At 36.4% G+C, this 115,343-nt stretch carries 98 protein-coding genes, 1 tRNA gene and 1 CRISPR repeat array (1 of these 100 running past the window's edge); of the genes, 61 read left to right on the top strand and 38 right to left on the bottom strand.

Going from position 1 to position 115,343, the window contains the following annotated elements; all coding sequences use genetic code 11:
- Window positions 1-519: the 3' end of a DEAD/DEAH box helicase gene (locus AC59HC_RS17000; protein ID WP_202843924.1), read on the top strand. The gene continues 834 nt to the left of window position 1, outside the view; the window shows 519 of its 1,353 coding nt (coding positions 835-1,353); the start codon falls outside the window, past its left edge; the stop codon is at window positions 517-519.
- 82 nt (window positions 520-601) lie between these two features.
- Here AC59HC_RS17000 and AC59HC_RS16995 read toward each other — a convergent pair whose 3' ends face one another.
- The 4 genes from AC59HC_RS16995 to AC59HC_RS16980 form a co-directional block, all read right to left on the bottom strand.
- The gene (locus tag AC59HC_RS16995) at window positions 602-1,258 is read right to left on the bottom strand and encodes a GDSL-type esterase/lipase family protein (protein WP_202843922.1); all 657 of its coding nucleotides are present in this window, start codon (window positions 1,256-1,258) and stop codon (window positions 602-604) included.
- 63 nt (window positions 1,259-1,321) lie between these two features.
- The gene (locus AC59HC_RS16990) at window positions 1,322-1,783 is read right to left on the bottom strand and encodes a lipocalin-like domain-containing protein (RefSeq protein ID WP_110009340.1); all 462 of its coding nucleotides are present in this window, start codon (window positions 1,781-1,783) and stop codon (window positions 1,322-1,324) included.
- A gap of 217 nt (window positions 1,784-2,000) precedes the next feature.
- Window positions 2,001-3,164, bottom strand: a complete 1,164-nt coding sequence (locus tag AC59HC_RS16985) for an iron-containing alcohol dehydrogenase (RefSeq protein WP_110009339.1) — start codon at window positions 3,162-3,164, stop codon at window positions 2,001-2,003.
- A gap of 153 nt (window positions 3,165-3,317) precedes the next feature.
- Window positions 3,318-3,719 carry a winged helix-turn-helix transcriptional regulator gene (locus tag AC59HC_RS16980; protein WP_202843918.1) on the bottom strand — a complete coding sequence of 134 codons (402 nt, stop codon included), beginning with the start codon at window positions 3,717-3,719 and terminating at the stop codon, window positions 3,318-3,320.
- A gap of 99 nt (window positions 3,720-3,818) precedes the next feature.
- Between AC59HC_RS16980 and lpdA the strand changes: the two genes are divergently transcribed.
- Window positions 3,819-5,219: a dihydrolipoyl dehydrogenase gene (lpdA, locus tag AC59HC_RS16975; RefSeq protein ID WP_496559040.1), complete on the top strand. Its 1,401-nt coding sequence runs from the start codon at window positions 3,819-3,821 to the stop codon at window positions 5,217-5,219.
- A 155-nt stretch (window positions 5,220-5,374) separates the two neighbouring features.
- Here lpdA and AC59HC_RS16970 read toward each other — a convergent pair whose 3' ends face one another.
- Window positions 5,375-5,980 (bottom strand): hypothetical protein, encoded by a 606-nt coding sequence (locus AC59HC_RS16970; protein WP_496559039.1) that lies wholly within the window; start codon window positions 5,978-5,980, stop codon window positions 5,375-5,377.
- Between the two features lie 37 nt (window positions 5,981-6,017).
- On the bottom strand, window positions 6,018-6,422 hold the full coding sequence (locus tag AC59HC_RS16965) for a hypothetical protein (protein WP_496559038.1): 405 nt from the start codon (window positions 6,420-6,422) through the stop codon (window positions 6,018-6,020).
- Window positions 6,423-6,643: 221 nt separating this feature from the next.
- Between AC59HC_RS16965 and AC59HC_RS16960 the strand changes: the two genes are divergently transcribed.
- Complete coding sequence (locus tag AC59HC_RS16960) at window positions 6,644-9,178, top strand: phosphoenolpyruvate carboxylase (RefSeq protein WP_496559037.1); 2,535 nt, start codon at window positions 6,644-6,646, stop codon at window positions 9,176-9,178.
- 212 nt (window positions 9,179-9,390) lie between these two features.
- Here AC59HC_RS16960 and AC59HC_RS16955 read toward each other — a convergent pair whose 3' ends face one another.
- Window positions 9,391-10,992 carry a S8/S53 family peptidase gene (locus AC59HC_RS16955; protein ID WP_496559036.1) on the bottom strand — a complete coding sequence of 534 codons (1,602 nt, stop codon included), beginning with the start codon at window positions 10,990-10,992 and terminating at the stop codon, window positions 9,391-9,393.
- 88 nt (window positions 10,993-11,080) lie between these two features.
- Between AC59HC_RS16955 and AC59HC_RS16950 the strand changes: the two genes are divergently transcribed.
- The 4 genes from AC59HC_RS16950 to AC59HC_RS16935 all read left to right on the top strand — a co-directional run bounded on the left by AC59HC_RS16950 (window position 11,081) and on the right by AC59HC_RS16935 (window position 14,267).
- Window positions 11,081-12,205 carry a DegT/DnrJ/EryC1/StrS family aminotransferase gene (locus AC59HC_RS16950; RefSeq protein WP_343639897.1) on the top strand — a complete coding sequence of 375 codons (1,125 nt, stop codon included), beginning with the start codon at window positions 11,081-11,083 and terminating at the stop codon, window positions 12,203-12,205.
- A gap of 67 nt (window positions 12,206-12,272) precedes the next feature.
- Window positions 12,273-12,650, top strand: a complete 378-nt coding sequence (locus AC59HC_RS16945) for a hypothetical protein (RefSeq protein WP_202843905.1) — start codon at window positions 12,273-12,275, stop codon at window positions 12,648-12,650.
- 9 nt (window positions 12,651-12,659) lie between these two features.
- Window positions 12,660-13,682: a UDP-glucose 4-epimerase GalE gene (gene galE, locus AC59HC_RS16940; protein ID WP_411413716.1), complete on the top strand. Its 1,023-nt coding sequence runs from the start codon at window positions 12,660-12,662 to the stop codon at window positions 13,680-13,682.
- A 132-nt stretch (window positions 13,683-13,814) separates the two neighbouring features.
- Window positions 13,815-14,267, top strand: a complete 453-nt coding sequence (locus AC59HC_RS16935) for an adenylyltransferase/cytidyltransferase family protein (RefSeq protein WP_110009329.1) — start codon at window positions 13,815-13,817, stop codon at window positions 14,265-14,267.
- A 45-nt stretch (window positions 14,268-14,312) separates the two neighbouring features.
- On the opposite strand, the gene AC59HC_RS16930 is transcribed toward AC59HC_RS16935, so the two are convergent.
- From AC59HC_RS16930 to pnuC, 5 genes are all read right to left on the bottom strand, one after another.
- Window positions 14,313-16,922, bottom strand: coding sequence for a TonB-dependent receptor (locus tag AC59HC_RS16930; RefSeq protein WP_202843899.1), 2,610 nt, complete (start codon window positions 16,920-16,922; stop codon window positions 14,313-14,315).
- Between the two features lie 134 nt (window positions 16,923-17,056).
- Complete coding sequence (mltG, locus tag AC59HC_RS16925; RefSeq protein WP_343639904.1) at window positions 17,057-18,082, bottom strand: endolytic transglycosylase MltG; 1,026 nt, start codon at window positions 18,080-18,082, stop codon at window positions 17,057-17,059.
- A gap of 29 nt (window positions 18,083-18,111) precedes the next feature.
- Window positions 18,112-18,879 carry a diaminopimelate epimerase gene (gene dapF, locus AC59HC_RS16920; protein ID WP_343639906.1) on the bottom strand — a complete coding sequence of 256 codons (768 nt, stop codon included), beginning with the start codon at window positions 18,877-18,879 and terminating at the stop codon, window positions 18,112-18,114.
- 89 nt (window positions 18,880-18,968) lie between these two features.
- Complete coding sequence (locus AC59HC_RS16915) at window positions 18,969-19,640, bottom strand: hypothetical protein (protein WP_343639908.1); 672 nt, start codon at window positions 19,638-19,640, stop codon at window positions 18,969-18,971.
- A 4-nt stretch (window positions 19,641-19,644) separates the two neighbouring features.
- On the bottom strand, window positions 19,645-20,307 hold the full coding sequence (gene pnuC, locus AC59HC_RS16910) for a nicotinamide riboside transporter PnuC (protein WP_496559035.1): 663 nt from the start codon (window positions 20,305-20,307) through the stop codon (window positions 19,645-19,647).
- Window positions 20,308-20,471: 164 nt separating this feature from the next.
- Here pnuC and AC59HC_RS16905 point away from each other — a divergent pair, with 164 nt between their 5' ends.
- The 3 genes from AC59HC_RS16905 (at window position 20,472) to hemN (ending at window position 24,587) form a co-directional block, all read left to right on the top strand.
- Window positions 20,472-21,989 (top strand): amino acid permease, encoded by a 1,518-nt coding sequence (locus AC59HC_RS16905; RefSeq protein ID WP_110011136.1) that lies wholly within the window; start codon window positions 20,472-20,474, stop codon window positions 21,987-21,989.
- Between the two features lie 49 nt (window positions 21,990-22,038).
- Window positions 22,039-23,052 carry a WD40/YVTN/BNR-like repeat-containing protein gene (locus AC59HC_RS16900; RefSeq protein WP_496559034.1) on the top strand — a complete coding sequence of 338 codons (1,014 nt, stop codon included), beginning with the start codon at window positions 22,039-22,041 and terminating at the stop codon, window positions 23,050-23,052.
- A 176-nt stretch (window positions 23,053-23,228) separates the two neighbouring features.
- On the top strand, window positions 23,229-24,587 hold the full coding sequence (hemN, locus tag AC59HC_RS16895) for an oxygen-independent coproporphyrinogen III oxidase (RefSeq protein WP_496559033.1): 1,359 nt from the start codon (window positions 23,229-23,231) through the stop codon (window positions 24,585-24,587).
- 297 nt (window positions 24,588-24,884) lie between these two features.
- On the opposite strand, the gene AC59HC_RS16890 is transcribed toward hemN, so the two are convergent.
- On the bottom strand, window positions 24,885-26,255 hold the full coding sequence (locus AC59HC_RS16890) for a PQQ-dependent sugar dehydrogenase (RefSeq protein WP_496559032.1): 1,371 nt from the start codon (window positions 26,253-26,255) through the stop codon (window positions 24,885-24,887).
- Between the two features lie 216 nt (window positions 26,256-26,471).
- On the opposite strand from AC59HC_RS16890, the gene secD reads away from it, so the two are divergent.
- From secD to AC59HC_RS16875, 3 genes are all read left to right on the top strand, one after another.
- Window positions 26,472-29,381, top strand: coding sequence for a protein translocase subunit SecD (gene secD / locus AC59HC_RS16885; RefSeq protein WP_496559031.1), 2,910 nt, complete (start codon window positions 26,472-26,474; stop codon window positions 29,379-29,381).
- Between the two features lie 175 nt (window positions 29,382-29,556).
- Entirely contained in the window at window positions 29,557-30,816 is a 1,260-nt protein-coding gene (locus tag AC59HC_RS16880) for a TCR/Tet family MFS transporter (protein ID WP_123277962.1), read from the top strand.
- A 103-nt stretch (window positions 30,817-30,919) separates the two neighbouring features.
- A complete protein-coding gene (locus AC59HC_RS16875) occupies window positions 30,920-31,723 on the top strand; it encodes an arylamine N-acetyltransferase family protein (protein WP_411413723.1) in 804 nt (267 codons plus the stop codon).
- Between the two features lie 75 nt (window positions 31,724-31,798).
- Here AC59HC_RS16875 and AC59HC_RS16870 read toward each other — a convergent pair whose 3' ends face one another.
- Window positions 31,799-32,746: a hypothetical protein gene (locus AC59HC_RS16870; RefSeq protein WP_496559030.1), complete on the bottom strand. Its 948-nt coding sequence runs from the start codon at window positions 32,744-32,746 to the stop codon at window positions 31,799-31,801.
- A 472-nt stretch (window positions 32,747-33,218) separates the two neighbouring features.
- Here AC59HC_RS16870 and AC59HC_RS16865 point away from each other — a divergent pair, with 472 nt between their 5' ends.
- From AC59HC_RS16865 to AC59HC_RS16850, 4 genes are all read left to right on the top strand, one after another.
- Window positions 33,219-33,563: a Sec-independent protein translocase subunit TatA/TatB gene (locus tag AC59HC_RS16865; RefSeq protein ID WP_110011128.1), complete on the top strand. Its 345-nt coding sequence runs from the start codon at window positions 33,219-33,221 to the stop codon at window positions 33,561-33,563.
- Window positions 33,564-33,565: 2 nt separating this feature from the next.
- On the top strand, window positions 33,566-34,132 hold the full coding sequence (locus AC59HC_RS16860; RefSeq protein WP_110011127.1) for a phosphatase PAP2 family protein: 567 nt from the start codon (window positions 33,566-33,568) through the stop codon (window positions 34,130-34,132).
- Window positions 34,129-34,941 (top strand): tetratricopeptide repeat protein, encoded by an 813-nt coding sequence (locus AC59HC_RS16855; protein ID WP_496559029.1) that lies wholly within the window; start codon window positions 34,129-34,131, stop codon window positions 34,939-34,941. Before AC59HC_RS16860 ends, AC59HC_RS16855 begins: the two co-directional genes overlap by 4 nt.
- Before the next feature lie 68 nt (window positions 34,942-35,009).
- A complete protein-coding gene (locus AC59HC_RS16850) occupies window positions 35,010-35,462 on the top strand; it encodes a tRNA (cytidine(34)-2'-O)-methyltransferase (RefSeq protein ID WP_202843859.1) in 453 nt (150 codons plus the stop codon).
- Window positions 35,463-35,649: 187 nt separating this feature from the next.
- On the opposite strand, the gene AC59HC_RS16845 is transcribed toward AC59HC_RS16850, so the two are convergent.
- The gene (locus tag AC59HC_RS16845) at window positions 35,650-36,123 is read right to left on the bottom strand and encodes a 23S rRNA (pseudouridine(1915)-N(3))-methyltransferase RlmH (protein ID WP_110011124.1); all 474 of its coding nucleotides are present in this window, start codon (window positions 36,121-36,123) and stop codon (window positions 35,650-35,652) included.
- A gap of 304 nt (window positions 36,124-36,427) precedes the next feature.
- On the opposite strand from AC59HC_RS16845, the gene AC59HC_RS16840 reads away from it, so the two are divergent.
- Complete coding sequence (locus tag AC59HC_RS16840) at window positions 36,428-37,441, top strand: YihY/virulence factor BrkB family protein (RefSeq protein WP_496559028.1); 1,014 nt, start codon at window positions 36,428-36,430, stop codon at window positions 37,439-37,441.
- Here the strand turns inward: AC59HC_RS16840 and nhaA are convergent.
- The 13 genes from nhaA to AC59HC_RS16775 form a co-directional block, all read right to left on the bottom strand.
- On the bottom strand, window positions 37,438-38,616 hold the full coding sequence (gene nhaA / locus AC59HC_RS16835; protein WP_496559027.1) for a Na+/H+ antiporter NhaA: 1,179 nt from the start codon (window positions 38,614-38,616) through the stop codon (window positions 37,438-37,440). The genes AC59HC_RS16840 and nhaA overlap by 4 nt on opposite strands.
- Window positions 38,617-38,618: 2 nt before the next feature.
- Window positions 38,619-40,829 (bottom strand): RelA/SpoT family protein, encoded by a 2,211-nt coding sequence (locus AC59HC_RS16830; protein WP_496559026.1) that lies wholly within the window; start codon window positions 40,827-40,829, stop codon window positions 38,619-38,621.
- 110 nt (window positions 40,830-40,939) lie between these two features.
- A complete protein-coding gene (locus AC59HC_RS16825; RefSeq protein WP_110011120.1) occupies window positions 40,940-41,305 on the bottom strand; it encodes a hypothetical protein in 366 nt (121 codons plus the stop codon).
- Between the two features lie 269 nt (window positions 41,306-41,574).
- On the bottom strand, window positions 41,575-43,482 hold the full coding sequence (gene acs, locus AC59HC_RS16820) for an acetate--CoA ligase (RefSeq protein ID WP_202843852.1): 1,908 nt from the start codon (window positions 43,480-43,482) through the stop codon (window positions 41,575-41,577).
- Between the two features lie 61 nt (window positions 43,483-43,543).
- On the bottom strand, window positions 43,544-45,430 hold the full coding sequence (locus tag AC59HC_RS16815) for an AMP-binding protein (RefSeq protein ID WP_496559043.1): 1,887 nt from the start codon (window positions 45,428-45,430) through the stop codon (window positions 43,544-43,546).
- Between the two features lie 69 nt (window positions 45,431-45,499).
- Complete coding sequence (locus AC59HC_RS16810; RefSeq protein ID WP_110011117.1) at window positions 45,500-45,859, bottom strand: response regulator transcription factor; 360 nt, start codon at window positions 45,857-45,859, stop codon at window positions 45,500-45,502.
- A gap of 9 nt (window positions 45,860-45,868) precedes the next feature.
- The gene (locus AC59HC_RS16805) at window positions 45,869-48,571 is read right to left on the bottom strand and encodes an ATP-binding protein (protein ID WP_395974924.1); all 2,703 of its coding nucleotides are present in this window, start codon (window positions 48,569-48,571) and stop codon (window positions 45,869-45,871) included.
- Entirely contained in the window at window positions 48,564-48,758 is a 195-nt protein-coding gene (locus tag AC59HC_RS16800; protein WP_062670711.1) for a hypothetical protein, read from the bottom strand. The genes AC59HC_RS16805 and AC59HC_RS16800 overlap by 8 nt, the downstream gene beginning before the upstream one ends.
- Before the next feature lie 2 nt (window positions 48,759-48,760).
- The gene (locus AC59HC_RS16795) at window positions 48,761-49,219 is read right to left on the bottom strand and encodes a GNAT family N-acetyltransferase (RefSeq protein ID WP_496559025.1); all 459 of its coding nucleotides are present in this window, start codon (window positions 49,217-49,219) and stop codon (window positions 48,761-48,763) included.
- Window positions 49,220-49,283: 64 nt separating this feature from the next.
- Window positions 49,284-49,511 carry a DUF6814 family protein gene (locus AC59HC_RS16790; RefSeq protein WP_062670707.1) on the bottom strand — a complete coding sequence of 76 codons (228 nt, stop codon included), beginning with the start codon at window positions 49,509-49,511 and terminating at the stop codon, window positions 49,284-49,286.
- Between the two features lie 43 nt (window positions 49,512-49,554).
- The gene (locus AC59HC_RS16785) at window positions 49,555-51,135 is read right to left on the bottom strand and encodes an MFS transporter (protein ID WP_202843846.1); all 1,581 of its coding nucleotides are present in this window, start codon (window positions 51,133-51,135) and stop codon (window positions 49,555-49,557) included.
- A gap of 226 nt (window positions 51,136-51,361) precedes the next feature.
- Window positions 51,362-52,741, bottom strand: coding sequence for a porin (locus tag AC59HC_RS16780; protein ID WP_202843844.1), 1,380 nt, complete (start codon window positions 52,739-52,741; stop codon window positions 51,362-51,364).
- 292 nt (window positions 52,742-53,033) lie between these two features.
- Window positions 53,034-53,450: an IS1/IS1595 family N-terminal zinc-binding domain-containing protein gene (locus AC59HC_RS16775; protein WP_062670701.1), complete on the bottom strand. Its 417-nt coding sequence runs from the start codon at window positions 53,448-53,450 to the stop codon at window positions 53,034-53,036.
- A 160-nt stretch (window positions 53,451-53,610) separates the two neighbouring features.
- Between AC59HC_RS16775 and AC59HC_RS16770 the strand changes: the two genes are divergently transcribed.
- From AC59HC_RS16770 to argH, 8 genes are all read left to right on the top strand, one after another.
- On the top strand, window positions 53,611-54,276 hold the full coding sequence (locus AC59HC_RS16770) for a GNAT family N-acetyltransferase (protein ID WP_062670699.1): 666 nt from the start codon (window positions 53,611-53,613) through the stop codon (window positions 54,274-54,276).
- The gene (locus tag AC59HC_RS16765; protein WP_496559024.1) at window positions 54,248-55,444 is read left to right on the top strand and encodes an argininosuccinate synthase; all 1,197 of its coding nucleotides are present in this window, start codon (window positions 54,248-54,250) and stop codon (window positions 55,442-55,444) included. The genes AC59HC_RS16770 and AC59HC_RS16765 overlap by 29 nt, the downstream gene beginning before the upstream one ends.
- Window positions 55,445-55,496: 52 nt before the next feature.
- Window positions 55,497-56,462, top strand: a complete 966-nt coding sequence (gene argC, locus AC59HC_RS16760) for an N-acetyl-gamma-glutamyl-phosphate reductase (protein ID WP_496559023.1) — start codon at window positions 55,497-55,499, stop codon at window positions 56,460-56,462.
- A 260-nt stretch (window positions 56,463-56,722) separates the two neighbouring features.
- Window positions 56,723-57,862: an aspartate aminotransferase family protein gene (locus AC59HC_RS16755; RefSeq protein WP_343642131.1), complete on the top strand. Its 1,140-nt coding sequence runs from the start codon at window positions 56,723-56,725 to the stop codon at window positions 57,860-57,862.
- A gap of 240 nt (window positions 57,863-58,102) precedes the next feature.
- On the top strand, window positions 58,103-59,059 hold the full coding sequence (locus AC59HC_RS16750) for an N-acetylornithine carbamoyltransferase (protein ID WP_429815484.1): 957 nt from the start codon (window positions 58,103-58,105) through the stop codon (window positions 59,057-59,059).
- A 68-nt stretch (window positions 59,060-59,127) separates the two neighbouring features.
- Window positions 59,128-59,922: an acetylglutamate kinase gene (argB, locus tag AC59HC_RS16745; protein ID WP_496559022.1), complete on the top strand. Its 795-nt coding sequence runs from the start codon at window positions 59,128-59,130 to the stop codon at window positions 59,920-59,922.
- Window positions 59,897-60,979: a M20 family metallo-hydrolase gene (locus tag AC59HC_RS16740; protein ID WP_343642136.1), complete on the top strand. Its 1,083-nt coding sequence runs from the start codon at window positions 59,897-59,899 to the stop codon at window positions 60,977-60,979. The genes argB and AC59HC_RS16740 overlap by 26 nt, the downstream gene beginning before the upstream one ends.
- Before the next feature lie 260 nt (window positions 60,980-61,239).
- Complete coding sequence (argH, locus tag AC59HC_RS16735) at window positions 61,240-62,544, top strand: argininosuccinate lyase (protein ID WP_110011105.1); 1,305 nt, start codon at window positions 61,240-61,242, stop codon at window positions 62,542-62,544.
- Between the two features lie 431 nt (window positions 62,545-62,975).
- Here argH and AC59HC_RS16730 read toward each other — a convergent pair whose 3' ends face one another.
- A complete protein-coding gene (locus AC59HC_RS16730; protein ID WP_002980286.1) occupies window positions 62,976-63,437 on the bottom strand; it encodes an Lrp/AsnC family transcriptional regulator in 462 nt (153 codons plus the stop codon).
- A gap of 240 nt (window positions 63,438-63,677) precedes the next feature.
- Here AC59HC_RS16730 and AC59HC_RS16725 point away from each other — a divergent pair, with 240 nt between their 5' ends.
- The 12 genes from AC59HC_RS16725 (at window position 63,678) to AC59HC_RS16670 (ending at window position 77,027) form a co-directional block, all read left to right on the top strand.
- Window positions 63,678-64,568, top strand: coding sequence for an aspartate carbamoyltransferase catalytic subunit (locus AC59HC_RS16725; RefSeq protein ID WP_110011104.1), 891 nt, complete (start codon window positions 63,678-63,680; stop codon window positions 64,566-64,568).
- A gap of 238 nt (window positions 64,569-64,806) precedes the next feature.
- Entirely contained in the window at window positions 64,807-65,889 is a 1,083-nt protein-coding gene (locus AC59HC_RS16720) for a carbamoyl phosphate synthase small subunit (protein WP_110011103.1), read from the top strand.
- Between the two features lie 11 nt (window positions 65,890-65,900).
- Entirely contained in the window at window positions 65,901-66,263 is a 363-nt protein-coding gene (locus AC59HC_RS16715; protein ID WP_482384647.1) for a four helix bundle protein, read from the top strand.
- Window positions 66,264-66,309: 46 nt separating this feature from the next.
- Window positions 66,310-69,489: a carbamoyl-phosphate synthase large subunit gene (gene carB / locus AC59HC_RS16710; protein WP_496559021.1), complete on the top strand. Its 3,180-nt coding sequence runs from the start codon at window positions 66,310-66,312 to the stop codon at window positions 69,487-69,489.
- 118 nt (window positions 69,490-69,607) lie between these two features.
- Window positions 69,608-70,051, top strand: coding sequence for a hypothetical protein (locus tag AC59HC_RS16705; RefSeq protein ID WP_496559020.1), 444 nt, complete (start codon window positions 69,608-69,610; stop codon window positions 70,049-70,051).
- 9 nt (window positions 70,052-70,060) lie between these two features.
- Entirely contained in the window at window positions 70,061-70,519 is a 459-nt protein-coding gene (locus AC59HC_RS16700) for a hypothetical protein (protein ID WP_202843825.1), read from the top strand.
- Window positions 70,520-70,648: 129 nt separating this feature from the next.
- The gene (locus AC59HC_RS16695) at window positions 70,649-71,020 is read left to right on the top strand and encodes a hypothetical protein (RefSeq protein ID WP_202843824.1); all 372 of its coding nucleotides are present in this window, start codon (window positions 70,649-70,651) and stop codon (window positions 71,018-71,020) included.
- A 156-nt stretch (window positions 71,021-71,176) separates the two neighbouring features.
- Entirely contained in the window at window positions 71,177-71,677 is a 501-nt protein-coding gene (locus tag AC59HC_RS16690; RefSeq protein WP_202843823.1) for a hypothetical protein, read from the top strand.
- Window positions 71,678-71,729: 52 nt separating this feature from the next.
- Window positions 71,730-72,191 carry a hypothetical protein gene (locus tag AC59HC_RS16685; protein WP_202843822.1) on the top strand — a complete coding sequence of 154 codons (462 nt, stop codon included), beginning with the start codon at window positions 71,730-71,732 and terminating at the stop codon, window positions 72,189-72,191.
- A 157-nt stretch (window positions 72,192-72,348) separates the two neighbouring features.
- Window positions 72,349-74,499, top strand: coding sequence for a TonB-dependent siderophore receptor (locus AC59HC_RS16680; protein ID WP_496559019.1), 2,151 nt, complete (start codon window positions 72,349-72,351; stop codon window positions 74,497-74,499).
- Window positions 74,500-74,716: 217 nt separating this feature from the next.
- Window positions 74,717-75,991 (top strand): PepSY-associated TM helix domain-containing protein, encoded by a 1,275-nt coding sequence (locus tag AC59HC_RS16675; RefSeq protein ID WP_496559018.1) that lies wholly within the window; start codon window positions 74,717-74,719, stop codon window positions 75,989-75,991.
- The gene (locus AC59HC_RS16670) at window positions 75,975-77,027 is read left to right on the top strand and encodes an alpha/beta hydrolase (RefSeq protein WP_343642155.1); all 1,053 of its coding nucleotides are present in this window, start codon (window positions 75,975-75,977) and stop codon (window positions 77,025-77,027) included. Before AC59HC_RS16675 ends, AC59HC_RS16670 begins: the two co-directional genes overlap by 17 nt.
- Before the next feature lie 225 nt (window positions 77,028-77,252).
- Here the strand turns inward: AC59HC_RS16670 and AC59HC_RS16665 are convergent, their stop codons facing one another.
- Window positions 77,253-78,281, bottom strand: a complete 1,029-nt coding sequence (locus AC59HC_RS16665) for a hypothetical protein (RefSeq protein ID WP_496559017.1) — start codon at window positions 78,279-78,281, stop codon at window positions 77,253-77,255.
- An 18-nt stretch (window positions 78,282-78,299) separates the two neighbouring features.
- Window positions 78,300-79,154: a hypothetical protein gene (locus AC59HC_RS16660; RefSeq protein ID WP_343642158.1), complete on the bottom strand. Its 855-nt coding sequence runs from the start codon at window positions 79,152-79,154 to the stop codon at window positions 78,300-78,302.
- A 69-nt stretch (window positions 79,155-79,223) separates the two neighbouring features.
- Here AC59HC_RS16660 and AC59HC_RS16655 point away from each other — a divergent pair, with 69 nt between their 5' ends.
- The 9 genes from AC59HC_RS16655 (at window position 79,224) to AC59HC_RS16615 (ending at window position 85,134) form a co-directional block, all read left to right on the top strand.
- Entirely contained in the window at window positions 79,224-79,742 is a 519-nt protein-coding gene (locus AC59HC_RS16655; RefSeq protein ID WP_343642160.1) for a Crp/Fnr family transcriptional regulator, read from the top strand.
- Between the two features lie 53 nt (window positions 79,743-79,795).
- A complete protein-coding gene (locus AC59HC_RS16650; RefSeq protein WP_496559016.1) occupies window positions 79,796-80,341 on the top strand; it encodes a DinB family protein in 546 nt (181 codons plus the stop codon).
- 39 nt (window positions 80,342-80,380) lie between these two features.
- Entirely contained in the window at window positions 80,381-80,893 is a 513-nt protein-coding gene (locus AC59HC_RS16645; protein WP_343642164.1) for a methylated-DNA--[protein]-cysteine S-methyltransferase, read from the top strand.
- 94 nt (window positions 80,894-80,987) lie between these two features.
- A complete protein-coding gene (locus tag AC59HC_RS16640) occupies window positions 80,988-81,755 on the top strand; it encodes an isocitrate lyase/PEP mutase family protein (RefSeq protein WP_343642166.1) in 768 nt (255 codons plus the stop codon).
- Window positions 81,752-82,798, top strand: coding sequence for a bifunctional transcriptional activator/DNA repair enzyme AdaA (locus tag AC59HC_RS16635; RefSeq protein WP_343642167.1), 1,047 nt, complete (start codon window positions 81,752-81,754; stop codon window positions 82,796-82,798). The genes AC59HC_RS16640 and AC59HC_RS16635 overlap by 4 nt, the downstream gene beginning before the upstream one ends.
- Window positions 82,799-83,009: 211 nt before the next feature.
- Window positions 83,010-83,612, top strand: coding sequence for a DUF2911 domain-containing protein (locus tag AC59HC_RS16630; RefSeq protein WP_062670647.1), 603 nt, complete (start codon window positions 83,010-83,012; stop codon window positions 83,610-83,612).
- A gap of 3 nt (window positions 83,613-83,615) precedes the next feature.
- The gene (locus AC59HC_RS16625) at window positions 83,616-84,143 is read left to right on the top strand and encodes a GNAT family N-acetyltransferase (RefSeq protein ID WP_288442471.1); all 528 of its coding nucleotides are present in this window, start codon (window positions 83,616-83,618) and stop codon (window positions 84,141-84,143) included.
- Window positions 84,140-84,511, top strand: coding sequence for a cupin domain-containing protein (locus AC59HC_RS16620; protein ID WP_079241244.1), 372 nt, complete (start codon window positions 84,140-84,142; stop codon window positions 84,509-84,511). Before AC59HC_RS16625 ends, AC59HC_RS16620 begins: the two co-directional genes overlap by 4 nt.
- Window positions 84,512-84,753: 242 nt before the next feature.
- On the top strand, window positions 84,754-85,134 hold the full coding sequence (locus AC59HC_RS16615; protein WP_202843801.1) for a PEGA domain-containing protein: 381 nt from the start codon (window positions 84,754-84,756) through the stop codon (window positions 85,132-85,134).
- A gap of 58 nt (window positions 85,135-85,192) precedes the next feature.
- Here AC59HC_RS16615 and AC59HC_RS16610 read toward each other — a convergent pair whose 3' ends face one another.
- Both AC59HC_RS16610 and AC59HC_RS16605 read right to left on the bottom strand, forming a co-directional pair.
- Window positions 85,193-85,936 carry a dienelactone hydrolase family protein gene (locus tag AC59HC_RS16610; protein WP_202843800.1) on the bottom strand — a complete coding sequence of 248 codons (744 nt, stop codon included), beginning with the start codon at window positions 85,934-85,936 and terminating at the stop codon, window positions 85,193-85,195.
- Between the two features lie 202 nt (window positions 85,937-86,138).
- Entirely contained in the window at window positions 86,139-86,570 is a 432-nt protein-coding gene (locus AC59HC_RS16605; protein ID WP_062670636.1) for a type I restriction enzyme HsdR N-terminal domain-containing protein, read from the bottom strand.
- Window positions 86,571-86,577: 7 nt separating this feature from the next.
- Between AC59HC_RS16605 and holA the strand changes: the two genes are divergently transcribed.
- The 3 genes from holA to AC59HC_RS16590 all read left to right on the top strand — a co-directional run bounded on the left by holA (window position 86,578) and on the right by AC59HC_RS16590 (window position 89,565).
- Window positions 86,578-87,615, top strand: coding sequence for a DNA polymerase III subunit delta (holA, locus tag AC59HC_RS16600; protein WP_202843799.1), 1,038 nt, complete (start codon window positions 86,578-86,580; stop codon window positions 87,613-87,615).
- A gap of 268 nt (window positions 87,616-87,883) precedes the next feature.
- Entirely contained in the window at window positions 87,884-88,828 is a 945-nt protein-coding gene (gene trxB / locus AC59HC_RS16595; RefSeq protein WP_120230632.1) for a thioredoxin-disulfide reductase, read from the top strand.
- A gap of 524 nt (window positions 88,829-89,352) precedes the next feature.
- Window positions 89,353-89,565: a hypothetical protein gene (locus tag AC59HC_RS16590; protein WP_062670628.1), complete on the top strand. Its 213-nt coding sequence runs from the start codon at window positions 89,353-89,355 to the stop codon at window positions 89,563-89,565.
- A gap of 69 nt (window positions 89,566-89,634) precedes the next feature.
- Here AC59HC_RS16590 and AC59HC_RS16585 read toward each other — a convergent pair whose 3' ends face one another.
- The gene (locus AC59HC_RS16585) at window positions 89,635-90,012 is read right to left on the bottom strand and encodes a helix-turn-helix domain-containing protein (protein WP_343644247.1); all 378 of its coding nucleotides are present in this window, start codon (window positions 90,010-90,012) and stop codon (window positions 89,635-89,637) included.
- Between the two features lie 283 nt (window positions 90,013-90,295).
- Between AC59HC_RS16585 and AC59HC_RS16580 the strand changes: the two genes are divergently transcribed.
- Window positions 90,296-90,380: transfer RNA gene (locus AC59HC_RS16580), tRNA-Ser, on the top strand.
- A 294-nt stretch (window positions 90,381-90,674) separates the two neighbouring features.
- Entirely contained in the window at window positions 90,675-92,048 is a 1,374-nt protein-coding gene (locus tag AC59HC_RS16575; protein WP_227941665.1) for a site-specific integrase, read from the top strand.
- 51 nt (window positions 92,049-92,099) lie between these two features.
- Here AC59HC_RS16575 and AC59HC_RS16570 read toward each other — a convergent pair whose 3' ends face one another.
- Window positions 92,100-92,402, bottom strand: a complete 303-nt coding sequence (locus AC59HC_RS16570; protein WP_227941664.1) for a hypothetical protein — start codon at window positions 92,400-92,402, stop codon at window positions 92,100-92,102.
- On the bottom strand, window positions 92,389-92,661 hold the full coding sequence (locus tag AC59HC_RS16565; RefSeq protein WP_227941663.1) for a helix-turn-helix domain-containing protein: 273 nt from the start codon (window positions 92,659-92,661) through the stop codon (window positions 92,389-92,391). Before AC59HC_RS16565 ends, AC59HC_RS16570 begins: the two co-directional genes overlap by 14 nt.
- Window positions 92,662-93,062: 401 nt before the next feature.
- Between AC59HC_RS16565 and cas9 the strand changes: the two genes are divergently transcribed.
- Genes cas9 through cas2 form a run of 3 tightly spaced genes read left to right on the top strand, consistent with a single transcriptional unit; the run spans window position 93,063 to window position 98,616 of the window.
- Window positions 93,063-97,385 carry a type II CRISPR RNA-guided endonuclease Cas9 gene (gene cas9, locus AC59HC_RS16560; protein WP_227941779.1) on the top strand — a complete coding sequence of 1,441 codons (4,323 nt, stop codon included), beginning with the start codon at window positions 93,063-93,065 and terminating at the stop codon, window positions 97,383-97,385.
- A 2-nt stretch (window positions 97,386-97,387) separates the two neighbouring features.
- Window positions 97,388-98,281, top strand: a complete 894-nt coding sequence (cas1, locus tag AC59HC_RS16555) for a type II CRISPR-associated endonuclease Cas1 (protein ID WP_227941662.1) — start codon at window positions 97,388-97,390, stop codon at window positions 98,279-98,281.
- Window positions 98,278-98,616 (top strand): CRISPR-associated endonuclease Cas2, encoded by a 339-nt coding sequence (cas2, locus tag AC59HC_RS16550; RefSeq protein ID WP_227941661.1) that lies wholly within the window; start codon window positions 98,278-98,280, stop codon window positions 98,614-98,616. The genes cas1 and cas2 overlap by 4 nt, the downstream gene beginning before the upstream one ends.
- Window positions 98,617-98,673: 57 nt before the next feature.
- A CRISPR array of direct repeats spans window positions 98,674-100,644; the repeat unit is 47 nt; unit sequence GCTGTGACTAATCACGAAGATAATAATTTTTGAAAGCAATTCACAAC.
- A gap of 1,888 nt (window positions 100,645-102,532) precedes the next feature.
- Here the strand turns inward: cas2 and AC59HC_RS16545 are convergent.
- Window positions 102,533-102,850: a DUF6922 domain-containing protein gene (locus tag AC59HC_RS16545; protein WP_227941660.1), complete on the bottom strand. Its 318-nt coding sequence runs from the start codon at window positions 102,848-102,850 to the stop codon at window positions 102,533-102,535.
- A gap of 37 nt (window positions 102,851-102,887) precedes the next feature.
- Entirely contained in the window at window positions 102,888-103,568 is a 681-nt protein-coding gene (locus AC59HC_RS16540; RefSeq protein WP_227941659.1) for a nucleotidyl transferase AbiEii/AbiGii toxin family protein, read from the bottom strand.
- Between the two features lie 764 nt (window positions 103,569-104,332).
- Here AC59HC_RS16540 and AC59HC_RS16535 point away from each other — a divergent pair.
- From AC59HC_RS16535 to AC59HC_RS16510, 6 genes are all read left to right on the top strand, one after another.
- On the top strand, window positions 104,333-105,874 hold the full coding sequence (locus AC59HC_RS16535) for a T9SS type A sorting domain-containing protein (RefSeq protein WP_227941658.1): 1,542 nt from the start codon (window positions 104,333-104,335) through the stop codon (window positions 105,872-105,874).
- Window positions 105,875-105,880: 6 nt separating this feature from the next.
- On the top strand, window positions 105,881-109,291 hold the full coding sequence (locus AC59HC_RS16530) for a hypothetical protein (RefSeq protein WP_429815431.1): 3,411 nt from the start codon (window positions 105,881-105,883) through the stop codon (window positions 109,289-109,291).
- 5 nt (window positions 109,292-109,296) lie between these two features.
- A complete protein-coding gene (locus AC59HC_RS16525) occupies window positions 109,297-112,851 on the top strand; it encodes a DUF6443 domain-containing protein (protein WP_227941656.1) in 3,555 nt (1,184 codons plus the stop codon).
- A 1-nt stretch (window position 112,852) separates the two neighbouring features.
- Complete coding sequence (locus tag AC59HC_RS16520) at window positions 112,853-113,653, top strand: hypothetical protein (RefSeq protein ID WP_227941655.1); 801 nt, start codon at window positions 112,853-112,855, stop codon at window positions 113,651-113,653.
- Between the two features lie 363 nt (window positions 113,654-114,016).
- Entirely contained in the window at window positions 114,017-114,526 is a 510-nt protein-coding gene (locus AC59HC_RS16515) for a zinc metalloprotease (RefSeq protein WP_227941654.1), read from the top strand.
- 26 nt (window positions 114,527-114,552) lie between these two features.
- Window positions 114,553-115,101 carry a DUF922 domain-containing protein gene (locus AC59HC_RS16510; RefSeq protein WP_496559015.1) on the top strand — a complete coding sequence of 183 codons (549 nt, stop codon included), beginning with the start codon at window positions 114,553-114,555 and terminating at the stop codon, window positions 115,099-115,101.
- Window positions 115,102-115,343 lie beyond the last annotated feature (242 nt).

Genomic DNA, 115,343 nt, shown 5'->3' with positions numbered 1-115,343 from the left:
AATAAATCGCAGAATTACAGACTGAAAGCGATGAAGAGGTTTGAGAATGAAGAGATCAGAGGTTTGATTACCACAGATGTCATGGCAAGAGGTCTGGATATCTCGAACATTACACACGTCATCAATTTTGAAACGCCTGATATTCCGGAGCAGTATATCCACAGAATCGGTAGAACAGGTAGAGCAGACAAAGAAGGGAAAGCTTTGGTTTTTGTAACGAAAAAAGAAGAACCTTTGCTTCTTGATATTGAGCTGTTGATGGATAAGGAATTGAAATTTAATGAATTCCCTGAGGAAGTTAAAATCAATCCTAAAAAGATTGCTGCCGAAGAAGATCAGGTAGTCATGAAAAATCCTGTACAGGTAAAACTGAACGAAGGAGGAGGAGCTTTCCACGAGAAAAAAGCTAAAAATACCAAAGAAAACTGGGGTGGACCTTCCAAAAGAAAAGCACCTAAGAAATTTGGAGCCAACAGAGCGCAGCAGAAAGCAATTTCGAAATCGAAAAGAAAGAAATAAAATAAAAAAACGATTCCCATTTCAGGAATCGTTTTTTATTTTTAATCGAATTTGATATTATTGTTTTTATCATGGATTGAGTTTACTTCATATAAGGAGTGATCACCTTAGCCCAGATTTTATATCCTTCCGGCTTAAAATGAAGCATGTCTTCCACAAAAATATCTTTTCTTACATTTCCATTAGCATCTTCCATTGCTTTGGTAACATCAATAAATTCCGCGTTTGGTTCCTTTTTCATAAAAGCAGCAATTTTTTTGTTGGCAACCTTCATCTGCGGCCAGATCACTTCTCGGCTCGGCGAATATTTGATGGAGATATAATCTACTTCAATATCAGGAAACCTCTCACGGATTTTTTTGTAAAAAGCTTTGAATCGGTCAACAACTACTTTGGCTTTTAGCTTATGATTATCTGCAAAATCATTTTCGCCACAGTAAATAATGATCTGTTTGGGCTGATAAGGCGCTAAAAGGTCATTCGAAAAATCATTAAGATCTGTAAGTCTTGATCCTCCAAACCCTCTGTTGATAATGGTTTTACCAGGAAAATAATCTGCTACATCAGTCCATTTGGTGAATGATGAACTTCCAATAAATAAAATAGCATCCTTTTGAGGCGGGTTTTGCTGGTCCAGCTTTTTAAATTCCTGAATGTCCTGCCAGAACATCGGTTTTTTCTCCTGAGAAAAAGCAATAGCAAAATACAGCAATAGAAATGCTGATAGAATCTTCTTCATTATATTCAGTTTTAAATTAGATATAAAAGTAATAAAAAACTCCCGATTAGCGGGAGTTATAATTTATCTTTTGTAGGTAACGTAAGGGACATCCGGTATTTTATCTCCATCCATATCAAAGATTCCTGACTGCTGGGCAAGTTTAAGATCTTTGGCTGTCAGAATATCAATTCTGTAGTTTACTGATCCTTCATCACCAAGTTTAATTCCAATGATTTTTGAATCGGCATCGTAGGTAAATGTTCCTTCAGTTTTTGGCGATGGGGTACAGTCTGCACCTTCTCCCGTATACGCTGTATAGCTTACATAATAATCTGTTCTGAAGAAAAGAGTATTTTTAGCTGCACATCCTGTTAAAGTTTCAGTATAGAGCACTGTTTTATTATCTTTTCCGGAAATTACTTCCCTTTTAACTTCCTTCCAATCTCCCTTCATGATTTCCATATCATAAGCTTCGAGATTGTCATCTTTACAAGAAGTAAGTGCCAAGGCAGAAAAGGCAAATAAAAGTAGCTGTTTTTTCATTTTCACAAATTTAAGAATATGCTAAAATATAAATAAATTTGAAATATCTGTAATGAAATAGTGAATTTTTAAACGAATGTTTGTAAATTAAATAATTTTATAGAGGTTGCAATACGGGATGCGAGTTTCGGGTTATATATTTTCAAACTGAAAATGAAGATAAGCGCTTCATCCGAATCTTGAAACAGCATAGCTCAAACCTCGTACCCCGAATCCCTTAATAGCTCATCTCTACAATCTTATAAGCATCCTGCGGAGTCAGTTTTTTATATTCTCCAAGGCCTAGCCACTTTCTGTCTGTAAAGGCTTTTTCAACCTTTTCAGCGGTTCCTTTAAAGTCCTCCGTATATTCGGAAAGCCTGGTTTTGATATGAAGACTGTGGAAGAATTCTTCCAGCTTTTTAATGCCCAGTTCAGCTTTTTCCTCTACACTTCCGTCTTTGATTCCCCAAACTCTTTCAGCGTACTGAGCCAGTTTTCCTTTTTTATCTTCAAAGTTGTAACGGTAATGCGATGGAGCAATGATTGCCAGTGTTCTTGCGTGATCAATTCCGAAATAAGCGGTCAGCTCATGTCCCATTGCATGCACGGCCCAGTCTGTAATAACTCCTTTCTGGATCAGTCCGTTTAACGCCATTGTACAACACCACATAAAGTTTCCTGCAGCATCATAGTTGAAATCATCAGCCAATACTTTTGGAGCCGTTTCCTGCAGGCTGATCAGGATGCTTTCTGCAATTCTTTCCTGAAGGTCGGCAGAAGAAGGAGCGGTCATATATTGTTCCAATACGTGAGTATAGGCATCTGTGATTCCGTTAACAATCTGATTTTTTGGAATAGATCTGATTACTTCCGGATCCAGTACAGAAAATTGTGGGAAAAGTCCCGGTCCTCCTGAAGATAATTTCTCATGGGTTTCCCTTCTTGAGATGACATATCCGGAATTCATTTCTGATCCCGTTGCAGGCAGTGTTAAAATACTTCCGAAAGGCATTCCTTCCCCTTCAAATGTTCTTACCGACTTTCTCAGGATATCCCATGGCTCACCGTCATAATTGGCTGCTGCAGAAAGGAATTTTGTGCCGTCAATCACAGATCCACCGCCTACAGCAAGAAGGTAAGTTATGTTTTTCTCTTTAATAAAGCTTAAAGCATTGATCAGAACTTCATATTCTGGGTTGGCAGGAACTCCGCCAAACTCGTATAATTCATGATCTTTTAAAGCTTCTTTTACCTGATCGTAAACACCATTGTTTTTGATGCTTCCGCCACCGTAAATCATTAATATTCTTGCGTCTTGAGGAATTTCTTTGGAAATTTTAGCGATTTCGCCTTTCCCGAAAAGTATTTTTGTTGGGTTTTTAAACTCGAAATTAAGCATTGTTCTATATTTATTTTAAGTCAAATTTACGGAATGAAAAAAGAAAAGTAGGTTAATGAAATTTTAAAATTGCTATTATTCCATTTTATGAAAGCTATTGCTTTTAGCTTTTCCGATTCCTATTTCCGATTCTCTTGTAACATTTATTTATATCTAAGAAGAAAGAAAGGCCTTTGCTCTTTTTATAAAACCTTCCTTATCCTTTTTAATCTGGTCCAGCAATTTTTTCCGGTCATCAGGAATCGTAAGATACTGCTCACCCCAAAGATTGATTTCAACGATTACGGGAATAAGGTCAATTCCTTTCTGAGTCAGAAAATAAAGAATTTTCAGCTTACTGTCCGGATGGCCTTTTTTATCAATGATTCCATTGTCCAACAGGTTTTGAAGTCTTGCAGCCAGAATATTCGTTGCAATTTTTTCATCAGCCTTAAGGAAGTCTCCGTAAGTACATTCCTTTTTCAGCATGAGATCTCTTATGATCAACAGAGACCATTTGTCTCCCCACATTTCAAGTGAGCAGCTGATGGGGCAGTCTGATCTTTTTTTACTCATTTTGTTAATTTAAAAATAATACTTGCAAATTGAAAGTGTTTGATTTAAATTTGCTTTTGTTTTGCAAGTAAATTTAATCATAAAAAATTAATAAATCAAATGGATCATTATGACATTGCCGTAATCGGCTCAGGACCCGGCGGATATGTAGCGGCGATACGAAGCGCCCAGCTGGGATATAAAACTGTGATTATCGAGAAATATGATACTCTGGGAGGAGCATGTACCAATGTGGGCTGTATTCCGACTAAAGCTTTATTGGACAGTACACATCATTATTCAGAAGCACAGCATCAATTCAATGAACATGGGATTAAGCTGGATCATATAGAACTGGATTTTTCTCAGATGTACAGAAGAAAAGCAGATGTAGTTTCAAAAAATACAGGAGGCCTGAATTTTTTAATGAGTAAAAATAATATTACAAGATTACAGGGAACGGCTGGATTTATCAATAATTCTATCATCAGAGTTGTAAACGGATCTGAAGTTAAAGAAATAACGGCCCGATATTATATCATTGCTACAGGCTCAAAACCATCAACTATTCCAGGAGTAGAGATTGATAAAAAAAGAATTATTACGTCTACAGAAGCATTGTCATTAAAGGAAAAACCGGAATCTATGGTAATCATAGGCGGGGGAGTAATCGGGGTGGAAATGGCTTCTATTTTCAACCGCATCGGAACGAAAGTCACTATCCTTGAATATGCTGATCATCTGATCGCTGCTATGGACCATGAATTGGGGAAAAGTCTTCAGAAAATCCTGAAAAAAGGAGGAATTGATATCCGGCTTAATCATGCGGTGTATAAAACCGAGAATACCGGATCTGCTGCTAAAGTGTTTTTTAAAGATAACAACGGAACAGAAGGTGAGCTGGAAGCAGATTATGTATTGGTAGCGGTGGGAAGAAGCCCTTATGTAAAAGGTCTTGATCTTGAAAATACTGATGTACAGCTGGATGAGAGAGGGTTTATTAAAGTGGATGAAAACAGCCGGACTTCCGCATCCAATATCTATGCGATTGGTGATGTTATTGGTGGTGCAATGCTGGCTCACAAAGCTGAGGAAGAAGGTGTTTTTGTAATTGAAACCATTAACGGGCAAAAACGTCATATTCATTATAACCGTATTCCTTCAGTGGTGTATACCTGGCCGGAAGTAGCTTCAGTAGGCTATACCGAAGAATATCTGAAACAAAATAATATCGCATATAATGTAGGGAAATTTCCATTTTCTGCCAGTGCAAGAGCCCGCGCTTCAATGGATATGGAAGGTTTTGCGAAAGTTTTGGTGGATCCGAAATATGGCGAAGTGCTGGGTGTTCACATCATTGGAGCCAGAGCTGCCGATTTGATTGCACAGGGGGTCATAGCTCAGGAATATGAAGTGACCGCCGAGGATATGTTCCGTATTTCCTATGCGCATCCAACCTATTCTGAAACGTTGAAGGAAGCTTACCTGATTGCATCTGGGCAGGGAGCTATTAATATATAAGAAATTAAACCATTAAGGTTAATGAAGACAATAAGAATAATTAAGATCCATCTTTGATGGAAGATAAAGCGGATCGCTGAAAAATAGCTTAGCTATTCCTTAACTTTCTTATCAACTTAAAAAATCTTAATGGTTTATTTGCATTTTCAAAAGAATCACAAAGAATTACAGTTTTCATCCTTCGCATACACGCCATTGCTTTTTGCCTCCAGTTTTCCTGTTTTTCTGTTGATTTTAACCCAAAAAGATTCTTTCACAGCCGGACAACCCTTAGATTGCATAAGGTACATTGAAATATGACGGTCTTCAATTTTATATGATCCGGTAAATCGGTTACTTGTATCCACCGAATACCCATATGTTTTTGCCAGTAAAATAGCTTCAGGAAGATTTTCTACCGTTCCGATAAAATCTCTCAGCTGCTGCTCATTGGAAAAATAAACTGATCTTTCATTCTTACACGCCAGAATGTATGAAAAACAGTTGTTCCCGATACATTTCTGGAAAAAGCCTCTTTCTGGAACAGGTTCATTGATCGTCATAAAATCAGGAGCCTGGCTTTCATAGATAATTGCTTTTTCATAATCCATATCATTGCTGAGAACACTCCAGTAAGCATACTCTTTATCAGGAATAATGAAAGGGTAGAGGTATTCTGCAGTATCAAGAATATCAGGAATTTTTTTATAATCATCGGGAACCTTGATCTGGCTGTAAAGCAGATTGGAGAGAATCAGGAAAAATGTGATGATTACTTTCATAGAGAGTGGGTTTCCGGTGCAAATGTAAGAAAGAGAATTATTCCAGTACAATTTTATAATATCCTTTTTCAGCAGTTACATCAATATCTATACCTGTAAAAGTCAGTTTATTGATCTGATAACCATCACAGCCTCCATTAAACTCCGATGACTGGATGGAAAAGTCAATGTCTTTAATATTAGAATAAAATTTATAATTTTTTGTTCCGTTATAGGCACCTACATTTTCTAAAAGAACTTTGTCATCGGATGTTTTGGATAATTGTACACTGACATTATTTTCATCCTGAACGGAATAGGTCGTCAATTTTCCCTTGGTGATAAGATTTTCATTATTGGAATTGACGAACTCAAAAATGACAGGTAATGGTGCATTGTAACAATCTTTTTCACAAGAGATGAACAGAAGGGTAATAAGTAAGAAAGTCAATATTTTTTTCATGGATCATGGATAGCGTTAACAGTAAAGTTAATCAAAATTATATTAATCCTGAATGAGTAAAACGGATTTCTATGTTTTTAAACCTGTACAATATTTCATGGTTAATCGTTCGTTTATTCTGAAAAGTATCTATAAAATGTAAATATGTTTTTTTGATTTTCGTCTTTAATTTTTGCCATTTGTCAACGCAACTAATTTGAAAATCGCTTACATTTGTTAGTATGATACATGACCAACGCGCAGAAAAATTCAGGCAGATTGTGGAAAATAAGTTCCAGATCTATAATTCATTATTTATGAGCCTGCCTTATGATAAAATGACGAATATCGGAATGCTGCTTCCATTTCTTTATGAGGAAAGCAGGACCGGCTATGAAGCAGGAAAAACTCCTGAAAATATCGTCGAAGAATTTTTTAAAAACCATACCGATCTCCAGACGGAAGAGCAGAAACTTGAACTGCTTTTCAAGATCATACAATATATAGAAAGACAGGTCGTTTTGTTTGACAGTATTGAGGATGCTGCATTTCCTAATCTTCATTCAGAAAGTGATAATGGAACAGTAACCAATCTTTTTGAACGTTCTTTTCAGGATCATAAAATTGAAAAAGTACGCGAGAAATTAAAAGACTTTAGCGTTAAAGTCGTATTTACGGCACACCCGACTCAGTTTTATCCAAGTTCGGTACAAAGAATTATTCAGGATTTGAGAGGGGCTATTACCAGTGATTCGGTGACGCAGATTGATATGCTTCTTCAGCAGCTGGGGAAAACTCCTTTTGTCAATAAAGAAAAACCTACTCCGATAGATGAAGCGCTGAGCATTATTTCTTACCTGAGATATGTATATTATGATACCATTGGCGAATTGTTTACGAAGATCAAAAAGACTTTCGGAAACGGTCATTTTCATCTTCATGAAGATATTATCCAGCTTGGTTTCTGGCCGGGAGGAGACAGGGACGGAAATCCTTTTGTAACTGCGGAAGTAACGAGAAGAGTAGCGGAAGAACTTCGTTCAGCGATTCTGAAATCATACTACAGTCATTTGAAATTTATCAGGAGAAGATTGAGTTTCAGAGGTGTTTCTGAAGTTTTAACCCAATTAAGTGAAGAATTGTATGCAGCCATTTTTGACGGAAAGAGCATTAAAGCAGAAGATATTTTAAATAAAGCCGATGAGGCAGAAAAAATACTGGTCAACGAGCATAACTCTTTGTTTTTAGATCTTTTGGTGAATTTCAGGGATCGTGTGATGATCTTCGGAACTCACTTTGCAACGCTGGATATCCGCCAGGACAGCAGAATTCACCAGAAAGTTATTGATGAGGTTTATGCGAAAGTATACGGAAATGAAGAGGCTGATTACGAACAGAAATTCAATAAGCTTATTCAGATTTCAGAAACGGTAGCTGCTGAAGATTTTGAAGACATTGTGAAAGATACTTTGTTAACGGTTTCACAGGTTAAGGATATCCAGCGTCTGAACGGATTAAGAGGAATGAACCGCTATATTATTTCCAATTCTGATGCCGTAAAAGATGTTATGAATGTATATGCCTTCTTTAAAATCTGCGGTTATAAAGATGAAAATATCAATATGGATATTGTTCCGCTTTTTGAAACCATGGAAGGGCTTGCCAATGCAGAAAATGTAATGAATGAGCTGTATCATAATCCTGTTTATAAAAAGCATCTTGAAAAAAGAGGGAATCAGCAGACGATCATGCTTGGATTCTCTGATGGAACCAAAGACGGAGGTTATTTAAAAGCCAACTGGGAAATTTATAAAGCCAAAGAAGTACTGACAAAACTTTCCGAGCAGAATAATATCAAAGTCGTATTTTTCGATGGCAGAGGAGGACCGCCGGCAAGAGGAGGTGGAAAAACCCACGATTTCTATGCTTCCCAGGGGAAAACGATTGCCAATAATAAGATTGAATTAACCATTCAGGGGCAGACGATTACCAGTATTTTTGGAAACAAAGAGCAGGCAAAATACAACTTTGAACAGCTTCTGACCGCTGGTGTTGAAAATGACGTATTCAAAAATTCCAAAAAAGAACTTACTGAAAAAGAAAGAGCTTTGATTATTGAGTTGGCGGATATCAGCTATAAAAAATATTCAGATCTGAAAGCGCACCCTATGTTTGTTCCTTACCTTCAGGAAATGAGTACACTGGAATACTACGGAAAAACGAATATCGGAAGCCGTCCATCCAAAAGGGGAAATGGCAGCGAACTGAAATTTGAAGATCTGAGAGCCATTCCGTTTGTAGGATCATGGTCGCAACTGAAGCAAAACGTACCAGGGTTCTTCGGTTTTGGATATGCGATGCAAAAGATGAAAGAACAGGGGAGATTTGAAGAAGTAAGAGAGCTATATAAAGGTTCAGATTTCTTTAAAACTTTAGTTCTGAACTCCATGATGAGTATGAACAAGTCTTACTTTCCATTGACTTACTATATCAAAAATAATCCGAAGTTCGGTGCTTTCTGGAATGTCCTTTTTGATGAATATGAGCTTTCCAGAGACATTATGCTGGAACTGACAGGATTTAAAATGCTTCAGGAAGAAGACCCACTTTCCAGAAAATCGGTGAAGATCCGTGAAAAGATTGTACTTCCGTTGTTAAGTATTCAGCAATATGCCTTAATGAAAATTCAGAAAGGGGAAGGGAACAAAGAAGCTTATGAAAAGCTGGTGACCCGTTCTTTATTTGGGAATATTAATGCCAGCAGAAACTCGGCATAAGCTATTTTTTAAATAAGAATGATCATAACGGAATGATAATCAATATAAATAGAAACGGGCTTTAGCCCGTTTTTTTATTATAAACCATTCAATGAGTTTTAGCTCAAACTTATTTTTATGTTGTAATACGACACAAAATAGTAATATATCTCCCACAGATTGCACAAATATTTATGTTGTAATCAATCTGCACAATCTGAGGGAAACAAAAATTACTCTTTTAAGAATTTTTCGTAGAAAACCTTGTCCTTCATCTGAATCTTCAGATAATAAGTTCCTTTGGAAAAATCTTCCACTTTTATAGATTTCTGATTGTTGCTTTTCCTGATGAGTCTTCCAAGGTTATCATATATTTCTAACGATTCCACTTCTTGCTCTGATGCAATATTCAGGATGCTTTTTGCTGGATTCGGGAATATGGAGAACCTGTCTTTTTTTATAGTCTCAGAGGTATTCAGAACGAGATTATATAAACTTCCGAAATTAAGAATACCATATCCCATCTGATCGGTATGGGCAGGATATAGTGAAGCCGTTTGTCTCAGTTTTGCTCTCATCTGCTCTCTGTTCATCGCTGGGAATGCCTGAATAAGACATGCAACACCGCCGGCAGCAATAGGAGTAGCAATTGAAGTTCCATTCACGATTAAGGTAGCATTATCATAAACGGTTGTCGTACCGGTTCCCTGGGTACTTCCGTCCGGTTTTACCACCCCGAGAGCATTAGGTCCGAAAGAAGAAAAAGCTGAAGCATTTCCGGCTGAATCTACAGATCCGATAGAAAATACTTTAGCGTTATCAGCCGGTGTCATAAGGTAATGCCACGGCTGTTGTCCGGCGTTACCGGCAGCGGCAAGGACAAAAATACCTTTTTCAGCAGCAATACCGGCTCCGCGGGCAATGAAGGACGTGTTACCATCCATATTGGCATACGTATAATTGTAACGGCTTTCATCAAAAACATTATACCCCAATGATGAGGTGATAATGTCAACCCCTTTACGGTCTGCTTCCTCAGCTGCCTCAATCCAGTATAGCTCTTCTTCGGGAATTTCTACAGCCGCATTTTCACTGCGGTAAAGATAAAAATCAGCATCCGGTGCCGCTCCTACAAAAACATTCTGCAGATATCCTCCTATAACTCCTAACACGACAGAGCCATGTGTGCTGAGTGAAGTATTATAAATATCTCCGGTTTTGGTAACAAAATCATAGGAAGCTTTGATGTGATTATTGGTCCATAATCTTGCAAAAGCAGTTCCTGTATTCACGGTTGGGAATCCGGCATCAATTACCGCAATGGAAACTCCTGTGCCTGTATAGCCTGCCAGATGAAGCGGCCGGATATTGACCTGATCAATTTGTCCGGCTCCTGAACCATAATTGAAGTTAGTAAGTGTTTTATGGATACCTGCATCATCTTCCCATTTTCCCGGTGCTGTTTTCACGGTAGTAGAACTGTTTCTGGCAAAACTTTCAACAGACAAAACATAAGATTGAGCCTGTAATAAAGTTTTTTGTGCCGGAGTGGCATTTACTGCAGCTCCGTTAAGCCATTTTGAATAATCGGTCACAACAAATCCCAGATTTTGAAGATTCTGAAGGTAAGACTGTTCAATAGGGGCATCCTGATCATTAAGCGGAATTCCCAGTGCAGTACGCCTGTTGAGTGATTTCTGGCTGAGTTCTGACAACGGATTTGCATAAAAAGCAGCTTTATTAGGCTTATCCGTGAAGTAAACAAAAACGAGCTCCGTTTGTGCGGAAACGGTCAGGTAACCTGTTAGGAAACAAAAGAGTAAAAGTTTTTTCATAAAATTTATTTGTATAAAGATAAAAACAAAATCAATAAAATTTTTGATAGGATTTTAAATTCCTTATTTTTACAGAAATATTTAGTATATGAAAAAAATTCAGATGGTTGATTTGCAAAGTCAGTATTACAAAATAAAGAATGATGTAGACAATGCAGTTTTGAATGTAATGGATTCTGCGGCATTTATTAACGGTCCTGAAGTAAAGTCTTTCCAGAATGAATTGGAGTCTTATTTAGACGTAAAACATGTGATTCCGTGTGCCAATGGTACAGATGCATTACAGATTGCCCTGATGGCTTTGGATCTGAAAGAAGGAGACGAAATTATCACGGCTGATTTTACTTTTGCTGCAACAGTAGAAGTAATTCATTTGCTTAAATTAAAGTCTGTATTGGTAGATGTAGATTATGATACATTCACCATCTCTACTGAACAGATTAAAAAAGCAATTACGCCCAAAACAAAAGCAATTATTCCGGTACATATTTTCGGACAGTGTGCCAATATGGAAGAAATTTTAAAAATTGCTGAAGAACATAATTTATATGTTATTGAAGATAATGCCCAGGCAATCGGTTCAGAATATACTTTCTCCGACGGAACAGTAAAACAGGCAGGAACAATGGCAACAGTGGGAACAACTTCTTTCTTTCCTTCCAAAAACCTGGGATGCTACGGAGACGGAGGTGCTATTTTTACCAATAATGATGAATTAGCTCACCGTTTAAGAGGAATTGTAAACCACGGAATGTATGAAAGATATTATCATGACGAGGTAGGGGTAAACTCACGTCTGGACAGCATTCAGGCAGCAGTTTTAAGAAAAAAACTTCCTCATCTGGACTCTTACAACGAAGCAAGAAGAAAAGCAGCAGATTTCTATGATGAAGCATTTGCTGGTCACCCGGCTATCCTGACTCCAAAAAGAGCGGAAAACTCTACTCACGTATTCCACCAGTATACGTTAAGAATTCTGAACGGAAAGCGTAATGAGCTTCAGAAGTTTTTATCAGAAAAAGATATTCCTGCAATGATCTATTATCCTGTAGCATTAAGAAAGCAAAAAGCATACTTTCAGGAAAGTAATGCTGCAGATTTTGTGAATACAGATAAGCTTTTGGATCAGGTAATTTCTTTACCGATGCATACGGAATTAGACGAAGAGCAGCTGAAGTATATTACGGATGCAGTGCTTGAGTTTATGGGATAGATTTATGAACAAGAGGTTATTTAGATATAAGATCATAAATGCACTTGTAATTATCTTCAATTTTTTGATGATTTTTATAATTGGATTTGGGACTTATGATACTTATAACCTTTTTAAAAGTGAGACAAACAATATCACGCTCAAAGTATATGCAGTATTATCGATTGGAGTTTTTATGTTTTTATTAGCTTGTATAGGTTTAATAATGGTTATAGCAAGATCTTCAAGAAGTATACTAATTCTGAATATATTTTATGGTTTTCTCGCTTTTGGACTTTTAGCGTCACTGCTTTTGCGAAAGTTTAATGATGTGGAAGAAAATATTTCATTGGAAAATTATTTAACAATAGGTGCTGTTGTATTTTTAATTGTATTAATAAATAAATTTAGATACAAAGAACTACATTATGAAAGCATTGAGTTTATAGGAAAACACGAAGATTAAAAAATAAAAATGGCAATACTTGTTACCGGCGGACTTGGATATATTGGTTCTCACACAGTGGTAGAACTTATTAATAACGGCTTTGAAGTGGTTATTGTAGATGATTTATCCAATACGGAAAGGTTTATTTTAAATAATATTGAGGAAATTACGGGTAAGAAACCTGTTTTTTATCCTTTTGATCTGAGAAGAAAAGAGCTTCTTACCCAGGTTTTTGATGCTCATCGGATCGATGGTTGTATCAATTTTGCAGCTTCTAAAGCAGTAGGAGAGAGTCAGGTAATACCTGTAGATTATTATGAGAATAATCTGTTTTCCTTGATTAATATTCTTCAGGAATTTAAAACAAGAAAGATCTCCAACTTTATTTTCAGCTCATCATGTACGGTATACGGACAGGCAGATGTAATGCCGATCGATGAAAATACTCCGTTGAAAACCCCTGAAAGTGTCTATGGGAAAACAAAACAAATGGGCGAACAGATCCTTATTGATTTTGCCAAAGCCTATCAAAGTAAAATATCACTGTTAAGGTATTTTAACCCAATCGGAGCGCATCCTTCCGGAAAGTTGGGAGAATTGCCAATCGGAATTCCTAATAATTTAGTGCCTTATGTAATGCAGACGGCTTCAGGAGTGCGTGAGAAACTGAATATCTGGGGTAATGATTACCCTACAGAGGATGGAACTGCTGTTCGAGATTATATCTATGTTGTTGACCTGGCAAAAGCGCACGTTGCAGCATTAAAGAAACTGATAGAAGATTCTTCATCTGATGCGGTGATTGATACCTACAACCTGGGAACAGGAAAAGGTTCATCCGTACTGGAAGTGGTAAAAGCATTTGAAAAAGCTAATGATGTGGAAGTACCTTATCAGATCTGTGCGAGAAGAGAAGGGGATATTACTATAGCGTATGCCAACCCCGGAAAAGCAGAGAAAGAACTCAACTGGAAGTCTGAAACGTCTCTGGAAGAGGCTTTGAGAACAGTTTGGGAATGGCAGAAATATCTGAACACCAGAAATTCGTAAATTAGCATTGAGAAATAATTGCATCAAAACAATAATTTAAACGATCATAAAACAAATTACAAAACATTTTCCTGAAGATTAAGTGTTATCCTAAAAACATTGAATTCAGTGAAGCTTTAATTTTAAATTAGTATGAAGACACAGAGAATAGGTATTACATTTTCGTCATTTGACTTATTACATGCGGGGCACATTAAAATGCTTGAAGAAGCTAAAACTGTATGTGACTATTTAATCGTCGGACTTCAAATTGATCCGTCCCACGACCGTCCTACCAAAAATAAGCCAAGCCAGACTATTGTTGAAAGATATATTCAACTGAAAGCTGTGAATGCTGTGGATGAGATCATTCCTTATTACACGGAAGAAGACCTTTTGGATATTCTTAAATCATTTGTAATTGATGTAAGAATCATAGGAGATGATTATATGGACAAAGACTTTACAGGTAAAAAATACTGTGAAGAAAAAGGAATTGAAATTTTTTTCAACAAGAGAGACCATAGGTTTTCCACCAGTGATCTGAGAAGAAGGATCTACGAAGCTGAAAAAGAAAAATATTCGAAAGCAGAACCTGTAAAATAACAACAATAAAAAATCCCGAAAGTTACTTTCGGGATTTTTGTTGTATTACATTGGACCGCCTTGCTGATCATCACCTGTTGCATTGGAATTGATATCCTTTTTCTTTTTAGGCTGTTCGATTTTTTCTCCCTGTTTAAATCTGTAAGTTAAGGAAATAGCAAACTGTCTTGGCTGCCACTGCATATAGTTTCTTCGTGTATAATCATCATTGAAACTGAATACTTCTCTGCTTCTTGTATTGAATATATCCTGGATATTGAAGGAAATTGTTCCGTCTCCTTTCCAGATTGTCTTGGAGGCACCAAGATTCAGAGCATACATATCCTCTGTATTCTGGCTGGCTGTTTTCTGTGCTCCTCTATAGAATCCCTGTAATTGTACACTTAAAGTTTTGTCAAGTTTAAATGTTGTATTAAGACGGGCTCTGGTAGAAAATCCGTTTCCTGTGAAATCCATACTGCGGGTTTGCTGCAGCTTATTTTTATCAATGGCATCATAATAAGCAATTCCACTTGTTTTATATCCGAACATATCCAGACTTCCCATGATTTTCAACCATGCAAATGGATCATAAGTAAAGTTCAGATCCAATCCATAACGGTCATCATTTCCTAAGTTGATTGGTTTTGTATAAAATACACCCAAGCTCTCATCAGGTCTGTATACCAGCATTTTGGTATCATCAGTGGCGTGTCTGTAGTATAGGGTAGGATTAACCGTAAATTTTTTTCTGGTAATATTATATCCTACTTCAAATGAATCTACGTACGATGGATTCAGGTCTATGTTTCCTTCAAAAATATTCTGGCTGTTGCTGTAATTCGGGAAAGGAACCATAAAGAATGACCTTGGTCTGTCTATTCTACGGGAATAATTAAGCAAAATCTGATTATTTTTAGATACGTCATAGCTTAAGAATACACTTGGAAATAAATTGTTGTAGTTCTTTGTTTTATTTAATTGCGGATCATTAGGATTTTGATTGATGTAATTGATCTTTACATTGGAAAGTTCATCTCTTAAGCCTAGCTGATAAGCAAATTTTTCACCGATTTTACTCTTAAATTGCAGATAGAAAGCATTGAATACTTCTTTATAATCTGTATTGTTATTGTAGCTTGGAATAAAAGGATTGTTGGAAGTACTGCTTACAAAATTATCGTAAGTATTATCATTCACATCCAATCTGTATCCTGCTTCAAGCCTGGATTGTTCTCCTATTGGCAGCTCATAGTCAGCTTTACCAATGATTGTTTTACTTAGTGAATATCTTCTGGTAATATCCTGTACATCAGGACGAAGGTCGTATGTTTCCAGAATATCCGCATTATTGTTACTTCTGTTTCTTTGCAGACTTAATGATACGGATAAATTTTGCCCGTTATCATCAAATTTGTGATCTAATCCCAGATCTCCCTGGAAAGCAAGGTTATTGAAGACGCTTTTAGAATCTCTCCTTCCATACGGATTTAATAAATTCCATTTTCCTGCTGTAGTACTTGGATCCGGTGAATCTCTGAAAAACCTGTAAAAACTGTCATACGTATCAAGAAGTTCATTTCCGTCTCCTTCAAATGTTCTCACCAATCCTGTAAAATTGATTGAAGTCTTATCAGATAAATCATAGACAAAACCTGCACTTACATTATAATTTTTATTATACGTTTTATTCTCGGAGTTTTGCAATTGATGTTCAAGAACATCATTAGGCTGCTGGAAAGGAATCACATTGGGAAATGTGAGATTGTGATAGGTTGTTTCCGAATTATTCTTCGTCTTGTTTTCCGTGTAACCGCCGCCACCATTCAGGAACCAGGTCCAGTTGTTTTTTCTCCAGCTAAGGTTCGTATTAAGGGATGTTCTTGGAAAATATCCCAGTGACCCTACCACACTACCATTAAATCCTACCTTTTTGTTCTTTTTAAGGATGATATTCAGGATACCGGATGTTCCGCTTGCTTCAAATTTAGAAGAAGGATTGGTAATTACTTCGATTCTTTCAATCTGGTCAGCCGGAATACTCTGCAATGCATTAGCGCCGTCATCTATCCCAAGAAGGGCAGAAGGCTTTCCATTGATCAGAAACTTTACATTGGTACTTCCTCTCATCGAAACTGTTCCGTCCGTATCCACAGATACTGAAGGAACATTGGTTAAAACATCCTGAAGATTTCCTCCTTTGCTCACAATGTCCTGTGAAGGATCATATGTTTTCTTGTCAAGCTCTACTTTATAAGGTTTTGCTGCTGAAGCAGTAATAACAACACCCTGAATTTCTTTTGTTTTGCCATCAACCGTAGAAGAGGGCTCTGCTTCAATAGATAATGCACCGATATTACCTGCTGTTGCAATATTTTTGCTGACTACACTTTTTTTGTAATCAATAGCTTCTACTGTAATTTCGTAATCGCCGGGCATAAGTTGCAGCTGATACTGTCCTTTTTCATCAGTCAGTACGGCATCACTTAATGTTTTGTTGGCCTTATTGCTGAAAGTTACAGAAGCGTAAGGAACCGGTTGATTTTTTTTGTTGACAATGATTCCTGAAATTCCAGCCTTCTCCTGTGCAAAAGCCATCGCTGCTGCTGAAAGTACTAATGTAAGTCCTAAAGTTTTTCTGGTGAAAATAGTGACAATTTCTGTCTTATTCTTCATAGGTTATTTTTTTGTATAAGATCGTGAAAGAATAACCCTTAATATTTTGAATATCCATATCAATTTGATAGCCAAAACATTATGGTTGTTTGTTGTTTTCTAACTGTATAAGTTTCCTGGTGCTTTTTCTAAGCTTATTTTATATTTTTCGAGTTAAGCCAATCCTGATAAGCCTTCGCATTTACAGCATGTTCTTCTGCACTTGCCGTAAACTTGTGGTATCCGAATCTTGCCGGATCAGCACACATAAATATATAATTGTTGTTTTCAGCATTTAAAACAGCATCTATTGAGTTTTTATCCACTACACAGATGGGGCCCGGAGGAATACCTGCATTGGCATAAGTGTTATAAGGTGAAGGTGTCGATAAATGCTTATATAATACTCTTTTTATAGGTTCTTTAAAATTGGTCTGTTTATTAATCGCATAGATTACCGTAGGATCGGACTGAAGCTTCATTCCTTTTCTGTAACGGTTTAAATATAATCCTGCAATGGTTTTCATTTCATCCTTTTTCCCTCCTGATTCTTTATAAACAATGGAAGCTAAAGCATAGATCTGATCTCTTGTAAGACCGGACTGCTGCTCCTTGTTCTTTCTTTCACTCGTCCAGAAATCATTATACTGATTTTCGAACTTCGCAAAAAATTCTCTCGGACTTACCGTCCAGAAAAAATTATAAGTATCAATGAAAAAATATTTTTTTAAATCTTCAACATTTTTATATCCTTTCTCCTGTGCAACAGCATCGAGATCATTCACAAAATGTAATGAATCAATTTCCGTTTTTTTGGTCACCTTACCAATCATCTGATACATATCTCCAAAATCCCCGATTCTGTAAGAGTTGGCTGTCTGGTTACCTGCTTTGATCATATTGACAAGGTCTTTGTTGCCTGTTCCGCTCTGGATGTGATAACGTCCTGCTTTGAAATTGGTATCGAGACCTTTTTCTTTAGCCACAGCTTCAAAAGATTCCCTGTCTTTAATATAAGGAGCAATAGAATCCAGGATCTGTTTAAAACCTGCTCTATGAGGAATCAGAACATAACCATCTTTTTCTACGTTGTTTCCTAAATATTTATTATAAAATCTCAAACCAAAAAATCCTGCCACTACAAAAACCAGCAGAATGATAATGAGAATAGCTTTTTTCATTCTTAAATGTTGATTAAAAGTTTTTTGTTTTAAAGAAGATCTGTTTTACCCCTAAAAACTTGCTTTGCAGGACCTTCCAGCCAAATATTCTGGAATGTATCACCGCTTTTTTCAGCATATACCTTAAGGTTTCCGCCTAAAGTTTTAACTTTTACAGAGGTTAGATTATGTTTTTGCAGAAAAGTTAAAGCGGAAGCTGTAACTCCTGTTCCACAACTGTAAGTTTCGTCCTCAACGCCTCGTTCATAGGTTCTTACAAAAATTTCATTATCTGAAATTTTCTCTACAAAGTTCACATTGATTCCTTTTTCTTTATATTTTTCAGAATTTCTGATGCCATATCCTTCGTCATAAACGTCATAATCTTTCAGGTTGTCTACATATTTTACGTAGTGTGGAGATCCGGTATTCAGAACAAAGTCATTTCCGTCCTGTGAAACGGTATCTACATTAATCATTTTTAATTTAATGATTCCGTTATGGATTTCAGCTTCATGTTCACCATCTGTCGCAATGAATTTACATTTGTCTTCAAAGATGTCAAGGAAAAAAGCAAAAGCGACAAGGCATCTTCCTCCGTTTCCACACATCGTACTTTCTCCGCCATCAGAATTGTAGTACACCATTTTGAAGTCATAATGAGGATCGTTTTCCAATAGAATAAGACCGTCAGCACCTATTCCGAAACGTCTGTCGCATAATTTTTCAATACTGTCTTTATCTTTGGTAAACTGCAGATCCCGGTTATCTACCATTACAAAATCATTCCCTGTTCCCTGATATTTATAAAATTCCATATTTTTTTGTTAAATGAAGAAGCAAAATTACTATATTTAAAATAAAAAACGAACAGTGTTAGCTGTTCGTTTTCTTATTTATAATCGTTTTATCTAAAGCCGCCTCCGCCGCTCTGCTGTCTGTTTGAACTGCTGCTTTGGCTGCCTGAACTATTCCTGAATCCACCGCCGGAAGATTCTGATCTTCCGCTGTTACCATTGGAATTTCTGAAGCCGCTGTTATTCTGGTTTCTCTGGCTGTTCTGATTACCATTGTTCTGGTTTCTGAATCCGCTGTTACCATTGGAATTTCTGAACCCGCTGTTATTTTGGTTACCCTGATTGTTTTGATTACCATTATTCTGGTTTCTGAATCCGCTGTTGCTGTTGGAGTTTCTGTTGTTATTAAATCCTCCGTTATTGTTGTATGAACCGTTACTGTTCGTTGTACGCGTATTCTGGAATCCGTTTTCAGGTCTCGAAGATGAAGAAGATCTTCTTTCTACGTATACTTTTCTTCTGGAGTTATTATAGCTATCATAGTAATAAGGAATGCCATTATCATAGTAATAATTAATATTGTTTCTATAATAGTAGCCGTCATTACCCCAATATCCGCCACTTCCGTAATATCCTGACGGAGCATAGTAATATCCGTTGTTATAATACGGATCTCCATACCCATAGCTTCCGTTGCTTCCGTATCCGTCGGTATATGCTAAACAAGAGGTTAAACTGGTAATAGCAAAAATACTGAATGCTATTTTAAATAAATTTTTCATGACTTTATTGTACTTTTTTTTCTTTAAAACTTTTTTTCCAATTGACGTATCCTAAGACCGCCATTATAGTAAATACCAAATATTGAACCGAAGTGATTCCAAGTCCCTTAAAAATCATCATTGGAATGCAAATCAAATCTCCGATAATCCAGAAAATCCAGCTTTCAATGCGCTGTTTGGCCATCAACCACATTCCTGCTAAAAATATGGAAGTGGTAAAAATATCCATCCAATTGGCCCAGTCGAGATGAGACAATCCCAAATAGCCACCTTCTAAATGATCAATATAAGGTTTGCAATAATAAATAAAAGTAACAAATGCCAAACTCAGCACAAAAAGAATACTTGCATGTATCCATTCTTTTCGGGTAGCCCATGTAACTTCTACGTGAACATGATCTTCAGAATTTCTTGCCCATAGAACCCATCCATAAATACTCATGACAGTATAATAGACGTTAATCATACAGTCTCCCAGCAGCCCGGCATTGAAAAGAAGATATACATAGATCAGCGTTGAAATAATGCCGGTAGGATACACCCATATATTTTTCTTTATGGAAAAAAATACGCTCAGTATTCCGAAAACTGCACCTGATGCTTCCAACATAATTTGTAAAGAATCATAGCTTTCATAAGGCTTTACAAAAAGATCATATAAATTCATGCAATCAAAAATAAGCAAAAATATGGACTTTATAAAATGGATTATATAATGTGTTGTTCAGGTTTTTAAACCTTTAATGTAAAATAAATGAGGAAAGTTTAACGATTAACGTGAGAGTTTCTAAATTTTTTATATTTTCGTAAATCCTTAATAAATAAAAAAACATGTCGAAAATTTGGGTTAAAAAGCCACTAAGTGCCTATGAGGCAGATATGAAGAAAAGTGAGCTGAAAAAAGTCCTTGGAAAATGGAGTTTAACAGCAATTGGAGTAGGTGCTATCATCGGTGGTGGAATCTTTGTTCTTACAGGAACAGGAGCCTATTATCACGCAGGACCAGCACTTGCCATTTCCTTTATCATTGCAGGGATCGCCTGCGTTTTTGCTGCATTATGCTATGCAGAGTTTGCATCCATTATTCCTGTAGAGGGTTCAGCTTATGCTTATGCATATGGAACAGTAGGAGAAATTTTTGCATGGGCCATGGGATGGTGTCTCATCCTCGAGTACGCGATGGCGAGTATGGCCGTCTCCGTGAGTTGGTCCGGTTATTTTAATAAATTTTTGAAGATTTTTAATATTCATTTGCCTGCCTATCTGACATCAGACCCGGCAAGTTATACAGGAGATGGTTTTTCAATGAACCTGCCTGCATTTATTCTTGTTCTTTTGATTACTGCATTATTGGTAAAAGGAACTAAAGAAGCTGCAGGAGCAAATAACCTGATCGTTTTAATGAAAACTTCAGCCGTTATCTTTGTAATTATCGCCGGAGTATATATCATCTTCTCTAATACAGATCTTTATAACGCTGTAGATGGGGTTAAAAACTGGAAGCCTTTTATTCCGGATCCGATAAAGATCAAGAATTCCGAGGGCGATATGGTCTCGGCATATGGTATTAAAGGGATTATTTCCGGAGCCGCAGCTATTTTCTTTGCTTATATCGGTTTTGATGCTGTTTCTACACAGGCTGGAGAAGCTATTAACCCTAAAAAAGATGTACCTTTCGCTATCATCGCTTCACTATTGATCTGTACAGCATTGTATATCTGTGTATCTCTTGTATTGACAGGGATGATGCATTATACAGACTTTAATCCTGAAGGAAGATATCCGGATGCCATCAAAGCGCCTGTTGCGTATGCTTTTGAAATTGCAGGAAAGCACTGGGCGAGTAATATCGTAACGATTGCTGCTACCGTAGGGTTGATTTCTGTTGTAATGGTAATGATGATGGGGCAGTCCAGAATCTTCATTGGTATGGCAAAAGACGGGTTGATTCCTAAATTCTTCGGACAGCTTCATCCAAAAACAAAAACACCTTACAAAGGAATTATCCTGTTAGGAATTGTAGTAGCTTTAATCGCTGCATTTACACCAATTTCTACATTGGCAGATATGACAAGTTTCGGAACCCTGTTTGCATTTACACTGGTTTGTATCGCAGTTTGGGTGATGAGAAAGAAAGAACCTAACCTGATCAGACCTTTCAAAGTTCCTGCTTATAAAATCGTAGTGGCATTAGGAGTAATTATCAACCTATATTTGATTTTTAACTTAAGTGCCCATGCATTGGAACTTTCTGCAGTATGGTTATTCTTAGGAGGTTTGGTATACTTCCTTTACGGAAAATCAAACAGTAAGCTTAATAACCCTGAAAAATATCAGAATCAGGATTAATAATAATATAAACCGCTTCGGCGGTTTTTTTTGTCACAATACTATTTCTATGAAAAAACTTTTTTCCATTGTATTCCTTTCCGTAGGAATTACCGCGTTTTCCCAGCAGGTGGAAAGCCTTGAAACCATTCTTAACGATAAAATCAGTATCAGGGCTCTTGAACTATATGACAACAAGGTCTGGTACAGCGGTACGGATTCCAAATTCGGGTTTGTAGATCTTAAAAACTATAAAAACCAGAAACAGATCAGGCTATCTGAAGAAAAACTTCAGTTCAGAACACTAGGACAGAATAAAACTTCTTTCTATGCAATCAATATTGAAAGTCCGGCACGTTTTTTCAAAATTGATAAAAAAGATCTGAAATCACAGGTGATTTTTAAAGATACTGCAAAAACAGCGTTTTATGATGCTTTGCATTTTGCGAATGATAAACTTGCCTATACCTTCAGTGACGCAGATAAAGATCACCTGCTGAAACTGGCAGTATATAAGGATGGGAAATGGAACATGTTTAAAAATAATGTAACGTTAAATGATGGCGAAGCTGCTTTTGCCGCCAGCAATACCAATATTTCATCCTCTAAAAAATACTTATGGATTGCGACTGGAGGAAAAGCTTCAAGAATTTTAAGAATGAACCTGAAAGATGATAAAATAGAAGTATTCAACACTCCAATCATACAAGGAGAACCTTCGCAGGGAATGTATTCCATTGATTTTTTTGAAGACCGTTTCGGAATAGCAGCAGGAGGAGATTATACCAAACAGGATGCTAATATCAATAATATCGCAACCACAACTGATGCCGGCGAGACCTGGCAGATTCAGGCTTCAGGGCAGAACGCAGGATATACAACCTGTGTGAAAATTAAACCGGGATCAAAAGGAAAAGAAATCATTGCCGTAGGAGACAAACACATCAGCTATTCTTCAGATTTTGGGAAGACCTGGAAAAAGATTTCTGATGAAAAAGGCTTCTTTGTCTGCCAATGGATTGATAGGAATAATATTGTTCTTGCAGGAAATAGCAAAATTGCCGTCATGAAATTAAAATTTTAAATAGCAGGAATAGAATTTATCACTATTGGCCAAAAGCCTGATCATACGTATTTAGACTCATTATAAAATAGAACCTAATATAATTCATAGGTTAAAATTCATAACTAATGGTTAATTTTGTAAGATGAATTTTAATTATGTTAAATTTCATACCCTTATAAAATTTAATTTTCACAATGAACTCTTTAATAGATAAGTATAATATTCCCGGACCGCGTTACACTTCTTATCCTACCGTTCCGTATTGGGATGAATCAACATTTTCACCGGAAAAATGGAAGGAAACCGTAATCAGGTCTTTTCATGAAAGCAATGCAGAGGAGGGAATTTCTATTTATATCCATTTGCCTTTCTGTGAGGCATTGTGTACATTTTGTGCATGCCATAAGCGTATCACCAAACAGCACAGTGTTGAAGTTCCTTATCTTGAAAGTGTTTTAAAAGAATGGAAATTATATCTTGATCTTTTCAATGAAAGACCTAAACTGAAAGAACTACACCTTGGAGGAGGAACACCTACGTTCTTCTCTCCTGAAAATTTAAGGACATTGCTGGAAGGTATCTTTTCATCAGTGGATATTGCAGAGCATCCTGAATTTTCTTTCGAGGGACATCCAAACAATACGACGAAGGAACATCTTCAGACTTTATACGACCTTGGTTTCAGAAGAGTGAGCTTTGGAGTTCAGGATTACGATCCTAAAGTTCAGAAAGCCATCAACAGAATCCAGCCTTTTGAAAATGTGAAAAACGTTACAGAATGGGCAAAGGAAATAGGGTACAGAGGAATCAGTCATGACCTGGTTTTCGGATTGCCACACCAGAATTGGGAAGCAATGGAACATACCATCAGAAAAACAATGGAACTGAAGCCGGACAGGTTAGCATTCTATTCTTACGCCCACGTTCCATGGGTAAAAGGTGTCGGACAAAGAGGATTTGATGAAAATGACCTCCCAAGTGGAGAAGAGAAGCGCCGTTTGTATGAAGATGGGAAAAAGCTGCTTCAGGATTTAGGATATATTGAGGTTGGGATGGATCACTTCTCTCTTGAGCATGATGATCTGTATCAGTCTCTGATTCATAAAAAACTTCACAGAAATTTCATGGGATATACATCAAGCAAAACCCAGCTGATGGTAGGACTTGGGATGTCTGCTATTTCAGATTCATGGTATGCTTTTGCCCAGAATGTAAAAACAGTGGAAGAATACCAGAAAATGGTTGAAGAAGGTGAAATTCCTGTTGTAAAAGGACATGTTCTGAGCGAAGAGGATCTTACGGTAAGAAGACATATTCTGAATCTGATGTGCCAGCTTGAAACCACTTTTGATATCAACAACTCTTTCCCTGAGCTTGAAAATGCACTGGAAATGCTGAAAGAGATGGAAAATGACGGTTTGGTTGAGATCAGTGGAACTGAAGTTAAAATTACAGAAGCCGGAAGAGCATTCACAAGGAATGTAGCCATGGTTTTTGACCTGAGAATGATGAGAAATAAACCTGAAACAAGGATTTTCTCCATGACAATATAAGCAAAAGCGGTTCAGTTCTGAACCGCTTTTTTTTGACTTATGGGCTTATTTTGAACTTGTTTAAACTTTCTTGAAACATTAAGATTGTAGTAAAGTGTTTAGAGTATTAAGATGAGCTTCGCTTTAAGCTTAAAAATCCTAATGATTTATCTTAACTTAACGATGCTTTACTCGTTAAATCCTTCTTAATGGTTTAAGAAATATCCAATGTTTCTTGCTTAGTGAAACGCCTTTGCGACCCTTTTTCACAGAATATAAAAACCTTAGCGTTTCGTCTGCGCTTAAAGCCTGCTATTACTATTTGATAATCAATTTCTGACTATATGATTTCAGTTCCCCGGATTTCAGATTAATATAATACACTCCGGCAGGAATCCCTGAAATATTAATTCCTTTGCCATTAATAATCTGATCCGTTTCCATCACTTTTCTTCCCTCTGCACTGATGATTTCCAGGGTTGCTTTTTTATCTTTCACCCCATCAATGAAAATTTCTTTGGAAGCCGGATTTGGATAAACTTTTATATTTCCAAAAGCATTATTTTCCTGGGTTCCCAAAGTACCTGTAGTTATTTTAAAAATCTTTCCACTGCTTACGGCAGCTACGTACAATCCTTTTTGGTAGTCTTCTCCGAAAGTGGAAAAGTTATTTCCGGAATAAGGAGTTGTCCATGTGATGGCATTATTGCTATCCAGAATTCCGATCTGGGTAGAACAGTAATCTGCAAAAAAATATTTTCCCTGAAGTGACGGGTACTGCGTTCCTCTGTAGACATAACCACCCGTGATGGAACATTTGCCACCGGAATGGTCGTATACTGCAACAGGGAAGGTCATGGTAGACTGTGCAGCGCATCCTGCTGTATTGTAAGCATTATTTCCTTCATAACAACGCCAGCCATAATTTAATCCGGCTGTAGTAATGGGCATTTTGTTGATTTCTTCTATTGCTCCCTGTCCAACATCCGCAATCATAGCATTGCCTGTAGTCAGATCAAAAGAAAATTTCCAGGCATTTCTAAGACCATAAGCCCATATCTCGTCTGCACCATCCACTCCGGCTCCGGCAAAAGGATTATCGGGAGGAATATTATAGGGGCCTGTAGCATCTACATCTATTCTCAACATTTTCCCTAATAAAACATTTTTATTTTGGGCATTATTATTCGGGTCACCACCACTTCCTCCGTCTCCGGTGATGATCCAAAGCTTTCCATCAGGAGCAAAATGAATACTTCCTCCATTGTGGTTGTCGAATGGCTTGGGAATGTTCAGCAGAATTTTTTCAGAAGCAGGATCTGCTACGTTTGGGTCTGTAGAACTCACACTGTATCTTGCAACAATAATATTCCCCGAAGGGTTGTTGTAGTACACAAAAAAATACCCGTTAGCAGAGTATTGAGGATGAAATGCAAGGCCGAGAAGACCTCTTTCGCCGCCAAAAATGATCTTTGTTCCGATATTGAGGAAATTGGTAGCGTTAATTGTCCCATTGGGTTGAATAATTTTAATGATACCGTTCTGTTGAACCACAAAAAGACGGCTGTCATTGGCATTCGTAATCTCTACAGGACTCGTAAGTCCTGTGGCAAATTCTTCCAAATTAATGCTTTGAGAATTAACAATTAAGGAAGAAAAAACACTGATGCAAAAAAGTAATTTTTTCATAATATTTTGAGAGTTAGTGTGTTGGAAAAGTAAATGAAAATTTTATACCAATCGATTTTGAAGACTTCATTATGATAGCATGAAAAAATTGTTAAATCTTAAATAGAAATCACCACACCAATATATCTGGAAATAAACCATTTCTGTTGTTAAAAATTCATAAAATACAAGAAAATCATTATATTTGCCGACTTAATTTAACGTAGTTATAACAAAATGCAAGGAAAAGGACTTATTACAATTGTCGCTATTGTACTAGGGTTGATTTGCTTAAACGAGCTATTACCAACATGGTACGCCAGCAAAATTGAAAAGCAGGCGACTGCTTTTGCAGGAGACAATCCGGAGAAGTATCAGAAAGAAATCGCAAGACTTTCTAAGGATACTTTGAACTTAGGATTCACAAAACTTTATTACACTAAAGCCAAAGACAAGGAAATGAAACTTGGTCTTGACCTGAAAGGAGGGATCAACGTTCTTTTGGAAATCAACCAAAGAGATCTTGTGAATGATTTAACCAATTATTCTACAAATCCTGTTCTTATTGAGGCTTTAAACAAAACTGATGAAGCACAGAAGAATTCTACTAAACCTTACATCGACAACTTCTTCGAGCAGTTCGATGTAATTAACAAAGCTAAAGGTACCAACCTGAAGTTGGCTGATCCGGAAATTTTCGGAAATACAACGCTTACTGAAGTGAAGTACAACACGCCTGATGATCAGGTAAAAAGCATTGTTAAAAGAAAAATCGATGCATCTGTAGGAACTGCTTTCGAGGTAATCAGAACGAGAATTGACAAGCTTGGAGCGATCCAGCCAAACGTTCAGAGAGTACCTGGTACTGCGAGAATTTCTGTAGAAATGCCTGGTATGAAGGACATCGATAAAGTGAAGAAAATGCTTCAGACTTCTGCAAAACTTCAGTTCTGGGAAGTACAGCAGGTTCCTGAAATTGCGCCTTATTTCCAGACTTTGACAACTATGGTTGCTACAAAAGGAGATTCTATGGGAGTTGCAAAGAATGTGAACTTCATGAGCCTTTTACAGCTTGACAAATTAAGAACGAATGGTGTTGCCAACGTAAAATTATCCGATACTGCTGTTGTAAACAAAATCTTAAACAGCAAAGTAGGTCAGTCTTTACGTCCGGCTAACATTAAATATACACAGTTCATGTGGGGTTACAAGCCTGAAGCTACCGATACTGAAAGTTTAGTATTGTATGCGATCAGAGGTAACATCAACCAAAAAGCTCCGGTAGACGGTGCTGTTGAAACTGCAAACATCGGCTACGATGAACTAAGCAGAGTAGTGGTAGATATGCAGATGGACTCTAAAGGAGCTAAAGAATGGAAAACATTAACCGAGAAAAACGTTGGAAAACCAGTTGCTGTAACTCTTGATAACAGAGTATACACAGCTCCTAACGTTGTTAATGCTATCCCTAACGGTAGAACCCAGATCTCTGGTAACTTCTCTCAGGAAGAGGCTAAAGAACTGGTAGACGTGTTAGGTGCCGGTAAATTGCCTGCAGGTGCAAAAGTAGTTCAGGCTACCGTTGTAGGTCCATCTTTAGGACAAGAGGCTATTGATTCTGGTTTAATGTCGTTTATCATTGCATTTGCTATTATCATTGTTTATATCATTTTCTACTACGGTGGAGCTGGTGTATACGCGGTAATTGCGATGATGATCAACTTATTCTATATTTTCGGTATTATGGATTCGGGTGACTTTACCCTTACGCTTCCAGGTATCGCGGGTATCGTTCTTACCATGGCAGTAGCGGTGGATACGAACGTTATCATTTATGAAAGAACTAAAGAAGAATTATTCGCTGGGAAAAGTATTCTTGAAGCTTACAAAGATGGTTTCAAACATGCATTAAACGCGATTATTGACGGTCACACTACGACTTTCCTAACGGCAGTTGTATTGTTCTTCTTCGGAACAGGGCCTATTAAAGGTTTTGCATTGACGTTAATGATCGGTATCTTAATGACATTATTCACGTCTGTATTGCTTTCAAGAGTAATGATCTTCTCAAGATTAAATAAAGGAAAAGGACTTTCTGTATGGACTCCGGCAACGAAGAACCTGTTCAGAAATACCTGGATCGATTTCATCGGAAAGAGAAAATATGCTTACATCGTTTCTGCTGTTCTTACAGTTGTATGTATTATTTCTATCGCAACACACGGTTTCAAATACGGTATCGACTTTACCGGTGGTAGAAACTATGTCGTTAGATTTGATAAAGATGTAAAAGCTGAAGATGTTGAAGAAAAATTAGTAGCATTATTCAAAACTGAAGACGGTAAGAACTCTTCTGTAGAAGCTAAAACTTTCGGAAACAACAAACAATTAAAGATCTCTACAGATTACCTTATCGAAGATGAATCTTTAAAAGCTGACCAGATTATCGAACAGAAATTATTTGAAGGTTTAAAATCAAACTTACCGGCAGGAACGACATTGAAAGATTTCAAATCTGCTGATAAAGACCACGCAGGAATCATTTCTTCTGAGAAAGTAGGACCTTCTGTTGCTGATGATATCCAGACTCACGGTATCTATGCGGTATTAGCTGCATTAGCAATGATCTTCATCTATATTCTTGTAAGATTTAGAAAATGGCAGTTCTCTCTTGGAGCAGTTGCTGCTCTATTCCACGATGCGGTAATTATTTTAGGAGCATATTCATTGCTTCACAAATATATGCCGTTCAACATGGAGATCAATCAGGACTTCATTGCTGCGATTCTTACTGTGTTAGGATATTCAATTAACGATACGGTAATTATCTTCGACAGAATCAGAGAATACCTGAGAGAGAAAAAATCATTAACACTAGCTGGTCTGTTTGATGACTCTATTTCAAGTACGTTGGGTAGAACATTCAACACTTCATTCACTACGATTTTGGTGATCCTTGCGATCTTCATATTCGGAGGTGATAACTTAAGAGGATTCATGTTTGCGATGCTAATCGGTATTGGATTTGGTACTTATTCATCCATCTTTGTGGCGTCTGCAATTGCTTATGACTTCCTTAAGACTGGGAAAGAAGAAGAGGTACATGGAAAATCTACTTCTGCTAAAGAAGAACTCGCTTCTAAGTAATACAAACTACAATAAATTAGTAAGGGCCGTTTCGAAAGAAACGGCCTTTTTTTAATGAAAGCACAAATAGTGGTCAGCTGTTCGTGCTCGTATTGCTTTACTTTTTTTAGTATTCATATTAACTATTGATAATTTAGAATCATTATTTTTCAGATTTGATTAATTTTGCACCATCATGGAAAATTCAAAGAAAAAAGCAGCTATAGGCTTCATATTTATTACTTTACTGATCGATATTACGGGATGGGGAATCATCATCCCTGTTGTTCCTAAATTAATTGAGGAACTTATTCATGCAGATATTAGTGAAGCTGCAAAATATGGTGGCTGGCTTGGATTTGCCTATGCATTTACGCAATTTATATTCTCTCCGTTAGTCGGAAATCTTAGTGACAAATACGGAAGAAGACCCATCATTCTGATTTCTCTTTTCGGATTTGCAATCGATTATATTTTCCTTGCGCTGGCTCCAACGATCTGGTGGCTGTTTTTAGGAAGGATCATTGCAGGGATTACAGGAGCAAGTGTCACTACCGCCAGTGCCTATATTGCTGATATTTCCACGGATGAAGACAGGGCTAAGAATTTCGGACTGATAGGTGCTGCTTTTGGGCTCGGATTTATCATAGGACCTGTTCTGGGTGGAGTTCTAGGACATTATGGAGCCAGAGTTCCTTTCTATGCCGCAGCAGGTCTGTGTCTGCTTAACTTCTTGTATGGATATTTCATCCTTCCTGAAAGTTTGGATAAAGATAAAAGAAGAGAATTTGATTGGAAACGTGCCAATCCAATAGGCTCATTTAAATTTCTGGGGAAACATCCTGAAATTTCAGGTTTGATTGTTTCGTTGATATTGATCTATATTGCAGGCCATGCGGTACAGAGTAACTGGAGCTTCTTTACGATGTATAAGTTTAGCTGGACGGAAAGAATGGTAGGAATCTCATTGGGAGTAGTAGGTTTGCTGGTAGGTCTTGTACAGGGCGGGCTTATCAGATATACAACGCCCAGGCTGGGAGAGCAGAAAAGTATTTATTACGGATTGGCTTTCTATGCTGTAGGAATGCTGTTGTTTGCCTTTGCTTCAGAAGGCTGGATGATGTTTGTATTTCTGGTTCCTTACTGTTTAGGAGGAATCTGCGGACCGGCTTTACAGTCTGTCATCACGAAAAGTGTTCCTTCCAACGAACAGGGAGAACTTCAGGGAGCATTAACGAGTTTAATGAGTGCTACATCCATTATAGGACCTCCGATGATGACTAATTTATTTTACTATTTCACGCATGATGAAGCACCGTTCAAATTTTCAGGGGCACCTTTCTTTTTAGCATTTATTTTAATGGCGGTCAGTGTGGTAATTACTTATTCTGCTTTTCAGAAAAAAAATAAAAATTTAGTTGATATCACCTCTGAAAAAGATTTTCACAAGCCATAGATTTGTTCTATTGATGAGATATAGGTGATTTTGAGTTACATCTTTCAATAAATTTACAGGAGTGAATAGTTTTGCTCATTGCTGAAACAGGAAAAACAAAATTATGAATATAGAAGACCTGGAAAAGTATTTTGAACGGATTCATTTCTTCGGAACTCCGGAATTGAGTATGGAAACACTGAAAAGGATCCATCAGCTTCATCCGAAACATATACCCTTTGAGAATATTGACCCTTATACGGGGACGGTTCCTTCTTTAAAGTTAGATGATGTTTTCAGAAAACTGGTGATCGAATCCAGAGGCGGATATTGCTATGAACAAAACCTGCTTTTAAGTGAAGTTTTAAAAACATTAGGTTTCAATGTAAAGCTTCAGCTTGGAAGGGTAGTGTGGGGAAGGCAGGAAGACAGTATTGCGGCGCAGACTCATCTCTTGCTTATTGTGGATTTTGATGGTGATCAATATATAGTGGATTGCGGATTTGGAACAGCTACGCTTACTTCACCCATACTTTTAAATAAAGAAGATCAGCAGAAAACGCCCAACGGAATATTTAAAATCTCGCGCAGGCAAGAAACCTACACACTCTGGATGTGGAAAGAGCAGTGGCTTCCGGTGTACCGGTTTATTCCTGAGCATGTAGAACTTATTGATCTGGATATTTCCAACTGGTATCTGTCTACCCATCCGGATTCCCATTTTAAAAACAGACTGATTCTTTCAAAAGTAGATGAAAATGCCCGCTATACCTATACGGATCATGTACTGAATATACGCTCCGGCGATGGTGAAAAAGAAGCTGTAGCGATAGAAAATGATGTACAGCTTTATGAAATACTGATGAATACTTTCGGCCTTAAAGAAAATGCAATAGAAGCACTAAAGTCAAAAGTCAGAATCTGGTAAGACTTATAAAATATAATAAACGGGAAGCTCAGTGAGCTTCCCGTTTTGATTAAAATCTGATTTTTATGAAAATAACTATGGATAAAGGGATTTTGTCCCGTTACTTACAATATTGCTGCCTAATCCGGAGAATGACACAGAGAAATTAGTGGAATTAAAGCTTAAAGAACCTGTAGGAGTACAAAGTCCAAGGGCATAACGGCATTGTCCGTAGGCACCTGTTCTTTTTATAATTTTACTCTCACTTTTCGCTTTTCCTAAGCTGATATATCCCCAATCACTTACATCTGCATTGGAAACGGTGGATCCTGAATAATAAATGGTAATCTTATATCCGGCTTCACCTCGTTTAGAACCCCAAAGCCAATTGGCTGTCCACCACTGTTTATACCATGTAGAAGCTACTTTTGAAGCTTCGCTGTCAGATGCTTCTGAATTTCCCCGGGTATCCATCATCACAAGACCTCCGAAGATATTGTCCCAGATAATTCCTGAGTCCCCATAAAAACACAAAGTGGTAAATTTTCCGCTTTTTCCGTTCCATGTTACTTCCATAACTTGAGTGCCCGGTTTTACTTCTTCGGTAATGGCTTCTTTTAATCCCTGTTGTGCAGTTGTCAGATCCTCTCCGGTATACAAATCATCGATTTTTCCAATTTTTACAGAGGATGGATCCATTATGTTCCCGGAAGCAATGAACTGATTTTGATCCGTAATAAGGCTTTTGGAAAGTTCAACACCCTGTTGGGTTGAAATTTTTCCCAGCACCGTTACTCCGGTAATCTGTAAATCATTTTTTAAATAGGTTTCGAGATTTTTGCCGGACTCATTCAGCTGACGTTGTACTGCTTCAGGAACCATCTGGGAAGAAGCAGGAGTGATCTCTTTTTTCAGATCGTCTACGGTTACCTTAGCCTGAATGGTTTCCTGCTGGTTCACCTCATTGTTTTCATTCCGGCAGCTTTGAAGTACCATTACCGATAACACGGCAAAAACTTTAAAAGTAGTTACTAGTTTTTTCATAATTAATATTGATTTGGTTGTGTATTATAAATATACATAAATATTAATTAATTCTCACTATTTTGAATTAAATATTTGTTAATTAATAAGTGGAGGTTGCAGGTGCTAGGTTGCAGATGTTAGGTAGCAGGGATTAGGAGGCTAAGTTTGAGAGTGGGAGAGTTTGAGAGTGTTTAAAGTTTAAGGTTTAAAGTTTAAAGTTTAAAGTTTAAAGTTGTGGTTAAGCAGTAACAAAAAAGAACCGGTAACAAAAAACTAAAATCCCGAAACTAAAAAACGAGCAACGAAACAACCAGCAACAAAATAACCCTGTAACCCGTAAAATGCAGTCGGCAACTTTAAACCTTAAACCTTGAACCTTGAACCTTGAACCTTGAACTTTGAATCCTGAACTTCATTATAAAATCTTAAAATTTGTTTAAATTTTTAGTTTACAGTCCATAAATGCAATAATCTTTCGTAATTTTACGCCATGGAATTAAGCATTGGAGAAATGGCACTCATTGCCATTGCAATCGTTGTATTATTCGGTCCGGATAAGCTGCCTCAGATTGCGCGTGACTTAGGTGCAGGCGTTAGAAAGATGCGTGGAGCAGTGGAAGATATTAAAACTGAAATTATGAAAGAAACAGATAACCCTGTTTCTGAAATCAAACGTGAGATTGAGAAGGTAAAAGATGCTGCAAAGGATTTCAATCCGATGAATGATATTCAAAAAGATATTCTAACGGAACCTTCTTCTTCTGTTGCCTCCAATGAGCCGCCAAAACCGAAGCCTGCAGATGATGAGACTTATGAAGGACCTGTAAGCAGATAATCATGGAGGAGATCATTCAGGAAGATAAGAAGGTATTTCTTTACCTTAATAATTTGGGAGATTCATCTTTTGACCAGTTTTGGATGCTGATTTCAAGTACATGGATCTGGGTACCTCTTTATATTATATTTCTTTATTTTTTATACAAAAACCATCAACTAAGATCATTAGTTTTTATCCTTATATTTCTGGCCATCGGAGCAACGGTTTCTGATCAGCTGGCCAGTGTTTTCAAATATGGTGTAGCAAGGCTGAGACCTTGTCATGATCCTACGCTGGAACATCATATGAGAATCGTGAAATGCGGTGGGCAATATGGTTTCTATTCTGCTCATGCTTCCAATACATTCTTTTTGGCATCCTTTTTAAGTATTTTATTAAAAAATAAGCTTAAATGGTTTCCATATGCTATATTTGTATGGGCTCTGGTGGTTTCCTACAGCCGGATATATTTAGGAGTGCATTTCCCGATAGATATTTTGGTGGGGGCGTTTGTTGGATCTTTATTGGGAGTGATATTTGGTGCACTCGCCAAAAAAGTGATCAACAAACAAACTATAAACTCATGAAAAAAACTTTACCAGCAGTAATTTCCCTCTTTTTATCCCTTAATTTCTATGCCCAGAATAAAAAACTGGCTGAAGAATGCTTTAACAAGGCTGATTATAAATGTGCAGAAGAACAGTATTTAAAACTGGCAGAAAAAGAACAGATCCAAAAATTTCAATCAGAATATTACGATTATCTTGGAACGTCCCAAAGAAGGCTTGGAAAAACGACTCAGGCTTTTAAGTCTTATGATTCTGCTTTAAAAGCAAACCCTTTGTCAATTTCTGTATATGTGAATCTGTCATCGCTTTACAGCCAGAAGGGAAACAAAGTAAAGGCATTGGAATATGTAGAAAAAGGACTCAAAGTAAATCCTGAAACAGCTGATTTGTATCTTACCCGTTCCAAAATTTACGACAGCCAGGGGAAAAAAGATCTTGCCATTAAAGATCTTAACCAGATTCTCACTTTCGCTCCTGACAATATTTTTGCAAAAACAGGGCTTGCCAATCTGAAAAAAAATAATGGAGACCTGGATGGAGCGTTGAAAGATTATAATCAACTTCTTGCTGAAAAACCGGAATCATTACTTTATAACGGAAGATCAGACGTATATTTTAAAATGAAAAAATATAAGGAAGCGCTGGCAGATGCTAATAAAGCAATTTCCATAGATCCGAAATTTGCCCAGTCTTATGTAAGCAAAGCCATGATTCTGATGGACACTTCCAAACTTAAGGAAGCCTGTGAAAACCTGGATAAAGCAGTGGCTTTAGGCTATGAAAAAGCCATCCTCAGTGATTCTTATGCTAAATGTGTAAAGAAATAAATTTAAAAAAATACTCTGCCAAATCATTAAATAAATCCACACTAAAACAAATAAAGAGATAGAAAGAGATGTTAAATATTGTTCTTGTAGAGCCCGAAATACCCAATAATACAGGAAATATCGGAAGATTGTGTGTAGGAACTGAAAGCAGATTACACCTTGTTCATCCGTTTGGATTTGTAATTAATGATAAAAACCTGAAGCGTTCCGGATTGGACTATTGGGTGCATCTGGATGTTTCTGAATATGCAGATGTGGATGAATGGATCAGTACAATCCCTGACAGATCAAGGGTTTTTCTAATGAGCTCCCATGCCGAAAAATCATATCTTGAAACTGATTTTCAGGACGGAGACTGGCTGGTTTTCGGAAAGGAGAGTGTAGGATTGAGTAAAGAGGTTCTGGACCGTTTTGAAAATCATCTGACCATTCCTATGTCAAAACTCATCAGGAGCTTTAATATTGCCAATTCCGTTGCTTTTGTGGTGGGTGAAGCCAAGAGGCAGATCAGTCTGAAATAAAAAAGAGGTTGTTTCAGAAATGTCATTCTGAACACAGACTGAAAGTCTGCGAACGTAGTTCAGAAATGTAATAAAGAATCTCATGTTTCAGTTTGTCAATGAGATTCTTCCTTCGTCAGAAATCGAAGATTCGACGTAGTCAATGACAAAAAACAATTATTTGACTTTTGAGATAATACCTTTTGTTTTAATCGTTATGATAAGGTTTGCCCTGCAAAATCTGGTCAGCGCGGTAAAGCTGTTCTACAATAAACAGACGGATCATCTGATGGGTAAAAGTCATTTTGGATAAAGACATTTTTTCATTGGCTCTGCTGTAGATTTCTTCGGCGAAGCCATAAGCGCCTCCGATCAGAATATGTACTTTCTTGACAGAAGAATTCATCCAGGTGTCAATTTTCTGTGAAAACTCGCGGCTGGTAAACTGTTTTCCTTTTTCATCAAGAATTACCACCAGATCGTTTTTGTCAATATGGTTTAAGAATAATTTGGCTTCTTCCTTTTTAAGAAGGTCTGGGGATAGGTTTTTGGCATTTTTCACATCCGGAATTTCTGTAATTTCAAAATTCCAGTGTTTGGGTAAACGGTTGAGATAATAATTGATTAAAGAGGTAATTTCCTTATCATCTGTTTTTCCGATACAAAGTAAGCTGATTCGCATTGTAAGAAGTTTCAGAGGGCAAAGATAGGGTTTCCCGGTTAATTTGTTGCCGGTTTTTGGGTTGCAGTTTCGGGATTCAAGGTTATTTGTTTCGGGTTTCGGGATTCGAGTTGTAGGTTATATTAGTTGCGGGTTATCATGAACCTTTGACTCTCAACGTTAAACTCTCAAATTCTCCCACTCTCAAATCCCTAATCCCTAATGCCTGATCCCTAAAACCTGCCACCTGCTACCTAATATCTGCCACCTATCTTTTCCCCATTTAATTTAATTCCCCTACCTTTGTATAAAGACAAACAGATCGATGAGTGTAAAGGTTCCTAAATTTATTTTAAAGATTCAAGATTTTTTTGACAGCATCCATATTCCTGTTTTGGGAATATCACTTTGGCAGATGTTTCAGATTTATATCTCCGGGATTTTTAAAGGCAAAATAGGGAGAAAAGCGGCTGCTATTTCGTGGAGTTTTACCATAAGTCTGTTTCCGTTTATTCTGTTTTTGCTTTCTGTACTGCCTCATATGCCGCTGTATGATGAGCTTCAGTTCTATATTTTTGATGTGCTGATGCATAATGTTTTTCCATCCAACATGGAAGGAGATGTAAAAGGATACATTGTAAGCAATATCATACCAAATATGAAAGGAATCAGTAACCTGACCATTCTTCTGGCTCTTGTTTTTGCAACGAACGGTACATTTTCCCTGATCAACGGATTTAATGAAAATACAGATGAAAAATTAAGTGACGTAAAAGAGTTTATTCTTTCGTTTTTTATCACGATAGGCTTTATTACCATCGTTTTTTTAACACTGTTTGGAGTGTATTACGCAGAGGTTGTAATGAAGCTTTTTACGCCGGCTTATGATGTAACGTGGCTTGTAGACAACCTTTCCAAAATTATCGGGTTTGTTTCTTTCCCGCTTTTTTACTTTATACTTCTGACCTTATTTTACTGGCTGGGTACTGTGAAGATTACAAGATTCCGACAAGCGGTTCCGGGAGCTATTCTTACTACAGTATTATTTGTGGTTACAACGTATATTTTTGCTATTTATGTAAAAGACATAGCCCGATATAACGTTCTTTACGGGTCTATAGGAAGCATGATTCTGCTGATGGTTTGGGTGAATGTCAATGTATATCTCCTTTTATTCGGAAATGAGCTGAATATGGCGATCAGAAAACTCAGAATAGAAAAGCTGTTGTCTGATGAGATTGAGAAGGAAGCTTCAGGATATCACACCGAGATTACTGAACCGGACTTTGATAGTGATGAGGAACACAAAAGAAAATTGGAGAACCGGAAGGAAGATTAATTCTCTTCCAGTTCAGGGTTTTCTTTTGAACTTAGACTGAGTATGATAAATCCGGCAATGGCGGCGATAAAGGACGCAATCAGAATTGCAAACTTCGCTTCATCCTGAATCGGAATTTCTTCTTTGAAAGAAAGCAATGCAATAAAAATAGACATAGTAAACCCGATTCCGGCCAGCAATCCTACACCAATCATCTGAAGCCAGTTGCTGTTTTGAGGCAGTGAACTGAGCTTTAATTTAATAGCAATCAATGAAAACAGATTGATCCCAATCAGTTTACCCAATACCAATCCACAGATAATTCCCAATCCTAATGTGCTTGTAACTCCTGCCACCATTTCACTGGAAAAAGTGATATTGGTATTCGTTAAAGCAAATATCGGCATGATCAGAAAACTTACCGGAATATGAAGCTGATGCTCCAGTTTTTCCAGAGGTGAAATTTCTACATTCGAAGCATTGGTAGGAATGGAGAACGCCAGCAAAACACCTGCTATGGTTGCATGAATTCCGGAATGATGAAGGAAATACCATAAAAACAGTCCCGGGATGATGTACAATATTGTTTTAGTTACTTTTAAAAAGTTTAAAATAAAAAGTAAGGCTGTTACCCCAAAAGATAGCAGGAGATAGCTCCAGTGAATTTGCTCTGTATAGAAAATAGCAATCACGAGGATCGCTCCCAGATCATCTACAATAGCTAATGCCGCTAAAAATATCTTAATAGAGTTGGGAATTTTTTTACCCAACATCGAAATGATAGCCAGAGAAAAGGCAATATCGGTTGCCATAGGAATTCCCCAGCCATTGCTGTATTCCGTTCCTGTATTGAAAATGCTGTAGATAACAGCGGGAATAAGCATTCCGCCTACGGCTGCAAAAATAGGAAGGGAGGCATTTTTAAAAGAAGAAAGCTCACCTTCTACCAATTCCCGTTTTATTTCAAGGCCAACCAGAAGGAAGAAAACTGCCATTAATCCATCATTGATCCAGATGCTGACAGGATATTCCAATCCAAAAAGATGCGTTCCCACCACTTTGTCTAAAAAATGCTGAAAATTCTCTGCCGCAGCAGAATTGGCAATAAGCAATGAAATAAGTACACAGAAAATAAGAATAATTCCTGAGGACTGACTGTTGTTGAAAAATTTTTTAAAATAAAGAGATAAATTCATGTTTACGATTGTACCCGTCTCACTCTGGAAACACCATTAATATTTTTAAGTTTTTTAAAGGTCTCTTCCAACTGACCTTTATTTTTGACTTCGAGGTTGATATTTCCCGTGAAAACACCATTGTTGGATTCAATAGACATACTTTTCATATCCATCCCCATACTTCCGCTGATGACAGTGGTGATATCATTAATCATCCCCATTCTGTCCAGCCCTTCAATTTCAATTTTTACTCTGTTTTTGAAGCTTTCCGCATTCACCCACTTGGCAGGAATAACACGGTAATCATACTGAGCTCTCAGATTGATGGCATTCGGGCAGTTGTCACTATGCACTTTGATTCCGTCTGAAATCGTGATGAATCCGAAGATTTTGTCTCCCGGAATTACGGTACAGCATTTTGCATACGTGTAGTTAAGTTTCTCTTCGTCCTTCCCAAACACAATCATATCAAGGTTTTCCTCTTTCGGATCGTCAAAATGCAGATTTTTGTTGGGCGATTTTCTGAATCTTGAAAGTAAGTTGTTGAATACGTTTTTACTTTCTATATATTTTCTCAGGCTGCTTACATCCAGTTCATTACTTTGGAATTTAAGGAAGAGCTCCTGAGATGATTTTAAATTAAAGAACTTTTGCAGTTTATTAATTTCTTCATCATTAAAATTGATTTTGGCATGACGAAGTTTTCTCTGCAGAATTTCTTTTCCTTCTTCCACCAATTGGTTTTTCTGAGAGTTCAGATAACTTTTAATCTTGGATTTGGCCTTAGATGTCACAACAAATTCCAGCCAGTCCGATTTAGGTTTCTGGTTCTGAGAAGACAGGATGTCTACCTGATCTCCGTTTTGAAGGATGTAGGAAATAGGAACCAGTTTTCCATTGATCTTGGCACCTAAGCATTTCATTCCCAGATCGGAGTGAACAGAGAAGGCAAAATCCAGAGCGGTAGCATTAGTCGGAAGGATTTTAATTTCTCCTTTTGGCGTAAAGACAAATACTTCTTTGGAATATAAGTTAAGCTTAATGTTATCCAGAAGCTCCGAGGTGGAAAGATTCTGCTGCTGTTCCAGTACTTCACGGATCTCAGTTACCCATTTTTCAAAATTTCTGTCATCAGAACTCTGTTTGTAACCTTCTTTGTATTTATAGTGTGCAGCAACCCCTTTCTCAGCAATTTCATCCATTCTTTCGGAACGGATCTGTACTTCAATCCACTTTTTATCAGGACCTAAAACCGTTAAATGTAAACTTTCGTATCCTGTAGAGCGGGGCTGGGTAATCCAGTCACGCATTCTGGATGGGTTACTGTGGTATACATCCGTAACAATAGAGTAAATTTTCCAGGCCAGGAATTTTTCATTTTTCGCATCCGATTTATAAATAATTCTGATGGCGTAGTTGTCAAAAACCTCTTCAAAGGAAACTCCCTGTTTCAGCATTTTTCTGTAGATGGAAGAAATAGCTTTCGCGCGGCCTTTGATTTTAAAATTTAAGCCTTCTTCATGAAGTCTTTCGGATACTTCCTTCTTAAATTCTTCAATATACCTTTCACGGCTTTCCTTGGCCAGTTCCAATTTCTCCGTGATCTCGTTATAGACTTCCGGATTATTATACTTTAAAGAAAGATCTTCAAGCTCAGATTTGATATTATACAATCCAAGACGGTGAGCCATGGGAGCATAGATATACACTGTTTCCGAAGCAATTTTTTTCTGCTTATCCGGAGCCATGCTTTCCAGAGTCCTCATATTATGGAGACGGTCTGCAATTTTAATCAGAATCACTCTGAAATCCTCAGATAATGTCAGTAAGAGTTTTCTGTAGTTTTCAGACTGCACAGAGATATTCTGGTGGTTCATGATGGAAATTTTCGTCAGTCCATTCACGATATTGGCAATCTTCTCACCAAAGATTTTTTTCAGATCTTCGTAGGTATAATCAGAATCTTCAATCACATCGTGCAGAAGTGCACAGGCAATAGAAGTAGCACCCAGACCAATCTCTGTTGCTACAATTTTAGCAACAGCAATAGGGTGGTAGATGTAAGGTTCCCCGGATTTTCTCCTTTGATCCTTGTGGGCATCCAGCGCGATATCGAATGCCTTTCGGATGAGCTTGTTATTTTCCTCATCCAATGTTCTGTATGTATTAGAGATCAGGTCCTTATATCTGGCAAGGATCTCTTTATTCTCTTGTTCTAAATCGTAGCTCATTTGTGCACATGCCTATAATTAGACGAAAATACGAAATTTTTTACTTTTTTCAAACATAAAAGATCCGCAGTATAACACTACGGATCTCCGGCTATTAGATTTTATATCGATTAGAATTTCACTTCAGAATTCATACCGTCACTTGACGTTTTGATTTTAATATCAGGGCTGCTGTGGATTTCTGCTCTGTTTCTTGCATCAATATATTTTTTGATGGTATCATAATTGGTTTCATTGATCTTCATGTTTTCAAATAAATAGGATTTCAATGCAGCATTCTGAATAAATGCATTACGTGCAAGATCAATCTGATTAAGGTCATTTACGGTAACACTTGCCAGAAATTGAGAATTACCGGAACCATCAGTAAGGTATACAATATAATCTGAGTTTTCAAATCCTGAATTTTCCAGATCACTTTCCAGTTTTTTGTAGTCGCTGTGATGACCAAATACTCCAGCTAATATATGTGACATAGTTAATTGGTTTTAAGTTCCCATTAAAGTTACTAATAATTTTCTGATTATCATTGCATTTAAGGCAATATAATTTGTTAATTAACATTCTGTTTTTAATAGAAAAAGATAATATTTAAAAATAATTATTGAACGGGTGTTTAATTTTAACAATCGGATAATAGACAATAGCATCGGATGATGATGTATTTAAATTCCTTTATTTACTGTACTATAATAAAAAGCCCCGAAATAAATTCCGGGGCTTCCATTGGTTAAATAATGATTAATTAAATTCTTTCGTTTTTAATTTCTTCTACAATTTCAGGATTTAAAAGCGTACTGATATCTCCAAAATTACTGAAGTCACCTTCGGCAATTTTTCTTAGAATTCTACGCATGATCTTTCCGGAACGGGTTTTCGGAAGCCCGGAAACAAACTGTATCTTATCCAGTTTCGCAATGGGTCCGATCTGATCCGAAATTAACTGATTGATCTCCTTTTTAAGATTTTCCTTATCACGTCCTTCTCCGGTTTCTTTAAGCATTACATAGCCATACAGCGCATTTCCTTTGATGTCATGAGGGTAACCTACAATGGCGGATTCTGCAACAGCCGGATGCTGGTTGATGCTGTCTTCAATAGGAGCTGTCCCAAGATTATGCCCTGAAACGATAATTACATCATCTACACGCCCGGTAATTCTGTAATAGCCCACTTCATCTCTCAAAGCTCCGTCTCCTGTAAAATATTTTCCAGGGAAAGCTGTAAAATAAGTTTCTTTATATCTTTGGTGGTCTCCCCAGATGGTTCTTGCGATTCCCGGCCATGGAAAACGGATACAAAGATTTCCTGTCACCTGATTTCCTGTGATTTCATTGCGCTTATCATCCATCAGAACGGGTTGTACACCTGGAAGTGGAAGAGTAGCATAAGTAGGCTTTGTAGGCGTCACAAAAGGAAGAGGTGAAATCATAATTCCTCCGGTTTCCGTTTGCCACCATGTATCTACAATCGGACATTTTTTCTTTCCCACATGATCGTTGAACCAGTGCCATGCTTCATCGTTGATGGGCTCACCTACAGAACCAATGACTTTCAGAGAACTCAGATCATGCTTATCCACCCATTCAGCACTTTCTTTTGCTAAGGAACGGATCGCAGTAGGTGCCGTATAAAACTGAGTGATCTTGTGTTTTTCAATCACTTCCCAGAAACGGTCCGGTTCCGGATAAGTAGGAACGCCTTCAAAGATCACTGTAGTAGCACCATTCAGCAGCGGCCCGTAAAGAATATAGGAGTGTCCTGTGATCCATCCGATATCTGCCGTACACCAGTAAATATCATTTTCTTTATAGTTGAATACATTTTTAAAAGTATATGCGGTGTACACCATATACCCGGCGCAGGTGTGCAGCATTCCTTTAGGTTTTCCTGTAGATCCGGAAGTATAAAGAATGAAAAGAGGATCTTCAGAATCCATAATGACAGTAACAAAATCAGGAGAAGCTTTTTCATACAGATCGGCCATCCAGTAATCTCTTCCTTCTTGCATTTTAATTTCGTTGTGGGTTCTTTTTACAACAAGAACTTTTTCCACGGTCGGCGTTTTTTCCAGCGCATCATCTACAATGCTTTTCAGATCCAGAACTTTATTACCTCTGTAGCTTCCGTCCGATGTGATAACCATTTTGGCTTCACAGTCATTGACCCTTGAAGCCACTGCTGAAGCTGAGAATCCTGCAAAAATAACAGAATGAACAGCTCCCAGTTTTGCACAGGCAAGCATCGTAACAGCCAGTTCAGGAATCATAGGAAGATAAATACAGACCCTGTCTCCTTTTTCAATACCCATATCGCGCAAAACATTGGCCGTTTTATTCACCCGGGTGTATAATTCGCTGTAAGAAATATACTGTGCTTCTTCCTTAGGATCGTTGGGTTCCCAGATGATTGCTGTTTTTTCTCCTCTGATGGTAAGATGTCTGTCGAGACAGTTTTTGGTAATATTGAGTTTCGCATTTTTAAACCAGGTGATCTTCGCTTCATTCATGTCGTACTTAACAACCTTGCTCCATCTCTGATACCACACGAAGTTTTGATCTGCAACTTTATCCCAGAATTTTTTAGGATTTTTGATAGACTTCTTATAGTCTTCAAAATATTGTGGTAAATCTTCTATTAAGTAATTTCTCATATCCCTATCGTTTTTTGAAATTTGAATTTATTATATTTTAAATTTATGTTTAATTTCCTATTTAAGCTCTATAAACCTGGATTTTTTCCTGGATTTCCTCAATGATTTTTTCATCATCAATAGTGGATGGAATCTGAAAATCTTTACCGTCCAGCAGTGTCCGGATCAGCTTTCTTAAAATTTTTCCGGATCTCGTCTTGGGTAAACGTTTGACAACCATTACGTTTTTTAAAAAAGCAACTGCTCCGATTTTGTTGCGAACCATCTGAACGATATCTTTTTCAATATCTTCTTCAGAAATCGCCGAGCCGTTTTTCAAAACCACTGTGGCAAAAGGAACCTGTCCTTTTAAATCATCATCAATACCTACAACGGCACATTCGGCAACATCAGGATGTGAGGAAACAATTTCTTCCATTTCAGAGGTCGAAAGCCTGTGTCCTGCTACATTAATCACATCATCCACTCTTCCTGTAATGAAAATATAGCCGTCTTCATCCTGAATAGCACCGTCTCCCGAAAAATAATACCCTTTATACTGAGACAGGTAACTGCTTTCAAAACGGGCGTAGTCTTTCCATATTCCAAGCATGGCGCCAGGTGGGAGGGGAAGTTTGATCACCAGATAACCTTCATGATGAGGATTGAGTTCGTAACCGTTTTCATCAAATATTTTAATATCATATCCCGGAACAGGCTTTCCTGCAGATGCTCTTTTGATCTGATAATTTTCATCATGAGTCAACAACCCCAGCATTGGCCAGCCGGATTCTGTCTGCCACCAATGGTCTATTGCCGGAACACCAATATGTTCTGCAAACCAGTCCAAAGTGGCAACATCGCATCTTTCACCAGCGAGAAACTGTTTTTTAAAATGGGTTAAATCGTATTTTTTTACCAGTTCTCCGTTCGGATCTTCTTTTTTAATAGCTCTGATAGCAGTAGGGGCCGTAAACATCACCGAAACTTTATATTCTGAGATAATTCTCCAGAAAGTTCCTGCATCAGGAGTCATGATGGGTTTTCCTTCAAAAATAACAGTCGTGTTTCTATTGATTAAGGGTCCGTACACGGAAAAGCTATGGCCAACCGCCCATCCGAAGTCTGAAGCAGCCCAATACGTTTCTCCCGGTTCTACACCATAGATATAAGTCATTGAGAATTGTAATGCAGTGGCATAACCTCCCGTGTCACGAACGATCCCTTTAGGCTTTCCGGTAGTTCCTGAGGTGTAAAGAAGGTAAAGCGGATGAGTGGATTCTACAGAAACGCAGTCCGCAGGAGCTGATTTTTCTAACAGTTCTTCATAATCAATCAATCCGTCAAACATCTCATCCTGATTATCTACTAATTTTCTGTTGTATACAACAATATTGTCTACTTTGTCCTGAGCCAGCTCAATTGCTTTTTCTACCAGTGGCAGATAAGGGATTCTCTTTGCAATTTCCACACCGGCTGTAGCTGTGATTAAAACTTTCGGTTTGCAGTCATCAATTCTGACAACAAGCTCGTGAGGAGCAAAGCCTCCGAAAACCACATTGTGAATCACCCCGATTCTTGCGCATGCCAGCATGGCAAAAAGTGTCTGCGGAATCATAGGCATATAAATAACGGCTGTGTCTCCTTTTTTTAATCCTAAAGAAACCAGTCCTCCAGCCAGTTTTGCTATTTCCTCTTTTGCCTGATGAAATGTGTAGGTTTTCTTCTGATGGGTTACAGGAGAATCATAGATAATTGCAACCTGATCCCCGAATCCGTCTTCAATGTGTCTGTCAATGCATAAGTAACACATATTGAGCTTTCCGTCAGAAAACCACTGTGGGTAATCGTTCTCACCATTGGAAAGAATCTGTTGCGGAAATTCAAACCATTGTATTTTCCCGGCCTGTTCCTTCCAGAAGTCTTCTTTGTTTTCTATGCTTTGTTTAAATAAGGTATCTGTATTCATATCAATATTAAGGTCAATAGTTGTGTTTAGTGTCTGCATGTCATTGCGAGCCGCATGCGAAGCAATCTCTTAAAACATCTCCTCAATCTGCTGCATCAGTTTCTTAATCGAGTAGGGTTTTGTAACGTAAGCGTCAGCTCCCATTTCCAATCCTTTTTCAATATCTCTTGGGTTATTTTTAGCACTTAGAAAAATCACTTTGGTGTCTTTCAGTTTTTCATCCTGTTTAATAAGATCCAAGGTGCTGTAGCCATCCAGATTCGGCATCATAATATCGAGAAGAATCACATCCGGAACCATGGTTTTCAAAAAGTCAAGGACTTCCATTCCGTCACGGGCAATATAAACATCATATCCGTTTTTCTTAAAGCTGTATTCCAACGACATCAATATTTTGTGTTCGTCATCCGCAATGATTATCTTTCTCATAAGAAGGTTTTAATGGTGTTCAACTTCATCTGTAATCTCTTTTTTAGTTTTTTTGGGAATGTTGATGGTGAAAGTTACGCCCAGCCCGCTGTTTTCTGCTTTTATACTTCCTCCATGTGCCTCTACAATTTTTTTGGAAATGGCTAATCCCAGTCCGCTTCCTGTAGGCTTTAATATGTTTTGGTTTTTCGATTGATAAAATTTATCAAAAATCATTTCCAGATCCTCTTCCGGAATATGCTTTCCGGTATTGAAGATGGTAATGATCAGCTGCTGATCTTTTTCAAACAATTTGGTCTGAATGGTGCCATGTTCTTCCGTAAATTTTAAAGCATTTCCCCAGATATTCTGAAACAGCTGAATCATTCTTGCTTCATCATATTCAAATATAGACTGATTCAGGAGATTAACTTCACTTAAATGAATATTTTTCTGCTGTATCAGGTGAAGGAGCGGACTCAATGCTTTTTTATACGTGTCAACAATATTATTTTCCTGAATATGCAAAGAGATTTCACCATGCTGCAATTTATCCAGATAAAGAATATCATTGATGATTTCGCTTAATCTGTCGGATTCTGTGATGATGTTGTTTAAAAACTCCTGTTTGATGTCAAAAGGGATATCATCGTCATCCGCTAAAATTTCTCCTGCTGAACGGATGGCCGTAATCGGAGTTCTTAGCTCGTGAGCGACAGAATCCAGAAAATCGTCTTTTTGACGGTCTTTAATAATCAGACTTTCATTGGCAGTCCTCAGATCATTAGACAGTTTCTGAAGTTCTGCAGACTGTTCGGTAAGCTTTTTATTCAAGCTGATATTTTCCTGCGATTCTTCGAGAATGTTTAAAACTTCTTTTAAAGATATTTTATCTTCCTTGGTTACTCCTTCAATCAATATTTTTGCGGAAGCTGTACCGATTCTTCCGGCCAAAAGGTTTTCTGAGAATTTGATAAACCTTGAATCGGCTGTCTCAGTATTGGAGTCGATGTTATATTTTAAATTAAAAATCCTTAAGGCCTGTTCCGTTTTATTCTTACCTAAGAAACGTTCCAGAATATTCTGAATATCAGATATGTAGGCTGTTCCGCGCCAGATGAAAGCATTTTCGTGATTCTGAATGTACTTATCAATATCTACGTAAAGCTCAGCAAAGTTTCTTTCGCGGTAATTTCCTTTTGAACTTACGGAAACTATGGTAAACAGGCTTGTATTGACCAGCATCGACCAGAAAAAGATCTGTGGAATTCTTCCTAAATAAGGAATGGTAAAAAAACCGAAAGCATTATACATATCCCTCAAGACCCCTTTAAATTCCTGATTGTACGAAAAATAATACTGGGGAATAATCAGCCCGAAATAGCATATTACCAATCCGGCTAAAAGTCCTGTAACAGCACCTTTATAGCTTCCTCTTCTCCAGAATAAAGCTCCGAAAAATGCAGGTGCCAGCTGTGCAATCACGACAAATGAGATTAATCCTACCGAATCCAGGGAAGTTTTCAAAATGAAATACTTGTAGAAGGCAAAAGCCATAATGATCAATGCGAAAATACTGAACTTCCTGATATTGGTGATGATTCTTGTATTTTGCTCCTCGCTTTCAGATTTTAATTTTCCCAGCAATCCGTATGGAATGATGAGGTTGTTGGAAAGCATGATGGATAAAGTAATGGCAGAGATAATGATCATGGAAATACATGAGCTTAATCCTCCAAGAAAGACGAATACTGTGATCAAAGTATTGTCGAAATGTTGTGGAATCAGAATAGAGTAGAACTCAGGATTTACTTTCTGTCCGTCAAAAATTAATCTTCCTCCCCAGGCAATCGGGAAAATAAATACAGTAAAGATTAGAAGGTAAAGCGGAAAAAACCAAATAGCTGTTCTGATGTGCTTTTCCTGCCTGTTTTCAACAATAGCAGTGTGGAACTGTCTTGGGAGAATGCAGATCGCTGTTGCGGAAATCATGCAGAGAACCATCCAGTTCAGGGCACCTTCAATTCCGTTGAAGGTGTTTTTTTCTTTAAAATCTTCAAATTTACTGGCTTTCTCATAAATATCTGAGAAACCATCAAAAACATAATAAATGACAAAAAATCCGAGAATAATAATAAAAAATAGCTTTAAAAAACTTTCCAGAGCAATGGCAGAGATAATTCCAAGCCGTTTTTCTGAAGCATCCACATATCGTGTTCCATAATAAGAAGAAAATAAAGCGATTAAAATTACCACGAAAGTTGCATTATCAGTCAGAATGTCTTTCGACATCGGAGTTTCAGTTACCAGATGGAAGGTTTCCGAAATGGCTTTAATCTGCAGCCCGATATAAGGAACGATTGCCAAAAGGCAGACTATCGTGATAATGGCACTCAGGCTTCTGCTGTTCCCGTATCTCAATGAAATGAAATCGGCCAGGCTGCTTATTTTGTTGACCCTTGAAATTCTTACAATCCGGGTATTGATATAGATCCATGCCGGAATAATCATAATAGGTCCAATGTAAATTGGTAAATAGTTTAATCCGCTTGTCGCTGCCACACCGATACTTCCATAATACGTCCAGGCAGTACAATATACAGCAAGAGATAAAGCATAGATGTATGGATTATTGATCCAAAGCTTGCTTCTTTTCTTCTCTGCCAGGTAGGCAACTAAGAAAAGGAGGGCCAGATAAAACAGAACGACAAAAAATAATGCGAAACTACTCATCATGTCTTTTTACAATTACAAAAGAAATCACAATGGAAATCATCCAGACCACGAACAGGTAAATAAGGATCATAGGATAGCCCAAAACTTCCCTGTCACTATTGAAAAGCAGTGAAATAGGAATGCTGAAAGCAATCATAAGCCCTACGCTCAGTATGATAAGTTTTTGTTCATGTCTTTTTTTCATAATTATTTTATTTCCTTACTGAAGCATATCGCTTCTTCACGTCCGATGTAAATTCCATAATTTTCAATGACCTTATATTCGTTTTTCAGATAAAACTTTATGGCATTGTCATTTTTTTTACGGGTTTCCAGATAGATGTATTTATAGTCGAATTGTTTTGCGGCTTTTTCTAACGCCGAGAGAATCTTTCCGCCTAGGCCTATATTTTTTTCCAGGGAGAACATGCGTTTAATTTCACATATTTCTGGTGAAAGGGGGCGAAAACCTCCACAGGCTATGGGTTTTTCATCACTTACAGCAATGAGGAACAAAGCTTTCTCCTGAGAAAAGTCATCAAGGTTTGCACTTTTGCTTCCACTCTCACCAGAGATTGTAATAAGAGAAGTATTTAATCTGCAGATGAGGTCAATAACGTTCTTATCCTGAGAAGGACGTGGAATTGCTTTAATCGTGATATCCATTTTTTTATAATTGATAACAGATCATTGATGAATGCCGCATTCATCAATGATCTGTTTTTTGCTTTTAAATTTTATCGTCAGAATATTCTCCTTTTAAGGCGTAATAACCAAAAACTGCCATTCCGCCCGAGATAATGGGCATCAGTACAAAAAGAATAATGATGCCAAAAACCAGATCTTCCTGTTTTCCGGAAGTTATTTTCGGGATTCCCAGTACGGTAATTCCGAAGTAACCCACAATTACTGCTATTGCGATCCAGAGAATGCCTAATATTTTTTTTAGTCCGTTCATTTTAGTAGTTTTAAAATTAATAAAAATTTGAGTGATTCAGTACCTAATCGTGAAGATTATTGTTCTTATTTTTAAGATAAAATAATCCGATGATCAAACATACGGCAGCGACTCCAATCGGGTACCAGAGTCCTTCCAGATACCATGTTGTATGTCCTGCTTCTTTTCCTGTAGTTACCAGATAAGTGGCTACCGCCGGAAGAAGTCCTCCGAATACCCCGTTTCCAATATGATAAGGTAATGACATTGAGGTGTAACGGATTCTCACAGGAAACATTTCAACAAGGAAAGCCGCGATAGGTCCGTAAACCATGGTTACAAAGATCACCTGGATGAAAACAAGGAATACCAGGTACCATTTGGTGTTGTCACTTAATTTTAAACTTTGAGAAACTTTGGCTTCCTCCGGTTTTCCGTCTTTCATAGCAACTCCTGATGGAGACCAATGAACTACGCTGTCTTTTTTAATTAAAGTTCCGTCTGTATAAAGTGTTTCTTTGTGAAAAGTCACCAGGCTGTCTGTCGCAATATCATTGTGGATTTTCGCCGTTCTTTTTTCTGTAATTCCATTTGCTGCAATTGTTTTGTTTTCGAGGTTTACACTTTTAAACATGCTGTCGTAAATAGGTCTGTACGCTAAAATAGCGATCAGCATTCCGGTCATCATCACTGCTTTTCTGCCGATTTTGTCAGAAAGCCATCCAAAGAATACAAAGAAGGGTGTTCCTAAAAATAAAGCCGTAGCCATCAATGAATCTACCTGCGCCGATTCTACATTCATGACCTTTTGAAGGAAACTCATGGCATAGAATTGTCCTGTATACCAGATCACACCTTGTCCCATCGCAGCCCCGAATAAAGCCAATAGTACAAATTTGAAATTGTATTTGTTTCCGAAACTTTCCTTTAAAGGGTTTTTGGATGTTTTTCCCTCACTTTTGGCTTTCGCAAAAAGAGGAGATTCTTTCATGTTCTTTCTGATAATGTAAGATACGGCCACCATCAAAATGGAGATCCAGAATGGAACTCTCCATCCCCACGTATCAAATTCTTCTGCAGAAAGAGTGGTCTTGGTGATCAGAATAACAATTAATGAAATGAAAAGTCCGGCTGTTGCTGTTGTCTGGATCCAGGAGGTCCAGTATCCGCGGCGATGAGGTTGTGCGTATTCTGCGACATACGTGGCAGCACCTCCGTATTCACCTCCTAAAGCAAGCCCCTGAAGTAATCTTAAAATTAAAACCAAAACCGGCGCCAGAAATCCAATGGTTTCATAACTTGGAATACATCCGATCAGGAAAGTGGAAAATCCCATAATCAGTAACGTAACCAGGAAAGTATATTTTCTTCCGATAAGATCTCCCAGTCTCCCGAAAAATAATGCCCCGAAAGGTCTTACTACAAATCCGGCAGCAAAAGTGGCCAGGGTAGATAAAAATGCGGCAGTAGGATTATCCGCAGGGAAAAATTTGGTGGCTAAAACAACGGCCAGACTTCCAAAGATATAGAAGTCATACCATTCTATCAATGTTCCGAGAGATGAGGCAGTGATCACACTCCAGATGGTGCGGTTTTTCTGCCTGTCGGTCATATTTTCGTAGCTTTCGTGATGATTTTCGCTCATATTGATTAGTTTTTGATGTTAGTGGAATAGGATTATTAATTTGAATTTTTTGAACCGTTAAGGGCTTTGAATGAAACTATTTCAAAAAAGTGTCATTCTGAATGAAATGAAATGTAATGAAGAATCTCATGTGTGTCTGGATGTCAGTAAGATTCTTCATTCGTCAGAAATCGAAGATTCGACTTAGTCAATTCCCAATCCATCTTAATTCTTAATGGTTCAAATTTTAAAGGTAGATTTGAAACTGTACAATAAATTCTCCTTTAGAAGAAGGACTTTCCGTAGGATTTGTATAAACAGGTCTTGTGGAATACTGTGTCGTTATTTTTGCGTGATGTCCGTCTATAAACCAATTGGCTCCGACATCAAACTGAGATGAAGATTTATCAAAAGCCTCAAAACTTTTATGAGTATAAGCAGCAAAAGGCTGTATTCTGATTTTTGGCTTTTCTGCCTGACTCGGTAATAGTAAACCTGCCTGAGCGTAGATAATATTACCTGTTCCAATGGTTGGCTGTAGATTTCCTGGTCCTGCAATGGCTTTATTCCCTATAAAATTAGGATCAGAGGCGCCAATATTCATGGTTCCCAGATTTCTTACATAGTTCGGTCCGAAATTGTAATTATAATATCCGGCATAGGCAGAAACGGCCATTTTATTTTTTGCCTCACCCAAAGGAATATCTGCAAACGCATCTACAGCAAAAAGGGTAATATCATGTTTTTCAATGTTTGAATTGACAGAAGTTCTTGTTCCGTCAGCCTGATGATAAAAACCGGCACCTACATTGAAGACTTTTTTTGTTCCCAGGTAAGATCCAACTTTAAAAGGAAGTGTGTTGGATTCTTCATCAAGGAACTGATATTCAACATACCCTGCTTTTGAAAAACTTGGATTTCCATTATTGTCTACGGCTACTGCTTTTGAAGGATCTGTTACATTCACAGGAACAAGATCTGTGGCGAAAGGTTTATTTAAACTGAAACGATATTCCAGTTTTCCGTACTTTCCTTTGGCAAACATTCCAAGCTGTCTTGCAAACTGATCTGAATTATCAATCAAAGGCCATGAAAAAACAGGAGAATCTAATGTAAGGAAGTTAAGCGTGGAAGCCATGGTCATACGGGAAAGCCCCATATAGTAGTGTAGTCCGGCCCCTAAAGTTAAACTGAATTTTCCCGCTTCTCCAGGTAAAATAACTGCATATTCGTTCCAGGCATCATGAAAGAACAGCTGGGTTTTCTTTCCGTTTCCATAACCTCCTGTTCCTGAGGTGCCTGAAGCGCCGCCATTGATGAAAGTCTGATTATTAATTCCGAAATGGAGCAGGATCATATATCTCTTAGAGATCTGTGCGTATGTTAATGCACGTAACCTTCTGTTTCCCAGACTCCATGAGTTGTCAGTGGGTTCACCGCCTACCATGGTTCCGGGGTTCATAGATGTATTTCTTACCCAAAACTGGTCCCATAAAATAAATCTGACGAATTTATCCCCGTTTTGGTTGAGGTTAAGTTTTAAGCCACTGCCATAATCAGGAGAACCTTGTGAGTATAAGGAACTACTGATTAAAGCTAATCCAATGAATGTAAGTAATTTCTTCATAAATTATCAATTTTTGGCGTTGTTTTTTGTGAATGCCAAATTGTAATTAATAATTTATTTATGAAAATTTAATATATATTAGTGGTAATAGTATAGTTGGTATTTGATAGACTTTGATTTTCGGGATTCGGGGTTCGAGGTTTGGTGTTTAAGATTTTAAAATCATACTTTTTTTTAAATATTTGATATAAAGTTATTTATAAGAGTATTTTTACCTCTGTTTTTAAACCTCATGACTCGCATCCCGAAACCCCGCACCCCGCATCCCGCATCCCGTAACTCGTACCCCGTACTACTTCTTAAACCGTTCCCACTTAATCAGCATATACTTATCGGCAAATTGGGTGATGATAATTCCGGAGTTTTTAATATTCTCTTCCTGAGCGATATATTCAATCAGTTCGCTCTGCTTTAGTATCTTATAAACAGGATGGAATTCGGAATGGGGAGGTCTTGTGATATTGTATTTTTTAATCCATGAGCTTATGGTAACATGAGAAACACCGATAATTCTTTCAATTTCACGGTAACTTAAACCTTCCAGATAAAGCTGAAGAGCTTTGGTTACGTAGTAATCGTCAATTTGTTTTCCCAGTTTTTTAACAGTAAAATAATAATTGCAGTCTTTGCAGTGGAAGCGCTGTTTATTGTTGATAATGCCGCTTTTTACTACTTTGATACTCTTGCATTTAGGACAGGTGTTTTCCATAACTATATTATTTTAGCAAATATATAATAAATTAGCAAATGTATATTTTTAAATAAAGATAATTTTACCTGTTTAAAATTTTAAAACAAAAAAAATATCTTTTTTATTTGGATTTAAAAGAAATTATATTTTAAATTTGCCAAAAAATTTAGATAAATAAATGGAAATAGAAATTTCCTCATGCGAACATCTAATGTATGTGAGTGAAATACAGCAGGAAATGTACGATTCTGCACAGCGTAGAGGAACGGGGATCGCAAAACGTTCCATAGAATATTTGAGTAAGAAGATTTCAGAAGGCAATGCTGTGGTTGCCACTGAAAACGGTGAGTGGGTAGGTTTCTGTTATATAGAGACCTGGTCGCATGGGAAGTTTGTGGCCAATTCGGGGCTGATTGTGTCACCGAAATTCAGGAACGGGGGAGTAGCGACTCAGATCAAGCAGAAAGTTTTCCAGTTATCTAGAGACAAATATCCGGATGCGAAAGTATTTGGATTAACAACAGGTTTGGCAGTGATGAAAATCAATAGTGATTTGGGATATAAACCCGTGATCTATTCTGAACTGACTCAGGATGAAGAATTCTGGAACGGATGCAAGAACTGCGTGAACTATGAGATTTTAATGATGAAGGAACGCAAAAACTGTCTGTGTACAGCCATGTTATTTGTTCCGGAAAACGATAAAAAAAAAGAGGAGGTAGTGAATAATCTGCCTGAAAATAAATATGATGGAATGATTCAGAAAGATTTTGATGAATTCCATGTGACCATTAATAAAAATAAAAAGAGTCCAGATGAAAAAGAAAGTCATCTTAGCGTTTAGCGGAGGTTTAGATACTTCCTACTGTGCTAAATATCTTAGTGAAACACTAGGGTATGATGTGTATGCTGTTACTGTAAACACCGGAGGTTTTTCAAAAGAAGAAGAAAAAGAGTTGGAAAGAAAAGCCTTAAACCTTGGAGTAAAAGAGTACAGGTGCGTAGACGCTCAGGAAGATTACTATAATTCATGTGTGAAATATTTGATTTTCGGGAATGTATTGAAAAATAATACATATCCTCTATCGGTAAGTGCTGAACGTACTATTCAGGCGCAGGAGATTGCAAAATATGCCATTGAAGTACAGGCAGATGCCATTGCTCACGGAAGTACAGGAGCTGGGAATGATCAGGTTCGTTTTGATCTCATCTTCCAGGTAATGTGTCCGAATATCGAAATCATTACGCTTATCCGTGATATGGCTTTATCCCGTGAGGAAGAGATTGAGTTTTTGAAGCAGCATGGGTATGAAATGGAATTCCATAAAGCTCAATATTCTGTTAATAAAGGACTTTGGGGAACTTCAGTAGGTGGTAAAGAAACTTTAACTTCAAGAAATTACCTGCCGGAAGAAGCTTTTCCGTCCCAGATTAAAGAAACTCAGCCTTCAGAACTTGAAATTGAGTTTAAAAACGGAGAAGTTATAGCTGTCAATGGAGAAAGCTTTGACCACTGTGTATACGCCATTCAAAAAATAGAAGAACTGGCTTCAGCATATGGAATTGGCCGTGATATCCATGTAGGTGATACTATTGTTGGGATTAAAGGACGTGTGGGGTTTGAAGCAGCTGCAGCATCGGTGATTATCAAAGCGCATCATTTATTGGAAAAACATACGCTTTCAAAATATCAGCAAATGATGAAGTCGCAGTTATCCGACTGGTATGGAAACTGGCTTCATGAAGCGCTTTTCTTAGATCCTGTGATGAGAAATATTGAGTCTTTCCTGACAGATTCTCAGAAAACAGTAACCGGGAAAGTATTTGTAACTCTTCATCCTTACAGATTTATTTTGAATGGAATTGAATCTGATCATGATCTGATGTCCGACAAATTCGGAAGCTATGGAGAAGCGAACAGAGCATGGACAGGCGATGATGTGAAAGGATATACGAAGATTGTAAGCAATTCTTTAAATATTTACCACCAGATTAACCAAAATATCAACTAGTTCCGCAAGGACGATGTAATGAAAGGCAGAACAAAATGCTGTCAGAATTAAAATGAAGAAAACAGTAGGAATTATTGGTGCCAACGGTTATACAGGAAGTGAGCTGATACGCTTACTGGCTTTTCATCCCCATGTGACATTGAGTTTTTTATATAGTCGTTCGAATTCGGGAACAAGAATTTCGGATCTGTACCCGGATTTAACGACGGTTTGTGAAATGGTTTTGACGGATAAATCTGAAGACGTAGATATTCTTTTTCTGTGTCTTCCGCATAAAGAAAGTCAAAACTGGTTAACGCAGAACCCTGTCAAGGATGAAACGCTGGTGATTGATCTTGGAAACGATTTCCGCTTAGAAGGAAATTTCGGAAGCAGAAATTTTATCTACGGATTGCCGGAAATTAATAAAAAACAACTAGTGGGTGCTAAAAGTATTGCGAACCCGGGATGTTTTGCTACGGCCATTCAGTTGGCTTTGTTGCCATTGGCGGAGAAAGAAGTGTTAAATGAAGTTTTTACTACAGGAATTACAGGTTCTACAGGAGCCGGGCAGTCTCTGCAGGCAACGACTCATTTTACCTGGAGAAATGATAATGTTTCAGCCTATAAAACATTAACTCATCAACATGTGGATGAGATTTTGCAGCAGCTGATTGCATTCAATAATAAAGAAGTAAACCTGAACTTTGTTCCTTGGAGAGGAGATTTTGCAAGAGGGATTTTTACAAGTTCCACCATGAAGACGGAGCTGGAGCTGGAGGAAATAGAACATTTGTATCAGGATTTTTATGCAGAGGAGCCTTTTGTTACAGTAAGCAGGAAGGCAGTGGATTTAAAGCAGGTTGTCAATACCAATCGCTGTGTGATTCAAATCGAAAAGAGTGGAAATGTTGTCGTTATTCACTCAGCGATTGACAATTTGTTAAAAGGTGCTTCGGGGCAGGCCGTACAGAATATGAATCTGGCTATGAACTGGGAGGAAAATGCAGGATTAAACCTGAAACCGATAGCATTTTAAATTGACGGTAAGTAATTGAGAATTTTAACAGAAAGTAAATCCGACTTAGGAAAATGGAGCGTTAAGAAAATTAATTCTATGAACGTTAAGAAAATTCTACTGTTCGAAGTGCGAGGAAAATAGAAAACCGAAGAACCAATTCGGATTTCGCACAAGTTTTAGAATTTTTAGTGAATAGAACTAATTTTTAACGGAAGTTTCCAGGTCTTGAACTTTTGTTTCTTTTGTTTTAAGACAAAAGAAAAATAAAAAATAAAAAAATGAATTTATTCAACGTATATCCATTATTCAACATAAATCCGGTTAAAGCACAGGGATCTTTTCTGTGGGATGACAAAGGAGAGCAATATCTTGATTTTTACGGAGGTCATGCTGTGATTTCTATCGGGCACAACCATCCACACTATCAGAATAAGCTGAAAGATCAGCTTGAAAAAATTTCTTTCTATTCCAATTCTGTTCAGAATGAATTGCAGACGGAGTTAGCGGAAAAACTGGGTAAACTTTCAGGATATGAAGATTATAACCTTTTCCTGTGTAATTCCGGAGCAGAAGCCAATGAAAATGCATTGAAGCTGGCTTCATTTCATAACGGAAAAAGCAAAGTGCTTTACTTTTCAGGCTCATTTCACGGCAGAACCTCTGCAGCGGTTTCAGTAACTGATAATCCGAAAATTGTAGCTCCGGTTAATTTTTCTGAAAGATTCATCAAATCAGAATGGAATGATATACAAGAGCTTGAAGAAACCTTTGAAAAATTTGGAAATGAAATTTCATCCGTAATCATCGAAGGAATTCAGGGAGTAGGAGGAATTATGATTCCAACACCGGAATTTTTATCTAAAATCAAAGAATTATGTGAAAAATATGATACTGTTCTTATTTTGGATGAAGTGCAGTCCGGGTATGGGAGAAGCGGATATTTCTTTGCGCATCAGGAATTTGGTGTAGAAGCAGATATTATTACTACGGCTAAAGGAATGGGAAATGGTTTCCCTGTGGGCGGAGTTTTAATCCATCCTAAATTCCAGGCAAGCAACGGTTTGCTGGGAACGACATTTGGAGGAAACCACCTTGCCTGTGCCGCTTCTATTGCTGTGCTGGATGTCATGAAAGATGAAAATCTTCTTGAAAATGCGCAACAGATGGGTGAGTATATTGAAAATGAAATTAAAGATTTACCACATATTAAATCTATCCGAAGGAAAGGATTGATGATCGGAATAGAACTCGACAGAGACTGTTCAGAAGTAAGGAAAGAATTACTGTTCGATCATCATATTTTCACTGGAAACTCTAATGATAAAAGTGTTTTAAGGATTCTTCCGGCACTGAATATCAAAAAAGAGGAAACGGATCTTTTCATCAATGCTTTGAAAGCAGTGCTTGGAAATATTTAAACCATAAAAGTCACAAAAGAATTTAAACACTTAAGTGATTTTAAGAAAATACTACAGGCTTAAGAAGTGCACTTAAGTTTTCGAAAATCTTTGATTTTCTTCTTCTGTGAGCTTATATATTTTCAAAATAATCAACTTTTAAAACTTAAGTGTTCTAAAGTGTTTTAGTAAAAACTTTTGTGCCTTTTGTGGTTAGATCAACAATCAATGTGTAAACACAATCTTTAAAATTAGTTTAAAATGAAAAAATTTACCTCTGTAAGTGATGTAGAAAACTTACAGGAAATCATAAAAAAAGCTTTACAGATAAAAGCAGACCCCCTTACTGAAACACAAAAAGGAAAGGGAAAAACAATCGGACTTGTATTTTTAAATTCAAGTTTGAGAACCCGTCTGAGCAGTCAGATTGCAGCTCAAAATCTTGGGTTGAATGTATTGACGTTAAATGCAGCACAGGAAGCCTGGAATCTTGAATTTGCTGATGGAGCGGTAATGAACGGAGACACGGTAGAACATATCAAAGATGCTATTGAAGTGTTAAATCAATATTGTGACATCATTGCGGTACGTTGTTTTGCAGGGATGAAGAGCAAAGAAGATGATGTGAATGAAAGCATCCTGACCCAGTTTGAAAAGCATGCAAAAGTACCTGTCATTTCTCTGGAATCAGCTACACGCCATCCTTTACAAAGTCTTGCAGATTGCATCACCATTACAGAAAACTGGAAAAAAGACTATAAACCAAAAGTAGTATTAACATGGGCGCCACACATCAAGCCTATCGCTCATGCTGTTGGAAATTCTTTCGCAGAATGGATGCAGGAAATGGATGTGGAATTGGTGATTGCTAATCCCGAAGGGTATGATTTAGATAAAAACTTTACCAAAGATGTGAAAGTAATCCATGATCAGGATGAAGCGTTGAAAGATGCAGACTTTATCTATGTGAAGAACTGGTCTTCTTTTGATGATTATGCTGCAATGCCAGAAGTGAAGGGAAACTGGATGCTCACGAATGAAAAATTAGCCAATACCAATAATGCGAAAGTAATGCACTGCCTTCCGGTTCGCCGTAATGTAGAATTGAGTGATGAGGTGATGGATGGAGACCATTCTATCATTTATCAGCAGGCAAAAAACCGGATTTTCTCTGCACAAGCCGTATTCAGTGAAATTTTAGATGAATTAAAAGCTTAAAATAATCCTTGTTAAGGTTCAAAACCTTGACAAGGATAGAAAAGATCAAGTATCCCAAAATGTTTACAATGAAAGAAAAGTTATACATCATAAAAATTGGCGGAGCTTTAATTGATGATGAGGAATTATTAAGCCAATTCTTAGAACAGTTTTCTGAAATTACTGAAAAGAAAATCCTTGTTCATGGCGGTGGCAAGCTGGCAACAACGCTGGCTGATAGACTGGGCATTGAGCAGAAAATGATCAATGGCAGGAGGATTACGGATAAAGAAACTTTGGACATTGTAACGATGGTGTATGCGGGAGGAATTAATAAAAATATTGTTGAAAAGCTGCAGCAGAAAAAATGCAATGCCATAGGATTCTCGGGGGCAGACGGAAATTTAATTAAAGCTAAGAAAAGAGAACATCCTGAAATCGATTTTGGATTTGTGGGGGATATTACCAAGAAAAGTGTAAACAGAAAGCTGGTTTCAAAACTCATCAAACTGGATCTTGTTCCTGTATTTTCTGCGATTACCCACGACAGAAAAGGAAATCTTTTCAATACCAATGCAGATACCATTGCTTCTGTGATGGCGCAGGCTTTGTCTGAGAAATATGAAGTTGAACTGTTGTATTGTTTTGATAAAGAAGGTGTTTTGGAAGATGTGAATGATCCGGAATCGGTGATCAGAAGTGTCAATGAAGAAGAATTCACGGTATTAAAAGAAGAAGGAAAACTTCATAAAGGGATTTTACCCAAACTTGAAAATGCTCTTGGAGCGATAAAAAATAATGTAAATAAAGTGTTTCTGATCAAAGAAACAGAACTGAAAAACTATATAGAAAATCATCATGCAGGAACTGAAATCTGTTTATAATAAAGAAGAACTGTTGAATAACGCGGTCGGATTGCTTAAAAATTTGATTGAGATTCCTTCATTCAGTAAAGATGAATTCAATACGTCGGTAGAGATTGAAAATTTTTTCAAAAAACATCAGATTCCTACCAAACGTTTTAAAAATAATATCTGGGCGGTGAACAAACACTTTGATGTGTTTAAGCCTTCCGTTTTACTGAATACCCATCACGATACGGTAAAGCCTAATAAAGCTTATACACTTGATCCGTTTGTACCGATCGAAAAAGAAGGTAAACTGTTCGGATTGGGTAGCAATGATGCAGGAGCTTCTCTGGTTTCTATGGCACAGGTTTTTTTACATTTTTATGATAAAGAAGATTTAAAATATAATTTAGTTATTGCTTTGACGGCAGAGGAGGAGATTTCAGGATTTGATGGAATCGAAGCCTTATTTCCGCAGCTACCCAACATAGAACTCGCCATTGTAGGAGAACCCACGCAGATGAACCTGGCGATTGCAGAAAAAGGACTTCTTGTGATTGATGGAGAAATGAAAGGTACTCCTTCTCACGCCGCTCATCCTAATGATGATAACTCAATTGTAAAATGTATGCAGGATCTGCAGAATATTCTTTCCTTTAAATTTCCGAAGGTTTCAGAATATCTGGGCGAAGTTAAAGTTACTTTATCAGGAATCCATGCAGGAGTACAGCATAATGTGGTTCCGGAATCGTGCAATTTTACATTGGATGTGAGGGTAACGGATGAATATTCCAATCAGGAAGCATTTGAAATCATTCAGTCTCAGATGAAATCTACATTAAAAGCAAGATCGTTCAGGCTGAATTCCTCCAAGATCGAAATGGATCACCCGTTTGTAAAAGCAGGAATTGAAGTCGGAAGGACAACCTATGGTTCACCTACTTCCTCAGATCAGGCGATTATTCCATGTACATCAGTGAAAATAGGTCCTGGAGACAGCAGGCGCTCTCATACAGCAGATGAATTTATCTATATCCATGAAATAGAAGAAGGAATAGAAATTTACATCAGCATTTTAGAAAAAGTGTTATAAAAATGGAAGATGGGTGTAGGAAGAGGGAAGTTTTTGCAGTATGTTATTAGCTTCCTGCCTCCAGCCTCAGGCTTCCAGCTCAATATATGTTTTGACTCCGTCCGGCGGGCTCTAGAAGTTCAGTTTTTAATAAGATTTATGCAAAAAGAAAATTAAAAATGAAAGCTTTACATAAGGAAATGTTTTTTTATAGTTATTAGTAATAAGGATTGCCTTGCCGGGCATGTCAAAACCAACAAATATTTAAATCAAATATTATCATGAAAAAAATATGGCAGAAGGATGACCTTGCCACCAATATATTAGTCAATCAATTTACAGTCGGTAAAGATCTTGACTTCGACGAGCGTTTAGCCAAATATGACGTTAAAGGTTCTATGGCACATTGTAAAATGCTGGCAGAAACCGGCATTATTACAAAAGAAGAATCAGAGCAGATGTTATCTGTTTTAAATAGTATTTTAAATCAAATTGAGGATGGGACTTTTGAAATTGATAAAGAAGCTGAGGATATCCATTCTCAGGTAGAAGCGATCCTGATTGAAGAATTAGGAGATACGGGAAAGAAAATCCATACGGCACGATCAAGAAATGATCAGGTTTTACTGGATATCAAATTGTATTTATTGGATGAAATCCGTGAAATTACAGCTCTTACAGACGAGTTTTTTCAGATTTTAATTCAGCTGGCAGATCAGCATAAAAATGTTCTGCTTCCGGGATATACCCATTTCCAGATTGCGATGCCTTCATCATTTGGGTTGTGGTTCGGAGCTTATGCAGAAGCGCTTTTGGATGATGTGGAAATGCTGTTTTCAGTGAAGAATATCATTAATAAAAATCCACTGGGATCAGCAGCAGGTTATGGTTCGTCTTTTCCGATCAATCGTGAAAGTACCACCTATAACTTAGGCTTCCAGTCCATGAATTACAATTCTGTGTACGCTCAGATGACCCGTGGAAAGTCAGAAAAAATGCTGGCCATGGCGATGGCCACTTTAGCGGGAACGCTTGGCAAGTTCGCTTATGATGTATGTCTTTATCTGAGCCAGAACTTTGATTTTATCAGTTTTCCAAAAGAATTTACTACGGGAAGCAGTATTATGCCGCACAAAAAAAATCCGGATATCTTTGAGCTGGTTCGTGCACGATGCAACAGAATTCAGTCACTTCCAAACGAACTGATCCTTTTAACAAGCAATCTGCCTTCAGGATATCACAGAGATGTACAGCTGACAAAAGAAATTCTTTTCCCTGCGATAGATTCTTTAAAGGAATGTCTGGAAATCTTAAGCTATACTTTACCGAATATTAAGGTGAAAGATGGGATTCTGGAGGACGAGAAATACAAATACCTTTTCAGTGTGGAAAAGATCAATGAAGAGGTGAAAAGCGGAAGTTCTTTCCGTGATGCTTATGTAAAAGTAGGGCAGGAAATTGAAAACAATACGTTTGAATTTGAACCCGGAAATCTTGAACATACCCATCAGGGAAGTATAGGAAATCTTTGTCTGGATAAAATAGAATATCAGTTCAATAAACTGAAAAATAAATTATTGGGTTAGAATCTAAGCCATTAGGATCATCAAAACTTAGGCAAAAATCAGTAGAATTTCTAAAATTATTTTAGCCTGCTGTCTTTTCGTTGTGGAAGCCTTAATCTTAAATCTTATCTGCTTAAGTGATCTTAATGGTTGGATTTTACTCTGCTCTTTGAATTTGATGATTGATCTTTAAACTGACTATGGTTGGAAATTGAGATTAAATCTGCTGTATAAAATTTTACCGGAGATAAAATCTTTGCGCCTTACAGCATAAAGTTTATAAATTTCTTTTGCGTCTTTGCGTTTTCTAACAAAATAGTAGAAATGAAAAGGTTGGTATACGCAAAGGCGCAAGGAATTGTATAATAAATATTACTCTTTTAAGACGCAAGAAAATCAAAGATTTTCAGCAATTGAAATAGGAATGAATAATGAGTTTAAAATAGAAGGGATTATTCCAGATCAATTTTAAATTTGGTAGATTTTTTTACCTCGTGAAGGACAATGGAACTGTGGTACTGCCCGATATTGGGAATGTTTGAAATAACATTAACCGCAAATTCGTTATAAGAATTGATGTCCTTGGCAATAATCTTCAACATATAGTCGTACTCTCCGGAAAGACTGATGATTTCCTGTACTTCATCATATTTTCCGATATGGTTCTCAAAAGTTTCCAAAACTTTCTTGGATTGTTCCTTGAGACGCACATTACAATAGACTACAATATTTAAACCCAGTTTTTCACGGTTTAAAAGTCCCACATACTTCTGAATGATCCCCTGCTTCTCCAGTTGTTTGATTCGCTCATACGTAGGAGTAAAGGTAAGACCTATCTTTTCGGAAATTTCTTTTACCGATAATGTAGAGTCTTCCTGAATAATGCTGAGAATCATTTTGTCTTTTAAATCCATAGAATAAATTTGAGTGTTAACAAAAATATTAATTTTAAATGAGAATAAGGAAAGACTGAAGTTTTTAATTTATTTTAAACATAATTTTTGCCAGTTCATAAAATTGTTGTATCTTTGCACCTAATGAATAAAAAAGCATTTATATCATTAGATTTACCGGGCGAAAGCGCCCTTTACGATATTTATTGTTATTAGCGAAGATTGTTGTCTTCGCTTTTTTTATGCCCAAAAATTAGAATTATGTTTACGATTACAGAACTAAGCACCGAGAGAATCAACAGTATACTGACAGAAGCACTGGCTTTTGCAAACGGTAAAACTGCTAAAATTGAAGGAGAAGTTTTTTGCTCAAATCTTTTCTTCGAAGACAGTACAAGAACGAAAACAAGTTTTGACCTTGCAGAAAGAAAACTGGGACTTCAGGTAGTTCCTTTTGATGCATCACACAGTTCGGTAAACAAAGGTGAGAGTCTTTATGACACCGTAAAGACTATTGAAAGTATAGGAGTAAACCTTGTAGTGATCCGCGATAAGAAAGACAGATACTTCGAAGAACTGAAAAATATTAACATTCCGGTGATCAACGGAGGAGACGGAACAGGAAACCACCCTTCACAATGTATGCTGGATTTGCTGACTATCTATCAGGAATTCGGAAAGTTTGAAGGATTGAAAGTAGGAATTGTAGGAGATGTAAAACACAGTCGTGTAGCCAACTCAAATGCAGAGGCGCTAAGAAGACTGGGAGCCAAAGTATACTTCTCGGGACCGGAACAGTGGTTTGACGAAGGAGCCCTGATCAACGGAACTTATATGTCAGTAGATGAACTGATCGGCGAAGTGGATGTGTTAATGCTATTAAGAATCCAGCACGAAAGACACGATTCCGCAATGAGTTTCACCGCTTCAGAATACCATAAAAGATATGGTCTGACGAAAGAAAGAGAAAAGGCGATGAAAAAAGAAGCAATCATCATGCATCCGGCTCCCATCAACAGAGGAGTGGAAATAGATTCGGATCTTGTAGAATGCGAAAGATCAAGAGTCTTCAAACAAATGCAAAACGGAGTATTCGCAAGAATGGCCATCCTAAAAGGAGCATTGGAAAGCAAAGGGTATACTTTTAAATAAGAACCAAGGTAAAAGAACCAGGGTAAAAGTAAAAAGTAAAAAGGTAAAGAGCCCTGTAAGGGCGGCCTGTTAATAGCCATAGAAACAAAAGGATTTAGATAATCCTAACCCCGTAGGGGCGACCTGCTAATAGCAATGGGTGAAACCCATGGAAATAAAAATGATTAAAAAAATCTGAGCCCTGTAAGGGCGACCTGTTAATGACATATAATAAAATAATAAGAGATAAAAGTTTAAAATGAAGAAAAAATTAATACTGGAGTCCGGTGAAGTGTTTCATGGAGAAGGTTTCGGAGCAGAATTGGAAACTGCAGGGGAAGTAGTTTTCAATACCGGAATGACAGGGTATCAGGAATTGATTTCTGACCCATCGTATTGCGGTCAGATAGTTTGTATGACCTATCCGCTTATCGGGAATTATGGTATTAACCGTGATGATTATGAAAGTATCGAGCCGGCAATCAAAGGGCTTATCGTAAAAGAACTTTGCGATCTTCCTTCCAATTTCCGTACTCAGATCACTTTAGATGAATTATTTAAAAAGAAAAACCTTTCAGGAATTTCAGGAATCGACACCAGAAGACTGACAAGAGTTCTTCGTAACCATGGAGTAGTAAAAGGAAAAATTGTAAATGCTGATGCTGACGAAACGGCAGTAGCTTCTGAATTGAAATCAACAACTTTCCCTACCAATCAGGTTGAGGAGGTTTCTACAAAAACACCTTATGCTAATCCAAACAGAGGTTTCAAAGTAGTATTGGTAGATTTCGGAGCCAAACTGGGAATTATCAGAGAACTGTCTCAAAGAAACTGTGACATCATCGTGGTTTCTCAGGATACCACAGCAGAAGAAATTCTATTGATGAATCCGGACGGAATTATGTTGTCAAACGGTCCTGGTGACCCTGAAGATGTACCACATGCTTTAGACATGATCAGAGGATTATTAGGAAAAGTCCCAATCTTCGGAATCTGTTTAGGACACCAGTTAATTGGTCTTGCTTGCGGAGCAAAAACTTTCAAACTGAAATTCGGACACAGAGGAGGAAACCACCCGGTATTGGATCTGGAGAAAAATACAGTAGCCATTACTTCTCAAAACCACGGATATGCGGTAGATCAGGAAAGTTTAAAAGGGACAGACCTTATCGAAACGCACATCGCCCTGAATGACAGAACAAACGAAGGATTAAAACACAAAATCCACCCTTGCTTCTCCGTTCAGTATCACCCTGAAGCAAGCCCGGGTCCTGAAGATGCAAACTACCTGTTTGACGAGTTTATTGATTTAATGTACCAATTTAAAAATGTACCAGTTTAACAATAATTAAAATGATCAATTTCGAAAACAATCCTTTAATAGAAAAAACTGTTAAGTTCTCATTAGATATTATAGAGTTCTGTGAATTATTGGAAAGTAGAAAGAAATTTGTTATTGCTAAACAATTATTACGTTCTGGAACAAGTATTGGCGCAAATTCTTTTGAAGCACAAAATCCCTACAGTAAAAAAGATTTTGTGAATAAAATTAAAATTGCTGCTAAAGAGCTTGAAGAAACAAAATATTGGTTATATCTGTGTAAACATTCTCAAAGTTATCCATTTAATGAGAACTTGGAAACACAGATTATAGAAATTGGAAAAATTATTTATAAAATTTTAAGCACAAGTTTATCAAATGAAAACGGACAGTAACATTGTTATACTGTTAGATTGATAAATTGTTACATTTTAAACCCCTATGAAAAGAAACGATATAAAAACAATTTTAGTAATCGGTTCAGGACCTATCATCATCGGTCAGGCAGCTGAATTCGATTACGCAGGAACGCAGGCTTGTCTGTCTCTGAAAGAAGAAGGCTACAAGGTAATTTTGATCAACTCAAACCCTGCAACGATCATGACGGATGTGGAAATCGCTGATAAAGTATATATCGAGCCGATTTCATTACAGTTTGTAAGCCACATCATCAGAAAAGAACGTCCGGATGCTTTATTACCAACTCTTGGAGGCCAGACAGGTCTTAACATGGCGGTAGAACTGGAGAAATCAGGAATTCTTGAAGAGTGCAAAGTGGAAGTATTGGGAACCAAGCTTTCTGCCATCAACAGAGCAGAAGACAGAGACCTTTTCCGTGAGCTGATGAGAGAACTGAACGAGCCGGTACCGGAATCTGATATTGTCAATACGGTAGAAGGAGCGCTTGCTTTCGCAGATGAAATCGGATATCCTGTAATTGTTCGTCCTGCCTTTACAATGGGAGGAACCGGAGGTGGTATCGCTTCCACAGAAGCTGAATTGAAAGAAATCGCTGAATTGGGATTAAAGCACAGCCCGGTTACACAGTGCCTTATTGAAAAATCAATCGCAGGATTCAAAGAAATTGAGTACGAAGTAATGCGTGATGCAAACGACAACGCCATTGTGGTTTGTAACATGGAAAATATAGACCCTGTAGGTGTTCACACAGGAGACTCTATCGTAGTTGCGCCTTCTCAGACGCTTTCAGACAGAGAATATCAGCTGCTGAGAAATGCTTCACTGAAAATCATCAGAGCATTAGGAATTGAAGGAGGATGTAACGTACAGTTAGCTTTAGATCCGCATTCATTCGATTACTATATCATCGAAGTAAACCCGAGAGTTTCCCGTTCATCAGCATTAGCAAGTAAAGCAACAGGTTACCCGATTGCAAAGATTGCTGCAAAGATTGCTGTAGGATTGACTCTGGATGAAATCATGAACCCGGTAACAGGAAAAACATACGCATGTTTTGAGCCGGCTCTTGACTATGTGGTAACAAAATTCCCAAGATTCCCATTCGATAAATTCGAAACGGCAGACAGAAGACTTTCTACTCAGATGAAAGCTACTGGAGAAGTAATGGCAATCGGAAGAAACCTTGAAGAATCATTACAGAAAGCGATTCGTTCACTGGAAACAGGAATCAAGCATTTAGGTTTAAAAACCAAGCAGGCTCAGGCACTTACTGCTGAAGAAATCGAAAGAAGAATCAGAGTATGTGATGACGAAAGATTATTCATCATCGGGGATGCTTTAAGAAGAGGATACGACTGGGAGCAGATCGTAGAATGGAGTAAAATTGACAAGTTCTTCATCTGGAAGCTGAAAAAACTGGTTGACTTCGAAAAAGTAATCGCTGAAAACAAATTCGATAAAGAAACCCTGATTGAAGCGAAGAGATTAGGCTTTGCAGACATCAACATCGCAGTTCTTTGGGATGTAAAAGAGCGTGAGGTTTTCAACTTCAGAAAAGAAAACGGAATCATGCCGGTGTACAAAATGGTAGACACCTGCGCCGCTGAGTTTGAAAGTGAAACACCTTACTTCTACGGTACGTACGAAGAAGAAAATGAAAGTGTAGTTTCTGACAAAGAAAAAATCATCGTACTAGGTTCAGGACCAATCAGAATCGGGCAGGGAGTAGAATTTGACTACGCAACCGTTCACTCCGTATGGGCAATCAAAGAAATGGGTTACGAAGCGATCATCATCAACAACAACCCGGAGACAGTTTCTACAGACTTCTCCATCTCTGATAAATTATATTTCGAGCCGCTTACTGAAGAAGATGTAATGAACATCATCGAGCTTGAAAAGCCTAAAGGAGTAGTGGTACAGTTCGGTGGACAGACTGCCATCAACCTTGCAGATAAATTAGCCTCTCACGGAGTACAGATTTTGGGAACTTCACTGGAAGATCTTGACAGAGCTGAAAACAGAGATAAATTTGAAAAAGCACTTCAGGAGCTTGGAATTCCTCAGCCAAAAGGAAGAACTTCAACTTCGAAAGAAGAAGCTATAAAAATTGCCAACGAAATCGGATATCCGGTATTGGTACGTCCAAGCTACGTTCTTGGAGGTAGAGCAATGGAAATTGTATACGCAGAAGCAGAACTGGCTCACTACATGGAAAATGCAGTAGAAGCAAGCCCTGAGCACCCTGTATTGGTAGACAAATACATGGTAGGAAAGGAAATTGAAGTAGATGCCATCTGCGACGGTGAAACGGTAGTGATTCCTGGAATTATGGAGCACATCGAAAGAGCAGGGGTTCACTCCGGAGACTCAATCGCGGTATATCCTCCACAAAATATATCTCAGAGCGAGATTGATACTTTGGTAGACTACACACAAAGACTGGCAAAAGGATTAAACGTTATCGGATTAATGAATATCCAGTACGTTCTTTTCGAAGGAAATGTATATGTAATCGAAGTAAACCCTCGTTCTTCAAGAACAGTTCCTTTCTTATCTAAAATCACGGAAGTTCCAATGGCGAATCTTGCTACAAAGGCAATTCTGGGACAAAAACTGAAAGATTTAGGCTACGAAAACGGATTAGTTCCAAACAAAGAAGGAGTATTTGTAAAAGTGCCGGTATTCTCTTTCTCAAAACTAACGAAAGTTGATATCTCTTTAGGCCCTGAAATGAAGTCTACAGGAGAAGTTATGGGGAAAGATACAACCCTTGAAAAAGCACTTTACAAAGGATTGGTAGCAGCGGGAAGAAAAGTTCCTATGCACGGATCTATTCTGTTCACAGTAGCTGATAAGCATAAAGATGAAGCAGCAGCTCTTGCAGCAAGATTCCATGAAGTTGGATTCAGAATCTGGGCTACGGAAGGTACTGCGAAGTTCTTCGAAGAAAAAGGAATCCCTTGCAAAATCGGATACAAAATCGGAGAAGAAAGTGTAAATCTTATCGACCTGATCCAGAAAGGAAAAGTTCAGTATGTTGTAAATACCACTACAAAAGGTAAGCAGGCAGAAAGAGACGGATTCCAGATCAGAAGAATGAGTGTGGAAAACGGTGTTCCTTGTTTAACTTCAATGGATACGGTAGAAGCCATCTTAAAAGTAATCGAAAGCATGAGCTTCAAAATGGAGACAATGTAATTTCGAGCCAGAATAAATACTTAAATTCCGCAAGTTTTCTTGCGGAATTTTTTTATCATTTAATCTAAACAGAGAGGATTCTGTTTATTTTTGCAAAAGCCATTTAAACTTCAATATAATGAGTATAAAATCAATTACGATAGGATTTCTATGTTGTATTTTCGTAACAGTGCTTTCAGGATGTTCCTGGATAACTGATTTCTATATTCAAAACCTGACTGGATCTAAAAAAATAATTAAGATCAATTACAGTTATCCCATCTCAAAAGCAATTGCTAATGAGGTTAATAGCTTTGCATTTAATTATGAAAATAGAATATTGTCCCCTCGATCTTTCTATAAAATCAAAAATCCAAAGTCTCTTGAAAAAATAGAAATAAAAGATTCTTCCATTGTCCTTGAACTTTATCCAAATTCAACAACAAAAATTTACACAAGCCATAATGGAAGCTGGAGATATCGGATTAAAAGTGTTGAGATTAATGGAACCATTTTTTATCCTTCAGAATTAATAAATAAAAGCAGATATATCAGTAAGGGTTATGTTTATAAAATTAATTAAAAGTTTACTATGAATTTTTATTTGAAAATAAAACAGACTTTTCTAAAAAGCGTAATAGCGTTTATACTTATTATGGGTTTTCAGGCCAAAGCTCAAAAATCCCAGTTTAATATTGTTGGAAACTGGGAATCCATTGATTACTGGAAGAGTAAAGGCAAAGCAGGCTTTACTAAAGATGGATATGTATCTATTACAATTAACGGGGAAGAAATTGACGGCAAGAATTTTATCATTCACGGAGGTCCTAATAATGGACAAAAGGGTGAACTCAAATATAAAATTGATGTGGAAACGACACCAATTCATATTGATTTTATTGCACTAAAAGATAATCAGGAAAAAGGAAGACTGCTAGGAATTATCGTACCTGTTAACGATTCAAAATTCCTTATGCTGATCAACATGAATGGGAAACGGCCTGAAAGTATAGATCATGATGAAACAATGACACTTACAAAGATTAAATGAAATTGATCTGAAAAACAGTTTAAACCTCATACATTTCAGCAATTTATGAGGTTTTTCTATATAAATTCTATAATTTAGTTTAGTCAATATTTCGGTTAAAAAGAATATTGTGGTATTATCAATTATTCTATGAAAAAAACACTATTTGCGCTCACTTTTGTATTAGGAGTTATATGTATTCTCAATATCAATTTTCCATTAAAAAAGCAGGATATCTATGGAAAATATATTAACATGAATTTTGATAAGCCAATTTGCTGTGTGGAAGCTCCTCACACTGCTGATACTTTAGTTTTATATGAAGACAATACATTTAGAAGTAAATTTTATGGAATGGGTACATATAAATTATATAATGGAATAAATCCTGAAATAGAACTTCATTATACTGATTTTGGTCAACCAGCTGCTTACAAAACCTATTTTTTAAATGGGATTTTTGAAAAGCCTAAAATTAGTCTAAATGCAGATTCAAACCATTATTATGAAAAACTTGATTGAAAACACACAACTTTCGATTAATTATCAATTATTTTAATCACATCAACCTAAAAATGCATTTATGTTTGCCGAATTATTTATAAATTAGAGCGTTAAAATTCAAGCTGTTATTATTATTTAAAAACTAATACAATTCCACCAAATCAAAATATAACCATGGCAGAATATTATGCAAAATCAAGCAATTCTTTAACTTTTGAAATTACAAAAGAAGAAAAATTAATTGGGAAACTTGCTTACACAAGTTGGTTTAAATTTAATGCTGTCATTGAAATTGCAAATGGTAAGATCTATCAGGTAGAGCCGAAAGGTTTTTGGGGAACTACCATTGAGCTGAAAGATCAGGAAAGAGTCCTTCTGAAATTCAGAATGAACTGGAACGGGGAAATTGTAGTGCAGACTTATTTTGACGGCGTGAAGAATGGCTATCTTTTTAAACACAGAGGCATTTTTAAAGAATCATTTGTCCTTACAGCTCAGGACGGCATCGAGCTGATGATCATAAAACCCCATCTGAAATGGACTTCTATGAATTACGAATACCAGATCACCACCTCTGATGCCTATGAAACCCTTCCGGAAAAAGAAATTGTTTTAATTAATGCATTGCATTGCGCCAATTATTATATGTCGATGATGGCCGCTGCTGTTATATAAGACAGTTAAATTAAAACTTTAGCAATAAGTTACCTTTATTTTTATTAGCCTTATGGTAAAAAAGAATTGTGTCCTGAGTATTTTCGGACTGCTATTACTATTTCAATGTAATCCTGTTAGCAAAAATTACAAAAAAGAATTTGAAAAATTTGTTTTTGATTCTGATCAGGTTTTATCCAATGGTGATATTTTACATCCTGCTTATGCCTATCTTAAAGATGGAAAATTAAAAGGTCTTGAGTTTAATAATCATCCAGAATGTGGAGAAAATACCAAAAGATATTTTTTTTCTGAAAATGAAAAAATAAAGAAGATTGTTATTGAGAAAAATTATTATAATGAAAGCTGTGGCAAAACTTTTGACTCATTATTCATTATATATCCCGTATTGGGCAAAACAATTGTGTATGCGGATAATACAAACGCAAAAGAAATAGAAGGTAATGTTTTGCGGGAGGAAAAAATTAATATTGATCGCTATATGAAAATGATTAAAAATTGGAAAAATAAATAAAAAAACTTATATATTGATTGAATAAAGGGTTTTCGGAATTTTCGAAAACCCTTTATTTATAGGCTATTCTATGGTAGAAGTTTTATGATTTGTGTCATGTTTTTATTTAGAATTAATAAAAATAAAATAATTTTGTAGAACTAACTTAATTATAAACATGAAAAAAACTATTATTTCTGCAGCTCTATTAGCCGTAACGATGCTGGATGCCCAGGAAAAGGATACCATCAAAGTGGCTGAAATTCAATCCGTATCACTCCAGGGAACTCACAATTACAGAACCAAAAAATCTGAATCTATCGCAAGACTTCCTCTTGAAAACCTTGAAAATCCAACCGTTTACAACCTCGTTCCCAAAGAAATCATCAGTGAAATGGGGGCAATGGACTTCAATACAGCGATGGCTTCCGCACCAGGTGTTGTCGTAAGCAATAGTGTCAACGACAGCGGGAATGATATTTTCATGAGAGGTTTCAGTTCCAATGCCAGTTTCAGAAACGGATTGATTCAAAATCCAAGAGTGCAGTCTGAGATCGCTAATATCGAGAGAGTAGAAGTAATAAAAGGTCCATCCGGAACTTTATTCGGAGGAACATTAGCCAATTATGGCGGTGTGGTGAATATCGTTACGAAAAAACCACAGGAAAACTTCGGGGGAATTATCAACTATACCACCGGAAGCTGGGGAATGAACAGGATCACAGCCGATGTAAATACCCCTTTAAATAAAGAAAAAACGGCATTGGCAAGATTCAATGTCGCAGCCTATTCTCAGGATTCTTTCCAGGATGCAGGCTACAACAAAGGATTATTTTTCTCTGGAAGTGTTTTGTACAAAGTAAGCGACAAAACCACAGTGACACTTGATACCGAGTTCCATGCTCCGGATAAAACATTGAATGCTTATGTAAGAAACTCAGAAAAGCTGACCTTACACACCATGAAAGACCTGGAAGTAGCCTACAAAAGAGCCTTTACAAGTAATGACATTGGTTCAAAAAGAACCAATTTTGTAACAATGGCTGAGGTTACCCATAAATTCAATGATCAATGGACATCAAGAACCTCTTATCAAAGAGGGGAAGCCAATGAAAGCGAATCTATCTTTTTAGTACTCAGATATCTGAATAATAATCAGGTAGAAAGAATGATCCGTCCTTTTGACAGCTTTAAAGTGACCACAGACAATATCCAGCAGAATTTTACAGGAGATTTTAAAATAGCAGGCTTAAGAAACCGTCTGGTAGTGGGAATAGATTACTTCCAGCAAACAACAAAATATCAGTTCCCTTACTATGAGGCCAACGGATACAGTAATGTTTTCATGCCTTATGATAAAGTGAATCTCGACAGCTCTTCCGCATGGGATCCTATCTCAAGAAACAAATTCATGAATAAGGAAAGAAAATCCACAGAATCGGATATTACAAGATTCAGAACCATCAGCGGTTATATTTCCAATGTTTTAAATATCACAGATAATTTGCTGGTAATGGCCAGTTTGAGAGTAGACAGCTATAAAAATGATGATATGGTGGTAAATGGTGTAGAGATCTCTACCAAAAACGGATATCCTGAAAATAAAGTTTCCGGTTACAGCCAGACCCAGTTTTCACCAAAGTTCGGATTGGTGTATGAAATTGTAAAAGATCAGATCTCATTCTTTGCCAATTATGTGAATGGATTTAAAAACTATGCTCCATCACTGAATGAAGTGGGTATCCTGACAAAGTGGGATCCTGAACAGGGAAATCAGATTGAAACTGGTTTTAAAGTGGATCTGTTCCATAAAAAACTACTGACGACCGTGAGTTACTATAATATTAATGTTAAAAACAGACTGGTTGCAGATCCAGGCGGAATAGGAAGTATTCAGGATGGGAATATCAAAAGTCAGGGACTGGAAATAGGCATCATTGCCAACCCTTTCAAAGGATGGAATATCGTTGCCGGATATGGTTATAACGATAACAAATATGATGACCGCAGCAAAGACAGCGGAAAAAGAATTGCCTGGACTCCAAAACATGTTGCCAATCTATGGACAAGCTACAAAATTATGGATGGTGCATATGAAGGACTTGGTTTCGGAGCCGGATTTAATTTTGTAGACCAGACCTATATCAACATCACCAATCATTTTCTTGCTCCTTCTTATACTACGGTAGGTGCAACAGTTTTTTATGACAGGAAAAAATACAGAATCGGTCTGAAAATGAATAATGCGCTGAATGAAAACTACTGGAACTTCTATGGGCAGCCACAGAAGCCTAGAGAAATCCTGGCCAATTTTGCATTCAAATTTTAATAACCAAAACAAAAAATAATCTCAACGAAAATATAGGGATGAAAACCGCAAAGGCACAATGCTTTGATTAATAATAAACAATGTTTCTGATGCCTCAAATATGCTAAAGTAAATGGCATCAGGAATAACTCTTTCACTTTACAAATGCGCCGTTATTATAATCCTTTTGTGCCTTTGCATTTTCTGCTGAAACATGTTGAGTAGATGAAAAACAGATATGGAGAACAAAAAAACTAATCCTAAGAAAAAACAGGGAAAATCCATCACCAAAAAGATCACCGGCTGGATACACCTCTGGCTTGGGCTGGTTTCGGGAATCATTGTTCTTACAGTGACTCTTTCAGGAACTGTCTTTGTCTTTTGTGACGAAATCATTGATCTGTGCGGCGGAAGCGCAAAATATGTCCAGGCTCCGGCTCATGCTGAAAAAATGCCCCCTGAAGAATTGCTTGCTCATTTTCACCAGCAGGTTCCTGAGAGAAAAGCGTTTTATTTTGATACGTACAAAGATGCTGACAGAAGCTTCAGAGTAGCTTCAGCAACGAAGCCACCTAAAGATAAAAGTGCGGACAAGGCAGACAAACCAAAGAAAAAAGGGCGTGGCCCAAGAGGTGTATTTGCCTATCATTATCTCAACCCTTACACCGGAAAAGTAATCGGTTCTACAAAAAGCTATGAGTTTTTCTATATTGTGGCCCATATTCATGCGCAATTACTGGCAGGAAAGTTCGGGAAAACGGTAGTTGGCGTTGCTTCCATCATATTTTTTATCCAGCTCATCGGCGGACTGATTCTCTGGTGGCCGAAAAAATGGAACAAAATCACAAGAACAACCGCTTTTAAAATCAAATCCGGAACAAAATGGCGCAGAAAAAACTACGACTTTCATAATGTTTTTGGATTTTATTCATTGCTTCCCGCAGTGTTTATTACTATTACCGGACTGATCATGGCATACAAGATCTTAACCGATCTTACCCAGCAGGCTTTCGGAGGAGCCGTGGATGCCCATACCATTGCAGAAAAATATGAGCCTAAGTTTGATCCGGAGAAAAAAGCTCTGACCTATACTGATTTTCTTGACAGAAAATTCAAGGAGTTTCCTGATGCAAAACAGTTCAGAATGAGTATTCCGAGAAATGATTCCGCAACGGTCTATCATGTGGTGGCAGCTCAGTTTATTGGTCTGAAAAGCCTTGTCAACGGGAAAAGGATGGAAACCAACAAATACACCGGAAAAGAAATTGATTATCCTGAAGAAGTACAGAAGCACGAAGTGATAGAGCACATGAACTTTGACCTTCATGTAGGGTATTGGGGCGGAATGTTTGGTAAAATATTCACCTTCATTATCGGAATCATCTGTACAAGTCTGCCGGTTACCGGATTTCTGATCTGGTGGGGAAGAAGAAACAAATCGCCCAAAAAGAATAAAGAAATTAAGAACATTCATCAACACAGAAAAGATTCACACCATGAACAGCTGGTTTAAAATTATTGCCCTCTCATTACTTTTAGTATTTACCTCCGGAAAAGCTCAGGACAAACTGATGATAGGAGAGAAACAAAACCTTTTTTCAAAAGTTTTAAACGAAAACAGGGAAATCTGGATTCATCTTCCTAAAACCTATAACGACAATACTATCAATCCTGCTAAATACCCGGTGATCTATCTTCTGGATGGAGAAATCAATTTTGAATATTACACAGGATTAACGGATTTCATTGCCAGAACTCCCTATGCCGACATTCCTGAATGTATTGTGATAGGCATAAAAAATACAGAAAGAACAAGAGATCTTACCCCAACGAAAGCTCAGAAGAAAAGTCCTGTAAACCCTAATATCACTCTTTTTGCAGACAGTGGCGGAAGTGAAAATTTTGTAAAATTTATACAGGAAGAATTGAAACCATTCGTTAATAAAAACTATAGAACGCAGGATTATTCAGTGTTGGTAGGCCATTCTTTCGGAGGTCTGTTTGCGATCAATACCTTCCTTTTACATCCGGATTATTTCAATGCTTATGTTGCGAATGATCCCAGTTTATGGTGGGACAATAAAGTAACCATCAAAAGAACGAAAGAGTATCTGGAAAAGAATAAGAACTTTCCTGCAAAAAAATCTTTGTATGTTTCTCAGGCAGACAATGAAGAACAGCAGAAAAACTGGAACTCCGATATGACCCAGGCTATTGAAGAATTTAAAGGAATGATAGAAAAAAACGGATCATTAAACTATAAACATAGCTTTTTCGAAGGAGAAACCCACGGAACTGTTTCCTATCCCGGAAATTATGAAGCATTAAAGTTTATATTCAAAGGTTTCAGAACCGATATAAAACAACTTGCCAAAAATCCCAAACTGCTTGAAGAAGACTATAAAAAGTTTTCCGAAAAGATGGGAACAGATTTTATTCCTTCAGAGGCCTATCTGAATGTAGTGATCAAATTTATGAAAAGTAATGGTTTTAAAGAGCCCGAAACTTATTTTATGAATCTGAAAGACAACTATTATCCTGAGCAATAATGCATTGAAAATAAAAACCAAATCCGTTTACCAACAGATTTGGTTTTTTATATCTTGATTCTAAAGTAAGCTTTGGCTAAAGCAGATTTATTCTAAAGAACTATCCTCACAGTTTGTCATTCCGATTTCTTTTATTTAGATGATAAGAGTATAGATTCCTACGGAATGGACAACTGAGTGTATAATGGATTATTCCGGTAGAAATCTGAATAATTTTTCAGTGAATTAATGCCTGTTATCACAATTAATCGGGAAATCCTTCTCCTTTTGATCTAAAAAGCTGATGGAAGGACAGCCAAAAGACTGTGCCATGAATCCAAAAATAACAGGAGGCTTTCCTTTGAACAGGTGGCCGGTATATTGGAAAACATTGGCTTCATCAGCATCTATTCCATACAGAGGAAGAAACTCTACGCCATCACTTCCTGCAAGGCTGAAGGTCTTTTCCGCAATTTTTTCCTTACGATCATTGATGACCGCAAGCTTACGTTCTGTGATATTTCCTTCTTCAAGATAATCCTGCAGATAATAGGTCAGATTTTCATATTGTGCCTGGTAGGTTTTTCCCTTGGTAAGTTTGGACTGACTAAAATATTTTCCTGAACTGGCCGCATCAGCTTTTTGCCATTTCACAGCTTTCATTTTATGGTTTACGAAAGGATTTTTATTCCCAAAATAAGCGATAGCATTAGTATAACGGTCGTATTCTGTTGTTTTTTGATGAGTGGCTACCTGGAATCCCATCATATAAGAATCCGGGTCTAAATCCTGATCATCGGAATAAGGACTTAAATAAGCCACGGCTTTTAATTGGCTGACTGGCATTTTTTGAAGTTGATTAGAACCATACTCATAGATGTACAGAGAATCATTTTCTGTGAGATGAATTCCTTCAAGCAGTTTTTTTCTGCTGGGAGCATCCAGTTTAAAATGCTGGCGTTCCTCATAAGTCATATGTTTCTGGTTTTTCATAATAGCTTCAGGTACAGGCTGTACTCCCTTATAGATATCCGAAACAGAAATGAAAATATCAATATCAGAATCTTTTTCTGCAGATGAAATGACAGACAGACTGAAAATATTAAAATCCGTATAATCTATTTTCTCCTCAGTTTTTACCGTTTTTACAGAATCATTTGTTGTTTTTATTTCTGTAACCACTGTTTTTTTCTCTTCTTTCTTACAGCTTATAATAGCCAATGGCAAAAGTAAAAGAGCAGCGGCAGCTTTGGGTTTAATGATTTTTTTTAGCATTAAAGTGTTTATCATATTCTAATTCATTTTGTAATAAGGTTCTGAAAAATATTTGCTGGGTTTAATGTAAGCCATTTTCCTTTCTGCATCAAAGATCCAGATAAATCTTCGGAGCATATCGGCACCGAGATAACTTACATTTTGTGTTTTCAGTTCCCCGGAGAAAAACCCTACGGAAACATCTTTAAACACATTGTTTCCCAATTTAAAATAGGGAAGAACAGCTTGTTGGGTAATTAAAGTTTTGCCTTCAGAATTCTTGAGGGTTTTCTCTCCTGTTATCTTCAATTTTTTTTCAAGTTGTTGTTTTTCAGTGAATTCGTTGCTGTAGAGTATAGCTCCTGAAAACCCGGATTGCAAAACAAAATAGGCTTCCTGCTGCTGATCATCTTCAAGGATATTATCTGCGGCTAGGTAAAATCCTTCATGATCCAGAATGATATTGATGGGTTGGTAGTCTTTCAGATCCGGCATTTTGTCGTAGATCACAAACTGGTTGTTATCGTAATCAATTTTAAATGCTTTCCCTTCAAAAATTCCGGTTCCGATTTTTCCGTCCGCTTCATGACCTGTCAGCTGATTGTCAAAAAAACGCACATTTTCCTGGATGATCTTTCCGATCTCAACAGTATTATTATCGCTGATTTCTTCTTTATTAAAAATAAGATGACCTGCTTTGCGCTTGCTGTCGGGAGAAATTGAATAATCCTTCATGGCGATCTGAAACATCAGATCCAGAGAATCCTTTTTGTTGACAAGGGTTTTGACAATGATATTATTGTGTTTTGTGATCCGGAAGGGGATGGTCTGCTGTGCTTTCATACCATACAATCCGGCAGAAAGCAGTATGAAAAGTACTGTTCTTTTGAGCATTATCAGTGATTAGTGTTTTAAAACTTTAAAATTACCTATTATCTTTGGAAAAGCAAATAATAAAATGAAATGGTTGAAAAATTGCTTCAGAGCGGAATCCATTGGGAAAAGAAAGCATTCAGACGGAATGAGTTTCTGAAGATTTCAGGCAGTACAGATACCTCTATTTATTTTATAGAAAAAGGAAGTGTCCGGATCTTTATGATGGATGAAGATGAAGAAAGGATCATTCGTTTCGGATACACAGGAAATATTATTGTCAGCCTGGATTCCTTTTTGTCGGGAAAGCCTTCGGAACTTTACATTCAGGCGATTAAGAAAACAACGGTGAAAGTAGCTTCGAAAAAGGATTTCTATGCGTTGATACAATCAAATGAAGAACACATGAAATTCTGGATGAGTGTTCTGGAAGATCTCGTACTACAACAGCTTGAAAGAGAAAAAGATCTGCTGATCAATGCTCCCGGAGAACGCTTTGAAAGAGTTTTAAAACGAAGTCCGAAGCTGTTTCAGGAAGTTCCCAATAAATATATCGCCAATTATCTGAGAATGTCACCGGAAACCTTGTCCAGACTGAAAAAATCTTGAGTTCAGTCAAGATTTAAGAACAACCAGATCAGCATATTTGCATAAAAAACGTAATGAAAATTTCAACCTCAGAATTACTGGATGAGTTAAAAAACAGAACAAAGCAGCATTTACAGTTTGCTGAAATGTTGTCTTCAAAGACTGAACAAGATCTGAATTTCAGAACTTCCGCAGACAGCTGGAGTATATTGGAATGCCTGGAACATCTCAACCGCTATGGTGATTTCTATATTCCTGAAATAAGCCGTGCTATTTCCTATGCTGGAAAATCCTCATCAACTTTTTTTAAGCCCGGGATTCTTGGAAACTATTTTGCTAAAAGCATGCTTCCCAAAGAGAATCTGAATAAGATGAAAACGCTTAAAGCCATGAATCCTATCCACAGTAATCTGGATAAAGGTGTAGTGGATACATTCATAAAACAGCAGGAAAAAATGCTTGAGTTATTGGAAAAAGCACAAAAGGTTGATCTGGAAAAGACAAAAACAAATATCAGTATCTCAAAGCTGATCAGGCTGAAGCTGGGAGACACTTTCCGGTTTGTTATTTACCACAATCAAAGGCATGTTGAACAGATAAAAATAATTTTAACGGATTAAAAACAAGTATGATTTCCAAAAATGCTTACTTTTAAACGAATGGAAATTATACACCAAAAAAATATATCAACCCCTTTGGGTGAAATGATCGCCTGTGCCGTGGATCAGGGAATCTGTCTGCTTGAATTTACTGACCGGAAGAATATCGAAAAACAGCTGAAGGCCCTGTCAAAAGTTTTAAAAGCTGATATTGCAGAAAAAGAGCATCTTCATTTTGTACAGCTGGAGAACGAACTGAAAGAATATTTTGAGGGAAAAAGAAACCGTTTTGAAGTTCCGTTGTTTACTACCGGAACAGAGTTTCAGGAGAAGGTCTGGCAGCTGCTGCGTGAAATTCCGATGGGAGAGATAAGAACCTACAAGCAGCAGTCAGAAATACTGGGAAACCCGAAAGCGATACGTGCCGTAGGAACAGCCAATGGAATCAATAAAATTGCGATTTTGATTCCCTGTCATCGTGTGATAGGCTCAAACGGTGAATTGGTAGGCTATGCAGGAGGAATCTGGAGAAAACAAAAACTGCTGGAGCTTGAAAAGGCCATCTTATTTTAAACCAAAATTTACATTCGGAGAATTATAAAAAATAGGTGTTCATTTTTCGGTTGTAGAACAGGTAGTAATCTTTCTACTTTTGAATAAAAAAATTATGATCAGTTTTAAACAGTTACATCATGGTGAAGAACCGTTACTTTTGGGTAATGTATGGAATGTAGAAAGCGCAAAGGTATACGAAAAGCTGGGCTATAAAGCATTGGCAACCTCAAGTTCGGCAGTCGCACTGAGTTTAGGATATGAAGATGGAGAAGAGATGACCTTTGAAGAATATTTTTATATCATCAAGAGAATCAGAGCTTCCGTTTCAATTCCTTTGTCGGTAGATCTGGAATCCGGATATGGTCTTGAAAATGATACGGTAGTTTCAAATATCATGAAACTTATAGAAATTGGAATATCGGGGATTAATATTGAAGATACCAACGTTATTGACGGAATACGAGAACTCATAAACAGAGATGTTTTCTATGAAAAATTAAAAGATATTTTTATCAAATTAGGAGAAAACAGAGATAAGGTATTTATCAATGTACGCACAGATCCTTTTTTACTGAATATTGAAAATGCGCTGGAAGAAACTTTAGAGAGAATCAAACTGTTTGAAGAACTTAAAGCCGATGGCGTTTTCATTCCGGGCATGACAGCTGAAAAGGAGATCAGAACTATTACAGAAGCTACTTTTCTTCCCGTGAATGTTATGGCTCTTCCTGATTTACCCGATTTTGATACGCTTAAAGCATTAGGGGTAAAAAGAGTTACTTCAGGTGCTTTTATGTACAGACATATCTACCGAGAGCTCGAAAAAGCAAGTCAGGAAATTACAAACGTAAGAAGTTTTTCACCTCTTTTTATCTCATGATGGAACTTACAGAAAAAATAATGTACGAGGCATCTTATATCAAAGATGTTTCATTTGAAGGGATATTCTGGATGGGCGTAAAAACCACAGGGATATTCTGCAGACCGACCTGTACCGCACGGAAACCGAAATTTGAAAATGTAGAGTTTTTTTCCAATACCAAAGATGCAATGCTCAAAGGATATCGCCCGTGTAAAGTGTGCAGACCTTTGGAAAACCTCAATGCCACACCTCCGTATATCAAAGATTTATTGAAAGAAATTGCCAACGATCCCGCATTAAAGCTTAAAGATTACGATCTTGTAAAAAGAGGATTGGAACCCGCAACAGTCCGCAGATGGTTTCTGAAACACCATGGGATTACGTTTCATGCTTTCCAGAGAATGTCAAAACTCAATACAGCATTTAAAAAACTTCAACAGGGAGAATCGGTTACAGAGGTAGCATTTGACACAGGATATGAAAGTCTGAGCGGTTTTAATGAGAGTTTTAAAAATATTTTTGGAGTATCACCTAAGAATAATTCCATGGAAAAGATCATTGATCTGAAGAGAATAGAAACGATGCTGGGAACAATGATAGCCTGTGCCGATGAACATGGAATCTGTCTTTTAGAATTTTCCGACAGAAAAGCGCTTCCGACAGAATTAAAAAGTGTTGCGGAATATTTTAAAGCAAACATTATACAAGGAGAAAATCCTCATTTTGTTACGCTGGAAGAAGAATTGAAAGAGTATTTTGAAGGAAAAAGAACCGCATTTACAGTTCCTATTTCCCCTGTAGGAACAGCTTTTCAGAAAGAAGTCTGGGCTATTCTTCAGGAAATTCCTTATGGTGCAACAAGAAGCTATCAGGAACAGGCAGATATTATGGGAAATCCTAAATCCGTAAGAGCTGTAGCCAATGCTAATGGTCTGAATAAGATATCCATTATAATCCCTTGTCATCGCGTAATTGGAAGCAACGGACAATTAACAGGCTATGGAGGTGGAATCTGGAGGAAACAAAAGCTGTTGGAATTGGAAAAGGCTATATTATTTTAGAAAATAATTTATTCTTATCCTGTTTTTCAATACTATTTGGAAAAGGGAAAACTATTAAGAAAAGTAAAATATTTAATAGTTGATTATTTAATTTTAAAAAGGATTTGGTTAAAAAATACCTGTATAGAAAAATATCGGTAAAACAAATTTTAACGAAGTTTATGAAAGCTAATTCGCTCTGAATTTTGTAATTTTAAACAAAAATTTACACGTGAAAAAGTTACTAGCAGCAGTTTGCATTTCAGTTTCAGCATTCAGTTTTGCTCAGGATTATTCTGTGCCAGCAGCAAGTCCGCGCCAGAAGGTTGAGCAGCAGTTTTCAATGTCTAAAATTACCATTGATTATGGGAGACCGGGAGTGAAGGGACGTAAAATTTTCGGAGAACTGGTTCCTTATGGCCAGGTTTGGAGAGCGGGAGCGAACTCTTCTACAAAAATTACTTTCGGACAGGCCGTTAACTTCGGTGGGAAAACAGTGCCTGCAGGAACATACGGATTGTTCATCGTTCCTACAGAAAAAGAATGGAAAGTTATCCTTAATAAAGATTTCCAGCAATGGGGAGCTTATACTTACGATCCAAAACAGGATGTAGTAGACGTTACGGTACCGGTTAACAAACTGACAGACAAACAGGAATGGTTTGAAATCACTTTAAATCCTACAGATGAAAACTCAGGAAACCTGGTTATCAAATGGGATATGGCTCAGGCAGAAGTTCCTTTGAAACCGTCCAAATTAGACACTGTCATCAAGATTTCCGACAAGTTGAAAGAAATCAAGAAAATAGAATCAGATTCTACTAAAAAAGGCTAAGCAATGAATTTTTCTGTTCAGCCTGTTTTAGAGAATGAAGAATTTCAATTAATCCCCTTACAGCAAGGGGATTTTGAATCTTTATATGAAGTGGCTTCCGATCCTAAAGTCTGGGAACAGCATCCTAACAAAGACCGTTATAAGAGAGAAGTTTTTGAAAACTTTTTCACAGGAGCTATGGAGAGTAAAGGTGCTTTCAAAATTATGGAGAAAGCTACCGGAGATGTATTGGGAAGCAGCCGTTATTATGATTTTGATGAAGAGAACAATCATATTTTCATTGGATATACTTTCTACGGAACAAAATCATGGGGAAAAGGCATTAATCCTAAGGTTAAAAAGCTGATGCTGGATTATATCTTCCAGTTTGTAGACAAAGTTCATTTTCACATTGGAAAAGAGAATTTCCGTTCGCAGACAGCTTTGGAAAGACTGGGAGGTCAAAAGATTGCTGAAGAAGAAGTGGCTTATTTTGCAGAACCTACAAGAACCAATTTCGTGTATGAAATTAAAAAAGAAGATTGGATATGAAAAAATATAAAATCCAGCAGTCACCATTTGTAGTTCCTACAACAGATGGAAAACTGATTGAAGAACACTGGGGAAACTCTACAGGAAATTCTACTGTTTCCATTGCTCATATGGTAGCACCTCCGGATTGGAGTGAGCCTCACCAGACTCCTGAGTTTGATGAATTTACCTACATTATTTCAGGAAAAAAGCAATTTGAAATAGACGGAGAAATTGTTGTTCTTGAAAAAGGACAGAGCATCCTTATTGAAAAAGGAGCAAGAATCCGTTATAGTAATCCGTTTTCAGAACCATGTGAATATCTTGCGATCTGCCTTCCTGCATTTTCTATGGAATTGGTGCATAGGGAAGAGGAAGGCGTAGACTAAAAAAGCTGTTAAAAAAATATAAAAGCAAATCTGCATATCAGTGGGTTTGTTTTTTTTATTCCCAATTTTCAAAAGACGATGCAATTGTATGGTATTGAGTCTTTTGAGATCAGATTTCAGGAAGCAGGTAATGAGAACATAGGTTAATACTATATTTTTTGAAATATTTGTTCTGATTGATAGTACTGATTTTTGAATTATTTTGTAAGTTCGCGGACTTAAAAAATGAACGACTAAGATCTATGAAAAACAAATTATCAATTGTGCTGTCCCTGAGTATTGCGCTTTCTACCACTTCATGTGCAACCATTTTTACAGGAACTCAGGATCCAATAGCTTTTACTTCAAACCCTGAAGGGGCAAAAGTATTTCACAAGGGAATTGAAAAATGTACAACACCTTGTACAACCAAAATTCCAAGAGGTTTGGGTAAGCAAATGGTTACATTTGAAAAAGAAGGATTTGAGAAGAAAGAAGTAAAACTGACAAAAACTTTTAATGCCGTAACTTTACTCAATATTATTCTTGGAGGAGCAATAGGAGTGGGAATTGATGCTGCAACAGGTTCTCTTACCAAATATTCTCCAAAAAAATATGATGTTGAGCTGGAGGCTCAACCATAATTGATTCAGGTAAAAAAAAAGGCAAATTCATTGATTCACGAATTTGCCTTTTTTATGTTTATTTCAAAATTTCTTTCAGGAACAGCAATGTGTGGTTCCATGCTCTTTTAGCCATTGCCGGATTATAATCCGGTGATTTCGGATCTGTGAAAGTATGTTTGGAATGGGCATACGTGATAATCTGCCAGTCGGCATTTCCTTCATTCATTTCTTTGATGAGGTTATTATAATCCTCAGGAGTTACACTTTTATCATCAGCCGGATTTTCAACAAGAATTTTGGCCGTCAAAGCTTCATTTTTTCTGCTCTGATCTCTGCCCAGACTTCCGTGGATGGAAACAACACCCGCTACAGGAAGATGACCTCTTGCGGATTCCAATGCTCCCGTACCTCCGAAACAGTAGCCGATTACCGCTACCTTATCAGAAATGGCTCCGTTTTTCTTCAGTTGTTCCAACGCCAGCGAAATTCTTTTCTGGTACTCCTGATAATTCTGTTTGTAATACCCTGAGCTTTTTGCAGCAGATTCGTTATCTGCAGGAATTTTCCCTTCACCGTAAATATCAGCAATAAAAGCAATATACCCTTGCTTTTCGAGTTCAATAGCGGCTGTTTTAGCTTCTTCGTCAATACCTTTCCAGGCTGGAAGAATCAGTACTCCGGGAAGTTTTTTTCCGGCATTGGAAGTGATGAGACCATTAAGTTTCTGGGAACCGTCCTGGTAGGAAACAGGTTTAAGTTTCTGACTGAAAAGATTTCCTGAAGCCATAATCATTGCAGTTAATAAGATGGAACGTATCATATTTTGTAATTTAATTTTAATACAGATTAGTACACTAATCCTTTTCACAAATACAACCAATAACAATTGTGCAATTCTCGTGTAAAAATTTGTGATATTAGTGTTGAAAAGAAATCTTATCGAAATTAATAAAAATAACTCAGAAAGAATATTAATAGAATATTATTTAATACTTTTCAGAAATTATCTGATGTTATAAGCCTTACTCAGGTTTGTAAAACTGGTATTGCTCATTTTCATAATAGGCATTAATGTGCTGCAAACCGTTTGTTAAAATAATTTCCCTGGCACCGATAATAGAATTGTATCGGGCAGTCTGTTCAAAAGTTTTTTCCGTTAATTTGATCTGCGGAGCTTTACATTCAATCAGAATTATGGGTTCGGTTTTTTCAGTAACCAGAAGGTCAATTCTTTTGGTAAGACCATTCAGGATAATCTTTTTTTCGGTAATCAGAGCCGATGTTGAGTAGGATTTTACAGTAAGATAATAATGTACCCAATGTTGTCTGACCCATTCCTCAGGAGTGAGCAGAAGATAAGTTTTGCGGACCAAATCATAAATAAAAAACTTATCTTTGTCTTTCTTGAATTTAAAATCAAAAGTTTCCTGAAAATTCAGTTTTGGAAGTTCCATTAATAAGATGAAAGAATTAGATTTAATCCTCAAAAATATTAAAAATAAAGAAGTTTTACCTATTTATTTTTTCCACGGAGAAGAAGCTTACTTTATTGATGTCGCTGTAAAGGCTCTTGAACATAACTTTTTGGAAGAAGATGAAAAAGCTTTCAACCAGACAGTTACTTATGGAAAAGATACTTCTTATCAGGAAGTTCTTTCCCTGGCAAGACAGTTTCCGATGATGGGAGACAAACAGGTGATTATTGTGAAAGAAGCTCAGGATTTACGATTCAATGAAGAGGAAAACAGAATTCTGGAAGCCTATGTAGAAAATCCCGTTCCTTCAACGGTATTGGTTTTTGCTCATAAACACAAGAAACTGGATAGCAGAAAAAAGGCTGCCAAAGCTTTAGATAAAGCCAAAGTTCTTTTCCTTAGCGAATCTGTAAAGGAAAGCAATCTGCCGAAATGGATTTCAGATGAGTGTGTAAAGCTTAAAATCAATACAGCTCCCAATATTTCCCATCTGCTGGCAGAATATCTGGGAAATGACCTGTCCAGAATTGCCAACGAGCTGAACAAGCTGAAGATGATCCTTAAAGAAGGTGAAATCCTTGACGGAACCATCGTTGAAAATCATATCGGGATCAGCAAAGAATATAATATTTTTGAGCTCCAGAAGGCTTTAGGAACTAAAAATGCCAATGCAGCCTTTAAGATTGCTCATTTTATGGGTAAAAACCCGAAGAATAATCCTTTTGTCATGATGCTGGCAAGCCTTTACAATTATTTTTCAAACGTTATTATTTACCAAACCATGGCAGGGCAGTCTCCACAGACCATTGCTTCACAGATGGGAGTGAATCCTTATTTTATCAAAGACTACGCGGAAAGTGCCAGACTTTACCCTTTGAAACATGCTACAAGAGTCATTTCTATTTTACGTGAATTCGATATGAAAGGTAAAGGGCTCGGAGCGGTAAATATGGGAGAAGCTGAGCTGATTCGGGAACTTGTGTATAAGATCATCAATGTAGATAAGATTAAGATGAAGGTGTGATGCGTGTTGCGAGATAGTGAAATTCGGGATATGATGGATAAAGGACATTAAAAAAGTTTTAAATTTCCTGCCAATCTAAATTCCGTAACAAAATAACCCGCACCCCGAATCTCGAATCCCGAACCCCGGAATTCACCCCACAACAGTTACCATCGAAATTCAACATATCAGATATTGACAAGTATCATTAAAATAACTTTAAAAAGAAATTAAAAATTCCGAAATTAGCGGTCTAATTCAAATTAAATCTTTTCGAACAAAGCAAATTATGGAGCAAAACATTTTAGATTGTGTGATCGTTGGATCTGGGCCTTCTGGTTTCACAGCTGCTATCTACGCAGCAAGAGCAGACTTAAAACCTGAATTGTATACAGGTTTGGAGCCGGGCGGACAATTAACAACCACTACTGAAGTGGATAACTTCCCAGGGTATCCAGCCGGGATTACAGGTCCTGAAATGATGATGGATCTGCAAAAACAGGCAGAAAGATTTGATACCAAAGTTCATTACGAAATGATCACCAAAGCTGAATTCTCCAAAGAAGCAGGCGGTGTTCACAAATTATATGCAGGAAACAAAGAGATCCTTGCCAAAACAGTTATTATCTCTACAGGAGCTACTGCAAAATATTTAGGTCTTGAAGATGAGAAAAAATATGCAGGAGGCGGTGTATCAGCTTGTGCTACTTGTGACGGATTCTTCTACAGAGGAAAAGATGTTGTAGTAGTAGGAGCGGGTGATACAGCTGCTGAAGAGGCTACATACCTAGCAAAGCTTTGTAAAAAAGTAACGCTGTTGGTAAGAAAAGATGTTTTCAGAGCTTCAAAAGCAATGGTTCACAGAGTGGAAAATACGCCGAATATCGAAGTGAAATTCCACCATGAATTAATCGGGATTGAAGGAGAAAACAGCCTTGTAGAAAGAGCTGTAATCATCAACAATCAGACTCAGGAGAAATCTACAGTGGATGTGGAAGGGATCTTTATCGCCATCGGTCACAAGCCGAATACGGATATCTTCGCAGGTCAGGTAGATCTTGATGAAAACGGATATATCGTGACTGAAAAAGGTTCTTCAAGAACGAATCTTCCGGGGGTATTTGCGGCCGGAGATGTTCAGGATCATATCTACAGACAGGCTATTACAGCTGCGGGAAGCGGATGTATGGCGGCAATGGATGCAGAGAAATATTTAGCTGAATTACACGGATAGTATTCAGTGTATACAATACAAAGCGTACCCGAAGGGTGCGCTTTTTTGTTCCTATATACCTGAGCTTTGTTGGGTAATCGCAATGTCGCAAAGGTTTTTTTCACTTTATGTATGATTTTAAGGTGTAAGAACATTTCGACTTCGCTCAATATGAGATTTTCAGTAAAGAATATACGTTATCAATTTTATCGGAGATAAAATCTTTGCACCTTATAACAGTCTTTTTTTAATATTACTTGCGCCTTTGCGCTTACAACATTCAACATCTCTCCATACCCAATATTCGATAAGAAATTAGATAAATAGCTTTATTTTCCAGAAATACTTCCAAAGTCCTCATGACCACCTATATAACAACTGAAGACGTACACATTCCCCTCCATCGGAGGGGTGGCAAAAATTCTTTGAATTTTTGACGGGGTGGTTACGACTATACAATTGAGTAAAAGTGATAGATAAGTTATTATGATCATCTTGTTTTGCGTAAAGTAAAATCCCTAAATTAGCCCATAATCAAAAACAAAATGGAAACAAAAATCATAAAAGTTACACACGTTACCGGAACCTATATCATTGAAGTTCCCAATGGAGCCCTTAATGACATGAAAACCCAGCTGGACAAATGCCTTAATGATGAACAGGGCGCAATTGTAGTAAAGGGAGAAGATGGAGATCAGTTTGTATATCCGTCTGATTTTTTAAAAAACAGTTTTATTTCCATTGTTGATAGGGAATAGGTAGCTTTTACAGGTATAAAATAAAAACGGCTTCCATTGGAAGCCGTTTTGTTCTTTATGTGGTGGTGATTATCCCTTTTTTAGTTTTTCATTTTCTTTTTTTAAAGCTTTAATCTGCTCTTTCAGAAGATTAATGTATTCCTGTTGGTTTTCTAATAAGTAATTGGGAACGTTACAAAAAAGATTGTAATTAATGCTTGCATTATCATTAAGACTTGAGTTGTCATTAAGAGTAGAGTTCTGATTTTGTGTTTGAAGAGCTTTCTCCTCTTTAATATCTTCTACAGAAACATCTAGTGCTTTGGCCAGTTTTTCCCATTCATCATCAAATATTCTGACATCTCCATTTTCTTTTCTGCTGTAGTTGGAGACATCGGTCGCAAGAAGATCAGCAATCTGCTGCTGAGTATAGCCTTTCTGCTTTCTTAAAGTTCTTAGTTTTTCCATTGTCATAGGGTGGCTGTGTTTTTACAAATGTAGTGAAAAATATGTGTGTTTGTAAATATAGCTGTAAGTTTTGTCATACAAAAGCCTTTCTATGATGGGATTCCCCAAAACATGGGTGTTTTAGATTTTTATATTGAAACTTTAGCGAAAGAGTGAAAAATAATTCCCCTGATTCCTAGTCTATTATTAAGTTTTGTTAAAATTTGTGTGGGAAAAGTTTTGCAGAAATTAAAAATCGTTCTATATTTGCACCACTGAAAACAACGGTATAGCCGGAGTTTAGGGAGAGTTGGCAGAGTGGTCGATTGCGGCAGTCTTGAAAACTGTTGACTGTAACAGGTCCGGGGGTTCGAATCCCTCACTCTCCGCAAGATGCAAAAACGTAAGTTTTCAAAAAGCATCAAAAAATATTTAAATCCTGCAAAATCAATGATTTGCAGGATTTTTTATTTATTGCAATTGCTGTAATTTTCAAAAATACTCCAAAAGTTTGTGGCAATTGTGTGGCAATTTTTAAATTGATTGAAAATTGCCATAGAAAGCAGACTTAAAAAGCTGTAAAAATGCATTTAAACAATGTGTAATGAACACGTTGCAAATCTAAACATCTTGATTCGAGGAACTTTTAGTTTGACATTTATAACCTTAAAAAATGTTGAATTATGTTAGTAGAACAAAGCTATGGGCTCACTTTCTTTTTAAAGAGCTCAAAAAATGAAAAGGTCCGCCATATTTATGTGCGGATAACTGTAGATGGTATTCCAAAAGAAACCTCTACGAAAAGAAAATGGTATCCCAACCGATGGGATCAGAAAGAAGGCAAAGCTGTGGGTACGAAAGAAGATGCAAAGATTATTAACCTTTTCCTGGAATCTTTAATGACTAAGATTAACAGCCACAGAACTGAGCTTATGAATAATGGTATTCCCATTACCTCAATTGATCTTATAAACTTCGTAAACGGAAAATATAAACCTAGAAATAAGGTGCTTGAAGAATTTCAGGAACATAATGATGAGATGGGTAAATTGGTAGAGACCGCAGAATATGCCAAAGGAACACATGACCGTTATATTACCGCAAGGTCCCATGTTCAAGAATTTATCAAGTATCAATATAATAAAGAAGACGTAGAGTTCAGAACACTGAACTACGAGTTTGTAAAGGATTATGATTTGTACTTAAAAACAGTAAGGAAATGTTCTAACAATACTTCATTGAAGTATATTAGCAATTTTAAGAAAATAGTATTAAGAGCTGTTGCAAAAGAAATTATTCCTAAAGATCCGTTTAAGCTATTTATTGGAAAGAAAACCAAGGTTAAAAAGAAGCCGCTGACAAAAGCTGAACTAAAACGAATTGAAGAAAAAGAATTTAGCTCAGAAAGGTTGTCGGTAGTACGGGACATTTTTGTTTTTCAGTGTTACACAGGATTGTCCTATATAGATGCTTTCCAACTCAAATGGGAAGATATTAAAGAAGCTAATGATGGAAGTGCCTGGATTATGTCCAGCAGGCAAAAATCAAAATCTGACACTGATATCCCACTCTTGCCTAAAGCGCTGGAAATTGTATCGAAATATAAAGATGATCCATTATGCATAAAAAGAAGCACCGTACTGCCTGGTCGCTCAAATCAGAAAATGAATGAATATCTAAAGGAGATAGCGGTTTTATGTAATGTTAATGTAATACTTAATACTCATAAAGCACGACGTACTTTTGCCAGTACGGTTACTTTAAACAACGGTGTATCAATACACGTTGTTAAAGAAATGCTGGGTCATCATTCAGTGAAACAGACAGAGGATTATGCAATCACTGAACAGGAATCAATTGCTAGAGAAATGAAAGATCTTGAAGCCAAGCTAAGAGGTAACAATAATTTCAATAGGGATTTGGCTAAACTTCTCGAACAGCTCGAAGAAGAATTCCATGATTTAAAAAACACTCGGAACGCTTATTCAGAGCTTTCTCTTGCTGAGAGATGTAATGCTTTTGAAAATATGCTCATTAGGGCAAAGGCTATTATTTAATAGAAACAATCCCCGCAATGCATAAAGTTTTGAGGGGATTGTTTTTCTGTCTCAGCTTTTCTGTATAGACAGAATTTCTACTGTGCTGCGATAATCTGGATGATAAGATGGAATGTATTTAATGTATCCAAACTGCTGAAGTTGCTTAAAATATTTATGATAACTGGTTATTGTAGTGATATGCGAAAACTCCATAAGCTTCCTCCTGCTCACTCTGATAATCCATTTTTCATTTTGCTTGCAAGCAAGGCGGGCAATTGCAGTTAACAAAGCAATATGCCAAACATTCAATTTTGGATCACTTTGAATTTCATCAAGGAAATCAAACCAGTATTGTATATCATTCCTTTTCATAATCAAATAGATGTTGAAGGTCTTCACAATTGTAATAATACGAGCCCAATAATTTCTTGAATCGAATTTTGCCAGTGATCCTGAGGTTTTGTAATGTCGAAGCAGAAATATTCAGTTTTCTGCGAATTACCTTACTCCGCATCCAGCCAAATTCTTCATCCTCTCTTGAATTAGCTAGCTTAGATTTTAGTAGGTTCTCAATATCCGAAACTATTAGGTTTCTCAATGCTGTTAAATCATTTTTCGTTATTGTATCCATTTTTATAAATTTTGATTTAATTCAAAATTTAAACTTTGGACTTACAGATATCCTAAAAGAGGAAGTCACAGGCATAATTTTTCTTTGTATTTCTTATTGCCTGTGCAGGAAATATAGAAAAGTGAGCTTTAAGTAGTCATGGAAGAACAATTCTCGAACCATTTTGTTGAAGATTTAAATAATCTTAAAGGTTTGATGTATTAAAGATGATAATTCTAATAAAAATGCCCCGAAGGTAGTCGAGGCGCTAAATGTTTTCACAACGGAATAATCCTTATTGTGAATTGCTTTCAAAATTATTGATACAAATATAAAAGAAAAAAAATAACTGTATTTATGGGAATCCATAATTTGAATATTTTTTTTATTACTATTTTTATGTGGTATCAAAATTAATAGCGATGAAAAATATACTTGGACTGGACTTGGGAACAAACTCTATTGGGTGGGCTTTAGTAAAACAGGATTTTGAAAACAAACAAGGTGAAATTCTTGGAATGGGGACCAGGATAATTCCGATGTCTCAAGATATTTTGGGCGATTTTGGTAAAGGGAATTCTGTTTCGCAAACTGCGGAACGTACAAAATACAGAAGTGTAAGAAGATTACGTGAACGATTTCTTCTACGAAGGGAGAGGCTTCACAGGGTTTTAAACATTTTGAATTCCCTTCCAGAACACTATGCTTCACAGATTGATTTTGAAAAACGATTTGGGAAGTTCAAAGTTGAAACTGAACCAAAATTGGCCTGGAAAAATATTGAAGGACATTTTTCATTTCTGTTCCAAAACTCTTTCAACGAGATGCTTGAAGATTTTAAAACGAACGGACAGGATTTAAAAATACCGTACGACTGGACGATTTATTATCTCCGTAAAAAGGCACTTTCTCAAAAAATTGAAAAAGAGGAGTTGGCCTGGATTCTTTTGAATTTTAACCAAAAACGTGGATATTATCAATTGCGTGGGGAAGAAGAGGAAGAAAATCCTAATAAAATTGTTGAATTTTATTCTTTAAAAGTTGTGGATGTTCTAGCAGATGAGCCACAAAAAAGCAAATCAGATATATGGTATTCTTTGGTTTTAGAAAATGGATGGATTTACAGAAGGGCAAGTAAAATATCGTTGTTTGATTGGAAAGATAAAACAAGAGATTTTATTGTAACAACTGATTTGAATGATGATGGAAGTGTTAAAACAGACAAAGACGGAAATGAAAAAAGAAGTTTCCGGGCACCGGGTGAGAACGATTGGACTTTGGTAAAGAAGAAAACAGAGCAGGAAATCGAGCAGTCTCATAAAACCGTTGGAATATATATTTACGAAACTCTCCTTAATAATCCCAAACAAAAAATCAAAGGGAAACTAGTTCGTACGATTGAAAGAAAATTCTATAAAGAAGAACTCAGGCAGATATTAGAAAAGCAAAAGCAGTTCCATCAGGAATTACAAAATGATGATTTATATAATAGTTGTATTCGCGAGTTGTACAGAAATAATGAAGCCCATCAACTGACTTTAAGTAAAAAAGATTTTGTACATCTTTTTATGGAGGATATTGTTTTCTACCAAAGACCGTTGAGAAGCCAGAAGTCTTCTATTTCCAACTGTACTTTGGAATTCAGAAAATACAAAGATGAAAATGGAGCAGAACATACACAATATTTAAAAGCCATTCCAAAATCGAATCCATATTATCAGGAGTTTCGTCTCTGGCAATGGATTTTTAATCTTAATCTATATAAAAAAGATAATGATGAAAACGTTATCAAAGAATTTTTAACCACTACCCAGGATATCGAAAATCTGTTTGAGTTTTTAAATAACAGAAAAGAAATTGATCAAAAAGCTCTATTGAAACATTTTAAGCTCAATGAGAAAACACATCGTTGGAATTTTGTAGAGGATAAAAAATACCCCTGCAATGAAACGAAGACGATGATTTCAACTCGATTGGAAAAAGTAGAAAATATTTCCGATGATTTTCTGACCAGGGAAATCGAACAACAGATTTGGCATATTATCTATTCTGTCAATGATAAAATAGAATACGAAAAAGCCTTAAAAACCTTTGCATCAAAACATCATCTAGACGAAAGTTCTTTTTTCGAGGCTTTCAGAAAATTTCCACCATTTAAAAGCGAATATGGTTCCTATTCGGAAAAAGCAATTAAGAAATTGTTGCCTATAATGCGATTGGGCAAATATTGGGATTATGCCAATATTGATCAGTCTTCAAAAGACAGGATTAAGAAGATCATTAATGGAGAATATGATGAAAATATAAAAGATAAGGTAAGAGAAAAGGCAGTCCATCTTACGAATGAAAATGATTTCCAGGGTTTACAATTGTGGCTGGCTCAATATATTGTATATGGAAGACATTCGGAAGCATCAATAACAGCGAAATGGAATTCAGCTGATGATTTGGAAGAATTTTTAAAAGATTTTAAACACCACTCGCTTCGCAATCCAATTGTAGAGCAGGTCATTACTGAGACTTTACGTGTTGTGAAAGATATTTGGCTAAAATACGGAAAAGGAGCAAAAGACTTCTTCAATGAAATTCATATAGAGTTGGGAAGGGAAATGAAACTTCCGGCTGAAGATAGAAAGAAACTTACGAGCCAAATTATTGAAAATGAAAATACGAATCTCCGCATCAAAGCTCTATTAGCTGAAATGATGAATGATCATGCTGTAGAAAATGTTCGTCCGTTTTCACCCCAGCAACAAGAAATTCTGAAAATTTATGAGGACGGTGTTTTAAATTCAGGCATTGAAATTGAAGATGAATATTTAAAAATAAGCAAAACGGCGCAACCTTCTCCTTCAGATTTAAAACGGTATAAACTTTGGCTGGAACAGAAATACAAATCGCCTTATACCGGGCAAATGATTCCACTAAATAAATTGTTTACGCCAGAATATGAAATTGAACATATTATCCCACAAAGTCGATACTTTGATGATAGTTTTAGTAATAAAATTATTTGTGAATCGGCAGTTAACAAATTGAAGGATAATTATATCGGACTTGGATTTATTAAGCAGTTTGGAGGAACTATTATTGAACTTGGTTTGGGTAAAAGCGTGAAGGTTTTTGATATTGATCAATACGAAGATTTTGTTAAGAAGCACTACGCCAATAACCGAAGTAAAAGAAATAAACTTCTTTTAGAAGATATTCCTGAAAAAATGATTGAACGTCAGATCAATGATACTCGTTATATCAGTAAATATATTTCCGGTATACTTTCTAATATTGTTCGCTTAGAAGATGGTTCGGATGAAGGAGTAAATTCTAAAAGCATTGTTCCCGGAAATGGAAAAATTACTACCCAATTGAAAAAGGACTGGGGGCTGAATGATGTTTGGAATGACTTGATTTTACCCCGTTTTAAAAGAATGAATCAGTTGACCAATTCGACGGATTTTACCGCCTGGAACGAAAATTTTCAAAAGTTTTTGCCGACCGTTCCAATTGAGTATTCGAAAGGTTTTTCTAAAAAAAGGATCGACCATCGTCATCATGCTCTAGACGCTTTGGTAATTGCTTGTGCTACAAAGGATCACGTAAATTTATTAAATAATCAATCGGCAAAATCGGAAACCAAACGCTATGATTTGAAAAAGAAATTAATGAAGTTTGAAAGAGTTGTTTATTTCCATACGCAAACAGGGGAGAAGATCGAAAGAGAAGTGCCAAAACAATTTTTAAAACCCTGGAAAAATTTTACTGTTGATGCTATGCATAATTTGGAAACGGTTATTGTAAGTTTTAAACAAAACCTTAGGGTCATTAATAAAGCAACGAATTATTACGAAAAATATGTAGAGAAAGATGGTGTAAGAAATAAGACAAGAATAAAGCAAAAGGGAATAAATTGGGCGATTAGAAAACCAATGCATAAAGATACGGTTTCCGGTAAAGTAGATTTACCTTGGGTAAAAGTCCCAAAAGGAAAAATTTTAACAGCAACAAGGAAAAGCCTTGACGCTTCATTCGATTTAAAATCAATAGGCTCCATTACTGATACAGGGATTCAAAAAATTCTCAAAAATTATATAATGCATAAAGACGGAAATACGGAATTGGCTTTTTCACCCGAAGGAATTGAAGATTTGAATAAAAGTATTGAGAAGTATAATGATGGTAAACCTCATCAGCCCATCAACAAAGTAAGGGTTTTTGAACTGGGTAGTAAATTTCAGGTAGGACAATCCGGAAATAAAAAAGATAAATACGTAGAAGCCGCAAAAGGAACCAATTTGTTTTTTGGAGTGTACGAAGATAAAAACGGCAAGAGAAGCTATGAAACCATTCCTTTGAATGAGGTGATTGAAAGGCAAAAGCAAGGTTTACCTGTGGTTGACTTAAGAAGTACAAATGATTTCTATTTATGCCCGAATGATTTGGTTTATATTCTATCTGATGATGAGCGGGGTAATATGACAAATATCGATTTTGAAAGCCTTTCTGATGAACAAGTTAAAAGGATATATAAATTTGTTAGTTGTACAGGAGGTGAGGGACATTTTATTCCTTACGCAAATGCGACAGAAATAATAAAAAATGAAAATGGTACAAATAGTAAAGGTGAGAGAATGCAGAATTTCTATGATGGGAGTTGTATGTTTGATAAAAACGCCAAGCCCATTATGATAAAAGAAAACTGTGTAAAACTTAAAGTCGACCGTTTAGGGAACATTGCAAAGATATAATTATGATTACCCGTTCAATCTACATCGGTAATCCCGCTTATCTTAAGCTCAAAGATGAGCAGCTGAAAATCCTCTGTCCAGAAACCAAAATGGAAAAGGGGAGTGTTCCTGTGGAAGATTTGGGTTTGCTTATGCTGGATCATTATCAGATTACCATTTCGCATAATTTGATTCAGAAGATGATGGGAAATAATGTGGTGGTCATTAGTTGTGATGCGCATCATTTACCTCTCGGAATTATGCTTCCACTGTATGGTCATACTGAACATTCTGACCGGGTAAAAGATCAGCTTGAAGCCAGTGAACCGCTGAAAAAGCAACTTTGGAAACAGACCGTGGAATGTAAGATCGAAAATCAGAAAAATGTTCTGATGAAGTTGGGAAACTATTATGAACCAATGGTTGAATACCAAACAAATGTAAAGTCTGGGGATTTAAGCAATATGGAAGGTATTGCAGCTCAGCATTATTGGAAATATCTGATCAGCCTTGATTTTTTGAGACAGCGTTTCGGAGAATCACCCAATCAGTTCTTTAATTTCGGGTATGCGGTTCTCAGAAGTATTGTTGCCAGGGCTATTGTTGAAACAGGATTATTGCCCGTATTGGGAATTTTTCATAAAAATAAATATAATCCTTACTGCCTTGCCGATGATCTGATGGAACCTTATCGTCCGTTTATTGATTTACTAGTAATGCAGTGGCTGAAAATTTATCCTGATGCAGAAGAACTGGCGAAAGAATTTAAGGCTCATATTCTGCAGATTGCAACCAAAGATGTGCGTATTGATGATAAAACAAGGCCATTGCTGGTTGCTGTAAAAATGACGGCTTCGTCGCTTTACAAATGCTATACAGGAGAAAAAAGACTGATTTCTTATCCTGAACTGTTATGAACGCCGAAAGGTTTAACGCATACCGGATTATGTGGGTTTTAGTATTATATGATCTCCCGACTGAGACCAAAGCGAATATGAAAGATGCTAACCGCTTTCGGAAAGCGCTCATTGATGATGGTTTCACCTTGTTTCAGTTCTCAATGTATGTACGCCATTGTCCGAGCCGGGAAAATGCTGAGGTTCATATTAAAAGAGTTAAATTTATACTTCCAAAAGCCGGGAAAGTGGCCATTATGTGTATCACGGACAAACAATTTGGAGATATTGAAATCTTCTTTGCCAGGAATAAAGAAGAGCCACCTCCAACCTTTCAGCAGCTTGAATTATTCTAAATTTTAAATTCTAAATATAAAAATAATCTACTGAAAACCAGTAGATTATTTTTTGAGGCTGTGACTAATCACGAAGATAATAATTTTTGAAAGCAATTCACAACAGCAAATTAACATTAGCCCTAAGCGGTAGAGCTGTGACTAATCACGAAGATAATAATTTTTGAAAGCAATTCACAACAAAGATTCTATGAGGGTTTGATAAAATTTGGCTGTGACTAATCACGAAGATAATAATTTTTGAAAGCAATTCACAACGATTAAGGCATATCAATCACAGGCAAAAGCGCTGTGACTAATCACGAAGATAATAATTTTTGAAAGCAATTCACAACAGCATCATCCAACTTCTGTTTTGCTGTCTCGCTGTGACTAATCACGAAGATAATAATTTTTGAAAGCAATTCACAACTCATCTAAAACACTTTCTTTTTTCTCTTTCGCTGTGACTAATCACGAAGATAATAATTTTTGAAAGCAATTCACAACGTCTTCTGAATACAAATCTTGAAGATCTAGCTGTGACTAATCACGAAGATAATAATTTTTGAAAGCAATTCACAACCTAATTGCCCGGTTATGATAAGGTAATGATGCTGTGACTAATCACGAAGATAATAATTTTTGAAAGCAATTCACAACCTATAGTATCTATTAATCTATCAGCATCAAGCTGTGACTAATCACGAAGATAATAATTTTTGAAAGCAATTCACAACCGCTTCAGTATTCACCAAAATTTTAAGTTTGCTGTGACTAATCACGAAGATAATAATTTTTGAAAGCAATTCACAACTATCTCCCCAAATGTAATTGTCACCATCAAGCTGTGACTAATCACGAAGATAATAATTTTTGAAAGCAATTCACAACACTGTTCTAATGCTTCCAGTGTTTCAGCCTGCTGTGACTAATCACGAAGATAATAATTTTTGAAAGCAATTCACAACAAACATCTTCACCACGATTTTTTCGACGTTGCTGTGACTAATCACGAAGATAATAATTTTTGAAAGCAATTCACAACTACTCCCTATGATAGAACTTGTAAGGGTCTGCTGTGACTAATCACGAAGATAATAATTTTTGAAAGCAATTCACAACGCCTTAGTTGATGAAGATATTTTCAATTACGCTGTGACTAATCACGAAGATAATAATTTTTGAAAGCAATTCACAACCATATTCGATTGTAAACTGTCCTTCTGAAAGCTGTGACTAATCACGAAGATAATAATTTTTGAAAGCAATTCACAACAAAAACAGAACAAACGTACCGGTATCGGTTGCTGTGACTAATCACGAAGATAATAATTTTTGAAAGCAATTCACAACTCATGTTCAAACGACCGAGACGAGGAGGCAGCTGTGACTAATCACGAAGATAATAATTTTTGAAAGCAATTCACAACCAGTAATTAATCCTTTCATTTATGCAGTTTGCTGTGACTAATCACGAAGATAATAATTTTTGAAAGCAATTCACAACACTATATGTATTATCTTCGACCAAAGTTCCGCTGTGACTAATCACGAAGATAATAATTTTTGAAAGCAATTCACAACAGAACGCTTTTGCTATGTATTACAAGTTTGGCTGTGACTAATCACGAAGATAATAATTTTTGAAAGCAATTCACAACTAGTGCAGATATCTGTCTAAAATTTTTTCAGCTGTGACTAATCACGAAGATAATAATTTTTGAAAGCAATTCACAACGCTCTGAGAAGCGTCCTGAAATAGTGTGAAGCTGTGACTAATCACGAAGATAATAATTTTTGAAAGCAATTCACAACTTTGTTTTTATCTCTAACTGTTTCATGGTTGCTGTGACTAATCACGAAGATAATAATTTTTGAAAGCAATTCACAACGATAAAAAACAAACCCTTTACGGCCTTAACGCTGTGACTAATCACGAAGATAATAATTTTTGAAAGCAATTCACAACTAGTTAGCTCTTTTGGAGTTTTTATTCCAGGCTGTGACTAATCACGAAGATAGTGATTTTTGAAAGCAGTTCACAACCATGCCTTTTCCAACGTCTGAATATCTGGTGCTGTGGCTAATCACGAAGGTGATAATTTTGAAAGCAATTTACAACTTCTCTTGGTGACTCATAGCTAGTTTTATTGCTGTAACTAATCACTAAGATAATAATTTTGAAAGCAATTCACAACGTTCGTTAAATCATACCGGTTCCTGGCGATGCTGTGATTAATCACGAAGGTAATAATTTTTTGAAAGCAATTCACAACGTCGTTTTCGATTCGGATTAATCTCTTTTCGCTGTGACTAACCACGAAGGTAATAATTTTTGAAAGCAATTCACAACAACGAATTCGTTACGCAAAATATTTCCAATGCTGTGACTAATCACTAAGATAATAAAGATTGAATGCAATTCACAACAGTCCTCCGCATGGGGTCTTTGTGCTCTAAGCTGTGACTAATCACGAAGATAATATTTATTGAAAGCAATTTGACTGATCACGAATGTAATAATTTTCGAAAGCAATTCACAACTTAGTTGATTTGGTATTGTGGGTTTCCGTAGCTGTGACTGATCTCGAAGATAATAATTTTTGAAAGCAATCCACAACAGTAAATTTACGATAATTCGTGTAGTTAAAACTGTGACTGATCACGAATATAACAATTTTTAAAAGCAATTCACACCAATCGAGTTGTAACTGTTTCATAATTTAGTGCTGTGACTGATCACGAAGATAATATTTTTTGAAAGCAATTCACAACTAAATCAAAAAGCTACACTTTGGTTAGTTTGCTGTGACTGGTCACGAAGGAATAATTTTTGAAGGCAATTCGCAACTGATAAACTGGTCTTCCGGAAGGTTGAAGAGCTGTGATTAATCACGAAGGTAATAATTTTGAAAGCAATTCACAACACATGGTCTCTTTTAGTTCAGTCCAGGTTTGCTGTGATTAATCACGGAGGTAATAATTTTTGAAAGCAATTCACAACGTTGTGTTTGTGATTTGAATCCGGTAAATGGCTGTGACTAATCACGAAGATAATAATTTATGAAGGCAATTCACAACTCCATGGAAAAACATGGAAGAAATAGAAAGAGCTGAGACTAATCACAAAGATAATAATTTTGAAAGCAGTTCACAATTGGGGTTAACAAACAATGGATGAAATGCCGGTTGTGACTAATCACGAAGATAGTAAATTTTGAAAGCAATTCACAACTACTTCCGTATTGACGAATTGTAATCCAATGTTGTGACTAATCACGAAGATAGTAAATTTTGAAAGCAATTCACAACTGTATCGCCTGTAGGTGATAATAAAACACTGCTGTGACCAATCACTAAAGTAATAATTTTCGAAAGCAATTCACAACCATTTCCGTGAGAACTTCACTCAAAGGCACTTGTAACTAATCACTAAGGTAACAATTTTTTGAGAACAACTCACAGCCATGAGCCTCATTACTTCCGGGAATTAAATGCTGTGACTAATCACTAAGGTAATAATTTTTGAAAACAATTCACAGATAACTACTAATATGTTTCCCCATTGGTTTGGCTATGACTACAAGAAGATACTAATTCTCGAAAGCAATTCACAATTTATTTGATAGTCTAGGTTCATGATTGAAAGCTGTGATTAATCACTAAGGTAATGATTTTTGAAAGCAATTCACAACTTAACAGCACATATACCAATGAAACAAGCGCTGTGACTAATTACTAAGATAATAAATTTTGGAAGCAATTCATATCTATGCAATGTATCGTGAAAGGTTTTAGGCTGTTGTAAGTGGTTGGAAAGATAGTAATTTTTGCAATTCATAATCGTTTATCCATTACTATTGCCATTGTTATTTCCAATGTAGCTCCTTTCAATTATATTTTTGAGTTATGTCTCAAATAACTAGTTTCTTAGCTATATCCAATGATATGGTTTATCCTTACGATTGATATAGCAGTGCATATCCTCTTTTTTAAGTTCGGGGAAAAATTCTATAGCTTTATCAATTGCATAATTTGGAAGGAAATGGATTTCGTCACGAATTGCTTTGACTACTTTTTCGTAAGTATAAAATTCTACAATTCTATCAATGTCGTTTTGATTGCCACGTTCAACAATACGGGCAATAATTGACTTATAGGCTTTATCTAGATCCATCTCATCTAAATCAAAATCCCAAAAAAATGAAGGATCAATATCAAAACTTGGTCTTTTTTTATTTCCTGTTTTCATAGTATAAATTTACTGAATAATAGTGATATATAAAAGTTTAATGCTTGAATCCACGTCTCTTTTGTTTATTATTTTGCTCTTTGATTTCAGTAAATTTAAGTAATGGGTTATGTACTGACTTTTTTAATCTCTCCTCTATCTTTTGCCAGGTTATATCTTTACTTTTTATCATCTTTACTTGTACATTCCTATCGATATTGTCGTGATGTAGTAAACTTAATGCAGCAAGTGAGGGATTTCCTCCGTATTTTTTTTGATAAAAATCAAGATAAGTCTTAAGGGAATTATGTTCTAATAGAAAATGCATATCAACGAAATCTTTAATTCTGCTTCCATCTTGAAATATAGCGTGAAGTTTCATAGCGCCTATATCCTCAAGGGATGCCAGCCTAATGTCTTCTTTTGTTATTATTCTAGGTAATTGCCATGGATACTGATGGGCAAGGATATCGACCTTGATTTCAGATATTTTCAAAAGTAATGTGTTTTCAAATGTATTTTTAATTTCTACAGGATAGTTATTCGAAAGATAGTTTAGGACAGACTTCTCATTAAATGGTTTAGTTGTAAACAGATCAATATCAATACTTAAACGATGGCCAAGCATTAGACTGAGTGCGGTACCACCTACCAGGGTAAAGTCCTTTAGTCTTTCTTCTTTCATTAGTTTTTGAAGAAGTTCCCACATTTCCTTACTGACAGTTTCTTTATGTAGCATATTTCATTTTTCAGAAAATTAAATCTGCAAATGATGTATACCTTTACAATGGCGTTGCAAGGAACTATTTGGCTTTGATTATCAATGAAAGCTAAATTATCAGCCTTTTATTGATGGAGATATTAGTAAGTGGAATTACAATTTTTTTCTGTTGGCAGTTAGTATCTGCATAATGATACAGTCCACTTAAATTTTGACATAGTTTGTTCTTCTAATTGGCTCTTATAATTCTAAGAAGTCCGCCTTTTAGTTGGATACCTTAAAATCTACAATATGTAGATGGCTTGATTTGTACTTTTTAAAAGCTTAATGCGAACCAGCTTTATAAAAAGGAATGCTTCTAAAATTATGTTTTTAAGAAAGGATATATTACCTATTAAAATGCGTGCGATTTTACAACTACACGGAGAAGTTAGGAGCTCATTCGCAACTTTGAAAGTCCTTACGTCCTAACAAAGTTGCTACTTCGCTCTGTGAGACTTTTGAATTGGTAAGAAATTTTGATTTGGTCTACGAATATGATTTTAATTTGTAATTCTGTTTTTTATGAGGCTTTTCGTATTTGTTTTTCATCTTTTCAAATTCATTATTAATACGACAAGTTTTGTCGTTTAAACCTTATATTTTTGTGAAATAAGTATAATTTGATGTTTTTAAAAATATAATTGTTTTCTTTTAAATGCGAATGTCTATTGTTTCTTAAAAAATGTTAAATTTGCTGCATTATTAAAAAAACTAATTATCAACTCAAAAAAAACACGGGAATGAAAAAGATCTATCTCAGTGCATTTATCTTATGTACAGCCCTGGGTATCCATGCCCAGGAAGTGGTGTGGCAGAAAGATATAAAGTCCTCAGCCCAGGATTTTTTAAGCCAGATCACTACGACAATTGACGGACAGTATCTTATTACGGGAAGCAGCATTCAAACTGATAAGCTTCAACAAAACAGCAGACAAAACAATGGTTATGACTTTCACCTGATTAAATTAAATCAACAGGGAGGACAGGTTTTTGAGAAGTATTTTGCCGGAAACAATCACGACTATTTATCTTCAACGGTTACTACTCAGGACGGTGGGTTTCTGATTTCTGGAACTTCATATTCAGGAAAGGGGTTGGATAAAAAGGAGGATTCTAAAGGTGGCTCCGACATTTGGTTAATTAGAATCAATGAATTTGGAGATGAATTATGGCAGAAAACCCTAGGAAACTCATCAGATGAAGAAGCAAGATCTGTGATTCAGACTACAGATCAGGGATTCATGGTTGCTGGAAGTGTACAAAATTCCTCTAAAGGTTATGGGTCAAAAGATGTTCTGATCATTAGATTAGACAAGGACGGAAAAACACTATCTGAACAAACATTAGGAGGGCGAGGTTTAGATGAAGTAGAAAAGATGGTCCCTACCCGTGATGGCGGAGCTTTATTAGGCATCTATTCCAGAAGCTGTGTAAGTGGTTCTAAGAAAACTGAAAACTTCGGCGAAGGCGATTACTGGATTGTAAAGCTTGACAAAAACGGAAAAGTGGAATGGGAAAAGAATTTTGGAGGAAAAGGAGATGATCATATCAGAACCCTTGCATTAACTTCAACTGGCTTTATCATTGCTGGAGAATCCAGATCAGAAAGATCAGGCAATAAAACAGTAGGTCTAGAAGAAGGAACAGACCTTTGGCTGATTGCTTTAAATGAAAGAGGAGATGAACAGTGGCAGAAGTCTTACAATTTGGGTAACAGGGATATCCTGATGGGTATTAGCGTTCTTCATTCAGCAGATGATAAATCTTCAAAGGGAATCTTATTGGGAGGCTATACGCAGGCTGAAGGAAGAATTGAAACTGATGATGAAACCTTCTGGATGCTATACCTTGACCAGAATGGAAATGAGCAGTGGAGAAAACATATAAAAGGAGAATCCAGGCAAAAAGAAGAGAGACTTTCAGACCTAAAGCTAAACAGAGACGGTTCTATTATTCTGGCGGGAACCAGCGCAGAAGAGTTTGGTAAAGAGAACTGGAAAATTGTGAAACTGGGAGATAAACAGGTTGATCAGTTAATTGAAAAATATGATATCAAGATATACCCAAATCCTGTATCAGATTATGCTTATGTAGAAATGGGCTTTGATTTTAAAGACGCTGATATTCTGCTGTATGACATGAGTGGAAGACAACTTCAGAGTATTAAAACCAAAAACAGAGTGACTAAGATAAATACCCAGGCTTTGGTTCAGGCAGCTTATCTGGTGACTATAAAAACTGATTCTGGTAAAACTGCAAATGCAAAACTTATTAAAAAATAAACACGAATGAAAAAAATATTGATAATAATAGCGCTAACGGTAAATATTTTACTTTTTTCGCAAAGTTCGCAGAAGCAAACAATTCCATATATCCCCAAAGTATCGTCCCCTGAAGTTTACAATTTGGAATTATATGGTAATTATCCTGTTGATCCTTCAACAGGTGTTCCTAAAATTGATATACCATTGTATATAATTAAAAGTGGAAGTTTATCATTGCCAATCTCACTTTCATATCATGCTAGTGGTATTAAGCTAAACCAAGAAGCTTCTTCAGTAGGGTTAGGATGGGTGCTAAACGCAGGAGGAATGATATTTCGTAATTTACAAGATATTCCTGATGATAAACCAAATGGCTTCTTAACAGGTGGAAATTCTATACCTGTATATAATGATATAAATCAACTTAGCAGTAGCAGTACTCTACTCGGAACGATTGGTAATAATTCAACCATTAAAAGATATTATAATTTTAATGAATATGAAGAAGGAAGTGGAAATTCTTCTTTTCATCAAGATAAGACTCCAGATCAATTTAATATCTCGACGAATGTGGGACTTTCTGGGGCATTTTATATAAATAATGAGGGGAAAGTTGTGAGTGCAGAATTTGATCCTCAAAAGATAGACGCAGTATTTGGGATCGGGAGTATTATTGTGAAAGACGAAAAAGGGACTATCTATAGATTTGGAAAAAGCCTTGAAAATAAAGATAATTGGGAAACGGTGTGGGACACTAAAATGCGAAGTGAAACTGATGGAAATACAAGTTATGATGCTCAGCCGTCACTATATACTTCTTCGTGGTATCTTTCCGAAATTATATCTGCTGATAAAAAAGACACTATTAATATTGAATATGTAAAGTACAGATCAAAAACATATAGAACATTTTCCTCTGAAAATAAGATCCGTATGATCGATAATGTTGGAGGTGTACCTACAGGTAGTAAACAATATTTAGAAACTGAAGTAGATGTTTTGGTTATGGATAAGCTAAAATATAATGATGGATATGTAGAATTTATCAGAAATGAAGATCGTCAAGATGTTTATCCACTAAATAATCGTCCACCGAGAATTTCAGGTTTAATAGTATATAATAAGCAAAACAAATTAATTAACAAAATAATTTTTGATAATAATGATTACTTTGAAAGACCGAAGATTACGGATGTTAATTATTGGTTTATGGATTTTTATAAAAAAAGTCTAAAACTAAATTCAGTAAAGTTTTATGACCAACAAAATGATCTAATAAATCAATTCAAATTTGGATATGATTATAGTTCTCCTCTACCGGCAAGAGAATCAACTTATGGAATAGATTATTGGGGATACTATAATGGAAAAAATAATAACACAACTTTACTACCTACAGTGTTATTTGATAATGCATTATTTGAAAATTTATTTTCACCTGATGCCTTAATTAAAGGAACGTTAACTAACGAAAATCGTCAGGCAAACTTTAATTATATGAAATCGGGAGTGCTTAATAAGATTACCTATCCTACAGGTGGTTCAACAACATATGAATATGAACCAAATTATTTTTTAACAAAACAACAGGAGCTAGGATTGGGAGTTTTTCAGGCAGGAGCAAGTGCATATGCGTTAAAATCTAGTTCTGGTTGTACTGATGAATCAGGACTCATTGCTTCACCTCATACCATAAAAGAATATCAAATTACGCAACAGCCTCTAGGAACAGTAAATTTCGCGATCATGTTATCAGGACACTACAGTTTAGGACAACCTTTAACAGCAACAATAACTGTTGATGGTGAAACAAAAACAGTAACTCATGGACCAACTGGATCCAATAATATTAAAACTGAGTCAATGACATTTTTTATTCATCAAGGCTCTCACATTAAAATTGATTTAGATACCAAAAATGCAACAGGTCCATCAAGTGGAAGCCCATGTAATAGTCCGTTTATATCTGTTTCAGGTACATATAAATATTATGCTCCTGTACCTCCCGAAAGTATTCAACCTACACAGGCTGGAGGATTAAGAATTAAAAATATTATTAATACGGATAGTAACAATACAGTTTTGTCAAAAAAATCATATGATTATGGTTCTAAAAAAGTTAATAATATTGGTATTGGAAAAATATTAACTAACCCTTTTGATTTTGACAATTTCTATAACAGGAAAACAAGAGTAATTATGGGAAATATTACTCACGTAAGATTGATGAATATTATTAGTTCAAACCCCATGGTAGAAATATCTCATAGTAATGGATCGCCTGTATTTTATGACAAGGTGACTGAATATATTGTAGATAATGAACAGGAAAATAATAAACTTGGGAAAATAGAATATTATTATAAAGAAAAAGATGTAGATAAAATATATACAACTAACATATTTATTCCGTATCCAAGATATATTTATCCTGAATGGAAAAAAACGAATCTTATTGAGACTATTTCATACAAAAAAGAAGGAACTAATTATATTCCTGTTAAAAAAGAGGAAAATTTTTATGAAAAGTTTATTGAAAATAGAATCAGGACGGTTAATGTATTTGAACAAGATAATGAATCTAATGTGGGAATAATTAATGGTGGTAATTATGAACAAAATCCAGAAAGGTTCTATTATTTTAATGATTACGTATCAATAGGACGAGTAGCATTAACAAGTAAAAAAATTACAGATTATATGTATGGAAGTCAAACAGATTCCTTAACTACAAAAATCAGTTATCTTTATAGTAATCCTCAACATTATCAATTAACAAAAGAAATTATTACTTCTGCCGATAATATTTTAATCGAAAAAGATTATGCATATGCCCACGAAAAAGCTAATCAAAAGTTGATCAATGCCAATATGGTAGGTGTTCCATTGGAAACAGCGGTAAAGAAAAATGACAAAACCATCAGTAAATCTGAAATAAAATATGATAATCCATTGAATTTGTTCCCAAGTTCTGTCTTATCTACCGATTTGCAAAATAATCAATATACAGAAGTCACTTATGACAAATATGATACTAAAGGCAATCTGCAGCAATATACTACAAAAGCAGGTGTTCCTGTCACAATAATTTGGGGATATAATGAAACTCAGCCTATTGCAAAGATTGAAGGTGCAACATATGATCAGGTTTCGGGATTGATATCTGCAATTATCTCAGCATCCGATTCTGATGCTCAGGCTTTATCAAATAATGATGAAACGTCACTTTTATCAGTACTAAATACATTTAGAAATAGTTTACCAAACTATCTGATTACCACTTATACTTATGATCCATTGATTGGGGTGCGAAGTATTACGCCATCGTCAGGAATCAGGGAGAATTATCTCTATGATTCAGCAGGCAGACTTCAGAAAGTAGTAGATGTAAATGGTCAGGTTGTAAAAGAGATGAAATACAATTATAAAAACTAAAACTGATGAAAAAAATAAAAATTCAGATAGGAGTATTACTCCTATCCAACTTAACATATGCCCAGCTCACTACACTTCCTAATACTGAAAATTATGTTCAGTCCAAAACTTATCTGGACTATAATGGTACTTCAGTTATAAAATCTTCAGAAACTGTACAGTATTTTGACGGTTTGGGAAGACCCAAACAAATCGTCAATGTAAAGGCCTCTCCGCTAGGACGAGATGTTGTTACTCCCATCAAATACGATGCGTTCGGAAGACAGGTTCAGGACTACCTTCCTGTTCCCCAGGGGGGAACTCTCAATGGAGCCATTACTCCTGATCCATTATCAAATGTAAGCAGTACCCCTTATGGAACAGAGAAAATCTATTCAGAGAAGATTCTTGAGAATTCACCCTTAGACCGTATTTTAAGCCAGAAACAAGTTGGAAACGCTTGGGGTAATAAGCCTGTACAATTTGGATATGATGCCAATGCAGATGGTGAGGTTAAAAAATACACTGCCACTTTTAGCTATACCAATTTTGAATCAAAACTAATATTATCAGGCTCCTATGGAATAGGGCAGTTGTATAAAAATACGGTTACTGATGAAGACGGCAACTCAACCATTGAGTTCAAAAATGGACAAGGCCAGGTTGTATTGGTCAGAAAAGTAATCAGTGCTACAGAAAATGCTGATACCTACTATGTTTACAATGATTATAACCAACTGTCTTATGTGATTCCTCCCAAAGCTTCAGTACAAGCAGATCCCAATACTGTTCTTAATAATTTATGTTACCAGTATAAATATGATGGGAGAAACCGCCTGGTAGAAAAGAAACTTCCCGGCAAAGGCTGGGAATATATGGTGTATAATAAAGCTGATCAGCTTATCCTGACCCAGGATACAGTTCTTAAAGATAAAGGGCAATGGCTCTTTACTAAATATGATCAGTTTGGAAGAACCGTTTACACGGGAATCACAAATAATCCTGCCAGCAGGGCGTCAATGCAAAACAGTATTAATGCCAATGCTAATTTATATGAAACCAGGACTGCTACAGCAGGATGGACCTTAAATGGCATGCCCGTATATTATACTAAACTTTCGACTCCTACCGGTGTTACTCAGGTCTTAAGTGTTAATTATTATGATAACTATCCTGTATATAGTTTTAATCCGGCATTCCCTTCAACGATCCAGGGAGAACCTGTACTTTCCGGAACGCCTACAGCGGATGGAAGAAGTACTAAAGGACTTCCTGTGATGAGCTTTGTAAAGAATATTGAAGATGATAACTGGACAAAAAACTACACTTATTATGATCAAAAGGGGAGGGTTATTGGAACTCATTCCATCAATCATTTAGGAGGCTATACCAGAGCAGAATCTGAGCTGGATTTTACAGGAACACCCAAGAAAACAATTACGAATCATAAGAGATTAGCCAGTGAGCCGGGAGTTACTATTACGGAACGTTTTGAATACGATAATCAGAACAGATTATTGGTTCATAAGCATCAGGTAGATGATAACCCAGAACAGATTCTTACAGAAAACAGTTATAATGAACTAGCTCAACTTACCAACAAAAAAGTAGGGAATAATCTGCAAAGTATTGATTATACCTATAATATAAGAGGGTGGATGACGGATATTAATAAAGGACAGATGTCAGCTCCTGATTTAGGCGGAAAATTATTTTCCTATAAAATCAAATACAATGAAATGACAGGGATAGAAAATCCCGATTCGACTTTGTTTTCTGGTAAAAACGTAAAGCCAAAGTACAACGGGAATATTGCAGAAGTTGACTGGAGAGCCGTAGAATCTATAGGAGCCAATCCGCCTTTGGAGCCTAAAAGATATGGTTATGCATATGATGCCTTGAACAGATTGACAGCAGGATATTATCAAAACCCTATGAATCGTTATAGTAAAGAGCATACAGAATCCTTGACCTATGATCTGAATGGAAATATTACAAACCTTTACAGAACTTCTGCGGTAGAAGGAAATAATACAGCTGCTACCGTCATTGATGAGCTGGAATATATTTATGGACCCAATAATCTAACCAATCAGGTATCTGTGATTAAAGACCATAAGAACAATCCTTCAGGATATGAGGGTGGAGGAGGAACGATTCAGTATGATATCAATGGAAATATGTGGCAGATGCCGGATAAAAACATCACCAAAATCACCTACAACCATCTGAACATGCCCAATAGAATAGAGTATGGAACTTTAGGGCTTTCGGGAATGCATAATTACCTGTACCGAGCAGATGGAGTTAAGATTCAGAAAAAACTTCCCAAAAGTGAATGTGGGATTATCAATTGTTATACGATAACCGGTATCACAGATTACCTTGATGGATTTCAATATTATCATAATGAATCCGATAACAACGGTGGAGGTGGTATTGATGAACTCCGTATGATCTCCGAAAAGTTGAAATATGCTTATGAACAGCAGGCTTACAGTGTAGAAAATGGAATTGTTACCGCGGAGAACCAGCAATTGAATACTCCTTTAGGAATAACAACAGTTAAGACTCCTCAGCTTATGTTTTTTCCTACGGCAGAAGGATTTTATGATTACGGGAAAGATCAGTATATTTACCAATATAAGGATCATTTGGGAAATACAAGGATAAGTTTCGCCAGAAACAGCGCAGGAGCTCTTGAAGTCACAGATTCTAATGATTATTATCCATTTGGGATGAACCATCTGAAGACTGGAAATGCGTTCTTTGGATCTGGTAGTTATAAGAATTACAAGTATCAAGGACAAGAGCTGCAGGAGACTGGTTTTTATAGTTTTAAGTGGAGAAATTACATGCCGGATGTAGGAAGGTTCTTTAATATAGATCCGCTCGCAGAAGAATATCCCACATGGGCTCCTTATGTATTTAGCGGAAATAGAGTTATTGATTCTAGAGAACTTGAAGGACTAGAACCATATTCTGTACATAAATCATATCAAGAAGCTTCAGAAAACTTTGGAAGTCAGTATAATAATATGTCAATCAGGATGAATGGAGAAATTGGCACTAGATTTTATAAAGGTACAAACTCTAATGGAACTTATTATTCATATACGAAGCCTATATCAGCTGGTCCAAACTCAGGAGCTGTAAATTCTAATCTTGCCGATGATCCTCCAAAAGGTACAGTTCAGGTTGGAATAGGACATACACATGGCGAGGGTGATGAAGTAGATTTAGGTAATGGTTATTATAGTCCTGGACAAGATAGACCTTCGGATTATGGCTCAGAAATGGGAGATATTTCAGAATCCATAAAGGCATCTAAAGAAAATCCAAATTTTGAAGGTGATATAGTAATAACTCCAGGAGGTTATGGATTTATATATGGACCTGGAACGAAAAATGGCACAGATGTAAATAAAATGAGACCAGATTTTAATAACATGCCAAAAGATCCAAATTTAAAGAAAAATCCAACTAATAAGAATACTGAAAAAATAACACCTGTTATACTTCCAACTGGAGAAACAGAAGATAATTATATTCAACAACCAAAAAATAACTATAACCCTTAAAATGAAAAAGCAAATTATAATATTATTGTTAAGCTTTTTTTTCATAAATATATATGGGAAAAGCGTTGCTGTCAAACACACAACTAAAAATATAACTGTTCATATATCTTGCTTTTCTTATAGAGAAGAGATCAATAACGGGATTATAATTGGTGAATACGCAAAAGAGTTGTCCAAAAAGTATAATTATACAGATTCTATAGAAATCTTTCTTGAAATGATCCCAAGCAAGCAAACTGAATATTCTTTTCTTCCTAAAAAAAATATTTTTTTACATGTGCAAGCTAATAAGTTTAACTTATTAGAAAACCTTAAACTCATCGAATTTGCTATCCTAAATAAAAATAAAATTTGTAGCAAAATAGATTTTAACAAAATATTAAAAAGTTCAAACTCTAATCAAATAGATGATGTATTAATGTTATTAATTGAACGACCGAATAAAGTTAAGCAATTAGAGAATACTTCTGATTTTTCTTATTATATTCAAAACAATCAATATTATATTTATAAAAAAACAACTAAAGAAATATTATTTAATAGTCCTACTGTTTATCTATTTAAAACAATAGCATATTCAAGACCTTTAATCTTTATTAGCAATCATGAGTTTTATTATAAAAACTTAAATGGCGAGCTAAAATTCATGTCGTTTAGCAATGAGAATATATTATCTGAAGATAATTATCCACTTAAAGAATTTAATTATTTTGTTTTATTTAGTGTAGCGGGGAAAAGGAATAATAATTTAGCTATATTAAACTTAGAAAAGGATAAATTAATTGACAATTTAGAATGGTAAATTTATAAGTACCTCCCCCCTACCGCACGGTTGTATCCTGGGGCAGATAGTAAGTAACCTCATAAAATATGAGGTTACTTACAACTATAAGTACCAAGGATAAGAATTGCAAGATACTTGTTTCTATGGTTTTAAGTGGCGGAATTATATGCCGGATATAGGCAGGTTCTTTAATATTGATCCTTTGGCGGAAAAATTCCCTTATAACAGTACATATGCATTTGCAGAAAACAGAGTTGTTGACGGCAGAGAATTGGAAGGCTTAGAATGGGTATCAAGTAGAAACTTAGAAACCAAGACTGCAATTTACATCTTACATATAAGCCTGCAAATAATACCGTAGGAGTTCTTTCTAATGCACAAATGTCTGCATTACTTCAAGATCGTGAAGCTCAAATTGTATCATCCTTTGGAGAGAAAGATTCTGCTGGAAATCAAGTTAATATTACTTTCAGTCAGAGTGACAAATCTACTATGATCTGGGAATATAATACTGGTTATGATAAAAATAATGTTGATGATTTTAAAGGACAGAGTCAAGAGTTCTTTGATAATGCTACATATTTTACTAATGGAATGACAGATACTAATAACAATATACAGACAAATAGAACTCAGATTAATGTTTTTACTACAGAAGGACTTGGTGCTGATGAAAAAACAGGTCAATTAGCTTTTAATAATAAAAATATATCTGCTGTTGCTAAAACAGGTGCTCATGAAACAGGTCATACATTAGGAATAAAACATAATGATAAAACAACTTTAAAATCCTCTCCAGATAATTTAATGCGAGAAGGAGGTCCAGGTAAGAAAATAACTCCAGAACAAGGAACTAATGCTATTAAATTAGTAGAAGAACAACAACATTAGATCGTAAATTAAAATATAATAATGTGATGTATAAACTTTTTATTGTTTTTTTATTAAGTTCTCAAACTTTATTAAGTCAAGCAATTCAATGGTCAACGGATCGGAAGTTGGATTTTAAAGATTTTGCTCCTCCTACACATGAGGAAGATAATAGTACAGGTGCAGAATCATATATTGGAATAGATTATAAAATTGTTTCTAATTCCATATGGACTGGTAAGATCAAAATAAAAATAGATGCGATATTTTATCCTGAAAAATCATGGGTTAATAAAAAATATATTGCTAATAGTCATATCCTGAATCATGAACAAAAGCATTTTGACATTGCTCATGTATTTGCTGATAAACTTCAAAATATTATAAATAGCCAAATTAAAGGCACAAAAGATTATAATGATAATTTTCAAAAATTATACGACGAGAATTTTGTTGAGTATAGTGCTTTTCAGGTTAGGTATGACTTAGAGACTGAACATGGCGCAAATTTGGAACAGCAAAATAAATATAATGATATTATTGAGAGTATGGTAAATGATACATTAAATGAAAAAGAACATAAGAACAGAAAGTAAGGAAATAACAATAACCCTGGAGATCCTTTGAAAATATAAATTTTCAATTGGGTCCGAATTATTCTCTGTAAGAGAATAAAATAACACCCTTTATTTAGTATTTTATCTCAATACTCCGTTTGATGTCAATTTCATTTTTCACTAATACATAAATCCGTATCGATTTAGACTGCACCCAAAAGTTTAGACAAAATTAAACAATATTATTATATGAAAGAGTTCGGTACTCTACCGGACTCTTT

The sequence above is a fragment of the Chryseobacterium sp. DZ-32 genome, from assembly GCF_059587025.1.
Note: the sequence above shows the minus strand (reverse complement) of the source record. Positions and strands in the feature narration are given on the sequence as shown.

What these genes read in the sequence shown, in the direction of transcription:
- AC59HC_RS16900 (WP_496559034.1), top strand. Translation starts at nt 22,039, where the DNA reads ATGAAAAAACTTTTTTCCATTGTATTCCTTTCCGTAGGAATTACCGCG.
- AC59HC_RS16540 (WP_227941659.1), bottom strand. Translation starts at nt 103,568, where the DNA reads ATGCTACATAAAGAAACTGTCAGTAAGGAAATGTGGGAACTTCTTCAA.
- AC59HC_RS16705 (WP_496559020.1), top strand. Translation starts at nt 69,608, where the DNA reads ATGAGTATAAAATCAATTACGATAGGATTTCTATGTTGTATTTTCGTA.
- AC59HC_RS16815 (WP_496559043.1), bottom strand. Translation starts at nt 45,430, where the DNA reads ATGAATACAGATACCTTATTTAAACAAAGCATAGAAAACAAAGAAGAC.
- AC59HC_RS16770 (WP_062670699.1), top strand. Translation starts at nt 53,611, where the DNA reads ATGGAAATAGAAATTTCCTCATGCGAACATCTAATGTATGTGAGTGAA.
- AC59HC_RS16675 (WP_496559018.1), top strand. Translation starts at nt 74,717, where the DNA reads ATGGAGAACAAAAAAACTAATCCTAAGAAAAAACAGGGAAAATCCATC.
- AC59HC_RS16755 (WP_343642131.1), top strand. Translation starts at nt 56,723, where the DNA reads ATGAATTTATTCAACGTATATCCATTATTCAACATAAATCCGGTTAAA.
- AC59HC_RS16935 (WP_110009329.1), top strand. Translation starts at nt 13,815, where the DNA reads ATGAAGACACAGAGAATAGGTATTACATTTTCGTCATTTGACTTATTA.
- AC59HC_RS16790 (WP_062670707.1), bottom strand. Translation starts at nt 49,511, where the DNA reads ATGAACGGACTAAAAAAAATATTAGGCATTCTCTGGATCGCAATAGCA.
- AC59HC_RS16690 (WP_202843823.1), top strand. Translation starts at nt 71,177, where the DNA reads ATGGCAGAATATTATGCAAAATCAAGCAATTCTTTAACTTTTGAAATT.
- AC59HC_RS16780 (WP_202843844.1), bottom strand. Translation starts at nt 52,741, where the DNA reads ATGAAGAAATTACTTACATTCATTGGATTAGCTTTAATCAGTAGTTCC.
- AC59HC_RS16765 (WP_496559024.1), top strand. Translation starts at nt 54,248, where the DNA reads ATGAAAAAGAAAGTCATCTTAGCGTTTAGCGGAGGTTTAGATACTTCC.
- AC59HC_RS16930 (WP_202843899.1), bottom strand. Translation starts at nt 16,922, where the DNA reads ATGAAGAATAAGACAGAAATTGTCACTATTTTCACCAGAAAAACTTTA.
- AC59HC_RS16985 (WP_110009339.1), bottom strand. Translation starts at nt 3,164, where the DNA reads ATGCTTAATTTCGAGTTTAAAAACCCAACAAAAATACTTTTCGGGAAA.
- AC59HC_RS16620 (WP_079241244.1), top strand. Translation starts at nt 84,140, where the DNA reads ATGAAAAAATATAAAATCCAGCAGTCACCATTTGTAGTTCCTACAACA.
- AC59HC_RS16645 (WP_343642164.1), top strand. Translation starts at nt 80,381, where the DNA reads ATGGAAATTATACACCAAAAAAATATATCAACCCCTTTGGGTGAAATG.
- AC59HC_RS16640 (WP_343642166.1), top strand. Translation starts at nt 80,988, where the DNA reads ATGATCAGTTTTAAACAGTTACATCATGGTGAAGAACCGTTACTTTTG.
- AC59HC_RS16970 (WP_496559039.1), bottom strand. Translation starts at nt 5,980, where the DNA reads ATGAAAGTAATCATCACATTTTTCCTGATTCTCTCCAATCTGCTTTAC.
- AC59HC_RS16575 (WP_227941665.1), top strand. Translation starts at nt 90,675, where the DNA reads ATGTTAGTAGAACAAAGCTATGGGCTCACTTTCTTTTTAAAGAGCTCA.
- galE (WP_411413716.1), top strand. Translation starts at nt 12,660, where the DNA reads ATGGCAATACTTGTTACCGGCGGACTTGGATATATTGGTTCTCACACA.
- AC59HC_RS16720 (WP_110011103.1), top strand. Translation starts at nt 64,807, where the DNA reads ATGAAGAAAAAATTAATACTGGAGTCCGGTGAAGTGTTTCATGGAGAA.
- AC59HC_RS16590 (WP_062670628.1), top strand. Translation starts at nt 89,353, where the DNA reads ATGGAAACAAAAATCATAAAAGTTACACACGTTACCGGAACCTATATC.
- AC59HC_RS16570 (WP_227941664.1), bottom strand. Translation starts at nt 92,402, where the DNA reads ATGAAAAGGAATGATATACAATACTGGTTTGATTTCCTTGATGAAATT.
- argB (WP_496559022.1), top strand. Translation starts at nt 59,128, where the DNA reads ATGAAAGAAAAGTTATACATCATAAAAATTGGCGGAGCTTTAATTGAT.
- AC59HC_RS16530 (WP_429815431.1), top strand. Translation starts at nt 105,881, where the DNA reads ATGAAAAAAATATTGATAATAATAGCGCTAACGGTAAATATTTTACTT.
- cas2 (WP_227941661.1), top strand. Translation starts at nt 98,278, where the DNA reads ATGAACGCCGAAAGGTTTAACGCATACCGGATTATGTGGGTTTTAGTA.
- AC59HC_RS16510 (WP_496559015.1), top strand. Translation starts at nt 114,553, where the DNA reads ATGTATAAACTTTTTATTGTTTTTTTATTAAGTTCTCAAACTTTATTA.
- AC59HC_RS16955 (WP_496559036.1), bottom strand. Translation starts at nt 10,992, where the DNA reads ATGAAAAAACTTTTACTCTTTTGTTTCCTAACAGGTTACCTGACCGTT.
- holA (WP_202843799.1), top strand. Translation starts at nt 86,578, where the DNA reads ATGAAAGAATTAGATTTAATCCTCAAAAATATTAAAAATAAAGAAGTT.
- AC59HC_RS16750 (WP_429815484.1), top strand. Translation starts at nt 58,103, where the DNA reads ATGAAAAAATTTACCTCTGTAAGTGATGTAGAAAACTTACAGGAAATC.
- AC59HC_RS16880 (WP_123277962.1), top strand. Translation starts at nt 29,557, where the DNA reads ATGGAAAATTCAAAGAAAAAAGCAGCTATAGGCTTCATATTTATTACT.
- AC59HC_RS16800 (WP_062670711.1), bottom strand. Translation starts at nt 48,758, where the DNA reads ATGAAAAAAAGACATGAACAAAAACTTATCATACTGAGCGTAGGGCTT.
- AC59HC_RS16785 (WP_202843846.1), bottom strand. Translation starts at nt 51,135, where the DNA reads ATGAGCGAAAATCATCACGAAAGCTACGAAAATATGACCGACAGGCAG.
- AC59HC_RS16740 (WP_343642136.1), top strand. Translation starts at nt 59,897, where the DNA reads ATGCAGGAACTGAAATCTGTTTATAATAAAGAAGAACTGTTGAATAAC.
- AC59HC_RS16980 (WP_202843918.1), bottom strand. Translation starts at nt 3,719, where the DNA reads ATGAGTAAAAAAAGATCAGACTGCCCCATCAGCTGCTCACTTGAAATG.
- pnuC (WP_496559035.1), bottom strand. Translation starts at nt 20,307, where the DNA reads ATGAATTTATATGATCTTTTTGTAAAGCCTTATGAAAGCTATGATTCT.
- AC59HC_RS16870 (WP_496559030.1), bottom strand. Translation starts at nt 32,746, where the DNA reads ATGAAAAAACTAGTAACTACTTTTAAAGTTTTTGCCGTGTTATCGGTA.
- acs (WP_202843852.1), bottom strand. Translation starts at nt 43,482, where the DNA reads ATGAGAAATTACTTAATAGAAGATTTACCACAATATTTTGAAGACTAT.
- AC59HC_RS16905 (WP_110011136.1), top strand. Translation starts at nt 20,472, where the DNA reads ATGTCGAAAATTTGGGTTAAAAAGCCACTAAGTGCCTATGAGGCAGAT.
- AC59HC_RS16660 (WP_343642158.1), bottom strand. Translation starts at nt 79,154, where the DNA reads ATGCTCAAAAGAACAGTACTTTTCATACTGCTTTCTGCCGGATTGTAT.
- AC59HC_RS16795 (WP_496559025.1), bottom strand. Translation starts at nt 49,219, where the DNA reads ATGGATATCACGATTAAAGCAATTCCACGTCCTTCTCAGGATAAGAAC.
- AC59HC_RS16700 (WP_202843825.1), top strand. Translation starts at nt 70,061, where the DNA reads ATGAATTTTTATTTGAAAATAAAACAGACTTTTCTAAAAAGCGTAATA.
- AC59HC_RS16825 (WP_110011120.1), bottom strand. Translation starts at nt 41,305, where the DNA reads ATGTCACATATATTAGCTGGAGTATTTGGTCATCACAGCGACTACAAA.
- AC59HC_RS16535 (WP_227941658.1), top strand. Translation starts at nt 104,333, where the DNA reads ATGAAAAAGATCTATCTCAGTGCATTTATCTTATGTACAGCCCTGGGT.
- AC59HC_RS16525 (WP_227941656.1), top strand. Translation starts at nt 109,297, where the DNA reads ATGAAAAAAATAAAAATTCAGATAGGAGTATTACTCCTATCCAACTTA.
- secD (WP_496559031.1), top strand. Translation starts at nt 26,472, where the DNA reads ATGCAAGGAAAAGGACTTATTACAATTGTCGCTATTGTACTAGGGTTG.
- AC59HC_RS16715 (WP_482384647.1), top strand. Translation starts at nt 65,901, where the DNA reads ATGATCAATTTCGAAAACAATCCTTTAATAGAAAAAACTGTTAAGTTC.
- AC59HC_RS16960 (WP_496559037.1), top strand. Translation starts at nt 6,644, where the DNA reads ATGATACATGACCAACGCGCAGAAAAATTCAGGCAGATTGTGGAAAAT.
- AC59HC_RS16635 (WP_343642167.1), top strand. Translation starts at nt 81,752, where the DNA reads ATGATGGAACTTACAGAAAAAATAATGTACGAGGCATCTTATATCAAA.
- carB (WP_496559021.1), top strand. Translation starts at nt 66,310, where the DNA reads ATGAAAAGAAACGATATAAAAACAATTTTAGTAATCGGTTCAGGACCT.
- AC59HC_RS16890 (WP_496559032.1), bottom strand. Translation starts at nt 26,255, where the DNA reads ATGAAAAAATTACTTTTTTGCATCAGTGTTTTTTCTTCCTTAATTGTT.
- AC59HC_RS16990 (WP_110009340.1), bottom strand. Translation starts at nt 1,783, where the DNA reads ATGAAAAAACAGCTACTTTTATTTGCCTTTTCTGCCTTGGCACTTACT.
- hemN (WP_496559033.1), top strand. Translation starts at nt 23,229, where the DNA reads ATGAACTCTTTAATAGATAAGTATAATATTCCCGGACCGCGTTACACT.
- AC59HC_RS16945 (WP_202843905.1), top strand. Translation starts at nt 12,273, where the DNA reads ATGATTTTTATAATTGGATTTGGGACTTATGATACTTATAACCTTTTT.
- AC59HC_RS16950 (WP_343639897.1), top strand. Translation starts at nt 11,081, where the DNA reads ATGAAAAAAATTCAGATGGTTGATTTGCAAAGTCAGTATTACAAAATA.
- trxB (WP_120230632.1), top strand. Translation starts at nt 87,884, where the DNA reads ATGGAGCAAAACATTTTAGATTGTGTGATCGTTGGATCTGGGCCTTCT.
- AC59HC_RS16610 (WP_202843800.1), bottom strand. Translation starts at nt 85,936, where the DNA reads ATGATACGTTCCATCTTATTAACTGCAATGATTATGGCTTCAGGAAAT.
- AC59HC_RS16685 (WP_202843822.1), top strand. Translation starts at nt 71,730, where the DNA reads ATGGTAAAAAAGAATTGTGTCCTGAGTATTTTCGGACTGCTATTACTA.
- AC59HC_RS16565 (WP_227941663.1), bottom strand. Translation starts at nt 92,661, where the DNA reads ATGGATACAATAACGAAAAATGATTTAACAGCATTGAGAAACCTAATA.
- AC59HC_RS16655 (WP_343642160.1), top strand. Translation starts at nt 79,224, where the DNA reads ATGGTTGAAAAATTGCTTCAGAGCGGAATCCATTGGGAAAAGAAAGCA.
- AC59HC_RS16840 (WP_496559028.1), top strand. Translation starts at nt 36,428, where the DNA reads ATGAGTGTAAAGGTTCCTAAATTTATTTTAAAGATTCAAGATTTTTTT.
- argC (WP_496559023.1), top strand. Translation starts at nt 55,497, where the DNA reads ATGAAGAAAACAGTAGGAATTATTGGTGCCAACGGTTATACAGGAAGT.
- AC59HC_RS16810 (WP_110011117.1), bottom strand. Translation starts at nt 45,859, where the DNA reads ATGAGAAAGATAATCATTGCGGATGACGAACACAAAATATTGATGTCG.
- AC59HC_RS16995 (WP_202843922.1), bottom strand. Translation starts at nt 1,258, where the DNA reads ATGAAGAAGATTCTATCAGCATTTCTATTGCTGTATTTTGCTATTGCT.
- AC59HC_RS16520 (WP_227941655.1), top strand. Translation starts at nt 112,853, where the DNA reads ATGAAAAAGCAAATTATAATATTATTGTTAAGCTTTTTTTTCATAAAT.
- AC59HC_RS16585 (WP_343644247.1), bottom strand. Translation starts at nt 90,012, where the DNA reads ATGGAAAAACTAAGAACTTTAAGAAAGCAGAAAGGCTATACTCAGCAG.
- AC59HC_RS16845 (WP_110011124.1), bottom strand. Translation starts at nt 36,123, where the DNA reads ATGCGAATCAGCTTACTTTGTATCGGAAAAACAGATGATAAGGAAATT.
- AC59HC_RS16730 (WP_002980286.1), bottom strand. Translation starts at nt 63,437, where the DNA reads ATGGATTTAAAAGACAAAATGATTCTCAGCATTATTCAGGAAGACTCT.
- AC59HC_RS16725 (WP_110011104.1), top strand. Translation starts at nt 63,678, where the DNA reads ATGTTTACGATTACAGAACTAAGCACCGAGAGAATCAACAGTATACTG.
- mltG (WP_343639904.1), bottom strand. Translation starts at nt 18,082, where the DNA reads ATGAAAAAAGCTATTCTCATTATCATTCTGCTGGTTTTTGTAGTGGCA.
- argH (WP_110011105.1), top strand. Translation starts at nt 61,240, where the DNA reads ATGAAAAAAATATGGCAGAAGGATGACCTTGCCACCAATATATTAGTC.
- AC59HC_RS16830 (WP_496559026.1), bottom strand. Translation starts at nt 40,829, where the DNA reads ATGAGCTACGATTTAGAACAAGAGAATAAAGAGATCCTTGCCAGATAT.
- AC59HC_RS16680 (WP_496559019.1), top strand. Translation starts at nt 72,349, where the DNA reads ATGAAAAAAACTATTATTTCTGCAGCTCTATTAGCCGTAACGATGCTG.
- AC59HC_RS16805 (WP_395974924.1), bottom strand. Translation starts at nt 48,571, where the DNA reads ATGAGTAGTTTCGCATTATTTTTTGTCGTTCTGTTTTATCTGGCCCTC.
- lpdA (WP_496559040.1), top strand. Translation starts at nt 3,819, where the DNA reads ATGGATCATTATGACATTGCCGTAATCGGCTCAGGACCCGGCGGATAT.
- nhaA (WP_496559027.1), bottom strand. Translation starts at nt 38,616, where the DNA reads ATGAATTTATCTCTTTATTTTAAAAAATTTTTCAACAACAGTCAGTCC.
- dapF (WP_343639906.1), bottom strand. Translation starts at nt 18,879, where the DNA reads ATGGAATTTTATAAATATCAGGGAACAGGGAATGATTTTGTAATGGTA.
- AC59HC_RS16965 (WP_496559038.1), bottom strand. Translation starts at nt 6,422, where the DNA reads ATGAAAAAAATATTGACTTTCTTACTTATTACCCTTCTGTTCATCTCT.
- AC59HC_RS16665 (WP_496559017.1), bottom strand. Translation starts at nt 78,281, where the DNA reads ATGCTAAAAAAAATCATTAAACCCAAAGCTGCCGCTGCTCTTTTACTT.
- AC59HC_RS16850 (WP_202843859.1), top strand. Translation starts at nt 35,010, where the DNA reads ATGTTAAATATTGTTCTTGTAGAGCCCGAAATACCCAATAATACAGGA.
- AC59HC_RS16775 (WP_062670701.1), bottom strand. Translation starts at nt 53,450, where the DNA reads ATGGAAAACACCTGTCCTAAATGCAAGAGTATCAAAGTAGTAAAAAGC.
- AC59HC_RS16625 (WP_288442471.1), top strand. Translation starts at nt 83,616, where the DNA reads ATGAATTTTTCTGTTCAGCCTGTTTTAGAGAATGAAGAATTTCAATTA.
- AC59HC_RS16515 (WP_227941654.1), top strand. Translation starts at nt 114,017, where the DNA reads ATGTCTGCATTACTTCAAGATCGTGAAGCTCAAATTGTATCATCCTTT.
- AC59HC_RS16915 (WP_343639908.1), bottom strand. Translation starts at nt 19,640, where the DNA reads ATGAAAAATTTATTTAAAATAGCATTCAGTATTTTTGCTATTACCAGT.
- AC59HC_RS16695 (WP_202843824.1), top strand. Translation starts at nt 70,649, where the DNA reads ATGAAAAAAACACTATTTGCGCTCACTTTTGTATTAGGAGTTATATGT.
- AC59HC_RS16860 (WP_110011127.1), top strand. Translation starts at nt 33,566, where the DNA reads ATGGAGGAGATCATTCAGGAAGATAAGAAGGTATTTCTTTACCTTAAT.
- cas1 (WP_227941662.1), top strand. Translation starts at nt 97,388, where the DNA reads ATGATTACCCGTTCAATCTACATCGGTAATCCCGCTTATCTTAAGCTC.
- AC59HC_RS16670 (WP_343642155.1), top strand. Translation starts at nt 75,975, where the DNA reads ATGAACAGCTGGTTTAAAATTATTGCCCTCTCATTACTTTTAGTATTT.
- AC59HC_RS16615 (WP_202843801.1), top strand. Translation starts at nt 84,754, where the DNA reads ATGAAAAACAAATTATCAATTGTGCTGTCCCTGAGTATTGCGCTTTCT.
- AC59HC_RS16875 (WP_411413723.1), top strand. Translation starts at nt 30,920, where the DNA reads ATGAATATAGAAGACCTGGAAAAGTATTTTGAACGGATTCATTTCTTC.
- AC59HC_RS16855 (WP_496559029.1), top strand. Translation starts at nt 34,129, where the DNA reads ATGAAAAAAACTTTACCAGCAGTAATTTCCCTCTTTTTATCCCTTAAT.
- AC59HC_RS16650 (WP_496559016.1), top strand. Translation starts at nt 79,796, where the DNA reads ATGAAAATTTCAACCTCAGAATTACTGGATGAGTTAAAAAACAGAACA.
- cas9 (WP_227941779.1), top strand. Translation starts at nt 93,063, where the DNA reads ATGAAAAATATACTTGGACTGGACTTGGGAACAAACTCTATTGGGTGG.
- AC59HC_RS16865 (WP_110011128.1), top strand. Translation starts at nt 33,219, where the DNA reads ATGGAATTAAGCATTGGAGAAATGGCACTCATTGCCATTGCAATCGTT.
- AC59HC_RS16545 (WP_227941660.1), bottom strand. Translation starts at nt 102,850, where the DNA reads ATGAAAACAGGAAATAAAAAAAGACCAAGTTTTGATATTGATCCTTCA.
- AC59HC_RS16605 (WP_062670636.1), bottom strand. Translation starts at nt 86,570, where the DNA reads ATGGAACTTCCAAAACTGAATTTTCAGGAAACTTTTGATTTTAAATTC.